A 115343-nucleotide genomic window follows, 5' to 3' on the forward strand; every position below is an offset into this window, starting at 1 on the left:
CCGTCTGTTCCGCTGCCACACGATCATGAACTGCGTCGACGTCTGCCCGAAGGGGCTGAACCCGACCAAGGCGATCGGCAAGATCAAGGAATTGATGGTGCGACGCGCTGTCTAGGATGAATAACCCCAACGCTCACAATCGTTCGCTGCCTCAAGGGGCGGTCGTTACGCTTGGGAGCGGCCCGGTACGTACTGACATGAACGATCCATCGCATCAGTCCGACCCTCTCCGCCGAGCGCGCCTTCGCTGGCGCGCTCGGCGAGGCCTGCTGGAAAACGATCTGATTTTCGAACGTTTTTTCAGCCGATATGAGCATGACCTCAGCGATGCAGATGTGGGCGCACTTACGCGCTTGCTCGAGCTGAGCGATAACGACCTGATGGACTTGCTTCTCGCGCGCAAGGAACCTGAAGGCGAGCTTGCCGACCCGGATGTGATCCGGGTCCTGGAGCTGCTGCGCAACGCTTGAGCGCCGCGAGTGCGTTGTTCCAGGCGTGCAATTATCGAAACCCTGTTTACATACTTCGATTGAGGATGTGCTATGACCCCGTCAGATGTTAAAGCCACGCTATCGTTCAGCGATAACTCGCCGAGCGTTGAAATGCCGATTTACAAGGGCACTCTCGGCCCGGACGTGATCGACATCCGCAAGCTGTACGGCCAGACTGGCAAGTTCACGTACGACCCTGGCTTCATGTCGACGGCGGCGTGCAATTCGGCGATCACCTACATCGACGGCGATAAAGGCGAACTGCTGTACCGCGGCTACCCGATCGACAATCTCGCGGAAAACGCCGACTTTCTGGAAACGTGCTACCTGCTGTTGAAGGGCGAATTGCCTAACGTGCAGCAGAAAGACGAGTTCGTGAAGACCGTCACGAACCACACGATGGTGCATGAGCAAATGCACTTCTTCTTCCGCGGTTTCCGTCGCGACGCGCACCCGATGGCAATTCTGGTCGCCGCAGTCGGCGCGCTGTCCGCGTTCTATCACGACTCGCTGGACATCAACAATCCGCGTCACCGTGAAGTTTCGGCAATCCGCATGATCGCGAAGCTGCCGACGTTGGTGGCCATGGCGTACAAGTACAGCATCGGCCAGCCGTTTGCGTACCCGCGCAACAACCTGTCGTACAGCGCGAACTTCATGCACATGATGTTCTCGAACCCGTGCGAGGACTACAAGGTCAACGACGTGCTGGTCCGCGCTCTTGACCGTATCCTGATCCTGCACGCGGATCACGAACAGAATGCATCGACCTCGACCGTGCGTCTCGCCGGTTCGTCGGGCGCGAATCCGTTCGCGTGTATCGCAGCCGGTATCGCCTGTCTGTGGGGCCCGGCGCACGGCGGCGCGAACGAAGCCGCGTTGAACATGCTGGAAGAAATCGGCTCGGTCGACAACATTCCTGAGTTCATCAAGCAGGTGAAGGACAAGAACTCGGGCGTGAAGCTGATGGGCTTCGGCCACCGCGTGTACAAGAACTACGATCCGCGCGCGAAACTGATGCGCGAAACGTGCCACGAAGTGCTGAACGAGCTGGGCCTGCACGACGACCCGCTGTTCAAGCTGGCCATGGCACTCGAAAAGATCGCGCTGGAAGACGAATACTTCGTGTCGCGCAAGCTGTACCCGAACGTCGACTTCTACTCGGGCATCGTGCAGCGCGCGCTGGGCATCCCGACCTCGATGTTCACGTGTATCTTCGCGATGGCTCGTACGGTCGGCTGGATTGCGCAGTGGAACGAAATGATCGCCGATCCTGAACAGAAGATTGGCCGTCCGCGTCAGCTGTTTATCGGCGACACGCAACGTGTAGCGAAGCCGATTGCGCAACGTTGATCGGGTTTGAATTCGCCTGCCCGTAGGGAGGTTTGCTACGGGCAAAGGCGGATGCTGAGGCTTTAAGAGAAAAACGCCCCAACGGGTAACACCGTTGGGGCGTTTTTATTTCGGGGCGCAGGTGTGCCGCGAGCCGTTCGTCGCGCGGGCGGTTCAAGCCGATGGCGCACTTCGTTGCCGTCGTCCCGATCTTTCGAGCGACGGCGGACGCGCTTGCAGATTGTGCGGCGCCGTCGCAGCATCTTTCGGTGGGTGGCCGTGGGTTTCGAAGAAGCGTCGATATGCGCTCGGCGTCATGCCGCGCGCGGACAGAAACTGTCGATTGAAATTGGCCAGGTTTGGAAAGCCGGCTTTCGTGGCAATCAGCGCGATGGGCCACGTGGTGTCCGTCAGTTGCCGCGTTGCGTAGCCGATCCGCAACCGGCTCAGATAGCGTCCCACGCTTTCGCCGAGATGCCGCACGAAGTAGCGGTGCAAGGAGCGCTCCGACAGGTTGGCCACCTCGCACAGTTCCGCGATGCGCAGTGGCTCGTGAAAACGCCTGTCGAGCAGATCGAGCACGCGGTTCAGACGCTCTGCCTCTGATGCGCTGCCGCCCGGCGTCGCGGGCGCCGTGCGCGCGAGTGGGCGCTTTCCGGCTTCGGCCGAATTGGCCGAGTTGGTGGATCGGTCCGGTCCGCCGGACCGCAAAGCATTATCGCCCTGTACGCCGTGTCCTCTCGTTCCATCTCTATGTGCAGCCGGCGACGCCAACGGCTCCGATTCTGCCTCCGCGAGTTGCGCCAGCGCATCCAGCACGGCGCCAAGCCGCACGCGCGGCGACTGATCGAGCAACGCTTCCATTCGCTCGCGCATCAGCGTCGCGGCCTCGCTCGAGAACCGCAGCCCCGGCGCAGCGCGCCGCAGCAGCGTGCGCAGCGACGCGAACTCAGGGCAGCAGTCCGCCATACGGCGCGCCCAGTCGCCGCTGAACCACACGACGATCGCCACTTGAGGCGCGTCGGCATCGATCGGCTCAGTCGACGCCCACGTATGCGGCATGTCCGGCGGCACGAGCACGAGATCGTCGCCGCTGTAATCGGCGATGTGATCGCCAATGAAGCGGCGGCCGCGGCTGTTCATCGTCAGCGTGAGTTCGTACTCGGGATGGTGATGCCACTCGAACGGTATCTGCGCGAGCTGCCGGTGGTAGACGCGGACCGAGCAGCCGTCGGGAATGGTGACGCGTTCGTATTGAGGTTTCACGGTGGGCTACCTGGCCGCACGGCGGGGAGTCGCGGCGAATGTCTGAATTGTATCGGTATCTGGCCGCTGAGTATGTTCCGCGACGGCCGAACGTCCTTACTCTTCAAATGAGACAGCACCACACACACCGCTTCAAGGAGACAAACCATGCCACTCATCATCGACAATCTTCCCGAGGCGGTTCGCGCCACCAAGCGCGCGCTGCGAGCCGCGCTGCCGAACTACAAGCAGGTTTTCGACGAAGTGGAAGGCGCGATCCGTCAGCAGGTCGACGCGATTCAGCGCGACCGCGCGCAGGGACGCGATGCGATTCCCGTGTTCGACTATTCGTCAGTCGTTTCTGGCGACGTGGATCAAACCACAATCCTCGGCATCAAAGCTCGCGGCGCATGCGTCGTGCGCGGCGTTTTCGACCGGCAGCAAGCGAGCGACTGGAACGACGACATCACCGAATACGTTGAGCGCAACGACCTCGACGCCAAGCTCGCGCATCGCGCGGAAGACCGGTATTTCGGCAACCTGTCGTCGAGCAAGCCGCAGATTTACGGCATTTACTGGTCGAAGCCGCAAACGGCCGCTCGTCAGTCGGAACAGCTGACGAACACGCGAGTGTTCCTGAATCGCCTGTGGACGTCGGAAAGCGAAGGCAGGCGGCACTTCGATCCCGAGCGCGTGCCTGTGTACGCGGATCGCATTCGTCGTCGGCCGCCCGGTTCCGAGTCGCTGGGGCTGTCGCCGCACGTGGATGGCGGCTCGGTCGAGCGTTGGCTCGATCCGAATTTTCAGAAGGTGTATCGGCATGTGCTGGTGGGCAACTGGCGCGCATACGATCCGTTCGACGCGGCGTACCGGCCGGATGTTCAGGAAATTCCATCGCCGGCCGTGTGCTCGATGTTTCGCACTTTCCAGGGCTGGACCGCGCTGACGCCGCAAGGCCCCGGCGACGGCACGCTGCAATTGATTCCGATCGCCAACGTCATGGCCTACGTGATTCTGCGCGCACTGCAGGACGACGTTCCCGACGACGAACTGTGCGGCGCTCAACCCGCTCGCGCGCTGTCGATCAAGCCGGAGTGGCACGGTTTGCTGCTCGAAGCGGTGACGCCGATCCCCCACATGCAGCCGGGCGACGCCGTGTTCTGGCACAGCGACGTCGTCCATTCGGTTGAAGACACGCACCGCGGCAGCGGCTACAGCAACGTGATGTACATCGCCTCCGCGCCGTGGTGCGCGAAAAACGAGGCCTATCTGAAGCGTCAGTTGCCTAGCTTCTTGCGCGGCGAAAGCCCCCCCGATTTTCCGGCCGACCACTTCGAGACGGACTTCATCGGAAGGGCGCAGGAAAGCGATTTGACGCCGCTTGGTCGCGCGCAACTCGGTTTCGATCTATCGCGCTGAGCCGTCAAATGCGAGGCGGTAAGCGAACCGCCTCGCTAGATCCAATCTCGCTCGCCAGTTGAACCGACTAATCTGCCCGGCCCGCTCACACCCCGAGCGGGCCCTTTGCGGTTCGCCAACGTAGGCGCGTCATGCGCGAGAGATCAGGTCCGCCGGCGCACCATGCCATAAATGACCAGCAGAATGATCGCGCCAATCACCGACGCAATCCAGCCCGCCGGCTGGCCCGGTTGATACCAGCCGAGCGCACGCCCGATATAGCCGGCAATCAGCGAGCCGGCAATACCGAGAATGATGGTCATGATGAGCCCCATCCTGTCGTCTCCGGGTTTCACCGCCCGTGCAATCAATCCGACGACGAGCCCTACGATCACCGTACCGATGAAGGAAAGCATGCTGACCTCCCAAGAGTGTGAGTACTACCGTTTTGATTAACTACGGGCTACTTCGCTACCGCGATGCATTTTGGAGCATACCCGCGAGCCGGTCGGTTCGGGTGCGCCGGTTCGCGCGTCGCATGCTTCAGCAACAACCGCGCCTTGATTCTTTGCAAACGAATTCTGTGCTGGCAAGACGACGTAACTCCTTGATGTCATGGACATATCGGTAGCTACGTCGAGATCGCCGGGCAAAGAAAACCGGACCCCCGCGATGACAGGTCGTGCCAGCGGTTTGCAAACAGAATCGGTCCAGGCCTCAAGCGCGCAGTTCGGTCATAACCGGGTAATTAAGGTAGTGAGCACGATCTTGTCATGTATGTCGGTCTCGCTCGCCGGGGAGGGATTGCTTTCACTGCTGCCTTCAGCCAGCCAACTGCATCGCGAGCTCGTCGTCCTTGATACTGGCAATGGGTTGCAGGATCGAACTATCGAACTCGCGAGGTTCGCGCCCTTTCGCAAGAATCATCGGCAGATCGGGATTGGCGAGCGCGCCGCGGCCCACCGTCACGATGTCTGCGCCGGCCTCAAGGGCCTGGGAGATACGCTGCGCCGTGTGCAAACCGCCGTTCGCGATGATCGTCACGTTCGGCGCGAAACGGCGCGCTAACGCTACGAGGCTGTCTCCCGTGCCTTCGAACGCGGGCTGCCACGCTTCGCGCTCGGTCACGTGGATAAAGTCCACGCCTGCGTCGGCGAGCGTCCCGAAGATCAATTCGGCGTCCGCCTCGCCGCCCGGCCACTTGGAGGCGAAGTCATTGACCTTGCCCTGCGAGATGCGGATGCCAACCGGCGCCGCGTTGCCGATGCCGAGCCGGACCGAATTCACAACATCGACGAGTAATTGCACTCGCGCCTTGGTACTTCCACCCCAACGGTCGGTTCTGAGATTGGTGTGAGCACCTAGGAACTGGTCGAGCAGATAGCCATTCGCGCCGTGGATCTCCACGCCGCTAAAGCCTGCGACGTGCACCGCGCGATGCGCTGCCTGCCCAAAACCGCGGATCGCCTCGTCGATTTCGGCATCTGTCATCTGCTTCGGCTCAGGGTACGGTCCATTGCCGTGATAGAACGCCATTTGTTCGCCTTTAGGCCGAACGGCAGACGGCGCCACGGTGTGCGTGCGATAGATATTGCCCTGGCTCAGCGCGCCTGCATGCATCAGCTGCGCGAACACCCTCGCTCCATTCGCCTGCATGTCGCGATTGAATGCCGTCCAGGCTAGCGCCTGTCCGTCATCGGCCAAGCCAGGTTGGAAACGATATCCTTGCGAGAACGCCTGGTCGGTGTAAATCCCTTCCGTCAGCACCAAGCCGAAACCACCCTTCGCGAAACGCGTGTAGTAGTCGAACATTGTCTGTGTCGGGAAGCCGTCTTCGGTGGCGGTGATGCGCGTCATGGGGGCAACTGCGAGACGGTTGCGCAACTCGATACGGTGGAGGTCGTACGGGGAAAGGATCTGCTGGGTGGAATGGGTCATCTCGCGGCTCGTCAAGTAAGGAGAGTGACTCCATCGTAGGCGGCGCAAGGGCGGAGAAACAGAGGTCGCAAAGTGAAGCCGCCATAACGCTATCGGATATAAATCATGTTTCTTCCAGACGTTCGTACCTTCCTCGCCATTGCGTCGGCCGGCAGTCTTTCCGCCGCGGCACGCCAGCTCGACGTTGTTCCGATGCAGGTCTCGAGGCGCATCGCCGCGCTGGAAGAGGATCTTGGCGTGCGGCTTTTTCATCGGACGACCCGATCGCTCACGCTGACCGCGGAGGGCGAAGCTTTTGTTCCATTTGCGACCGCAATGGCGGATGCCGAGTCCGGCGCACGGGCCGAGTTCAGCCCGTTGTCAGGAAGGGCTGCAGGGGTGCTTCGTCTGACAGCGCCGAGCGGATTCGGACAGTCTGTCGTGTTGCCAATGCTCGTGCGTCTGCTTGCAACCAACCCAGATCTTCGCATCGACCTGGATCTTTCCGATCGTCAGGTCGATATCGTTGGCCAAGGTCTCGATCTGGCGCTGAGGATTGCTCCATTGGAGGACTCAGAACTGGTCGCGAAAAAGATCGCTTCGAATCCTCGTCTCGTTTGCGCTGCGCCAGCTTATCTGGAGAAGCACGGACACCCTTCGACGGTTGCCGATCTGGACAATCACGCGTGCGTCCGACTGAGTGCGGTAGGGCAATGGCCGCTCATAGTCGACGGAAGGTTGATCCGCAAACGCGTAGACGCCTACGTCACCACGTCCAGTGTGGAAGCGGCGCGGACAGCTGCCGTGCAAGGTCTCGGACTCGTACAGTTGACCTATTGGGACGTTTTCCGGCAGTTGGCCGATAACTCGCTGGTGCAGGTTCATTTGCAGGATGCGACGATGGAGGATTTGTCGGTTTGGGCCGTGATGCCGAGCAGGCGCTATGTCCCCAACAGGGTGACTTTATTTCTCGGCGCGCTTCAAACGGAGATCGCCGAACTGAGCAGGGTGCATCGCACCTGATCGCATGGATCGGTCGAGCAGTGGTACCAGATTCGCGGAAGACCAGCGTTTCCCGAATAGCCGCGCATTCCGTTTGGCAACAGGCCGCTACGACTTGCTCATTTAGCCCGTTTCGCTTTCGCGGGCACGCAGCGCATATGTCCGGTCTCTCAATGATCTTCTTGGTTGGCGCTCGCGTCCTGAAACCGGGAGATCGTTGCTCTAAAAAAATTCTCTGAGTTCGGCCCCTGCCGATGGCCTCTCTTACGGCTGAACTGACAGCAACCTAGGGTAATCCCTGTGTTGCTGTTTTTTTTTGACCTCGTCACCGTAAACGTATGTTGTCAACGAAGTACAATTTAAGCGAGAACTGATTTGAATGTCCCATCTTTGGCTCGGCGCGACGGCGCCGTCGGCCTTGCTTGTGCCTATTGCGAGGGCTCGATCCACGTCGAAGGCGTCGTGAGTGAGGCGATTGCCCAAGCGCACGCTTGCGACGCTGCCTTCATTGACGTCACTGAGACTCGCGCGCTTGAGGAGTCACGCGCTGCCGCCGCCCGTTGGCGCGAAAAGCGCCCGGCCAGCGCGCTCGACGGCGTGCCGATTGCCTGGAAAGATTTATTCGACGTCGCGGGCAGCGTCACCACGGCGGGCTCGGCACTGTTCCGCGCCCGGCCGGCGGCCACCGCGGATGCGCCGTTGGTCGCCGCAGGCGCGCGCGCAGGTTTCGTGTGCATCGGCAAGACGAACCTCAGCGAATTCGCGTATTCCGGGCTCGGGCTTAATCCGCACTTCGGTACGCCGTTCAATTCCGCTCTCGATGCGACGGTCGAAGGCGGCGGCCATCGCGTTCCAGGCGGCTCGTCGTCGGGTGCGGCGATTGCCGTCGCGGCGGGTGTCGTGCCGATCGCCGTCGGCACGGATACGGCCGGCTCCATACGCATACCCGCCGCGCTAAACGGCGTGGTCGGATACCGCGCAAGCAGGGCGCGCTATCCGCAGCAAGGCATCATTGGACTCTCGAAATCGGCCGATACCTGTGGACCGCTCGCACGCAGCGTCGCCGATTGCGCGGCGTTCGACGCCGTGGTGCGCGGGCGCGACCTGCCCCGCGCGCTCGCCGATTTGCGCGGGCAACGCTTCGTCGTGCCGCTGGGCTGGGAATCGCGCTTCGCGGTGACGAACGACGTCGGCGACAACTTCATGCGCTTCGTGGCGCGTCTGTCGAAGACCGGCGCGCGTATCCAGCAAGTGCGGCTGCCTGCTTTCGATGCGGCATGCGAACTCATCGCGACGCGGGGCTGGTTCGGCTCTCTTGAAGCGTTCGAGACCTATCGCGGCGTGCTCGACTCCGGCGATGCGGCGCGCATTGACCAGCGCGTGCGTACGCGGCTCGAGACAAGCCGCGGCGTGCCAGCGTCCCGCCTTGCCGAGCTGCTCGCGGAGCGCGGCCGCCTGCTCGGACAGTTCGGCGCCGAAATCGGCGACGCCACACTGCTCTTGCCGACCGTGCCCCATGTCGCACCGGAATGCGCGCCGCTCGAAGCGGATCCGCAGCGCTTTGCACAAGTTAATGCCGCGACGCTGTCCATGACCATGCCCGGCAGTTTTCTCGACACGCCCGCCTTCGCGATGCCAACTGGCGCTGACCCGGCGGGACTGCCTACCAGCGTGCAACTGATGCGCGCCCAGAACGACGACGATGCGCTCATCGCGCTCGCGCTGGCCGTCGAACAGACGGTCGCCCTGGATTGATTTGCTCAAAGGAGAACTGAAGATGGCTAAGGAAATTCTGATCGCATTCGGCATCGACGTGGATGCGGTTGCGGGCTGGCTCGGCTCATACGGTGGCGAAGATTCACCCGACGACATCTCGCGCGGCCTGTTCGCGGGTGAAGTCGGTTCGATGCGCCTGCTCAAGCTATTCGAGCGCGAGAAGATCAAGACGACCTGGTTCATTCCCGGGCATTCGATTGAAACCTTCCCCGAGCAGATGAAGGCGGTGGCCGATGCCGGACACGAGATCGGCATTCACGGCTACAGCCACGAAAACCCAATCGCGATGACGCCCGAGCAGGAAGAAGCGGTGCTCGATCGCAGCATCGATCTGGTGACGAAACTAAGCGGCAAGCGGCCGACCGGCTATGTCGCGCCGTGGTGGGAATTCAGCAACGTGACCAACGAGCTGCTCGTGAAGAAGGGCATCAAGTACGACCACAGTCTGATGCACAACGACTACCACCCGTATTACGTGCGCGTGGGCGACTCGTGGACGAAGATCGACTACAGCAAGCATCCCGATACATGGATGAAGCCGCTACAGCGCGGGCACGAAACCGATCTCGTCGAAGTCCCGGCGAACTGGTACCTCGACGACCTGCCGCCAATGATGTTCATCAAGAAGGCGCCGAACAGCCACGGCTTCGTCAATCCGCGCGACATCGAAGAGATGTGGCGCGACCAGTTCGACTGGGTGTATCGCGAACATGACTACGCCGTGTTTCCCATCACGATTCACCCGGACGTCTCCGGCCGCGCGCAAGTGCTGCTCATGCTGGAACGCCTGATTTCCCATTTCCGCAAGCACGAGGGCGTGCGCTTTTGCACCTGTGACGAAATTGCCGACGATTTCCTGCGGCGTCAGCCTCGTCAGTCCTGATTACAACCGCAAGTCCGACCAAGGCGAGTCCCGACCATGTCCACTCCCGAGCTCCAAAGGAGCGCCACGATGAAAGAAAATCCTTTGTATGCTTCCGGTTTCAAGCTGGAGCAGATCCTGCCGTCCGACGTGAAGCGGGCGACCGTCGTCGCGTTCTTCGCGTGGGTGTTTGCCGTTTATGACTTCATTCTGTTCGGCACGCTGCTGCCGGAGATCGGCAAGCACTACGGCTGGGACGCCGCGGCGCAGGCGGAGATCGCCACGCTGGTCGCCATCGGCACGGCGGTGATCGCGTTCGCGATCGGGCCGTTACTCGACAGGCTCGGCCGTAAAGCCGGCCTGCTGTGGACGGTTGCGGGCGCAGCGCTGTGCTCGGGGCTCACGGTGGTCGGCGGGGCGATGGGACAAGTACCGCTCGTGTTGATCCGCTCACTGTCGGGCCTCGGTTACGCCGAAGAGACGGTCAACGCCACGTATCTCAACGAGCTCTACGCGGCCGCCAACGACCCGAAACTCAACCGCAACAAGGGCTTCATCTACAGCCTCGTGCAAGGCGGTTGGCCGATCGGTGCGCTAATCGCGTCCGGGCTCACCGCGCTTCTGTTGCCGCGCATCGGCTGGCAGGGTTGCTTCGTGTTCGCGACGTTTCCCGCCATCGTCATCTTTTTCATGACGCGGCGCCTCAAAGAAAGTCCGCAGTTTCTGCTGCATAAGCGCATCAAACAGCTGCGCGAAACAGGACAGGACGGCGAAGCTCGCACGCTCGCGAGCGCGCATTCGGTCGATTACGAAGAGCATAGCCGCGCCGGTCTCGCCGAAGCGTTTCGTGGCAATGCGCTGCGCGCGACGCTCGTTCTCGGCGGCGGCATCCTGCTCAACTGGTCGGCTATTCAGGTGTTCAGCGTGCTCGGCACGACGGTGCTGACGCGTGTGCATAACGTTTCGTTCGAGAACTCGCTGTTGATTCTCGTGTTGTCGAATGTCATTGGCTATTGCGGTTATCTGAGCCACGGTTTCATCGGCGACAAGATCGGCCGGCGCAATACGCTCGCGATCGGCTGGATGCTTGGCGGTCTTTCTTTTGCCGGCATGTTGTTCGGTCCGAGCAGCGCCGGCGTCGTGGTGGCGCTCTATAGCCTCGGCCTGTTCTTCCTGATCGGACCGTACTCGGCAGCGTTGTTCTTTATCGGCGAAAGCTATCCCACGTCCATCCGCGGCACAGGTAGCTCGATCGTTCACGCGATGGGTCCGATCGGCGCCATTCTCGCCGGCGTGGGCGTCACCTGGATGCTCAATCACGGCGGCGACTGGCTGCACGCGGCGCTGTGGTTCGGCGCGGTGCCGTGCTTCCTGTCCGGCGTCCTCATTCTTTTCGCGCGGCACGTCAACCCCGCCGAAACCAGGTAATCCGACCGGAGAAGCTCTGTGAAAGTAGCGTTGATAACGGGCGCGGCGAGCGGCATCGGGCAGGCGCTCGCGGTAGCGTATGCCCAAGCCGGAGTCGCCGTCGTGGGCGGGTATTTCCCTGGCGATCCACACGACCCGCAGCCGACCGTCCGGGCCGTCGAGCAAGCGGGCGGCCAATGTCTGATGCAGGCAGTCGATGTCACCTCGGCGGACCAGGTCGAGGCCTTCGTGTCCGCGGCAGTGGAACGCTTTGGCCGTATCGATCACGCGGTAGCCAACGCGGGCCTGCTGCGCGCATCGCCGCTGACGGAAATGAGCGACGAGCAGTGGCATCAAATGCTCGATGTCGATCTGTCCGGCGTCATGCGCACGTTTCGCGCGGCGGCGCGCCACATGCAGGACGGTGGCGCAATGGTCGCGGTGTCGTCGATTGCCGGCGGAGTGTATGGATGGGAGAACCATACGCATTACTCGGCGGCCAAAGCGGGCGTGCCCGGATTGTGCCGCGCCGTCGCAATGGAACTCGCGCCGCGCAACATCCGCTGCAACGCCGTAATCCCCGGTCTCATCGAAACGCCGCAATCGCTCGACGCGGTCAATTCACTCGGACCGGACGGCCTGCGCGAGGCGGCCAAAGGTATCCCGCTTGGACGTGTCGGCAGACCGCAAGAGATTGCTTCACTGATCCGCTATCTGACAAGCGACGACGCCTCGTACATTACCGGGCAGTCAATCATCGCGGACGGCGGTCTCACCGTGCGGTGGCCCGGCTGAGCCTTCGTTCAGGACATACACAGGACGCTCATCAACATGGCATCAATGTTCTCACTCGACGGCCGCCGCGCGGTCGTGACGGGTGCGGCGAGCGGCATCGGCGCCGCCATCGCGCTCGCTTACGCACAGGCCGGCGCGCGCCTCGTGCTCGCGGACCTCAACGAGGCGCGGCTCGCCGCTCATGCCGATACCTGCCGCGCGAGCGGCGTGGAGGTTCAAACCGTCGTCGCCGATGTGGGCGACGAGACGGGCGCGCACGGCATCGTCGATCGCTGCATCGCGGCTTACGGCAGTATCGATATTCTCGTCAACAACGCGGGCATGCTGACGCAGGCGCGCTGTACCGACCTCACCACCCAGATGTGGGACGACATGCTGCGCGTCGATCTGCGAAGCGTCTTCCTTTGCTCGCGGCGCGCGCTGCCGTCAATGATCGCGCAACGCTGGGGCCGCATCATCAACGTGGCGTCGCAACTCGGCATCAAGGGCGGAGCCGAACTCACGCACTATGCCGCGGCGAAAGCCGGCGTGATCGGCTTCACCAAGTCCCTCGCGCTCGAAGCCGCTCCCGACAACGTGCTCGTGAACGCCATCGCGCCGGGTCCAATCGAGACGCCCCTCGTGGATGGAATCAGCGCATCATGGAAGGAAACGAAGTCGAAGGAATTGCCGTTGCGGCGCTTCGGCCGAGCAGAAGAGGTCGCACCGACGGCCGTGCTGCTCGCCTCCGACCCGGGCGGCAACCTGTTCGTCGGACAGACGCTCGGCCCGAATTCCGGCGACGTCATGCCTTAACGGGCGAGGAGTGTGTAATGTGCGGCATGTGCGGATTGCTCGGCGGCGGGCGTCACTGGTCCAACACCGTGGCAGCGGGCGAGAGCGCGAGCGCGCGGCGGCAGCGGTATGTGCAGGTGGCGCATGCGAACCGTGTGCTCGAGAGCTTTCGGCTTAAGCTCGCGGATTTTCACGGGCAGTCCTTCGTGCTGTCTTCGCCGACGGGCGCGCAGATCATCGTCGACGATTTCATGCAGATATGGAAAGCCGCCGAGACCATGCTCGGCCGTCCGCTTGACCCGCTCACGATGTTCGCCGAAGACGAGGCGCAGCCATGAGCCTCGCCTATGACGTGATTCCGGTGACTATCGTCACGGGCTTTCTCGGCAGCGGCAAGTCCACCTTGCTCGCCGACGTCCTCAAGGGCGAAGCCGCGCGCGATACGGCCGTGCTCGTCAACGAGTTCGGCGAGGTCGGGCTCGACCACCTGCTGATTGGCGAGGTAGATGCGCAGACCGTGCTGCTCGAGAACGGTTGTGTCTGTTGCGCGATACGCGGCGAACTGAAGGAAGCACTCGCCACGCTGTTCTCGCGGCGCGCTCGCGGCGAGGTGCCGCCGTTCTCGCGCGTCGTGCTGGAGACAACCGGTCTTGCGACGCCCGCGCCGATCGTTGCAACGCTGCTCGGCGATCGCGTGGTATCGAGCCATTATTCGATCGGTGCGATCGTTACGGTCGTCGATGCCGTCAACGCAGATCAGCAACGCGCGCGGCATCCGGAATGGCTCGCGCAGGTGACGGCTGCAGATCGTATCGTCGTCAGCAAGGCGGACCTTGCCGGCGATGCCGCGCTCGATGTGCTCGAACCAACGCTCGCACAACTGAACCCGGCCGCGAGCATCACACGCCGCACATGCGCGGACGATGCGTCGGTCATACTGGACCCGGCGGGGACCGCGCACGACTTCGCGGATTTTGTCCGGCGCACGGGCATGACCGCACAGGAGCCCCGCCAGGGAGGCAGTCCCCTTTCGCGTCTCAACGCGACCCCCGCGCACCGTCAAGGACTTGCGTCGCTGGAAGCGTTTTGCATCGAGTTCGACGAGCCTTTAGACTGGCCCGTCTTCACGCTGTGGCTGACGCTGCTGCTTAACCGCCACGGTGATAACATTTTGCGGGTTAAAGGCATTCTCGCGCTTGCCGGCGCGACCCAACCGGTGGTGGTGCATGCAGTGCATCATCTCGTGCATCCTGTTTTGCATCTCGATGCGTGGCCAGGTGCCGGCAAGCATGAAGCGCCTCGTTCGCGCCTTGTCATCATTGCGCAAGGACTCACGCGAGACGCGATTGCCGCATCCTACCGGCGCCTGTGCCGGCATCTTCAAACAGCCGAAGCCCTAATAGATTGAACTCCGCCCGTTCGAGCTTGCCCGCACCTGCCGTGCACCCATCCAGGGTCGAGCTGCGCGTGCTCGGCACGACCGTTACGCTTCAGGAGCACATCCGCAAACGAGCCGAGCAGGATCTGGGCATCCGGCTGCGCTTCATCGTTCAGGATGGGGGCGCCGTGCAGCGCGACGGCGCGATGCACCCAGACCGCTACGAGCTCTATGACCAGTGGTTCCACAGTCTCGATTGCCTGTGGCCGACTCATGCGCTGCAACCCATAGAACTCGCGCGCATTCGCCGCTGGGACGAAGTCAACGTGTTGCCGCGCACGGGACGCATCGGCCGCGCACCCGCGAGCCACGCGACGGGCAAGCTCAGTGGGGCGGGCTGCACGCCTGCCGACCGGCTCTACGTTCAGCCGGACGGCTCCCTCGCCCGCAAGCCGAGCGAGCGCATCAGCATGCTGCCGCTCACGCACAACGCGGACAGCTTCGTCTATCTGGAAGATGCCATGCCTGCTTCGCTCACCGGAGGCGAAGAGAGTTGGGCCTGGCTGCTCGCGCCCGAACTCGCGGGCCGCGTCGCGTTGCAGGCGGATGCAGCCATCGGCGCCATCGATGCGGCGCTCGCCGTCGAAGCCAGCGGGCTCATGCACTTTGCCGACATCGGCAATCTGAGCATCGAGGAAATCGACGGGCTGATCGCGATTCTGATCGACTTCAAGCGGCGCGGGCATTTCGCAGGATTCTGGTCGAGCTTCGCCGAAGCCGCGCAACTGATGATCGCGAACAAGGTGGCGATTCAGAGCATCTGGTCGCCCGCGACTGTCGAACTGGAGCGCGCGGGCCTCAAGTTCAGGCTGGCGCGCCCACGTGAGGGGTATCGGGCGTGGTTCGGGGGCATCGGCATATCGCGTCTCGCGCATGGCCGCGTGCTGGACGCCGCATACGAGTATCTGAACTGGTGGCAAGAGGGCTGGGCCGGCGCGACGGTCGCTCGGCAAGGCTTCTACATTTCGAATCCGGAGCGATCGCGAGCACACATGGAAGCCAACGAATGGGCATACTGGTACGATGGTGCGCGCGCGTCGGCCGATCTACCCGGTCCCATAAGCAAACATCTCGTGCCCGCGGGTCAGATGCGGGACGGGGGCAGCTACGTCGCGCGTATGAGCCGGGTCGCCGTATGGGATTCGGTGATGGATGAGCACAATTACCTGGTGCGCCGCTGGACCGAGTTCATGCGGTCCTGACGGCGAAGTTCGTTTGACGATGACAAGACGCGCAGGCGCTTCCCGATCTTCTCGCTCAGATACAGCCACGCATCGGCCGGCGGCGCCGCTGACCGTGGAGCCGGTCCGTTCGACCGATTCCGTGGAGGTATCGCCCGAACCCGACAACCGGTTGCGTTACCGCGTGATTCACGATCGGCTAAAGTCAGCTATTGCGCTCGGCAATATCGCGCCGGGACTCGTGCTGCTGGAAGGACCGGTCGCGCGAATCTTTGGCACGAGCCGCGTGCCGGTAAGAAAGGCGTTCGAGATGCTGCACGCCGGCGGCCTGCTGCTCACGTTCGAAGGACGGGGCTATCTCGTGGCCAATGCGGATGGCAGCGCGCCCGAGCCGCTGCGCGCGCCGATCTCCGAAGACACGCTGGGCTTCGACCGTCCTCCCGAACCGCTCGATATTCCTTCGAATAGCGAGCGCATTTACGACTCGCTAGAGGCCGCCATCTCGCTTGGCATCGTGTTCGGGCATTTTCGTATCGACGAAAGCAATGCGGCCGAAGTCTTCGGCGTGAGTCGCGGAACGGTGCGTGAAGCGCTCAACCGGCTCCGTGACCGTGGGCTGGTCGAGAAGTCCGCGTACTCGCATTGGCTGTGCGGACCGCTCACCGCTCGCGCCGTGCGGCAGGATTACGAGTTGCGCACATTGCTCGAGCCGGCGGCGTTGCTGGCGAGCGCGCCGTCGCTGTCGCGCGGCCAGCTCGAAGCTGCATTGCGGGACGTGGAACGTGCGATAGAACACCCCGATTCCGTCGATGCAACCGCGCTGTACCACCTGGAAGTCACGCTTCACGATACGTTCTTGAGCGGTGCGCCGAACCGCAAGCTGCTCGCGACCATCAGCCACGCGCATATGCCGCTGATCGTGAATCACGCTTTCTACGATGCGTTCCGGCTGCATCCTGAAATGAGCACGCTGACGGAGCATCGGACCGTCATCGAACTGCTGTTGCGCGGGGAGTTCGCCGCGGCATCAACGGCGCTTGCTGTGCACCTTCGACATGGCGAAACGCGTACACGTCAGCGATTGAAGGTGCTCGCCGTGCTGCCCGATCCGGATCTGCCTAGTTATATGCAGCGGATCGCCTAAGGGCTGAATGCGCGCGATTTCTGCCGCTCGCCTATGGCTGGGTCCGGCCACTTAAACTATTTGGGCCACGCCGAAATCCGCTGATTATTGCCGGCATTTTTACTTCATAACGACGCGTCCACGCCGTATGCTTCCGCGACCTTGCGCTGATATCCGCCTGTCGCGAGCAACAGGCTGCGCGAGTACTCGCTCTCTACCTTTTGCGCTCGAATCCTTTCTATAGGGAGCTCTTCAACGATCTCTCCGTTGCGCATGATCGCCACGCGCGAGCACAGAAAACCGACCACGGCGAGATTGTGACTGACGAGGATCATCGTCAGATTCCGCTCGCGATGCAGGCGCTTCAAGAGGTTAAGAATTTCGGCTTGCACTGAGACGTCGAGCGCGGACGTCGGTTCATCCAGCAGCAAGATGCGCGGCTCGACGATCAACGCTCGCGCTATCGCCACCCGCTGTCGTTGCCCGCCCGACAGTTGATGCGGGTAGCGGAAGCGAAATGACGGATTCAAACCCACTTCACGCAGCGCATTGACGATCCGCGCTTCATGGTCGCCAATGCCGTTGATGCGCAGCGGCTCGCGCAGCGTCTCGTCGACGGTGAAGCGGGGATGCAGAGAGCCATATGGGTCCTGAAACACCATCTGCACATCGCGCCTGCGCATGTCGCGGTCCGAACCGGCGATATGCAAGGACCCCTCTGCAACAGGTGCGAGTCCGCTCAGCGCACGAAGAATGGTCGACTTGCCGGAGCCCGATTCGCCTACCAGACCGAATACCTCGCCTGCCGCGACATGAAAGCTTGCGCCGCGAACCGCATCGACGAGTCCCGCGGCCGTCCTGAAGCGCACGGTCAGTGCATCGACGCGAATCATAACGGCGCTCCTTGCTGTTCGCCTGAGTCGTTGAGCCACGCGGAGTCGCGCGAGAGCACGGGCAATTCGACGGGCGGATCCACAAGCGGCGGATTCGCGGCAAGCAGCCCGCGCGTGTAGGGATGTTGGGCGTTGACCAGATCGCGCGCCGCGCAGGTTTCGATCACGCGACCGGCGTACATCACCACAACGCGGTCGCAGAACGACATGACGAGCGGCAAGTCGTGACTGATGAAAATGAGGCCTGTCTGATGCTTTTCGATCAGTTCATCGAGCACGGCCAGTACCTGCATGGAGACCAGCACGTCCAGCGCGCTCGTCGGTTCATCCGCGATCAGGAGGCGGGGGCCTGTCGAGACCATCATCGCGATCATCACACGTTGTCCCATGCCGCCCGACAACTCATGCGGATACGAGCGGGCAACGCGTTCAGGGTTGCGAATATGCACGGACTCGAGTGCCGCAACGACCTTTTCCCGCATTGCACGACGGCCAAGCTTTGGCTCATGCAGCGCGAATGCTTCGCGCATCTGCTGCTCGACGGTCATGACCGGGTTGAGCGAATACTTCGGGTCTTGCAGGATCATCCCCATTTGCGAGCCGCAAAAGCGACGGCGTCTATGGGCCGGCATCGCCAGCATGTCCTGGCCGTCGAAGCGTAGCCCTTTGGCCGTGCAATGCGCGGCGGGCGGCAACAAGCCGAGCAGGGCGCGGCCCGTGAGCGATTTGCCCGAGCCCGATTCGCCGACGATGCCGAGCCGCTCGCCCTTTTTCAACGTGAGCGACAGACCGCGTACCGCCTCATTCAGCGTGCCGTCATGCGCGCGAAACGCGATGCGCAGGTCGTCGATTTCACACAGCGGATGGGCCGCTTCGCTCGTGTGCATGTCAGTCTCCATGACGCGGATCGAACACGTCGCGCAATCCGTCACCGAGCAGGTTGAACGCGAGGCTCACGAGCAGAATCGCGAAGCCCGGCAACGTGGCGACCCACCATGAATCGAGCAGCACGTTGCGCCCCGAAGCGACCATGAAGCCCCATTCGGGACTCGGCGGTTGCGCACCAAGCCCAAGAAAGCCCAGACCCGCGACGGTCAGAATGATGCCCGCCATGTCGAGCGTCGCTCGCACGATCACGGACGACATGCATAGCGGCATCACATAGCGCAGCAGGATGCGCAGATTCGACGCGCCTTGCAGACGCGCAACCTGGATGAAATCGGCCTGCACGAGCCTCAAGGTTTCGGCGCGAGCGAGACGTGCATATGCGGGCCATGCCGTGATGGAGATTGCGATCACGGCATTGATCACACCGGGTCCCAGCGCTGCGGCGAAGGCGAGCGCGAGCACGATTTTCGGAAACGCCAGCGCGATGTCCGTGACGCGCATCAGCACGTTATCGACCCAACCGCCGAAGAAGCCCGCTGTCGTGCCTATCATGAGGCCGATTGGCACCACCACGACGACCACGAGTATGGCGATCGACAAAGTGAGGCGCGAGCCGTAGATGATGCGCGAGAGAATATCGCGCCCAAGCTGGTCGGTGCCGAGCCAATGCGATGCCGAGCCCGGCGGCAGCAGCCGGTCCGACAGCACCTGGCGCAAAGGATCATGCGGCGCGATCCACGGTCCGATTACCGCGACGATGACGAGCACCATCAGGATCGCAAAGCCGAATACCGATAGCGGATTGCCCGCGAAACGCCGCCAGCGTCGATAGGCGAGGCCCAACGCTGCCTGTTTGCGCGACGCGGGCGTATCGGTGAGCAGCCATTGCTTCCAGGTAGGACGCGCGGCATTCATCGGCCAGTCCTGCGTCGAATGTTCAAGAGGATGACGCACGTCGATAGTCTCCGTTGCATCAGCGGGCGCGTGGATCGAACACGCGATAGAGCGCGTCGGTGAGCAGATTCAACGCGATGAAAGTGGCGCCTATCACGAGCGTGCTGCCAAGCACGGCGTTCATGTCGGCATTGAGCAACGCACCCGTCAGATACGAGCCGATGCCCGGCCATGCGAATACGATCTCGGTCAACACCGAGCCCTCCAGCAGGAAGCTATACGAAAGCGCGATCACCGTGAGCAGCGGCACTGCGATGTTGCCGAAGGCGTGCACCCACACGACGCGCCGCTCGGGCACTCCCTTCGCGCGCGCCGTCGTGATGTACTCCTGGTTCAATTGATCGAGCATGAACGAGCGCGTCATTCGGCTCAGATACGCGACGGAGTAATAGCCCAGTATCGCCGCAGGCAACGCGACGTGCGAGAGCGCATTGAAGAACACGTCCCATTCGCCGGCCATCAGCGAATCGACGAGCAGGCTGCCTGTGCGCGGTTCCACCATGCCGTCGAACACCGGGTCCAATCTCCCAGGGCCCGACACCCAATGCAGCTTCGCATAGAACAGCAGCAGCCCCATCAGCCCGAGCCAGAACACAGGCACGGAACTGCCGATGAGGCCCACGAAGCGCGCAACGTGATCGATCCAGCGGTTATGGCGCGTCGCCGCCACCACCCCGAGCGGCACGCCGACCAGCACGCCGGCGATGGTCGCGAGGGTGGCCAGTTCGAGCGTGGCGGGAAACACGCGCCGGATGTCGTCGAGTACCGGACTGGCTGTCAGCAACGACATGCCCAGGTTGCCGTGCAATACCGCATTCACGTAGATCAGAAATTGCTCGACGAGAGGCTTGTCCAGACCCAGCTGGATGCGCGCTGCCGCATAGGCGGCGGCCGACGCACGATCGCCGAGTATCGCGAGCACCGGGTCGATGGGCACCTTGCGGCCAATCACGAACGTTACGGCAAGCAGGCCCGTGAAGGTTATGGCGAGCGTCAGCGCCCAGCGCAGCAGCCGCAGCGCCCAGCGCACGCTCGCGCGGTGCGCGGCCGCGGCACGAATGCGGTCGATAGGAGTCAACGTTGTCGACATGGTTCAGACGCCGCCGGGCGATTATTGCTTCTTCACATGCAGGTACGAAACCAGGTCGTTGATCGGCCCGACTTCAAGTCCCGACACGCCTGGCCGCATCGCTACCTGCGATACCTGCTGGAACATAATGACGAACGGCGAGCGCGCGAGCATGTCCTTTTGCATCGCCTGATAAAGCTGTGCGCGTTTTGCAGTGGACGATTCGGCAAGCGCAGCGTTCGTCTCTTTAGTCAGATCGGGAATGTCCCACGAATTCCGCCATGCGAGCATCTTGTACGAGGACTTGTCGGAGTTGTCCGGGTTCCACGCGAAGCCCTGCGCATTGCTGTGCGGATCGATGTAGTCGGCAGACCATTCGCCGATGTAAATGTCGTGCTGGCGCGCGCGATACTTGGCGAGCGTCTGCTTGTTATCGCCCGGGATAATGTCGACCTTGATTCCGGCTTGAGCCAGATTGGCTTGCACCGCCTGCGCGATCTCGTTGTACGGATAGGCGCTACGCACGTCCATCGTCACGTTGAAGCCGTTCGGCAAGCCCGCTTTGGCGAGCAGCGCCTTTGCTTTTGCGACGTCCTGGTGATAGGGGTTGCTGTTGAGCGCGCCGAGAAAGCCTTCTGGCAGAAACGTTTGATGAACCTTATAGGTCGTCTTCACCACGTTCGTCTGAATGCCGTTGTAATCGATCAGCCACTTCATTGCTTCCTGCACTTCGGGCTTCGCGAGATTCGGGTTCTTCACGTTCAAGCCGAGATACAGCAATGTGGCTTGCGGCACGGCCGTCACGTGAGCTTTGTTCGACTTCGTCAATGCAGCGAGGTCGTCGGGGCTCAGATTGCGCGCCACGTCCGCATCGCCGTTTTCGAGTAGCAGGCGCTGGCTCGATGCTTCGGGAACGTGGCGGAGCACGATGCGCTTCATGGCAAGCGGCACGCGGTAATCGTCGTATTTCTGCAGAATGATGCTGTCGTTGGCGGTCCATTTCACCAGCTTGTAGGCGCCCGACCCCGCCTCGCTCGTGCGCAGCCATTCGTTGCCGAAGTCATTGCCTTTCTGATGAGAGATCAGCAGTTTTTTATCCAGCACGGAAGCGGGCCACGCGCCCAGAACATTCAGTACGAAGGTCGGCGCGTATTTCTGATCGGTTGTGATGCTGACCGTTGAATCGTCGATCTTTTTGACTTTGTCGAGCGCGTTCTGCTTGGTGAGCCCGATTCCTTGCAGCACGGCCGCAGCCCCCTTGTCGAGAAGCACGCAGCGCTGAATCGACCATGCGACGTCATCGGCTGTCAGAGGGTTGCCGGAGTGGAACTTGAGACCGGGGCGGATCTTGAAGGTGAATGTGAGACCGTCGGGGCTCACGGTCCAGGATTGCGCGGCGTCCCCGTTGAATTTCGACGGGTCTTTCAGGTCGACGCGTACGAGGCGGTCGTAGGTGTTCGCGACATATTCTTCCGGCACCAGTTCGTAGACTTCGCCGGGATCGAGCGTCGAGAATTCGTCGAGCGTCGTGGCGATGACAAGCATGTCTTTCGGCGTCGCCGCGAGCGCGCTGCCTGTCATCGAAATGGAAAATGTCAGCGCGGATGCCACCGCGACTGCTGCCAGCGCATTGCGCAAAACCAGATTCATACTTGCTCCGCATGTAAAGGAAGAGAACCTGCAAACGGACAGCCTGAAACCTATCAAGTCACATCAACTTCAACGGGCCGCTTTCGCTGTTGTCTATCACGGGCAGCGCGCGCGACCCAGGCAATTCGTAATGCCACCATTCGCTTGCGATATGCGCAAAGCCGGCCGCGTGCATGATGCCGAGCAGCAGCAGGCGATTACGCTGCACGGATTGCGGCAGGCCCTGGTGGAAATGCTCGGAAGCCTTCACCATCTCGTCGAAACCGGTGCCCATGTCTAGTGGTTGACCGTCGCCGTCTATCAGCGTGAGGTCGACGGCCGTGCCCCGGCTATGGTTCGAGCCGCGGCCCAGTTCGGCTATGTAGGTCGGATCGGGCAGAAAGTCCCACAGCACCTGTTGCGCTTGCGGCGGCCGGTAGGCGTCGAAGATACGCAGCGTCATACCTGCGCTGTCGGCTAGCTCGACGGCTTTGCGCAACGCAGCTTCGGCGGGTTCGAGCAGCAGGCAATGCGCTTCGCGGTAGATCGGCTTGCCCGTGAAGTTGCGGGGCGTCGCATAGACGAGGTCGATATCGACGCGATGCGTGTCGTGGGTGATATGTATCAGGCGAGGCATGTCTGTCATGGCGGTCAGAATTCGAACTGATCGAGTTCGCGCTGCAGTTCGCGGTTGCGCGCAACGCGCTCGTCGATGGCCGGGCCGAGGCATTCGACGATCGAACTGAGCAGGAGATTGAAGAGACACGTGAGCGGTGCAAGCGAGTCCCAGAACTGGCCGACGTCCGTCTTTACTTGCAACAAATCGCAATTGAAGTCGCGCGCCCAGGGGCAATAGAGATCGGTGACGAGCGCGAAGGCGATGGCGCGCTGCGTTGCGGCTTCGCAATAACGGCGTGCAATTCGTGAATAGGCGCGCGTGTCCGTCACGATCAGGTAGGGCGAAGCAAACTCGGAGTTCAGTGAATCCACATACGAGCCCGACATACCGTCGGAATAGAACACACGTGGCCGCAGATATTCGAGGTAGCTGAAGAACGCATTCGATATGCCGCGGGTCGATTGAATGCCGACGATATAAACGGCGTCCGCAGTGGCAATACGCTCTGCGACCCGCCCAAACGCTTCGCTCCGTGCAAGCTGATAGACATAGCGTACGGCGTCGACTTCCAGCTCCATCGACCCGGCGAGTGCGTCGCCTTGCGGACTCATGCCGTGCGTGTCTTCTCGATGGCGCTCGCTGCGATATGCATCCAGGCGGTCAGTAATGAACCAGGGACGTGTTTGCGCACCGCGCAACTCGCGCTTCAGATCATCAAGATTGCGATAGCCGACGCTGCGCAGAAAGCGTCCAACGGAAATGCCGCTCGTTCCTGTTTGCTGTGCGATCTGATCGGCCGTTTCGAGACCGAGCCGGTCGAGATTCGCCAGCATATAGCTGGCAATGCGCTTGGCCGTCGGCGTGAGCGTCGTAAAGCTCTCTTTGACGGTATGGGCGAACGCAGTGGGCATCGGATCTTGTTCGTTAGTGTGCGTTACTTATCTGTCAGGGCGGCGTGCGCTGGTAGCTATCTGACAAGAACAATAAAGCAGGCGCTAACTTAATTTTTCAATCGAAGGCTTCTGGTCAATAGTTGGCTTGATGCGGGAGGGAGTGCGGTCTCAAACTGTTGATGCGTGGTTTGAGATCGCGTCTTGCGTATTTCTTCGCGGAGAGAACTCATCCGGAACCGACAGGAAAGCACTACAACGGGCCGGGCAAACCCCCGGGCCCGGTTTATAGGCGTGGCGTCAACCGTAAAGGTCAAAACCTGTGTCGAAGAACAGTCCTTCGAAGCGCGACAGCGTCCGCAGCCTGAACCGTCTAGAACCTTCGTGCGTCGAGACCCGGCAACGGCTGCGTGCCCTCCAACACCACTGCGTTGAGCAGCTTCGGATCGAGCCCGAGCACACGCAGTATCGTTGGCGCGACCTGCGTTGTCTGCACGCGCTCACCGACCTCCCGACCTGCACCTGAAGCACCGGGCACATAGACGACAAGGCCCAGGTGGCTGTCATCCGGCGCGTTGCCTCCGTGCTCCTCGTCCTTCTTGGTGCTAGTCGTGTAAATGACGCCGGGGTTCGGCTGAACGATGATGTCCGGTGTTCGGCCCCGCGCCGGATCGCCAAAGCGCGCGGCCAGCGGACGGCCGTACAGAATGTAAGCCTGCGGGCCGTCCGCGCAGATCCCAGGCGCGTTGCAACTCAGGTTGTCCTTGAGCGTCTTGACGGCGGCGGAGAGCTGACTCTGATCGCGCAGCCACACGAGCCCGACGTCGTCGGTCTGTATGAAGCCGGTACCTGTGAGTCCTGTCCCGTCATTGAGGCTGCCGCTTTTTGTATTCGCTTGTCCAATGTTGCCGCCTGGATCGAAATAGTTGCTTGATTCAAGCAGCTTGGACAGCGTGTCGCCGTTTTTCACCAGCTTCGAGTTGTCCGTGGGCGACTGGCCGTGCTTTGATGTGACGATGATCGCGGTGGACTGATAGAGGCCGCGCTGCTTCAATTCAGCCACCATTCGTCCAAGGGATGCGTCGATGTACGCGATGGCCGCTGCGACTTGCGGGCCGGGCGTGAAGCTCGCGTCCAGATAGCCACCGCCCTTGGCCACTGGCGCCTTCTGTGCGACGCTTAGCGTTTGGAAGTTGGTGCCGAGCACGGTCGGCATACCGGCCGCTGCATCGCCCTTCGATGTCTTGCCGTCGATCTGATTGATGATTGCCGCGACGTGGAAGTCATCGAACTTTTGAGTATGGTTGTAGACGTCTGTGTAGTCGGTGCCGGTCGCGGGGTCGATCGAGTTGATCTCGGTTCGCATGAGATCGTCGACGCCGCGTCCAGATGGGCCGTTCAGCCAGTCATAGCCCCACGCGTGCTTGTCCGCCCAGGCCGTGCGCGCGCCTGGTAGGTTTTGCTTGACGACTTCGAAGAGCGTGTTGGTCTTTACATAGTTATGCGGATAAACGGGCTTGCAAACCCCACCGATTTTTGCGTGAGGGATAGCCTGCGGATTGAATCCGCCACCGCCATCAAGATGCGTCAGTGCGCCGCCATTCTCGGCGTCGATGCCGGTGGTTTCGTCAAATACGACGTTCCAGCCTTGAGGACCGCTGCATGTCGAGTCCGAAGGCGCGTATAGCGTTCTGTCGTATGACACGTCGTAGAAAAGCCCTGCGCTCTTAGGTGACCCACCGGTAACGAGTGCGGCGAGGCCGGGGAAAGAGTCCGACAAACCCGGCGTATGAGCATCCGTGTAAGTGATGCCGGCCTTTGCAAGAAGCGCGATGTTGGGACATGAATTAGAAGCGATACATCGAGCTACGTCTTGTTCGTGCAAACCGTCGAAGCTGACGAGAAGCACATGCGCGACCTCAGTGTGCCTGCCGTCGCGATCGCCGTCCCGCCCGCGATGATGGTCCTCACCGGGAGATGCATTCGCTGCGCAAGATACCGCCAGCGTCAGGGCTACAGTGGAGAAGACGTCTTGCAAGGGCCATTGCGGTCTTCTTCGGTTCATGTCTCGTCCTTATTGATGGATAACAGAACAACCTGTGGGACCATCAATTTGCAACGAGTTTGCGTCGCGTCCGTGAACGTTGACTTTCGATTAGCTGTATTTCGCCGGGTTTGCGTAAGAATTTGTATGCGTGAAAGCGTTAGGCTTGCTTAAGGTTTCCTTAAGGATGTTTGTGATCGGCCGTTCGGCAGTAGCAAAAGCCGCTTTCACCGCCCGCGCGGGGCGAGGCGCGCAGCAAGGCGCTCAGCCAGCGCGCGGTCAATGACTTCGAATGAGCGGCTTGCCGGCTCATAGGCATACATGTCGCCGGTTGCGATGTCGAACCACCAACCGCTCAACACCAGCGTGCCGGCCGTCACCTGTTGGCGGACCATCGGGTAGGTCATCAGATGCTCGAGTTGCACAAGGACGTTGAGTTGCGAGAGTTGGTCGTGCGGCTTCAGTCGGTCGTCGAGCGGCCCTTCGTGTTCGAGACGGTACGTCGCGTCGTTGGCGTGGCAAAGCCATTTATCGAGGTTCGGCGCTTTCATCTTCGGATTGCGTGCATATACGGCTTTCATCGCACCGCATTCGGAATGCCCACACACGACAATGTTTGCGACTTCCAGCACCAGTACTGCGTACTCGATCGCACTTGCCTCGGACAGGTCGCCGGTCGAATCCCCTTCTGCAGTTGCCGGCGGTATCAGATTTCCGACATTGCGCATCGTAAAGAGATCGCCCGGATGAGTAGACACGAGCAGATCCGGCACAACCCGGCTGTCCGAGCACGTAATGAAGAGTGCATCGGCGGTTTGAGCAAGCGCGAGCTTACTGAACTGCTCCGCATATTGCGGTAGCATTTTTTCGCGGAATTCGACAATACCCATTATGAGTTTGCGCATCGCGTGTCTCCGAAACTAACATCCTGCACACCCTGCAGTCGGACAGTTCTTTCCCGGTTTATCTCGTTGCTAAACGATTCACACGAAGGAGCGCTGAGTCCCCCGGTATGCAGCGATCGTCACCTCAATAGCCGCGCGATAACGAGTACATACAAAGCCGACGCCGCAAGCTGCACCACTGTGATCGGCAGTCCGTATCGAAGGAACGTGCCAAAGGAGATGGGTTTTCCCTGGCGCGCGCAGATGCCTGCCGCAACAATGTTTGCGGCCGCGCCCACGAGCGTCGCGTTACCACCGAGGGTCGCGCCAAACATCATTCCGACGAATACAGGAATCGAATTAACAGGCCACTCGTGGAATCCGGCCGAAAGCGCCGTTTCCGGTACCACCTCGGCCATCACGAGATAACCCTTGACCATGACAATCGACGCTGCTGCGACCGGAACATTGGCAAGCAGGCTGGACAGCAACGCGATGCCGACAAGCAGCGTGAGCGCGACGTGGGTCAACTCCCCACCGAATAGTTGATATAGCTTTAATGCCAGTATCTGAAGCAACCCTGTCTTGGCCATGGCCTGCACGAGACAGAAGATGCTTGCAAGGAAAACAAGGGTTTTCCAATCGACGTCGCGCAGCACGTTCTCGGTCGGTTCGACTCGGGCGGCGAATCCCACTAACAGGGCCAACGCACTTGCGATTATTGCGACAGCGGGAGGCACGATGCGCGACGGCAAATCCTCGCCCACCACGAACAGGGCCACCATCATTAGAAGCACAGCTGCCACGAGCGCGGCGTAGACCGGCCGTTCGAGCCGTGTTGCCGCGGCGCGTTGCGGCAACGTGCGCCTCAGATTCCACAGATCTCGCATGAGCCACGGCAACAGCGGCACGATCATGAGGACCGCAATCACTCCGCCGAGCGACACGCGCCGCAGGTACTCGCCGAACGTCATCCCGATGGCGCTTCCGACGAGAAACGTCGCTGGGTCGCCGACCAACGTCAGCAAGCCGGCCGAGTTGCTGATGATTGCGGTAAGCAGCATCGGGCCGACGAAGTCAGTCTCCAGTGCGATGCATACCTTGATAATGATGGGCGCAAGAATAATTACTGTAGTCGCGTTCGGCAAGACCGCGCAAATCGGTGCGACCAACGCGATCAACAGGAGCAGAAACCGCTTACCGCTTCCATCTGTTGCGCGCAGATACACATTCCCGATGATATCGAAAAGGCCCGTAGTCGCGAGGATGCGCGCTACGATCATTCCGCCAAACAGCAAACCCAGCGGTCCGGCGCCCGTGCGGATCGCGCCCAGCAGATCCTGCTCATCCAGGATGCCCAGCGCGATCAGCAGGCAGGTACCTACCAATGCCGCGACAGCCATGTCGATCACGTCGAACGCGATCAGGAGAATGACCGCTGCGAACACCGATACGGTGATTATGGTTTGCAGTTGGCTCACGATTCCGCCCTGTTCTTCTAACGCAGAGGCGGCGCGTACATCAGGCCACCCTGGGTCGACAGCCGGTTCAAGCCCCGCTCGAGTTTCAGCGGAGTCCGAGGTCCAAGGTTCCGGTCGAACATTTCCCCGTAGTTGCCGACGCTTTGCACTGCGCGCGCCATCCAGCCTCGCTCAACGCCCAAACCGCGGTTGATCGCGTCGTCATCGCCAAGCGCCCGCTTCACGGCAGGATCGCCCAGTCGGTCATGCAGGTTCTCATGGGTTACGCCTAGTTCCTCCGCCGCCACAAGCGTGAAAAGGACCCAGCGCACGAGCGTCAGCCAGCTCAGATCGCTGCCACGCACGACCGGGCTGAGCGGCTCCTTGGCAATTCGCTCCGGCAAGATATCGGCAGCTTGCTGGCCGCCCGGCCCTTGGAGGCGTACGGCGACGAGATGTGAGAAATCCGCAGCGTAGGCGCTGCAACGCCCGGCGTAGAAAGCGCGGCTCGCTTCGATCGCAGAGTCGATCACCAGCGGCTTGATGTCTAACTGATTGTCGGCTGAATACTCACGCAGATGCACCTCAGTGGATGTACCTTTTTCCACGCACACCGTTGCGCTTTTGAGTCCCGCGGCGGTCTGCGCGCCACCAGATCTTCTGACGAGAAACGCCTGGCTGTCGTAGTAGAGAACGCCGGCAAACTGCACCTTCAGCGCGCTTTCCCGAAGCAGCGTCCATGTGGTGTTCCGCGCGAGGAGATCGATGATGCCTTCAGCCAGAGAAGGAAAGCGCGCCGATGCCTTAAGCGGTACGAAGGCCACTTTGGCAGGATCGCCAAGAGCCGCCGCAGCCACCGCGCGGCAAAAGTCTGCATCTATCCCGGACCAGTGCCCGGCACTGTCCTTGATGGAGAACCCTTCGATACCTTCGCTGACCCCGCACCGCACCACGCCTCGTGCACGTATTTGGGCTAACGTGTCGCCGTCCGCTGCGCAAGCGTTGTTGATCAGGCCGCCGAAATGAGCAAAGCAGACTACAAGCACGGCTGCGCCGCACTGTACGATGCGTGCCATGGTCAACTCCCGGACCGGCGTTAGCGATAGAAGTGGCTGCTATGGCAGCGCTCCTCCGTCGACAGGCCTCGTTTCGAAGGGCGGACCGTTTGACGCTGGTACGCAACAAGTACTCTAGCAGTCGGGATTGGTCACTGCCGCAAAAATGTGACCTTGCACGATCCTCTCGGTGCCGTCGCAACTGGAAAGGGCCTTGATCGGCGTCCGGCCTCCCAAGGCAGCCAAGATCACGTTGATGGCCTCGATGTCCAGAGGCATCGCGAGCACGGGCGGCCTTCGAATTGCGAGAACTCGGGCAAGCGACCCTATCGTCAGGCAGACGGTGCGGGAATTAAAGGACCACGAACTTTCGGCCAAGGTCGGGCTCAGCGCCGCTCATGTCAAGCGCCTCAGCAAGCGTGAGCCCATCTCGAACCCGGTTAGCGGAAGCCGTAGACAACGATCTTCTTCCCCTCGAAATTTTCTTGCACAGCTTGCTCGCAATATTGCGGGCACGTTACCGAGCCGTCTCCGCTCATGCCAGAGACAGTGACCGCCCTGTAAACAACGGATTCGACGAGCGTCCCATCCGCAGCGATGACCATGTTCAGGTCGGTTTCGACACCCGCCGGCACAGCTCCCCCGGCGGTATAAGTGATTTTCATGGTGCCGGTGCAATCGGAGTTCACTGAGTATGTTCCGATCTGGTTCGGATTGAAGGTCGTCAGGCCTCCTTTCGGCAGCCCGCCGATCATGCCGAAGTCGGTGCGCGTGAAGCTGCCCATGCCATCGAACGTCACGAGGGCGACGTCATCGAGAATCGACGTGGAGGCATAGGGAGCAACTTTATTGTTCGGTCCTATCAATCCGATGATTTCTCCGTGACCGGTGAATGCGTACGGTCCTCTGAGCGTTGCGTTCGAACAAAGGCCGCGTGAGCCGCCGTGTCCGTCATGTCCGTCGTGTCCGTCGTGATCACCGGGACCGCCGGCCTGCGCGGCGCCGCTGAGTAAGAGAAGCGCCACGGCGGTTGCCGACAGAATGCTCAATTGTTTGATCTTCACGATAATCTCCTTGTCACTCAGTCAGGCGCGAAACATCACGGCGCAGGGGCCCATTGCCTGGCGGGATGAGGCGCCCAATTCAAACGAAATGGAATTAGAGAATCGATGCAGTGATAGAGCTGCCGCTGTTTGCGGAAACGAGCGAGGAAAGAAAGAGGGCCGTCGGTGTTATTGGCTTTGGCGAACAGGATGCGAGAAAGCCTCGTCGTTGGCCAAGTAGTTAACTGGCGAAACGCTTCACCAAGCCGTAGTTTTGCTCGGTGTCGGCAGGCACGTGCAGAAGGGGTGCACGAAAGTCCGCGAAATTGTGACTTCGTGGGTCAGCCACGCTTTAATGTCGCATAGCAAGGAGGAGCGTAATCCACAATCTTTGCAGATGCCAAACGAATATCGGACAAAAGGCAGGCGCATTCAGAATCGCGTTGAGCGAATGATGGACTGTATCGAGTGATTTCCGACGACTTCGAAGGGGCCCCGTTGACGCGTGCTGGACCAAGGGCGACGTTCGGTTGAGCGTCCTCCAGACCATGTAAGTGACCCGTGGGGCCTGGTCGGCCACAAACGGGTCGTACACGGCCGCATGACGAAGATCTATCGACGAGCGGCGACGCGCCCTGTGGCGATTTCTAGAAAGAGCAGACGTGTGACATCGATGTCGCCCGCGCACCTGCACCTGGTCAAAAAAAACCCGTCCATATGGACGGGCTCAAATACTACGCGGAGAAACTCGCTAACCCCTTTGCGTCAGGCTTGCTCAGAAGCGCGTCAATATACCGACCGAACCCATGACCTGATTGCCCGTCGATGAAGCGCCGCCTGCGTTGTACATGACTGCGACGTTCTTGTTGCCCGTTGCATGCTGGTACATGGCCTCGGCATATAGCTCCGTACGCTTGGTCAGCGAGTAGCGCGCAATCGCGTTGACCTGATTCCACTTCGGATCGGCGCCGAACGACGTTGCACCACTCAGATGCGCATCCGTGTACGCGTAAGAAACGCCGAGCATGAGCGCTGGCGTAAGTGCGTACTTGCCATTGAGTTCGTAGTTGTCGAAGTGAGCGCCTCCATTGTTCAGCCCGAACGCGTTCGTATTCTGATATTGGCTGTGCGTGTAGACAAAGCCGACCGTCGCAGGGCCGAAGCCGTAGCTCACGCCCGCGCCGGCGGTACGCTGCACATCCGACGTCAGGCCACCTTTGAACTCGGTTGGATCAGCGGCACCCGTGGTATTCGGATTCGAAGCGCCCGAACCATTGACCTGCAAGTAGGCGGCAGCCACGTTCAAGCCGCCGAACTTGTAGCTGGCGCCCGCGCTGTACGCACGATTGACAGCAAAGCCGGTCTGGCTGTTGCTGAACGCATACATGCCACCGGCCTTGAAGCCGGCATAGTCGAGGCTGGTGAACTTGACCGAGTTATTGAAGCGAACGCTGTGTTGCAGGTTGTCGTTGTCATACGGATGCGCAAAACCCGAGTCACCGAACGGGCCTGCCGTGGCAGACAGCGGCGCGACGAAATCGACCATGGAGTCATACTGGCGGCCCAACGTGACCGTACCAAAAGTGCTGCTGCTCAGACCGACATACGCCTGACGACCAAACATCCGGCCACCCTGGCCGAGCGTGCCGTTATTGACGTTGAAGCCATTTTCGAGCACGAAGACGGCCTTGAGACCACCACCGAGATCTTCCGTGCCACGCAGGCCGAAGCGGCTACCGCTGATGTTGCCGCTCGCCAGCGCGACCCGGCTGCTTCCGCCGACGTTATTCGTGTATGTGATGCCGGCGTCGATGAGGCCGTACAGCGTAACCGAGGTCTGTGCATGGGCGGCCGATGCAGCAAGCGCAACGGCGACAGCGAGGGCGATGCGAATCTTTTTCATGAATTAACTCTAGCGTGTTGGAACTGCGTCAGAAAACAGCGTGGCGAGTATAGAACCGCCCGCGCAGCACGCCTCACTTCCGGTCTGGATTGGACCTTTGCGTTTTTCTGAAGTAATCCGCCACAAAACCGCCACAATTCTCGTGATATCCCAGCCGGCACGGCGCAGCGATTCTGTGCTTTATCCCACCGCTCGAGTCGCTGTTGTATCGAAGCGACGGTATTCGGGTTAGCCGACTTGCGCACATTTTGATCGCCGCGCTTTTGTCAGTCATATCGAGTCACATTCGCATACGGGTGATGGGATCTCCATGTCGTGAGCGATTGCCGCCAGAGACAGCTGCCCATCGGTGAGGCGCCAGATGCCGCGCGGATTGTCATGCTGCAACGCTTCCGGCAGCAGTTCATCCGGGAAGCCTTGGTAGCACACAGGTCGCAGGAAGCGCTCGATCGAACTCATGCCAACGGAAGTGAAGCGGCTATCCGACGTCGCGGGAAATGGTCCGCCATGAATCGATGCGTACGACACTTCTTGCGGATGCGCGAACGCATTAATGACGATGCGTCCCGTGCGGCGCTCAAGAACAGGCAACAGGTTGGCGGCGAGCGGATGATCGACCCGATCGAGCTGTATGGTTGCAGAGAGCTGCCCGCGAAACTGCCTGGCGATCGCGATCAGTTGCTCGACGTCCTTCACACGTACCAGTAGTGCTGCAGGGCCGAACACTTCTTCCGACAGGGACGGATCGTCGAGCATGCGTGCTCCGTCGACTTCGAAGAGCACCGCTTGACCGTCCCATGCACCTTGCGGCTCACCGCCCGCGGCAATCCGTTCGGCGCCCGCATTGCGCTGCCGCTCAACATTCTTGCGATACGCGGCGCAGATGCCCGGCGTCAGCATCGTGCGCGCCTGCATCGCTTCGACAGGAGCGGTCATCGCTCGCCTCAGGTCGATGTAGCCAGGACCGTCGATGGCGAGCAGGATTGCGGGCTTGAGGCAGGCCTGTCCGACGGTAACGAGCATACGCTCGATAAAGCCATGGCCGATCTCGGCGCCACGCGCAGCAAGCGCACCCGGGAGCACGAAAGTCGGATTGACGCTGGTCATTTCGGTGAAAACCGGGATCGGATCCGGACGTTGCTGTGCGCGCCGGAATAGCGCCATTCCGCCGCCTTCCGAGCCTGTGAACGTTACACCCTTGATGAGCGGGTGATCGACCAGTGCCTCGCCAATTTCATTACCGCCGCCGCGAACCAGAGAAAACACTCCCTCGTGAAGGCCCGAATCTCTGACGGCTTGCTGAATCACGCGGCCCATCAGTTCTGACGCGCCGGGATGCGCGTTGTGCGCTTTCACAATGACGGGACAGCCGGCGGCCAGCGCCGACGCGGTGTCGCCGCCAGCGACCGAATACGAGATGGGGAAATTGCTTGCGCCAAAGATCGCGACGGGACCCACTGCGATCTTCTGCGAGCGATGATCCATCCGGGGGCGCGGTTGACGCTCCGGCTGGGCCGGATCGATCGTTGCCTGGCGAAAGCGTCCCTGACGGACGACAGTCGCGAACTGGCGAAACTGAGTCGCGGACTTCGCGGCTTCCGCTTCGAGCTGAGCGACGGGCAAGGCGGTTTCGAGCGACGCGCGTTGTGCGAGTTCCGGCGTGATCGCGTCGAGTCCGTCGGCAATGCGCTCGAGGAACGCGGCGCGGTCCGCCAGGCTCGTGTTGTTATAGCTGTCGAATGCGTCGTCGGCCAGTCGTGCCGCGCGATCGACTTCCGCGCTGCCGCCAAATGCAAAGGACGGTTCGATCTCGACGTTCGTCGCAGGATTAAGCGACTTCATGCTACCGGCGGTTGCGCCCACTTCTTGCGCGCCGATAAGCAGATTGCCATTGAGTTTCACGATTCGTCTCCTTGCGATTCAGGAAGTGCGGCAATCAACTCGGCCGTCGTCAGGATTTCATGGGCGAAGGTTGGGCCGTTCAGTTCGTGCGCGGCATGCATCATCTCCGGCTTGAAGGCGGCGGTCGCATCGCGCACGAGCGTGACGTGGTAGCCGAGTTCCGTCGCGTAGCGGGCGGTCGCTTCGATGCAGGTATTCGCCAGCAGGCCGACCACGATCACATGCGTGATGCCCTTCTGCCTGAGCTGGTAATCGAGGTCGGTATTGGCGAACCCGCTCGAGCCCCAGTGCTCCTTGGCGATGATGTCGCCACTCCTGGGCGCGAAGTCGGGATGCCATTCGCCGCCCCATTCGCCGCGCGCGAAGTGATGGCCGTGCATGACCTTGACCTGGTTCGGATTGGGATGGTCCCAGCTTTCGTAGTCGCCCGGCTCCCAACGGCGGTGCGGTACGATGACCACGGGAATGTTGCGGGCGCGGACGGCGCGGTCCAGCGCGCGCAAATTGTCGAGCAGGCCGACCTTCTGGGCAATCGGTTCGACAAAGGGATAGACCTTTCCGCCTTCCGACAGAAAGTCGTTGTAGGGATCCACCAGCAGGTAAGCGGTGCGATCAATGGGGTATTTCACTTCGGTCATGGAATTTCTCCGACGATTGTTAGGTAAGTGTTTCGGTTTCCTGAGTAAGCGCGGAAGAGATGGCGCCGGAACGACGCCGTCCGTTTCCAGCGATTTCTAACGCAGCGGCCTGAAGGCCGCCCTAAGTTCCTGGGCGAAGATCATCGGCTGCTCCCACGCGGCGAAGTGGCCGCCTTTTTCTGCCCGGTGGTAATAGACGAGATTTGGGTAGGCTTTCTCTGTCCAGCTCCGTGGCGCCTGATATTGCTCGCCGGGGAACACGCTCACGGCCACTGGAATCTTGACGCCTTTGGCGTTGAAAAAGCCGCCCTTATATTCCCAGTAGAGACGGGACGCGGACACCCCGGTATTCGTCAGCCAGTACAGCGTGATGTTGTCGAGGATCTCGTCACGCGTCAGTTCGCCTGTGGCGCTCGTGGTCCGGTTCAGAGCCGAGACGACAGCCGCGGCCGGCTGGCCATCGGCATCGTTGTGATCGAGCAGCCATGCGGCGAGGCCGACGGGTGAATCGGCAATGCCGTAGAGCGTCTGCGGGCGCGATCCCATCAAGCGGGCGTAGTCAACTTCCTTGAAGGTCAGGGCGAGCTGCTCGTAGGCGCGTTTCTCCTCCGCTGACAAACCGGCTGGCGCCGGCGCGCCGATCTGAAGCGCCTTGTCGACCTCGGCTGGAACCGTCGCGGGCATGTTGGTGTGGATGCCGAGCAGTCCCTGAGGCGCCTGCAAACCCATTTGATCGACGACAAACGCACCCCAGTCGCCGCCTTGAGCGACGTAGTGCGTATATCGGAGACGGCGCATCAGTTCCGCCCAGGCGCGGGCCATGTGCTCGGGCCCCCAGCCGGTGGCCGTCGGCTTACCGGAGAAACCGTAGCCCGGCATCGAGGGGATGACGACATCGAACGAGTCTTCGGCCTTCCCGCCATGCGCTACGGGGTCGGTTAACAACCCGATGAGCTTGGTCTGCTCGAGCACGGAGCCGGGCCAGCCGTGGTTGATGATCAATGGAAGCGCATTGGGGTTCTTCGAACGAACATGGATGAAGTGAATGTCCACCCCGTCGATGGTCGTCACGAACTGCGGAAGGGCATTCAGCTTCGCTTCAGCCTTGCGCCAGTCGTAGTCCGTCGCCCAATAGCGCGCGAGTTCCTGCATGGTCGCGAGCGGCACGCCCTGCGAAGAATCTGTGACGGTCTCCTTTTCGGGCCATTGCGTGGCGGCGATCCGGCGGCGAAGCTCGTCAATGGCTTCCTGCGGCACATGGATCTTGGGAAACGGACGGATCGAGTCGTCTTCAGCCGTTGCACGCAGTGTCGCGGAAGGTTGCTCCGCGACCGGAGCGGCATGGGCGTAACTCAAGGCAGCGGTCAGGACAATGCCGAGGGCAGCCGCCGTCGACGCAAGAAAGCTGCGCCGGGTTGGCGCTGGGGATACTATAAACATGATCATTTTCCGAAGAAGCGCACGCGAGTCTGCGGCGCGCGCAGGGTTATGTGCTGCGTCAGCGTTATCGAAGGCAGATGTTCACTGCGCGGCGGTGTAGGGCGGCGCGGGGACCTTGCGCTTGCGTCATGATTTCACTCCTGGTTCGTGCGGTTGCCGGATGGCGTGAGTGAATTCTGGCTCGTATTGCCCGTGACGCAAATGACGCATAGGGTCGTTTTTCAGGACATACCTTCGACGGAGGGCGGACATGCACCGCGTCGGTTATCTGCTGAGTGACGGTTTTCAGATGATGGCGCTCGCGACCCAGACAGTCTTCGAGTACGCCAACATCGCGGCCGGCGATGCCTTCTATCAAGTGGAGAATTTCGCGGTGGCGGGCGGGGACGTGCGTTCGTCGCTGGGGATGACCGTCAGCGCGCGCTCATTGACTACGCATAGCGAGATCGACACATGGATCCTCGTGGGCGTCAACGATCCGCTCACGTCGCATCCATCCCCCGCTGTGGTCGCCTTCTTGCACAAGGCCAGCAGACGGGCACGGCGTATCGGGGCGATCTGCACCGGCGGGTTCGTAGCAGCGGAGGCGGGTTTGCTCTCGGAGCGGCGCGCCACGACGCACTGGGCGTACGCACGGGAGATGCAAAAGCGTTTTCCGGACATTCGTGTGGAGGACGACCGCATCTACATCGTCGATGGCCCGATGTGGACGTCTGCCGGAATGACGGCCGGACTTGATCTCGCGCTGGCGATGGTTGAGAAGGATCTGGGAGCGGACGTGGCGCGCTCGGTCGCGCACAAGCTGGTGATGCACCAACACCGTTCGGGAGGACAGTCGCAGCATTCCGAAATACTCGACCTCGCGCCGAAGTCTGACCGCATCCAGAACGCGTTGAACTACGCGCGCAAGAACTTGAGCCGGGCGCTGACCGTCGAGGAACTGGCTGAAAAGGTCAACCTGAGCCCGCGCCAGTTCAGCCGCGTATTCACGCTGGAGACGGGGCAATCACCCGCTAGAGCCATCGAAGGACTGCGCCTGGAGGCTGCGCGGCTGATGATCGAGAAAAGCCGGCATCCGCTGGATGTGATCGCGAGGGAGACGGGCTTTCGCGATCGACGTCATATGCGCGAAGCCTTTATGCGTGGGTTTGGCCTGCCCCCGCAGGCGGTACGGCGCGAAGCGCGCAGCCCGGCATGAAGCGATGTCGTTCATGCTGCTTGGGCGTTCGCACGCGCCATCATCTTTTTGCCGCGCTCATAGAGGAAGGGCAAACGACTGTGGCGGCCAGCGAAATTGTGCACTGGCGCTGGGTCAAGGTGCCGGACATAGCGACCTGCGACACAAGCACCTTGCACTGGGGGAGCCTGGGCGGGCGATGCCCTGCGATGAGTGCAGCGAGCTTAAGCCGCAGGTTGCGACATAGTCACTCAGGATTTCGTGGGGCGCCCCGTCTTCACCTGCTCTACTGCCGAGACTGCGGCGAGCAAGCGCTTCTGTGCTGCCGATTCGAGCATCAGCAGCCCCGCGCGCAGGAGTTCGCTCTTCTTGACAGAGACGCCCGCCGCCAGGCACTTCTGTTTGAGTGCTGCGATCTTCTCGTAGTCGGACTTCGGCATGGTGAAGCTGTCGCGTACGACCTTGTCCTTTTTCGCGCGCTTCGCTTTCGTGCCGCCCGCTGCTTTCACCGGGCTTGCCTCGACCTTGGCCGGCGCCGCCTCGACTTCGACGGCCACCTTGGGCGCCTTGTTAGTGGATGCTTTCTTTCTGGTCACGACCGCGTTCGGAGCTACGGGCTGCGCTTCGCCGTTTTCCGTCTGTGCGTCATCGGCTGTCTTGGGGAAATGGAATGCTTTTTTAGTTGCTTTTTTGGTGGTCGCCTGCGTCATCATGGGCCTCATTGCCAATATCGGTATAAACAGTATATACCGTTTATATGCGAGAGCCGGACGGCGGCGGACGCTTCCCCTAGAGGCGGGAGCGGCATCGCCTTTCTTCAGCTTGAGGTTATCTCCGGTTCCCACGCGGCAGGCAGTCAGAAAGCGTTGCCAGGAGCGTCGTACGAGATGGCATAGCCGTTGCTGGAAATAAAGAGTGCAACTGGGCTCTCGCTATGTCTGTCATCCTGATCGTCGACGACGATTCCGATTCGTTATGGCTTCTTCAAGTTGTTCTGGAGGGACGAGGCCATCACGTTGTACTCGCTGACGATGGACAGCGGGCGCTGGAAATCGCAGGTCGTTGTCTTCCTGATGTAATCGTTACCGACTGGAACATGCCGCACATGGATGGGAACGTCTTGTGTGAGCGCCTTCGGTGCTATCCGGCGCTGGCCCTGATTCCGGTCATCATGATGTCGGCGCGATCGCCGCCGCAGGATACAGCTAGACTATGGAATGTTTTCCTTCGCAAGCCATTCGATATCGAAGCGCTCGCAGCGGCCGTCGACTCATTCGCGACCAGGCGCTTGGAAAATAATTCAAATCGGGCGCATTGTGGCGCCGCGCCGTTATCCAGGTGGTCTGGGACAGCGATGAAGTACTGGGCCTAGCAGCGTGGCACTTGGGGCGGCGCATAGTCGCTTCCAAAACAGGTTTCGTGCGGTTTCCAGTGACGCTCTGACGCCGCTTACATGGTCGGAGCTGCCATTGAACACGCTTAGCCCGAAGGTGCGTTCAGGTCGGATACGGTGTTGGTTCCCGGGTTCTGGTGTCTCCTTTCCTCGATAACCGCAGTCCAAAAGAGAGGGCTAGCGAGCGGCCTATAATTTCCCGTCCGCACACGCACATCCTCTGATTCTATGTGGAGCGGTCCATACCGGACGTTATGCCGTAGGCGTTCGCGACAACCTTGCTGCAGAGAAACCAATGAAGAAAGGAAAGACAAAACTTACCCGCCATGATGCTGAGCGCCTTTTCGAGGGACTGCCTGCCGGAAAGGTAAGCGCATCGAGCCGGCCCGAGAACCCGTTCGAAGCAGGGGTGTTCGACGTGGTCAAGCGCGTCGACGACGAGACCAAACTCTGGAAAGACAACCTCATTTCTCTTCCGATGGCGATCGAGCTGCCTGCTGGCTACGAGTCGGTATCCCGCATGCGGGAGTCGATGGCGAAGGCATGGCGCGTGAAGTGGGTGAGGGAAGGTAAGAGCGAAGTTGTCACTGAGTTTCCTGAAGGCTGGACCGCCGTTCGCCCGGGAAATGGACCCATCGAGCTGCGAGATCCCTCCGGCGTGGTCCGCGCCTTTTACGGGTGGGCCGAAGATGCTGAGCTCAAGATTTTGCCGCGGTATCTGGTTGAGTCACAGGCGAACAGTTCAAGCGGACTAGGCAGCCTGGTTGTTCGTGATCGCGCGAAGGGTCAAATTCTTCAGAGGTCGTCGAACTGGTCCGCCCGAACTGGTACCAACCATCCAGATTGGAGCATGCTGACCGCGTGGCTCGATTTGCACTATCCACAACATCGCGATCCGTTTCGGTACTGGGAGGATTGCGAGCAAAACATCCACGAGTGAGCCACTTTTTGCAGGCTCTGTAAAACGGCGACGAAGCGGGCGTGCTGCGGCTGCGCACTGTACCGGCGCAATCGCAGTCATTGCGCATGCCGCGCTGCATGAGGCTCAGGCGCACTTCCAGCTCACCGGGACCGTTTTTGACGGTTATGCGCGGAAAAGCTGTGCACCCTGCCAACTGCTCGCGATAATCACCGCGCTTGTCCGGTAACTGCATGTCGGGGCAGGCACACTGTGAAGACAGTCTCGCGTTCGTCCGACCGCACGTCAATCGTGCCGCCGTGCGCTATGGCAATCTCACGGGAGATGTACAGTCCGAGACCGAGACTGCCGCCCTGCGCGGCTCCGGCATCCGGGCCACGCTGGAGCGGGTCGAACATCCGTTGGAGCAGCGACGGTTCGATGGCGGCACCTGCATTCTTCACCTCGAATCGGATTTCCGTCTCGTCGCCTGTCATCACCACCCGCACCGGTGTGTCATGCGAGCCATATCTGAGGGCATTCACGACCAGGTTACCCAGCACCTGCTGCAGACGCCGACCGTCGCACACTCCCCGCAGGCTGGCGGGTACCTCCAGCACGATGAGGCGGTCGGGATGAGCCGCACGCAACTGGTCCGTCTCGTCGGCAAGAACGGTCACAAGGTCGACGTCGGTCGGCGCGATCCTGATTCCCAAACCCAGCTCGGTCCGGTTGAAATCACTCAGATCGTCGAGCAGCGCCTGCATCCGGGCACCGGTACGGATCAAACGGTTTGCGGCGGCCGATACACCTTCGCCGGCATTCATTCTTGCAAGCAGTGAAGCCGTCGCCTGGATAGTCTGTAGCGGGCTGCGCATGTCGTGGCCGAGCATCCCGAGGAACAGGTTGCGCTCCCGCTCCACTTCTGCGCTGAAAGAACGGACCGATTCGGCAACCGCCTGGTCCAGCGCCTCATTGAAACGGATGATGTCGTCCAGATGGGGCACTTCAGGCAGGCAATCATCCATCCACAACTGAAGCACGCTCGCGCGAAGCGCACGGTATTCGGCGGCCAACTGGTTGATGTTAAAACCGCTTCGCGCGCGCAGAATGGCGTGCGTTTGTGCCGCGGTGTGCGGCGCACCCTCGACCTGCGGGGCACGCCCCCATGCCTTCTGCGCCTGCGCTTGCCTGGTCTGCGAGGTCGACAGGTCGGCCACCACCGCCTCAAGCAGCGGCCGGGCATGATCACGTAAAGCCAGGGAATCCATGCTCGCCGCCGCTGGCAGCAAAGTCAGGGCGAACGCTTCCCATTGCACCAGGATACGCTCGATATCGCGCACGATAAAATCCGCCAGTCGCATGTCCTTCCTTGAAGACGCAGAATAGCGTTTGGACTTCCCGGTTGCGGCTGGTCCTCCCTTTATGAGAACCGGGTCCGCGGGGTGTAACCACCTGCTGGAACAGCTGCCGCAGACTCATCCGCCCGACGACGGTGATTGTAGCAATGGAAGCCCCGTTCATCGGATGCCTAGCCAACGCATCGAAATCCGGAGCAGCATATCGGATTGGCGATATGGTTTCCTCCCTATCATCGCGACACGCAAGGCGACCGTCAACAGAACTGGCAGGGCCGACGAACCCACAATGCAACTCGCGGCTACGTCGCCATACCCAGCGTACGGACGAGATCAGCCAGCCGGTACGGTTTATGGATAAATGCAAAGTCGTCCAGATGGCCGTGCTGTGACCTGAGGGCGGGAAGAGGGTACCCCGAGGCGAGCGCGATCCTGACCTCCGGCCGAAGGTCGCGCGTCGAACGCGCGAGCTGGATGCCATCGAATCCCTTGGGCATCACGACATCGGTGAACAGGACGTGGATATCGTCGCGACAACTCAGCGCATGCGTATCCAGTGCCGGGCCGGTCAACGTGTCTGCGTCGCCGGATGTGTCACGGCAAGGCGTCGTCAGGAGTCCGAGTGTCCGTTCGCCGCTGGCGGTCATTCACTCTTCAGTTGATCGGCAGCGCGGGCTAACTGTCAGCCTGCGCCACTGGATAGCCGCACTTCTAACGCTGTAAGCCGATCTTTGGGTGAACCCTCCCGTGGACACTGGTCGCGCTGCAACCCGGCGAGCGGAAAACCGGATGCGTGCTCGCGTTCGCCCGCTTGACGATGGCTGATATTGTCGGAAGCAAGCGGGGAAAGCGCCCTGGTAGAGAGGCATATATCTCGTGACCAGGGCCCTTTAATAGATGACGCATTTAATGCGGCCTACGACCGCGCAGCGCGCCGTCAATGTTTTTGCAGGTGCGCTTGAATTTCCCGCGCATCAAGGGCCGAGAGATCTTCGTTGATCTCTTCGAAAATCATCTGACGCGTTTCCTCGCTCAGACGCGCGCGCAGCATCCCGAGAAACTTCGGCTCCACGGCGAATCGCAATCGCTGGTACCGGTGATGAAGCCGTCCCTGTTCGACGTAGTCGGCGACAGTTTTCGCAAATTTTTCGCGATCCTTCTCGGTCAGCGCCGGTCCACTTGGGACGACATTGACAAGGTCTTCGATTTCCCGCAAGTCCAGTTTAAGTCCCGGTGTCTCGAAGATTCGTGCACGGCTGCCGTCGGCAACGACAACCCAAGTAGTGACAACCATGGTGCGCCTCTCAGCATGATCGGTCGCCGACTCCGCGGCCATCGCAAATCGTCGCGTGAGGCCGGCGAACTCGCCGGTCAACGACAGTCTATCTCCAGCGCCCGTCGATGACGGACCGTGGGGCCTCCCCGCGCTCCTGCGCGAGCGACGGATAGTCGGTATACCCGCGCTCGCCGCCTCCGTAGAACGTGGACGGATCCGGCGAATTGAGCGGAGCGTGCGAGCGGAGGCGTTCCGGCAGGTCGGGATTGGCGATGAACGGGCGTCCGAACGCGATCAGGTCCGCTTTGCCATCCTCGAGCCATCTCTCCGCAGTGTTGGCGTCGAACCCGCCCGCGACCATTAGCACACCGCGATAGGTGCGACGTATCATCTCGCTCATGCGTTTCGCACGCTCCGTGAAAGCGACATCCTCACCGGTCGCCGCCAGCGCGGGATTGACCATGTGCAAATAAGCGAGCCCGTATCGATTGAGCTTCTCGATAACATAAGAGAAGGTTGCCTCGGGATCGTCGTCATGCATGTCGTTGAAGGTCGCGAGAGGAGAGAGCCGTACGCCGACCTTTTCCGGCCCCCACACTTCGCAAACCGTCTCGATCACCTCGAACAGCAGTTTGGCCCGGCGCTCGCTCGACCCGCCGTATTCGTCCGTGCGGCGGTTCGTGCCGGACAACAGGAACTGGTCGAGCAGATACCCGTTCGCTGCGTGCACTTCGACGCCGTCCATACCAGCAGCCTTTGCGTTGCGCGCACCCCTGAAATACTGGCGCACGAGATACGGCATCTCTTCGATCTGCAGCGCGCGAGGCGTGACGCAAGGCGCGACGACACCTTCGCCGCGCTCGTTCTCGATGAACGCCTCCGCTTTCGGCTGGAGCGCAGACGGCGCAACCGGCAGCATTTCATCGGGTTGCAACGAGGGGTGCGATATGCGTCCGACGTGCCAGAGCTGCATGAACATCAACCCGCCCGCCTCGTGCACGGCGTTCACCACGAGCCGCCAGCCTTCGACCTGCTCGCGACTATGAATCCCAGGTGTCCATGCATAGCCCTGCCCTTGCATCGACACCTGCGTCGCCTCGCTGATGATGAGCGCGGCCGATGCACGCTGCGCGTAATAACAGGCGTTGAGCTGAGTCGGTATGTTGCCTGGCCGGCTCGCGCGCGAACGCGTCAGCGGCGCCATCACGCCACGATGACGCAAGTTGTACGGTCCCACCTTGATGGGTTCGAAGAGCTTGCGCAGCGGGATTTGCTCCTCGTGCTGCCCAGCTTCGGCGGGTAGGGTTTCCGTATCCGACATAAATTCGCTCCTTGCGTTTTTGACTCGGCCCGAAAAGTACTGCCATAGACGCTCCGAGGCGTCGGCGTCAGATCACATCGACATGATTCCGCTCTCAGCCACTCTAGCCGTGGTCCGCGCGCGCTTCTTTCCGGTTTCTGCCCAGATGTTTCGCGATCCTGCCGCCATGCGGTCTATCACCGTTACAAGGCCGTGCATTGATCGCCGGTGTTTGAACTTCGGGTAAGCGTCCCGGCGCAGCGGCTTGCGCATGCATGGGGAGCAGTGTCGGCTTCATGCAGTCCGGGTCACTCTCTGAACTCATCGCCCAACCATACAAGCCGTTGTGTGCCCGACCTCGTTCAACCGAACCGGTTACGCGATGCTGCGGCGTCGCGGCATAGCGGCGTCAATCCGGCAGAACGAACTCGGTGCGCATGTCTTCGATGATGCGCCGGACCTCGTGGGCAAAGTCGGTGCCTTGCTCGTTGAGCGGCACCATATTCCAGTTCCTGCCGGTGGCATCGGGCGGGTGCCGTTCGGGCAGCGGTATGCGCACGCGCAGTTCTTCCGGCATGTCCGCGCTTATTTTTGCTACGCGACTTTGCGTTTCATCACGAATCTGCTCGGCGGAGAAAACGGTCTTCGGCATGGGAGTTCTCCATCGCGGCGGGCCGCATGGCTGTGTTCTCGAGCGCGGACGGCCGACCCTTCAAGTCTGGCTCGTATTGGCGGAACGATCTGGATGAGAGGCGCGCGACAGCTCTGCATTGACGAGAACCTCTCCGGTGCGGCGCACAACGTCAACGGAGCGCGGCCAACGCGTCGCTGATCGGTTTGCCGCCGCCGGCAAATCCGACGATCTTGTTGACAAGGCCGACCTTCAGCGCTTCGAGCACGACATCGGCAACATCTTCGCGCGCAACGGGGGCACGAGCGGACTGCGCGTCGGTCACGATCTCAATCGTCCCGGTACCCGGCTCCATGGTCAGTGTGCCGGGACGCAGCACAAGATAGTCGAGTCCACTGCCGATCAGGTAATCGTCCGATGCGCGCTTCATCTGGGCGTAATGCCGAAGCGCATCTGGGGCGCGTTCAGGGTCGTATGCCAGCAACGCGCTGACGACGATGAAGCGGTTCGCGCCATATTGCTTCGCACAATCCACCGCCTTGATGATCGCGTCCCGGTCGATCTGACGCTCCTGCTCGGCGCCCTCGCTTTCAGCGGATCCAGCGGCAAAGATAACCGTATGAACCCCCTCGAGCGCCGCGCAGAAATCTTGCGTCAAGTCGACCATCACGGGGCTCGCACCGAGGCCTTCGAAGTGGGCCCTCTGCGCTTCGTTACGCAGCAATGCACGAAACGGAATGCCCGCACGATGCAATTTGTCTGCGACTAACCGGCCGGTGCGGCCGGTGGCGCCAATTAACGCAATGCTCATCGTGTCTCTCCAAGAAGAAGTGGCCGCGGGATGCTCATGCTGTCGTGCCACTGCTGTTCAGACTCTCCAGCGCCTTTTTCAGGCGTTCCTCCTGCTCGTTGGTGAGAGATGTCTTTAATACTTTTCCGCCGAAAGGCTTCAGCTCAGGCAGGACCTTGTCGAAATTCACGCGACGCACGAGGATGAAGAGTGCCGACGAACCCGGCTCGATGTTCTGGCCCGTCGAACGCATGAAATCGTCATCGATTCCATAGTCCGAGAGCGCGCCCGACAGCGCGCCCGTACTAGCTCCGATGGCCATGCCTGTTGCCAGTCCGACGAGCGGATTGAGCAACATGACCCCAACCAGCGCACCAAACAGACCACCCCAAGCCGCGCCACTGAGCGCACCGATCTTGACGAGATCGACGGCTTGCTTGAGGTGTACCTTGCCGTCCGCGCTGCGGACCAGGATACAGGCATCCTCAAGGTCGATCAGGTGCTCCTTTTGCATCTGCTGAAGTTTGGTCAACACCTGGTCGGCTGTCTCTTCGCCTTTAAAGCTTACAACGACTAGATCGCTCATCGATTTGCTCCTCTTCTATGGAATTAAGCCCAGACGTTCCGTGGCAAGACGGTTGAATTCATGCTCAGCGCCGCGCGCAAGCCGTCGACCCGCGCCTCGAAACAGCGGCGGTGCCACCCAACCTTGCATGTCCCGCCCGGCGCGCACCCTGGAATGTTGACGAGGTCATTGACGCGGTGACGATGACTTCAAGACTAGGTTCTTGACGGTTGCAGTTCTTCCTCATTCCTGCGAAGACGTGTCGGATCTCTGCGCTCTGCTGCGCGGCTTTCAGATGTGAACCTACGGTGGCATTCCGCAAAACTGCGCAGGCGTACGGAAGAAAATCGGCCCGGCGCGTCGTACCGTTGCCCTATCGTGGACCGATGCGTGTGGCCCTGGGCGTGGCCCGCGTGCGCGGGTTAGTCCATCAATAAACCGACGAGGAGCGCGATGAGAACCGACGAAGACCTCAAACAAGACGTGGAGTACGAACTGAAGTGGGATCCGGACATCGATCCATCGGATATCGGGGTTGCGGTCAAGGACGGTGCGGTAACATTGTCCGGTTTCGCGCGTAGCTTTCGGCAAAGGCGCAAGGCCGAAGAGGACGCGACGCGTGTGCGCGGCGTGCGGGGGGTCGCAAACGATGTGGAGGTGCGGTTGCCTCTGATCAACAAGCCGCCCGATCCGGAGATCGTGCGCGAGATCATTGCCCTACTGAAGGCGGAATTGCCTGATGCGGCGGACACCATCAAGGCGGTTGTCAGGCACGGACATGTGACGCTGAAAGGCGAAGTCGAATGGGACTACCAGCGCCGCCGCGCGGCCGACACGGCGCTGCGGGCGAGCGGCGTAACCGGCCTGACGAACGAGATCGAGATCAAGCCGAAGGTCGAGCCCGAAGACCTCAAGCGCAAGATCGAGGACGCGTTCAAGCGCAACGCGGAAGTCGACGCACAGCACATCACGGTGGAGGCCGAAGGCAATAAGGTCGTCCTGCGCGGCACGGTCCGCTCGTGGGCCGAGCGTGAGGAAGCCGAGCGGGTCGCATGGCTTGCCCCCGGTGTGATGCGGGTCGACAACTGGATCACCATCGATTCCTGACAGGAAGACTCGTGTCGCTCTGTTCAATCGCGAGCGCGGAAGTGCCGCGGTTTTTGCTTGCTCGCAACTTCGCTAAATGAATCAGTTGCCGCCGTTCCGGTGGGAAAGCCGGAATGCGCGCGGCGTCACGCCGGTATATCTATGAAACACGTCGGTGAAATGCTGCTGGGTCTGAAACCCCGCGCGCGCGCCAACGTCAACCAGCGGAATGGTCTCCTCGCACAACATCGTCCTGGCAAATTTCACTCGTTCGAGTGTCACGTACAGATGAGGCGGGTTACCTGTCGCCGTTTTGAAAACGCGCGCAAACTTTGAAGCACTCATGTGCACCAGAACTGCGAGTTGCTCGACCAGAATGGTTTCGGCGATGTTGTCATGAACGAAGGCTTGAATGCGAGCCAGCATTTGACGCGTAATAGGCATGCCCGGCTCAACCGCGCCAGCACAGTGCCCGTAGCGCAGAGCGATGTGCACCGAAATGACATCGGCAAAAGCGTCGGCGCAGGCAGCGTCGATAAGATCCGCATGATCCAAAGCACCCAATGTATCCGCGGCCTCGCGCAGGAACGGATCCCAAGACCTGGACCATTTCGGCACGGCGCCAAACGCCTCTCGCGAGACTTGCCCAAGTACGCTCGGTTTGAGTGCAATAACCCATCCCTCGGGATCGTTGTCAGCGCTCGTGGCCAACTGCGCCGCCCCAGGAATAACTGCGACGAACGGCGCACTTATCAGGACGGAGTGACTCGTTCCGAGGTCGTCACAGCCCGCAGCCTGCACAACAGTACTACCCGTCGGTATAACGAGCCGACATCCCTGCACCCAATTCAGCCCGCCATTGGTGAAAATGACGCTCATTGGTTGGCAGCGTAATTCGTGATCCGGGGTCGATCTTATTGCTTGCGTCATGATAAGCAAAAGTCTCCTTGCCTCGTCGCATATCTAAGCTTACGCCGAATTCGAGGCTTCTTAAGGCGGATTCGTAATATGGGCAGAGGCAACCGGACCTCGTTGATGGAGTTGCTGCCTTATTGCTGGGCAACCCGGATGACGCTTGACACGCGATACCCCGGATGCAAGCAATTCATCGTCCTGAAGGCATTCTGCAAGCTGACGCTTACGCCGGGTATTGCGCAGCGTTCGAAGGCGGTCCGGCTCGCGAAGCGGTATGTCTTGCTCACTGCATCCCCGTCCGCGATCTGGAAACATCAATTTGACCTGGATGAGTACGGCGACCGCGCTCGAATGGAGCCTATCGATCATTGCGATCCCGACTACATATAGAGGCTCAGAGCGACATCGCTCTATGGACTGACCGATGACGGTCTGAAAGGTAGGGCACGCGGCTTGCACAACGAGTAGTCAGCCCGCAGCGCATTCATCGACGTACTGCCGACGCAACGGATGTGCCGCGCGCCAATGTACCGATGCCGGACGATGCAAGACATAGGTCAGTGATGCTCGCTATAGTCGGACCTTGCCTTAGGTGTCGCGCGTACCTTTGCGTATTGAAACTCGGGCAGCGCCTTGATCGCACTTTTCGTCGCACCGGCAAGCACCAGTTTGCCATTGTTGAAATCAAGCTGCTCGATCGGAATGGCCACGTCGTGATGCGACACCCCCAAAAACTGGTTTGCGGCGACGATTGCAAACGATACCGACCGGTCCGGTGCCACGATAATGTCATGAATGACGCCGACGCGCTCACCCTTCTCGTTGAAGACCGGCTTGTCCATGATCGACTTTCTCACGCTCCAGCCTGCCACGATCGCAGTCGACTCTTCCACGCTGATACCAAGCGGCTGGGCGCCGGCCACCTGCGCGTGCGCGCTTAGAGGGAGTCCGAGCGACGACGCGACCAGCCATACAAGCAGATTCGTTTTCATGACGTTCCTTAGTTTTCGTGTTGACGGTGCGACGCCGGGCCGGCAATGAAGACGCCAATGGCCAGACCGTGCGCTGCATCAGTTCATGTTAGAACTCCTCACGGCGAGCCGCTACAAAAATACTGTGATGGATCGGGTCATCCTGGTGCATCCGGGCTGCCAGTATGGATACCGTTCAGCACGCGTCCTGAATGAACGCAGAATTGCGAAACGCCTCGCAGAATCGCGAAAGAATCGCGGATGCATGGAGCCTAGACTTAAGTTCATTACCTGACGGTACAGCTTGGAGTTCCTCATGGATGAACTACTTGGGCGCGCTTGGTGGATGCTCATTCTGCGTGGCACGGTAGCGCTGCTGTTCGGCATTCTGGCGCTGTTCTGGCCAGGTCTCACTCTGCTATTGCTTGTCACCCTCTTTAGCGCCTACGCAATCGCCGGCGGCATTGTCGCGATTGTTGCGGCCATCCGCTACCGCACGACGCACGCCAGCTGGTGGGTGCCCTTGTTGCTGGGCATCTGCAGCATCGGCGCTGGGGTGATTGCCGCGTTAGTGCCGGGAATTACCACACTCGTGCTGATCGCCGTCATCGGCGCAAACGCGATTATCACCGGCGTATTCGATCTGATCGCGGCAACGCGGCTGCACAAGCGTCTGCGCAATGCGTGGATGCTGGTGCTAACCGGAGTGCTCTCCGTGCTGTTTGGCATCCTCGTGCTGCTCTTCCCGGGCGCCGGCGCACTAGCGCTTGTCTGGCTGATCGGCGTGTATGCGTTGTTCACGGGCGCGCTGCTGTTCGTACTCGGCATCACTGCGCGTGCCTGGCACCATGACGGCCTGACCCGCGAGCCACACGCGCCATTGCATCCGTAAGCGCGCCGCTCACGGAAATCGTGGTTCACAAGGTCAAGCCCGCGGCCAACCTTGCATCCGGAGGTCGAATGGACCGCCCGTCTTCGCCAGTGGTCCAGCCTCAGGTCTGGCACTGGCGTACCTCACGTAGGGAGAATCACATGCATCTCGATCTCGACAAATGGAACCCGTTCCGGTTTCTACGCTCGCACCCTGCGCAACAAAGCGCCTCGGGCAGCGCCGGTGCGCCGCACACCAGTGAGCAAAGCGCGCGGCCAAATGCGCAACAGACTGGCGGCACGCAAACGGGTAACGGGGCACCGGCGGCAGCCGCTGCTGCGCAGGTAGCGCTTGCGCCTGCCAGCTGGCCGCTGCCCGATCCGATTCATCTTTTGGCCGAATTGATACGCGATCCGTTCGGCGGCCGTGGGCCGCTCGGAAGCTGGTTCGGCGACTTCAGCGCCAGCGAGTTTCAACCGCGGATCGACGTCACCGACGAAGGCGACGCACTGCGTGTTGTCGCCGAATTGCCCGGCATGACCCGCGACGACGTCGAACTCGAAGTGGTTGAAGACATGCTGATCATCAGCGGCGAAAAGCGCTTGGAATCGACGAGCGAAGAACAGGGATGTTATCGGGTCGAACGGTCGTTCGGACACTTTCAGCGCGCGGTCCCGCTGCCCGCGGGCGTCGATCTCGATCGGGCAGAGGCCAGATTTGAAAACGGCGTGCTGACGCTGCGCGTCCCCAAAGCGGCCGGAGAACCGGAAGCGAAGCGGCGCATTGAGATCAAATGAAATTCCGCGCGGCGCCATGGCGCTAGTTCGGACCCCGTAACAAATGGATGAGGCGAACAGCAGATTTTCGAATTCTGGCAACCGGACGGAACGCTCGAGATCGAAGCCGTGCTGCCCGACCGCGACGAGGAACGTGAAGAGGCAGCGACCGAGCATGAAGTGCAGTTACTCCTGGGCAAGCGGCTGAGCCGGTTGCCCCAACGCGCGGCGGCACGCGGTGCTAGCGCAAATGGACTAAGTGCCGCAGCGAAAAGTCGCGGTACGCGTCGCCACGGAGCGGAACAGATATTTCCCACCCACCCCTTACCCGCCCAAGAAGCGATGCGCTCACGGACGAACAGGAGATCATCATGGCCGAGTGCAGTGTTTGCGGAAAGCCCGCGACCTCGCAGATCACGATCACCGAAAACGGTCAACGCCGTCAGCTGATGCTGTGCGATGAGCACTACATGGAGTTTATGGCGCGCAATCAGCGCCGCCTGTCGCCGCTCGAGTCCCTCTTTCACGGCGGACTTTTCGACAGTCTGTTTGACGACATGTGGCCACAGATGGAAGACGGCCGCGGTAGCCGGTCACGCGTCAGACGCGCGCCGGGACAATCCGGCGGCGCGGATCAGGACACAGGTACCGGCAGCAGCGGGCAAACCGGCGATTCAACGGGCGCACAGCCAGGCGGCCGCACGCGCCGGCATCGCCGGGCGCGTGAAGCGGTCGACTTGCAGACGTACCTGAGCGAGGGCGGTCTGGACCGCCTGCAAGCCGCGGCGCAAGCAGCCGCCGAATACGGCAAGAACGAAGTCGATACGGAACATCTGTTGCTGGCGCTCGCCGATAACAATGTCGTGCAGGAAATCCTGCGCGAATTCAAGCTCGATCCCGAAGAGATCAAGAAGACCATCGACCAGACCGCGCCTCGCGGCACCCGCAAGGAGCCGAGCGACAACGAGCAGTTCGGTGTGTCGCCACGTGCCAAAAGTGCGCTGGAAAATGCGTTGAAGGCGTCGCTGGAACTGGGTCACAGCTACGTCGGACCGGAACACATTCTGATTGGGCTCGTCGAGGAAGAAGACGGCTTTGCAGGTGAATTGCTGCGCAAGCTCGGGCTGTCGTCGCCATCGCTGCGGCAAAAAGCAGTCAAGGTGGTCGGCAAGGGTGCCGAAGACGGCAAGATGGAAGGCCGCTCCACCACGCCCACGCTCGACAAGTACGCGCGCGATCTCAGCGCGCTTGCGCGTCAAGGCAAGCTGGATCCGGTGATCGGCCGTGACAAGGAAATCGAAACCACCATTGAAGTGCTCGCGCGGCGGCGCAAGAACAATCCGGTGCTGATCGGCGAACCGGGTGTGGGCAAGACCGCCATCGTCGAAGGACTCGCACAACGCATTGCTCAAGATCAGGTACCGGAAGTGCTGCGCGGCAAGCGCGTGGTCGAACTGAATATCAATAGCGTCGTGGCAGGCGCGAAGTATCGTGGCGAGTTCGAGGAACGCGTGAAGCAGGTGCTGGACGAGATCATCGAGAACCAGGACCGTCTGGTTGTGTTTATCGACGAACTGCATACCATTGTCGGCGCCGGCCAGGGCGGCGGCGAAGGCGGTCTGGATATCGGCAATGTCTTCAAGCCCGCGCTCGCTCGCGGTGAACTGCACCTCGTGGGCGCGACCACGTTGAACGAATACCAGAAGTACATCGAGAAGGACTCGGCATTGGAGCGGCGCTTTCAGCCAGTCATGGTGCCTGAGCCGAGCGTCGAGGAAACGATCGAGATTCTGCGTGGCCTGCGCGACCGGCTCGAAGCGCATCACAAGGTGAAAATCACCGAAGAGGCGGTCGTTGCCGCGGCAAAGCTCTCGGACCGCTATATCGCCGCACGCTTTTTGCCGGACAAGGCAATCGATTTGCTGGATCAGGCCGCTGCACGCGTGCGCATTTCGTCGAATTCGCGTCCGCAGCCATTGCACGATGTCGAGGCGAGCATCCGCCGCATCAAACAGGAACAGGACGCGGCTAGCGCTGCGAAGAAATTCGATAAAGCCAAGGAACTGGAAGAACAGCTCGTCGCCGAACAGAAGCGCCTGCATGAAGCCACAGAAACGTGGAAGAAGGAGCGCGGCACCAGTTCTCAGGAAGTGACGGCGGAGGACATTGCGCAGATCGTTTCGTCGCTCACGGGCGTACCGGTATCTGAACTCACGGCTGAGGACCGTCAAAAGTTGTTGCGACTGGAAGACCGCCTGAAGGAGCGCGTGGTCGGCCAGGATGAAGCCGTCTCCGCGGTCGCCAAAGCCGTGCGGCTTTCGCGCGCCGGTTTGACGGAAGCCGGCAAGCCGACTGCGAGCTTCCTCTTTCTTGGGCCTACAGGTGTGGGCAAGACCGAACTCGCGAAGGCGCTTGCCGCTTCGGTGTTCGGCGACGAGAACGCTCTGGTGCGCATCGACATGAGCGAGTATTCCGAGCGTCACACGGTGGCACGGCTGGTCGGCGCGCCGCCCGGATACGTCGGCTACGAGGAAGGCGGGCAACTCACCGAGCGCGTGCGGCGCAGGCCATATTGCGTGGTGCTGCTTGACGAGATCGAAAAGGCGAACTCGGAGGTGCACAACCTCCTGCTTCAACTGTTCGACGAAGGGCGGCTTACCGACGGCAAGGGACGTCTGGTCGATTTCACCAACACGATCATCATCGCGACCAGCAACGTCGGCTCACAACTGATCCAGGACAACATGAAGGCCGACTCGAAGCAGCTCGACTATCCTGAACTGCGCGACAGGTTGATGGAGATCCTGCGGCATCATTTCAAGCCGGAGTTTCTCAATCGCGTTGATGAGGTGGTTGTGTTTCATGCGCTCGGCAAGGAGCAGATTCGCAGCATCGTCGATCTGCAACTTGCGCGTGTACGGCGTACGGCGCTGGCCCAGGGCATCGATCTGTCGTTCGACGATGCGTTGCGCGATTACCTTGCGAAGATCGGCTATGACCCCGAGTTTGGCGCCCGGATGCTCAAACGCAAGATCCGGCTTGAAGTGGAATCGCAACTCGCCGATGCGATGCTGCGGGGCGACGTGCGCGACGGCGACAAGGTCACCATGACCTACGACTCGGGTACGCGTTCGGTGCGTGTGCAGAAAGGAGCAGCGCCTACGGAAGTGCCCAGCGAGGCGCCGAAGCAAGCACCGGCGCATGCGTGACACCGGCATGCTGAAGAACGCAACACCGGCCGCACGTGCGGCCCGGTGTTGCCGTCACGATTCAAGTTCACCTACGACGATCTCGTCGCGATAACACCAGATCCACGTTTCGCCGGGTTCGATTGAACGTACCAGCGGGTGGCCGGTCGCGTGAAAATGTTTGCTTGCATGCCGGTTGGGCGACGAATCGCAACAGCCGACGTGTCCGCATGAAAGACAAAGCCTCAAATGTACCCACGGCTGGCCGAGCTGCACGCAGTCCTCGCAATAGTCGATGGACGTGTGGAAAATGCGGGCCGCGCCTTGGTGCGTGCAACCAGGGGTCATGATCGTCCTCCTCGGACAAGTACGCGAGACGCGCGCGGATCAAGGCCGCGCGTCCGCTCAGGCGCTATTGAGATAGCGATTCACCAGCGCGACAGCCATTGCCCCCTCGCCGACAGCCGACGCCACGCGCTTGATCGACGCGTGACGTACGTCGCCTGCTGCGAATACGCCGGGCACACATGTTTCCAGGTGCAGCGGCGCGCGTTCCAGCGGCCAGTTCAAATTCGCCCGATATTCCTGCAGGTCGGGACCGGTCACGAGATAGCCGCCTTCATCGCGGACAATGCCGACCTCCTGCGCCCATTCGGTCTGCGGCACCCCGCCAATGCAGACGAATAGCCAATTCGTCCTTACCGTGCTTTGCCGGCCGGTGCGGACATCGGTCAACGTGATCTCCTCCAGCACGTTATTGCCTGCGAGCGCGGTAACTTCGGTGCACGTGCGCACTTCGATGTTCGGCGCCGACGTGATGCGATCCACCAGGTACTGGGACAACGTGTTCTTAAGCGATGTGGCCCGCACGAGCATATAGACGCGGTTGGCGGATTGCGAAAAATGCATGGCGGCCTGTCCCGCCGAATTGCCGCCGCCCACCACATATACGTCTTCGCCATGGATCAGCTCGGCCTCACTCGCACCGGCGCCGTAATAGAGACCCGCGCCGAGAAAGCGCTCTTCACCCGCCAGAGCCAGCGTGCGATATGCGACGCCGGTCGCGCAGATAGACGTGCGCGCCGTGATACGTGTGCCGTCTTCCAGATACACGATGCCACGTCCCGGCGGAAACTCCGCGTGCACGCCGGCGCGCGCCAGCAGGATTTCGGCGCCGAATTTGATGGCCTGAACGCGCGCCCGCTCGGCGAGCTCCGCGCCGCTTAGGCCCTGTGGAAAGCCCAGGTAGTTCTCGATTTTCGAGCTGCTGCCTGCCTGACCGCCCAGTGCCCAACGCTCCACCAGTACGGTATGCAATCCCTCCGATGCGCCGTACACCGCCGCGCTCAATCCCGCTGGGCCCGCGCCGTAAATCGCGAGATCGTAGGCCTCGCGGGATGGACTTGCAAACCAGCCGAGCTTCTCGGTGATTTGCCGGATGGTGGGACATTCGAGCCGCGTGCCGTCGTGGAAGACGCAAACCGGCAAGCGCGAATCGGAAAGATGCTGAACGTGTGCCAGTTCCTCCGCTTCTTTATCGCTGCGCAGTTCGATCCATTCGAACGGAATGTCGCTCCGATGCAGGAAGTCGCGTATCGCGTAGCCATTTGCGCTGCGCATGGGTCCGTAGATTCTGACCATGGACATGCTATCCGCCTTTGAGGACGTTCATGAGCTTCTTTCGTTTCACCCGGCTCACCAGCAGGCGGCCGCGTTGGGATGAATGCGGTTCGCCATATTCGGCCATCGTAAGCACATGGTGTGTGGGCGTCTTTCGCGATACTCCCGGGTTTTGTCCGCTTTCCGCCAATCGTTCCATTACATCGGGTCCTCAGCTTCGCCCTGCCATGCGGTTCTGCAGCTCGTCGCGAATCTGCCTGGCGGTTCGGACGGTCTTCGGTATCGGTGTGCCATCCCTCGGTCGCACGTCCGGAGCGTGACTGAATGGCGCATACGTTTTTCTTGCGTGCGCATGCGCCGACTATGCTTCAAGCCTAGTCGTTAATGCGGGTATGCTTGGACAGTCCGCGCAGTTCAGCGGACAGATCACGCGAGGGCGAGACGCAAGGCTGCCCATCGGAAAAATGCGCAGAAAGCCGAAAGACACCGGTGTGCAAAGGGCCGACCCTTTTCAAGTCAACCGGCACCCGATCTCAGACGGTTGTCCGGAGCCTGCGGTGCGTTCGCGGTCCAACGACGGCCGCTCCGGAGCCAGGATCATGGAAAGAAAGAAAAGCAGGCTGCGTAAGGATCTCGATGCGCTGCGCGTAGAGTGGGATCTGCTCACGTTTTATGAACGGTTCGAGCAGCTTGTCGCGCATGTTCTGAGCGTGGTGATTTCTATCATCATCCTCGTGTCGCTCTGGCAGTTGATTCGCGCGGTGATTTCCTTGCTGGTTTCGAACGCGCTGAACCCGCTGGATCACGCGGTGTATCAGACCGTTTTCGGCATGGTCATGACGCTGTTGATCGCTATGGAGTTCAAACATTCGATTACGCGCGTGATGGCAAGGCGCGATCACATCGTGCAGGTCAAAACGGTGCTTCTGGTTGCGCTGCTGGCTATCGCGCGCAAGTTCATCATTCTCGATCCCGCCGGTGCGCCCGCCCAGATCGCGGCGCTTGCGTTTGCGCTGGTCGCGCTGGGGAGCGTCTACTGGCTGATGCGGCAGCGTGATGATCCGGTCGACGCAACGGCCGCCGCGCAAGCGGAGCGCGATCGTGTAGCGCACGCGCAGCGACGGCAAGGGGTACGGTCCGCCGAAGGCGAGCAGGGCGACAATTGACCCCCGCTAATCAGGCAAGATCGAGAATGCCTCCAATCTTGTCCTCATGCTTCCGGACCGTTACTGATGTCAGGGCGAGCGCAAAGATCCAGCGATTCATCGGCAGCGATTCTTCCAATTGTCCGCACGCGCGTGATTGGCGCACATCGAAAGCGGATCGGCCAGGGCGAGCACAAGAATCGGCAGGTTGCACGATTGGCGTTGCATCAACCATGGCGTCGCCGATAACGTGAACCCATCAGTCTTCTTTCGCACGGTCCGGTGCAGACTCTGATTCCAGCGCCGTTACCATTTCGCGTGCCGCAGTTTGAAGTTCTGGTACGTAGCGCCGTTTCGCCTCCGCGAGCGTGACCGCCCGTGAAAGGAACACGACATTAAGGCTCGCTAGTACACGTTCCCGCGATACGATTGCAACGGCAACCGCACCGATCTTGCTTTGCGCAGTCCAGTCGCCATGATTGGAACCGAAGCCGTCCGCGCGCACGCGTTTGATCAGGCTTTTGATCAGCGTGTCATTGGAGGCGAGCGCTTTCTGTTCCTCACCGCCCACGCCCGAGCGCAGCAATTCGAGTATGTCCTCGCGCTCGCCGTCAGGACATGTCGCGAAGTACGCGCGGCCTGCAGCGGTAAGCAGAATCGGTAGGCGGCGGCCGACCATGGAACGGTGAAACGACAGCGGACTGAAACGATGCGTCGTCTCACGGATGATCATCGCATCGCCGTCCGGCGTGGTCAGATCCGAAGGCCACGCAACGCGCTGCAACAACTGTCCCATGATGGGCGGCGCGATCATTGCAATCCGTTCGTTATCCGTAAAGCCTTCGCTCAACGAACGAACCTGCAACGTCAGTCTAAAACTGTCGTCCGACGCGCTGCGCCGCACGAAGCCCTCGTCCATCAACGTTTCCAGCAACCGGCGCACGGTGGTGCGATGCAGGCCCGTCAAGTCGCTGATCTGCTGACTGGTAGCGCGGCCGCTCTCCATCGCATTGAGCGCCCGCAGCACTTGCAGGCCGCGGGCGAGGCCACGCACGCTCGTGTATTTGGTCACCGAAAAATCTCGTTAAATCAACAATGTGCATTCTATGCACATTTTCCACAAATTGTTGAGGCCGTACTCCACGAGCCATAGACTGCAAGCAAATCAACACAATTCAAGGAGACGCGAGATGCGGCATTGCCTGCGCGAATTATTCGCCATGGCGGTCCGCAATCGTCACACCACGCTCTCCCTGGATACCTCGAACAAGTCCGCTATCTGACGCGACGGCAACCTGTGCCGCTCGCAAGAAAGGAGACAGTATGCTCCCACCCAACAATCCCGCGACCGCGTGCGGCCGCAGCGAAACCGTGTCCACCGATGTGGCGATTATCGGTGCCGGCCCCGTCGGCCTGATGATCGCCAATTACCTCGGCTTACAGGGTGTGCGCGTGGTACTGCTCGAAAAACTCGAGCAGATCATCGACTACCCGCGCGCCATCGGCCTCGACGACGAAGCGTTGCGCGTGTTCCAGTCCGTCGGTCTGGCGGACGCCCTGTTGCCGCACACCACGCCAGAGCACTGGATGCGTTTCGTGACGCACACCGGCCACTGCTTTGCATCGATCGAACCGCGCACCGACGAGTTTGGCTGGTCGCGCCGCAATGCATTCATTCAGCCGCTCGCGGATCGCGTGTTGTACGAAGGGCTGCGCCGTTTCCCGCATGTCGACGTGCTGTTCGGAGCCAGTGTGAGCGGCTTCACCCAGGACGGGAGCGGCGTGACGATCGAAGCGGAAGACCAGCACGGCCGCCGCCGCACGGTGCGCGCGTCATACATGGTCGGCGCGGACGGCGGCAACAGCTTCGTGCGCCGCGTGCTCGACGTGCCGTTCGAGGGACGGACGAAACCGAATCAATGGATCGTGGTGGATGTGCGCAACGACCCAATCGGCTCTCCGCACGTCTACATGCATTGCGATCCGCAACGGCCATACGTGTCTGCGGCGTTGCCCCACGGCATTCGCCGCTTCGAATTCATGGTGATGCCAGGCGAAACCGAAGAGGAATTGTCGAAGCCGGAGAACATGGCCGCGCTGATCCGCAAGGTGGTGGCCGATCCGCAGAAAGTGGATTACATCCGCAAGCGCGTCTATACGCACAATGCGCGGCTCGCGAGCCGCTTCCGCGTGGAACGCGTGCTGCTCGCCGGCGACGCCGCGCACATCATGCCCGTCTGGCAAGGGCAGGGTTACAACAGCGGGATTCGCGACGCGAGCAATCTCGGCTGGAAGCTGGCAATGGTGGTCAAGCAACTCGCCAGCGACGTGTTGCTCGACACCTACACGGCGGAGCGCCGCGCGCACGCCCGGTCGATGATTCATCTGTCGGAAGTGGCCGGCGACATCTTCGCGCCGACGAGCCGCTTCGGGATCAAATTCCGCGACGCCTTCGTGCGGACCTTCAACGTGATCCCTGCCATGAAGCGCTACTTCGTGGAGATGCGTTTCAAGCCAATGCCGCGCTATGAAACGGGTGTCGTCCTGCTGGCGGAGCGCAAACGCAAGCATGGTGTGCTGGCTCGCGTGCTGGAGCGCTCCGGTCATTCCGCACCCGGCCGGCTGCTCGGCCTGATGAGCGAAAAGCGCGAATCTCTGCTCGGCCGTCTCGTGTATGGCCGTGACCCGCAGTGTCATTCGCCGGTTGGCCGCATGTTCATTCAGCCTCGCGTGCGGACCGTGGAGGGCAGCGTCGTACGTCTCGACGACGCGATCGGCAATCGTTTCGCGATCATCGGGTGGGGTTCGGATCCCACGTTCGGGTTGTCCTCTGTCGCGCGGGAAACGTGGCAGCGCCTCGGCGGTTGCTTCGTCATTGCAAAGCCCGACACGCAGCTCGCTTTTCACGACGACGTGCCCGAAGGCGTGATTGCTCTCGGCGACGTGCAAGGGCGACTGAAGGAATGGTTCGCGCGCGTGCCGGAGTCCGTCGTGTTGCTGCGGCCGGATCGTTTCGTTGCGGGCATGTGTACGCCGCAGCAGGTGTCGGCATCGATTGAGGAACTCGCGGTCAAGCTGAGCTTCAAGGGGGCAGGACAACCTGCCGCGGCGGTTGCGGCAAGTGAGCGGGTTGCCGTGTCCGACAGCGTTGCCGTCATCGCTGACATCGCCGCCGTCGCGGCTGGAGCCTGACATGCCGATCCTGCTCGAATGTCTGTCCCACACGCCGCTCAGCGGGTACTACGACCCGGCGCCGGAAGTTGTCGCTGAAGTCGAGCGGACTCATGCAGCGGCGCGTGCACGCATTGCCGCTTTCGATCCGCAACTGATCGTCGTGTTTGCACCGGACCATTACAACGGTTTCTTCTATGACGTGATGCCGCCGTTCTGCATCGGTGCGTCGGCGAGTGCGATCGGTGACTTCGGGAGTCTGGCCGGTCAGCTTGCGGTGCCCGCCGACACCGCGCTCGATCTCGCGCAAGCGGCGCTCGCCGCCGATGTCGACGTCGCCGTGTCGTACCGCATGCAGGTCGACCACGGTTGTGCGCAAGCGTTGGAGATTCTCACGGGCGCGCTGGACCGCTATCCGGTCGTGCCGGTGTTCATCAATTCAGTCGCAGCGCCGATGGCGTCGTGCCGCCGCGCGCGTTTGCTGGGCGACGCGCTGGGGCGGCTTCTCGCGCGCGCCGACCAGCGCGTGCTGGTGATCGGCTCCGGTGGCATCTCGCACGAACCACCTGTGCCCGAACTGGCGGGCGCGACGGACGAAGTCGCCGAGCGGCTGATCGCCGGCCGCAATCCGTCGGCGGAATCTCGTGCGGCGCGCGAGGCGCGCACCGTCGCGGCTGCGCGAGCATTCGTCACGGGCGACAGCCGCCTGCATCCGCTCAATCCCGAATGGGACCGCGCATTCCTGAAGCTGCTGCAAGAGGGCGAGCTGTCCGCGCTGGACGGCTTCACCGACGCCGCCATCACACGCGACGCCGGTAAGTCCGCGCACGAAGTGCGTACCTGGATCGCCGCATTCGGCGCGCTGCAGGCGTACGGGCCGTATCGCGCGACGCTTGATTATTACCGGCCGATCCCCGAGTGGATCGCGGGCTTTGGCGCGATGCACGCGCGGCCCATCGCCGAAACCGTTTGACGAATCCCGGAACCCGCCATGAACTCACGAAGCAATGCTGAAGCGCTGGCCCTGCGGCTGCGCGAATCCGAACGCACGCGCCAGACCATCGCGCCGTTGCGCGACGACGAGCGCTTCACCCATCTGAACGCGGCCGATGCCGCCCAGTTTGCGTACGCCGTGCAACAGATCAACGTCGAGGCACGCGTGGCGGCCGGCGAGCGCGTAGTCGGCCGCAAGATCGGCTTGACCTCGCCCGCGGTGCAACGCCAGCTCGGCGTCGCGCAACCGGACTTCGGCGCACTGTTCGCGTCGATGGCGTATGGCGATAGTCAGCCCATTCCGCTAGGCGAGCTGATCCAGCCGAAGGTCGAAGCGGAAATCGCACTCGTGCTCGAACACGACCTCACGCACGAAAAGCACACCTACGCCGATCTGATTCGCGCGACGGCGTACGCGCTCGCCGCGATCGAAGTCGTGGACAGCCGCATCGAAGGCTGGAATATCCGCTTCGTCGATACCGTCGCGGACAACGCTTCGAGCGCGCGCTTCGTGCTCGGGAGCCGGCCGGTGCTGCTGCGCGACGTCGATCTGGCGGCCTGCGCGATGACCCTCTCGAACGATGCCGAAGCGCTCTCGCGCGGCAATGGCGCGGCGTGTCTGGGCAATCCGCTGAACGCCGCCGTGTGGCTCGCGGACCGGATGCAGCAGCTCGGCACGCCGCTGCGAGCCGGCGACGTGCTCATGACCGGCGCGCTCGGCCCGATGGTCGCTGTGACGCAGCCTGGCACCTTCAGCGCGCAGATCGACGGCCTCGGCAGCGTTCGCGCGATTTTCTCCGCATAAGCATTCACCCGATTGAGGACTGACATGGCAAGCGAAAAACTCAAGGCCGCGATTATCGGCTCCGGCAACATCGGCACCGATCTGATGATCAAGATCATGCGCCATAGCGAGCATCTGGAGATGGCGGCGATGGTCGGCATCGACGCGGCATCCGACGGCCTCGCGCGCGCCGCGCGGCTCGGCGTGGCGACCACGCACGAAGGCGTGGAAGGACTGACGCGTCTGCCGGTATTCAACGACATCGACTTCGTGTTCGACGCCACCTCGGCGGGCGCGCACGTGAAGAACGACGCGTTCCTGCGCGCGCTCAAGCCCGGCATCCGCCTGATCGACCTGACGCCCGCGGCGATCGGTCCGTACTGCGTGCCGGTGGTGAACCTCGACGATCATCTCGACGCCCGCAACGTCAACATGGTGACGTGCGGCGGCCAGGCGACGATTCCGATGGTCGCCGCTGTCTCGCGCGTGGCGAAGGTGCACTACGCGGAAATCGTCGCGTCTATCAGCAGCAAGTCGGCGGGGCCGGGCACACGCGCGAATATCGACGAGTTCACCGAAACCACCTCGAAGGCGATCGAAGTGGTGGGCGGCGCGGCCAGAGGCAAGGCGATCATCGTGCTCAATCCGGCCGAGCCGCCGGTGATGATGCGCGACACCGTCTACGTGCTGTCCGAACTCGCCGATCAGGCGCGTGTTGAAGCATCCATCGAAGCGATGGCCGCCGCCGTGCACGCGTACGTGCCGGGCTACCGCCTGAAGCAGAAGGTGCAGTTCGACGTCATACCCGCCGACACGCCGCTGAACATTGCGGGCCTTGGCCGCTTCAGCGGCCTGAAAACCTCGGTGTTCGTCGAGGTGGAAGGCGCCGCGCATTACCTGCCGGCGTACGCGGGCAATCTCGACATCATGACCTCGGCCGCGCTCGCCACCGCGGAGCGCATGGCGCAATCCCTCGTGCAGGCTTAAGGAGACTCTTCACATGGACAAGAAACTGTATATCTCCGACGTGACGCTGCGCGACGGCAGCCACGCGATCCGTCATCAATATTCGATCGATAACGTGCAGCAGATCGCGCGCGCACTCGACAAGGCGAAGGTGGACAGCATTGAAGTCGCGCATGGCGACGGCCTGCAAGGATCGAGTTTCAACTACGGCTTCGGCGCGCACAGCGACATCGAATGGATCGAAGCGGTCGCGGACGTGGTCGAGCATGCGCGAATCGCGACGTTGCTGTTGCCCGGTATCGGCACGATTCACGATCTGAAGGCCGCGTACCAGGCCGGCGCCCGTATCGTGCGCGTGGCGACGCACTGCACCGAGGCGGACATCTCGAAGCAGCACATCGAATACGCACGCGAACTCGGCATGGACACGGTCGGCTTTCTGATGATGAGCCACATGACCACGCCCGAAAACCTCGCCGTCGAAGCGAAAAAAATGGAGAGCTACGGCGCCAGCTGCATCTACGTGGTCGACTCCGGCGGCGCGATGAACATGAACGACGTGCGCGCGCGCTTTCGCGCATTGAAGGCAGTACTCAAGCCGGAAACGAAGACCGGCATGCACGCGCACCACAACCTGAGCCTCGGCGTGGCGAATTCGCTCGTAGCGGTGGAAGAAGGCTGCGACCGCATCGATGCGAGCCTCGCGGGAATGGGCGCGGGTGCGGGCAATGCGCCGCTGGAAGTGTTCATTGCCGCGGCCGAACGCGCCGGCTGGCAGCACGGCACCGATCTCTACACGCTGATGGACGCCGCCGACGACATCGTGCGGCCGTTGCAGGACCGTCCGGTGCGCGTGGACCGCGAGACGCTGGCGCTCGGTTATGCCGGCGTGTACTCAAGTTTCCTGCGGCATTCCGAAGTGGCCGCGAAGAAGTATGGCCTGAAGGCCGTCGACATTCTGGTCGAGCTGGGCAAGCGGCGCATGGTCGGCGGCCAGGAAGACATGATCGTCGACGTGGCGCTGGACCTGAAGCGCGCGGCCAACGTCTAGCGATTTTTAGAAACCCGCCTGCGGCTCATGCAGCCGTCGACACCACGCAGCGTTATCGCCACCAAGAGCGATGCTGACAACACATTGGAGACTTGTTATGCAGCGATCAACCAACACCCGCGCTAACGGCGCCGTTACGATCGGCTTATGCCTGATCGTCGCATTGCTCGAAGGGCTCGATCTGCAATCCACCGGCATCGCCGCGCCGCGCATGGCGCGCGAATTTCATCTCGCCGTCGCGCAGATGGGCTGGGCCTTCAGCATCGGAGCGCTCGGCCTGTTGCCGGGTGCGGCGATTGGCGGAAGGCTCGCCGACACGCTCGGCCGCAAGCGCGTGCTGATGCTGTCGGTGGCGCTGTTCGGTGTCTTCTCGATCGCCACCACGCAGGTATGGGACCTGAACAGTCTGCTGGCCGCGCGCTTTCTCACGGGGCTCGGCTTGGGCGCCGCAATGCCGAACCTGATCGCGCTGTGCTCGGAAGCCGCATCGCCGGATCAACGCAACACGGCTGTGGGCGCGATGTATTGCGGCATGCCGTTCGGTGCGGCGCTGGCGGCGGTGATCGGCATCGTCAGTCCGGGCGATGAAGGCTGGCGACATATCTTTTATGTCGGCGGTGTTGGACCGCTGCTGGTGCTGCCGCTGCTGGCGATCTTCATGCAAGAGTCGGCGCATTTCATTGCCGCGCGCTCGGCAGTGAGCGGCTCGCGTGCTTCGGGCGAAGCGCGCTCCAGCATTGCGCAGGCATTGTGGAAGGAAGGGCGTGCGGGCACGACCGTCGCGTTGTGGATCAGCTATCTGGGCACGCTGATCGTGCTGTACTTCCTGATCAACTGGCTGCCGTCGCTGGTGCTTAGCCGCGGACTCACCCGCGTGCAATCCGGCATCGTGCAGATGATGTTCAACATCGGCGGCGGCATCGGCGCAATCGTGATTGCGAGCCTGATGGACCGGATCGGCCGGCGGCGTACCGTGGCCGGCATGTATCTTGGCATCGCCGTGGCATTGGCGGCGCTCGTCGCGGCGAACGGCGGCGCGTCGATGGCGTGCGGTGGCTTGCTCGCGGGGCTTTTCCTGGTTGGCGGCCAGTCGGTGTTGTATGCGCTAGCGAGCAGCATCTATCCGACTCATGTGCGTGGCACGGGTGTGGGTGCCGCGGTGGCGGTGGGGCGCATGGGCTCGATCCTCGGACCGTTGATCGCCGGACAGTTGCTGGCAATTGGGCAGAGCGCGTCCGTTCTGCTGAGCGCGAGTATTCCGTTGATCGCTGTGGCGGCGATTGCGGCGTGGCTCGTCGTCGGCAAGCCGGCGCCCGCTTATGCGCCAGCCCCCGCGCAATAGACGCGGAATGATTTCCGCGCGCGGCCGGGCGGCGTGCGCGGTCAACCCACTCTTTTCAAGTACAGGAAGCAACATGACCTCGAATGTATCGGCCATCACCGAAGCATCCACCAGCAAATTCGTGCGTATCAAGGAAGGCGATCGCGACGTGCAATTGCACTACAACGACGCCGGACAGGGCAGTGAGACCGTGGTGATGCTGCACGGTTCGGGCCCCGGCGCGAGCGGCTGGGCGAACTTCAACCGCAATGTCGAGCCGCTCGTTGCCGCGGGCTATCGGGTCATCCTGATGGACTGTCTGGGCTGGAGCAAAAGCGATCCGATCGTGTGCGACGGCTCGCGCTCCGAACTCAACGCGCGTTCATTGAAAAGTCTGCTCGACGCGCTGGATATCGAACGCACGCACATCATCGGCAATTCGATGGGCGGTCATAGCGCCGTGGCGTTCGCGCTTGCCAATCCGCAGCGTGTCGGCAAGCTGGTCCTGATGGGCGGCGGCACAGGCGGCCCCAGCCAGTTCGTGCCGATGCCGACAGAAGGCATCAAGCTGCTGCAAGGCCTGTACCGCGAACCGACGATTGAAAACCTGAAGCGGATGATGAACGTCTTCGTGTTCGACACGAGTGCATTGACCGACGATCTGATGCAGGCGCGGCTCGACAATATGCTGGCGCGACGTGATCACCTGAACAATTTCGTGAAGAGCCTCGCGGCCAATCCGAAGCAGTTCAACGACTACGGCCCGCGGCTTGGCGAGATCGCCGCGCCGACGCTGGTGATCTGGGGACGCGACGATCGCTTCGTGCCGATGGATGTCGGCTTGCGTCTGGTTGCCGGCATGCAGAACGCCGAGATGCATATCTTCGGCCGCTGCGGACACTGGGCGCAGTGGGAGCATGCGGACCGCTTCAACCGGATGGTGATCGAGTTTCTTGGTTGAGGTGATCCCTGTGAGATGGGGTATGCGTTGGATACGATCAATCGGGCTCGATGACGCAGCTGAGCAAACCGAAGTGTGACCTGTCGTGATTGGACGGCGCGGGTCACGTTCACGGCGCTAGTTGCCAGCGCAGCACAGGGTGCGCACAAGCGGGCAGCGCTCGAGGTCCGACGACCGCGCAGATGAGTATGCCGCGACGAACAGGTCGCGCCTGCGGTCGCGCGCCCCAGTTGCTATGCTAGTCACCATCGACCAGCACTGGAGCGAGCATGGCCGGCCCGCGAGTTCTTCGTGACGACCCACACCCCGCGCACGTCATCGCTGCGCAAGCGAGCCCGTGCGACGAGCTCATCGTCCGCGCGCAGCCCACCGCGCTCGACAGTCCGTGCCGGCGCAAGCGTCTTGCGCTCGCCGCGACGATCCTCGGCTCGAGCATGGCGTTTATCGACGGCTCCGTCGTCAACGTCGCGTTGCCCGCCATTCAGAGCGAGCTCCACGCGAGCGTCGCGGCGATGCAGTGGATCGTCAATGCCTACCTTCTCTTTCTCGGGTCGCTCGTGCTGGTGGGCGGATCGATGGGCGACAAACTCGGCCGCCGTACAGTGTTCATTGCGGGCATCGCGGTCTTCACGCTGGCGTCGGCCGCTTGCGGGCTTGCGCCGAACGCGGGCTCACTGATCGCCGGGCGTGCGGTGCAGGGCATTGGCGCTGCGCTCTTCGTGCCCAGCAGTCTCGCGATCATCGGCGCCGTATTCGACGGCGAAGAGCGCGGACGGGCAATCGGCACCTGGGCGGGTGTCGGCGCGATTACATCGGCGCTGGGGCCAGTGGCCGGCGGCTTGCTCGTCGACGCGCTGTCGTGGCGCGCGATCTTCTTTCTCAACGTCCCGCTCGCAGCGGCGACGATTGCGCTCGCGATTTCGTCGGTGCCGAACAGCCACAAGCCAGATGCGCCCCAACAGTTGGACTGGCCTGGCGCGCTGAGTGCGGCAGCGGGGCTCGCCGCACTCACCTATGGCCTGACCGAGGCGTCGGCGCATGGCTTCGCGCATCCGCTCGTACTGTGCGCGATCGGCGTTGGCGTGCTCGTGCTGGCCGCATTCGTGATGATCGAAGCGAAGAGCCGTGACCCGATGATGCCGCTCGAGGTGTTCCGCTCGCGCGATTTTACCGGCGCCAACCTCGTCACACTGCTGCTTTACTTCGGTCTGGGCGGCGCGTTTTTCTTCCTGCCATTTACGTTGATCCGCGCGCATGGCTACACCGCCACCGAAGCGGGCGCGGCGCTGCTGCCGGTGCCGGTCATCATCGGCGTGTTGTCGCGCTTGACCGGCGGTCTGACGACCCGCTTCGGTTCGCGAGCCCTATTGAGCGCTGGCCCGGGCATCGCCGGAATCGGGTTTGCGATGCTCGCGCTGCCGTTCGTGCGCGGCAGCTATTGGACCGGATTTCTTCCGGCGCTCGCCGTGCTCGGGCTCGGCATGACCATCACGGTCGCACCACTTACGACGACCGTGATGGCCTCAGTGCCGGGCCACCGCGCAGGCGTCGCCTCCGGCATCAACAACGCAGTCGCGCGCGTGGCGAGCCTGCTGGCGGTTGCGGTACTCGGCATTGTGTTTGTGTGGTCGCACGACGCGGCGCTGTCGGCGCGGCTAGACGAACTGCACGTTCCTCACGATGCACGCCAGACCGCGTTACTGCGGTTGGACGCCCAAGCGGGCGCCGCAGCCACCGATGCCCCTACGCCGCAGCAGACACTCGCGGCGCAGGCGGAAGCCGACGCCATCGTCGACGCGCTGCGCGCCGTCGCGCTGGTGTCCGCCGCATGCGCGTTCGCGGGAGCGGGGCTCGCCCTGGCAATCATCCAGCCGCGCAAGTGATGTGCTTCGCCCCACCGGACGCGTTTGGTTGCGGCATCCCTACTTCGATCTTCGCTGGGACGGGGTGCCTTTGGAGCCGAGCCGCGCGCGCTTTCTGAACTTCACGATAAATCGATCGGTTCAGTAACGAATCCCGCGTGCAAAGATGCTGGATGTACGCGAATCGTTGCGATTGTGCTGAACCTCTTGCTCGCCCGTGTATTCGAACCAGGCGGCCTCATGATCATGCGTTCAGTGAATCAAACCGCAGCTACGCAGTCGATCTCGATGTCGAAACGTCCCGGCCACGCTGGCACGTTAATGAATATTCGTGCCGGCGGCTGCGGGCCGAAGAAACGCCCATAAATCTCGTTGACGACCGGGAACATCTCGACCGATGTGCAGTAGACATTGCACTTGAGCACCTGATCGAGCGACGATCCTCCTGTCTCAACGCAAAGCTTCAGTTGCTCCAGCACACGTTGAGTTTGCTGTTCGATAGGGGCATAGAGCACCTCGCCGGTCTGCGGATCGAACGGCGGCAAGCCGGACACATAAAGTGTGTCGCCATGACGCGTTGCGACGGAGGTCGGCGCCTTCCAGCGCTCGAGCCAGGTGGACAACGGTTCGACACGGATGATTTCGCGAGGCATTTGCTACTCCTTGAGTGCAAGACAATCAAAGCGAACGGCGCGTATCAGGCGTCGGGATTCGACCGGGGCGTCCAGTGACAGCCTACGACGTGGTCTATAAGAAGAGCCGTGAATGCCCGGATTCCGCCAGAGAACTGCCGCGACGAGATCGAGAAGGCGCATAGGGATGTGAACAACGCGCTGCTGCAAGTACTCGGCGACGGCAGGCTCACCGATGGCAAGGGCTGCGTAGTCGACTTTAGCAACGCGGTCGTCATTTCGACCTGCAATCTCGATGCGTCGATCATCATGGAGAACCTGGAGAAAAGCGACAAGAATCGCTTCGGGGAAGGAGATCCGCGAGAAAGTAATGGACACGTTAAAGGCGCACTTCGGTCCCGAATTCCTGAACCGGATAGACGAGATCATTGTTTTCACGGGCCTTCGCGCGAGAACATCCGGGCGATTGTGCCAATCCAGATAGATCACGTAATGCGGACCGCAGCGGCGCAGGGCGGAGGCGCCTTCCACAAAAGCGCAGACAAGGTGACGTTGACGACAGTCGAAGCTGAACCAAAGCCCACGGAAACAAAAGGGTAAGTCGGCGAGCAAGAAGGGCGCGTCGAAGTCCGCCCAGGACAGGAAAAATCCTCGACGACCGATTCCTGATTGCATTGGACGCACGTCCTGCCCTTGACATCCCGCGAAGTTCTCGATATTGTCTGACAACCTGATCAATGAGGCAATGTTGATGCTTGAACTGGAACGTCCGGATTCGCTCGTGCAACGTGTGGTAAGTGCGCTCCGCGCGGAGATCGACGCAGGTCATTTCCCCGCCGAATCGCGTCTGCCGACCGAGCAGCAACTCTCGGAGCGGCTCAACGTGAGTCGCTCGGTGGTGCGCGAAGCAATCGCCCAGTTGAAGTCCGACGGCGTGCTGGTGGCCCGGCGGGGAGCAGGATCGTTTATATCGCAGACACCGTCCGGCACGGTTTTCCGGCTGCCGGGCGGCGGCAGCCAGAAACTGAACCTTGCACAGCTGTTTGAAATGCGTTTGTGGATCGAAACGCAGGCGGCAATGACCGCAGCGCGCCGGCGCACGCCGGAAGATCTGAAGCGAATGAGCGACGCGATTCGCGAGATGGAAACCAGGCGCAACGATTTCGACGCTGCTTCCGCGGCCGATGTGGCGTTTCACAGGGCCGTAGCCGCAGCTACCAAGAACGAGTATTTCGTTGCGTTCCACGATTTCCTGCGCGGCCAACTGGTCGCGGTGCGTCGCGCGCAGTGGGCCAACACTGCGAGTCAGGCGGGGGACTACGCGCGCCAGGAGCACGGTGAACTCTACGACGCGATCGAGCGTCGAGACCATCTTGCGGCCGCCGAGTTTGCCGAGCGGCATCTGCGTGCTGCAGCGAAGCGTCAGAAAATCGAGTTACCTTCCGGCGATTGAACCTAGCGGCTCCTTCGTGTGGGTGCTTCGGGCCCATGTCGAGAGACGTCCCTTTTTGTCTTTACTTAGTCTGACAACCTGATAAGCGGACGAAAGAGCAGTCGCACGCTTCGTTCGCAAAAAAGCAATATGACCTACGACTTTTGCATCATCGGTGGCGGCATCGTCGGACTTGCGACGGCCATGGAATTGTTGCGGCGGGAACCCTCGGCTTCACTCCTGTTGCTGGAGAAGGAGACGTCGCTCGCGAAACATCAGACCGGGCACAACAGCGGCGTGATTCACGCGGGCATCTACTATCAGCCGGGCAGCCTGAAGGCCGAGTTGTGCAAGCGCGGCGCCGAGGCGACCAAGACGTTCTGCACCGAGCACGGAATCCCTTTCGAGGTGTGCGGCAAGTTGCTGGTCGCGTCCAATCCGCTCGAACTGTCGCGTATGACGGCGCTCTACACACGTTCGCAGCAGAATGGTTTGCACGTCGAGCGGCTGGATGCCGCGGAACTGCAGCGGCGCGAGCCGAACATCGTTGGTATGGGCGGGCTCTTTGTCCACACGACCGGGATTGTCGATTATCGTCAGGTATGCGAAGCGATGGCGCGAGTCATCAGAAAGTCAGGCGGCGAAATCCGACTCGGCACGCGCGTTACTTCGATAGCAGAAAGTGGCGATTGCGTAACCGTCGGCGCGGACGATGCTCACTGGCAGGCAAAAAAACTGGTGGTTTGCGGAGGGCTGCAATCAGACAGGCTGGCGCGGCTTGCGGGCGTGAAGATCGATCATCAGATCGTGCCGTTTCGTGGCGAGTATTACCGCTTGCCGGCCTCCAAAAACGATGTGGTGCGGCATCTGATCTATCCGATTCCCGATCCGGATCTGCCGTTTCTCGGCGTGCATCTCACGCGGATGATCGACGGGAGCGTTACGGTCGGACCGAACGCCGTACTCGGTTTCGGCCGCGAAAACTATCCGAAGTTCTCCGTCAATCTGCGTGACGTTGCGCAATACGCAACCTTCCCGGGCTTCTGGAAAACGATTGGGCGCAATTTCACGTCGGGCATGGGCGAGATGAAGAACTCGCTGTTCAAGCGGGGCTATCTCGAACAGTGCCGCAAATACTGCCCCTCGCTGACCGTCGACGATCTGCTGCCCTACGAAGCCGGCATTCGTGCGCAAGCCGTGATGCGCGACGGCACGCTGGTACATGATTTCCTGTTCGCCGACACGCCTCGCATGGTGCACGTATGCAACGCGCCTTCGCCGGCGGCGACGTCCGCGATACCGATTGGCGCCATGATCGCCGACCGCATTCTGAAGCCCGCGTGACAAGAAGGATAACTGAATAAAAATTTACTTTCGCCGATGATGCGGGTCATCGCCTCATCGGATCCTCTGTTGCGTGCGCCGGGCATCGGCAAAGCGCAAACCTTCCCTCGTTGGAACCACAAAAGTAACTGGAGACCTGGCAGTGCATAAGCCTTTCGCAACGACATCATCATCGAAGCCATTTTCCGCGCGTGCGGCCCTTGCATTCGCGGCGCTTGCCGCAGCGGCATCGGCGCCGGTTCACGCGCAAAGCAGCGTGACGCTGTACGGCATCATCGATGAGGGCATTAACTATACGAGCAATGTACAAACAAGTCCGGGTCACGGCCACAATCTGTACAGCCTGTCGAGCGGTATTCTGAGCGGTAGCCGCTGGGGTCTGCGAGGCGTCGAAGATCTGGGCGGGGGCCTGAAGGCGCTGTTCGTGCTCGAGAGCGGTTTCGACGTGAACAACGGCAAAATGGGACAGGGCTCGCTGCTGTTCGGTCGGCAGGCTTACGTGGGACTGTCGGGCCGGTTCGGCACGGTGACGCTCGGCCGCCAGTACGACCCTGTGGTCGACTACATCCATCCGCTCATGCCGAGCGCGATGTTCTCGGGCAGCATCGGCGCGCATCCGGGCGACCTCGACAATCTCAACAATACCAATCGCGTGAACAACGCGGTCAAGTACCGCACGCCCAGCTACGCAGGTTTCACGGCCGAAGGCATGTATAGCTTCGGCGGCGTGCCGGGCAGCATGGCGGGCAACCAGATTTACTCGATCGGCGCCGGCTATGCGCGCGGCCCGCTCAATGTCGGTGTCGGCTATCTGAGCGCGCGCAATCCGAACGCATCGTTCTTCGGCACCGCAGTCGGCGCTACGGCGGCCACAAACAACTTCGGCAGCTCCCCGGTCATCAACGGGTATGCGTCGGCACAAAGCGAAGAGATCATCAGCGCGGGCGCCACGTACGCCATTGGCGCGGCGACGGTCGGTGCGATCTACTCCAACACGAAGTACAAGCATTTGAGCGGCGCGGCATCGGTGCTCAATCCGGCCGGGATGGGCGGCACCGCGACATTCAATAGCGCAGAACTCAGCTTCCAGTATCAGTTGACGACGGCACTGTCGGTCGGCGCAGCCTACAACTATACCGACGGCGGCGCAGCGAACGATGCGAAGTATCACCAGGGTGCATTGAGCGCCGATTACGTTGTCTCGAAGCGCACCGACTTCTACCTGATCGGCGTCCTCCAGCATGCGTCCGGCACCGATTCGACGGGCCATGCGGCGCGCGCGTCGCTTAATGGCCTGACCCCTTCGTCGGGTAATCAGCAGGCGACGGTGCGTTTCGCGGTTCGCCACAAGTTCTAAAGCCCGCCACGCCACCACTTACCGAAACCAGGAGCAAATCTGTGACCTCTGAGACTTTCGCGAGCCCGCTGTCCGACGAGAACCGCGCCCGCCTGCGCAATGTCAGCACGGCAACCTTGACCACTGCGCTCTTCAAGCGTGGCTTGCACAACGTCTGCGTGCAAGGCGTGCTGCCGGTCAACCCGGCGGCAGCGCGCATGGTGGGAGAAGCGTACACACTGCGGTACATTCCGGCCCGCGAGGATCTCGATCACATTGGCGTGTTCTCGGATCGCGGCCATCCGCAACGGCGTGGCGTGGAGGAAATTCCGCCTGGTCACGTGATGGTGGTCGATTCGCGCAAGGACGCGCGCGCGGCGTCCGCGGGCGGCATTCTGATCACGCGAATGATGATGCGCGGTGTCGCGGGCGTCGTCACCGACGGCGGCTTTCGCGATACCCCGGATCTGCGGAACCTCGACTTTCCGTGCTACGCGGCGCGGCCGTCGGCACCGACTAACCTGATTCATCACCATGCTGTTGATCTGAACGTGCCAATCGCGTGCGGCGACGTTGCGGTGTATCCGGGCGACATCATCGTCGGCGACGCGGAAGGAGTGGTGGTGATTCCGGCGCATCTGGCCAACGAGATCGCCGAAGAAGCGGCTGCCATGACTGTGTTCGAAGACTGGGTCGACGCCCAGGTGCGCGCCGGCCGCCCGACCTTCGGGTTGTACCCGCCGGACGACGCGACGCGCGTCGAATTCGAGGCGTGGAAGGATAGCCTGGCCGGCAACGGCTCGGGTCTATGAGAAAGGAAAACGGCACCTGAGCCGCGAAGATGCCCGATGCCGCGCAACGGTGTCCGCTCAGAACAGTGAGGTCCGTGCGGCTTGCCGCGCGAGACCGCACACCCTATTCGTATTGACGATGGGCCGCGCAACAGCGGCCCGCCATGGAGGCGACAGTGACTGACCGAAGCAGTGAAGAACAACTTTTTACCCGCATAGCGTGGCGGCTCGTGCCACTGCTCATTGCAATATTTCTGATCGCGTATATCGACCGCGCCAACATTGGCTTTGCGAAATTGCAGATGCTGGGCAGCTTGAAGATGAGCGAGGCGTCGTACGGCTTTGCGTCGTCGCTGTTCTTCATCGGCTACCTGGTGTTCGAGGTGCCGAGCAATCTGATGATGCATCGCTTCGGGGCGCGTCGCTGGATCTCGAGGATCATGTTCACATGGGGCGTCGCCACGTTGCTGCTCGCCTGGACGCCGTCGGTTCTCGCGTTCCAGATTTTGCGTTTTCTTCTCGGCGCAGCGGAAGCAGGACTTTATCCCGGGATCATCCTCTATCTGGGCATGTGGTTTCCGGAACGGCAGCGCACTGGCATAGTCGGCCTGCTCACACTCGGCAGCAGCATGGGCAATATGCTCGGCTCGCTGATCGGCGGCTTCTCACTTGAATTGCACGGCGTGGCGGGGCTCGCTGGCTGGCAGTGGGTCTTCCTGACCACGGGTGCGCCGGCGGTGCTGCTGACCTTCGTCACACTGTACTGCCTGCCGGATGGTCCGAAGGCTGCAGCGTTTCTCACCACCTCCCAGAAGGAGATCGTCGAAGCCCGACTGCGCGCCGACCCGCCCGCGGCCCGACTTGCAGGCGGCACTGGCTGGTCGTGGGCCGCGCTCTTCACCGTTGCGCTGTTCAGCATCGGTTACGGGACGATCTCCATCGCGATCTACGGCATCGCCTATTGGTTGCCCACACTCGTCAAAGGCTTCGGCGTGACGAGCGGCGTCAACGGCCTGCTGAACATGATTCCGTGGTTCATCACTTCGCTGATGCTGCTCTGGCTGCCGCGCCGGCTCAAAACGCCGCGCCGTGTGCTGATCGCGGCCTTCTGCGCGGCCTTGCTCGGCATTCTGTTGTTTGTCGCGAGCGTGGGGCCGTTCAGCAATGTGCTCCGTTTTGCGGCGCTGTCGCTCGGCGCACCGTGTCTGTATCTGATGATTCCTTGTTTCTGGGCGCTGCCGCCGCGGCTGCTGCCATCGTCGTTCATGAAGGGCGCGGGCGGCGCGGCGGCGCTCGCGGTGATTGCCGCGGGTTCCAGCGTCGGCGGCTTTCTCGCGCAAAACATCATGCCATGGGTCGGCAAGGTGACGGGCAGCACATCCGCACCGATGCTGGTACCGGCCTTCAGTCTGCTATTGCTCGGCACTGGCGCGCTGGTGGTCTGGGTGCGGCTTGGGCTTGCCGGACGCAACGGACCTGCGGCGGCGTCCGTCACCCAATAGCGTTGAAGCGACACACCGGCTGGCTGCGCGGCACGCCGGCCGAATTTTCCGATTCAATTCTTTCGTTTAGCAGGTCAGTCATGGCAGACACTATGCCCCGCGTCGGGGCCGCAATCGCACAGCAGCAAATCGAGGTCATCCTGGAGGCTTGGGGCATGTCGCCCGAACAGGTCGCGGCGTCGGCCGACATCCTGATCGACTCTGATCTGAAGGGCATCGACTCGCACGGCATTTCGATGCTGATGTTCTACGATCAGTTGTATCGCGCGGGCCAGATCGACATGAAGGCGAGCCCACGGATCGTGCGCGAGACGGCAACCACCGCCTTGATCGACGGCAACGCCGCAATGGGGCATCCCACCTCGCGCATGGCAATGGAACTGGCAATCGAAAAAGCGCTGGCGTGCGATATGGGCGCGGTCTCCGTGTTCAATTCGCAGCATTTCGGCGCGGCCGGTTACTACGCCGAGATGGCGGCAAACCGTGGTCTGATCGCAATGGTGTCGTGCTCGACACGCCTTGCGACGGTGGTGCCGACTTTCGGTGCCGAGCCGATGCTCGGCACCAATCCGTTTGCCTTCGCGACGCCTGCGGGGCAGCATCCGCCCGTGATCCTCGACATGTCGACCAGCGTGGTCGCCTCGAACAAGGTCAAGGTCTATGCGTTGCAGGGCAAGCCATTGCCGCCAGGCTGGGCGCTCGACGCGAACGGAAACACGCTGACCGATTCCGCCGAAGCCTACCGGCTGCTATTCGAACGCCTGGGCGGAGGGCTCGCGCCGCTCGGCGGCGAGGGCCGCACGCTTGGCGGCCACAAGGGCTACGGCTTGGGTCTGTTTGCGCAGATTCTCGGCAGCACACTGGGTGGCGGTTCCTTCTCCCCGATTCGCAACCGCACGCAAAAGAGCGACGAGCCCGACAACATCGGACATTTTTTTCTGGCGATGAATCCTGCGGCATTCCGTCCAATCGAGGAATACCACGCCGACCTCGACGCTGTGATCGACGCGTTGCGCGGCAGCCAGCCAGCCGACCCTTCTCAGCCAGTGTTGATCCCAGGGGATCCTGAACGTCTTACGCGTGTGGAGCGCAGTGAGCAGGGCATACCGATGCCCGATTCGTTGCGCGAGAAGATCCGCGAGGTCGCGCAGGCGGCGGGCGCGCCGTTCTTGCTGACGGCCTGACGCCACAGCTTATTCAGCGGCCCTCACTTTCATCCTCTTCTGGCGTCGCGCGGCCATGTCACGGCCGGCGCGGGCCGGTCTCTGCTATTTCCCAGGGAAAAAGCCAATGACAGCAACCGTTCTCGGCCACAACTACATCGGCGGCCAGCGCAGTGCGCGTGGCGACGTCGCATTGCACAGCCTCTCAGCCTCGACTGGCGAGACCTATCCTGTAGCCTTCGCGCAAGCGACCGCTGAAGAAATTGACGCCGCGGTTGAAGCCGCGGCAGCAGCATTTCCGCGCTATCGCGCGATACCTGCCAGCGCCCGCGCCGACTTCCTGGACGCGATTGCAGAACAGATCGATGCGCTCGGCGACGATTTCATCGCCGAGGTGACGCGCGAAACGGCACTGCCCAACGGCCGGATTGTCGGCGAACGCGCACGCACCAGTAATCAGATGCGGCTGTTCGCCACGGTCCTGCGCCGCGGCGACTTTTACGGCGCGCGCATCGACCGGGCCTTGCCTGAGCGGCAGCCGATTCCGCGTCCCGATCTGCGCCAGTACCGGATCGGTCTCGGCCCGGTCGCGGTGTTCGGTGCGAGCAATTTTCCGTTGGCGTTTTCGGTTGCGGGCGGCGATACCGCGTCCGCGCTGGCGGCCGGTTGCCCCGTGGTGGTCAAGGCCCACTCCGGCCATCTCGTCACAGCCGAATACATGGCGGACGCGATCGAACGGGCGGTGCAACGCACCGGCATGCCGGCGGGAACCTTCAACATGATCTACGGCGAACGCGTTGGCGCGCGCCTCGTGCAAGCGCCCGGCATTCAGGCGGTAGGCTTCACCGGTTCCCTGCGTGGCGGGCGGGCGCTTTGCGATCTCGCGGCGGCTCGCGACCAGCCGATTCCGGTGTTCGCGGAGATGTCGAGCGTAAATCCGGTGTTCGTGCTGAATGGCGCACTGGAGGAGCGGGGCGTGGCGATCGCCAACGAACTGGCGGCCTCGGTGGCGACCGGTTGCGGGCAGCTTTGCACGAGCCCTGGGCTTGTTCTAGGCGTGCGTTCAGCGCACTTCAGCGCGTTTGTAGGCCATCTGAGCCGCGCGATCCAGCGGCAGACGCCGCAGACCATGCTGAACCCAGGCATCTTCGCGAACTTCAACGCGGCGGTCGAGCGCGCCTCTGGCCTTGCCGGCATCCGGGTGCACGCATCCGCGCAAGGCGACGCCCGGCAAGCGGCTCCGCAACTCCTCATTGCCGACGCGAGTCTGCTGTTCGATCCCGGCAGACCCCTCGAAGAAGAAATTTTCGGGCCGGCGACGGTCGTCGTCGAAGTGGATGACGCCGACCAGCTATTGCGCTTTGCATCGGCAATGCGCGGTCAACTGACGGCCACGCTGATTGCCTCGCCCGACGATCTCCGGGCGCATCGCACGCTGATCGAGCGGCTCGAGGAAAAGGCTGGTCGTCTGCTTGTGAACGGCTATCCGACCGGCGTCGAAGTGTCGGACGCAATTGTCCATGGTGGACCGTGGCCCGCCACATCCGACGCGCGCGGCACCTCGGTCGGCACGCTCGCTATCGACCGCTTCCTGCGGCCTGTGTGCTACCAGAATTACCCGGACGAACTGCTGCCGCAGGCGCTGCAGAACGGCAATCCGCTCGGGCTGATGCGGCTCGTAGATGGAGAAAAGACGCAGTACCCGCTCGACGGTTCGAGCGTCCCACGAGGGTAAACAAGATGCCAAAACTGTCCATACGCACGCGACTTGGCGTCGCGATACTTTCGCTGTCGGTGCTGCTGTGCGTCATCGGCGCGCTTGGCGTGACCGGTATGGCGCGCAGCAACGACGCCAACCGCGAGACCTACGAAAACCGGCTCGTCAGCACACGGCTCATCGGCGATGCGGAACTGTCGATCAGTCGCGAGCGGACGACCGTCGACCGGATCGCTTTCGATCCGACAGCACCGACCGTCGACAAAGACGTGGCTACTTATCGCATGCTCAAAGGGCAAGGCATGGAGGCCTGGCAGCAATACCTGTCTTTGCCCGCTACGTCAACTGAAAGCAGTCTCGCTGCTGTGGTCAACGCAAAGCGCAGCCAGGTGCAGAATGACCTGGATGCTTTCGCGGATTCGGTCAAGGGCATGGACAGCGCTGCCGTCAAACTTGCGTTGAAGAAAATCGCTTTGGCCAATACCGACTATGTCACGGCAAGTGCGAATCTCAAGCAGCTGCAACGCGACGAGGCAAAGGCACGATACGCTGGCGCAGAAGCTGGCTTCCGGCAATTTCGCGCAATAACGATTGGTACTGCGGTGCTCGGCTTGCTCGCCGGCGCGTTGACCTTCGTGTCGCTGCGCCGCGCGATCAGCGGTCCGCTCGACGAGGCCTTGAAACACTTTGACCGGATCGCGGCGGGTGATCTGTCGCAACGAATAGAAGTTCGTTATCCAGATGAAATGGGCGCGCTACTACTCGGTCTTTCGCAAATGCGCGACGGTCTCGCGAACACGGTGTACGCTGTGCGCCGCGCGAGCGACACCATCGCAACGGCCGCACGACAGATCGCCTCTGGCAACCTCGATTTGTCTTCGCGCACGGAACAGCAGGCGGCGTCACTGCAGGAAACGGCGGCAAGTATGGAAGAGCTGACCGGTACCGTTAGGCAGAATGCCGAGAACGCGTCGCAGGCGCTGACGCTCGCGACCACCGCTACGGAAACGGCCCACCATGGCAGCAGCGCGGTGGAGGGGGTGGTGACGACTATGGCTGAGATCGATCAGAGTTCTGCGCGCATCGGCGACATTATCGCGATCATCGAAGGAATCGCGTTTCAGACCAATATCCTTGCGCTCAATGCGGCTGTCGAAGCCGCGCGTGCGGGTGAGCAGGGACGGGGATTCGCAGTGGTGGCCTCCGAAGTGCGTACGCTTGCGCAGCGCTCGTCGGCGGCGGCAAAGGAGATCAAGGAACTGATCGAGACGTCGAGCGCAAAGGTGCAGGCGGGAGGCGCGCTGGTCAACCAGGCAGGCGGCCGCATGCAGGCCATCCTTACCAGTGTGAAGCGCGTGGCCGATATTATGGGCGAGATATCGGCTGCCTCGTCCGAGCAAAGCTCGGGTATCGAACAGGTCGCTCACGCGGTAGCGCAGATGGATACAGCGACTCAACAGAATGCAACGCTGGTCGAGCAGGCAGCGGCAGCGGCGCAGTTGCTCGAGCAACAGGCGCGGCAGTTGAACGAAACGGTCGCGGTGTTTCGCCTGTAGACCGCCAACGACACCACACCACGGCAGGCGAGCCGCATTATCAGCGTCACGCAGTTGCAAGCTCAGGTCCCGCTCGACTTTGTCAATCTGCTGAGCCGGATACTGGAAGTGAACATGAAGGCGGCCGCCAGCAGTTTCTGCGCTTCCGTTCGCGGCCCTGCGAAGCGCAGGGCGCCGACAGCGCGCGAACATCACTTCCATTTAGCGCTATGACAAGCGCAGCATGAATTCCGCCAAGGCCTCCGAGTCAAGCGGGCGGCTGACTAGATAACCTTGAATGGCATCGCACCCGGCGTCCTCCAACTCTGCGACCTGGCGTTGGCACTCGACGCCTTCCGCGATAGTTTTCATGCCCAGCGAACGTGCGAGACCGACAATGCCTCGGATGACCGCCGACGCCTTCTTCGACTCGGCCAGTGCTCGAACAAACGACTTGTCGATCTTCAGCGTGTCGATAGGCAGTCGGACCAGATAGCCGAGACTGGAGTACCCAGAGCCAAAGTCGTCCAGCGACGTGGATATGCCCGCTTGCTTCAGCGCAGATAGAACGGACGTTGCCTTTTCGATATCGCTTACCAGGGAATCTTCCGTGACCTCAATGTCGAGCATTGCGGGGGAAACGTCGTGTTCCCTCGCGATATGGAGAATCCTATCTGTAAGTCCCACGCTCAGAAGTTGCCGAGCCGACAGATTGAGGCTGACCCGCGGTACGGATATGCCCTGCCGTCGCCATGCAGCAATATGCTGGCAAACAGCATTGAGCAGCCATTCGACGAGCGCTCCTTCATACGGGGACTCAAGTAACACCTCCAGGAATGCGTGCGGAGTCAGCAAGCCTCGTTCAGGATGACGCCAGCGAAGAAGCGCTTCGGCACCGATTGCGGAGCCGTTCGTGAGTGCTATCTGAGGTTGGAAATGAAGCTCGAACTGGTTCGCCTCAAACGCTTCACGAAGTTCCATGCGCAAAGCGAGGCGCTCACGCATGCCCCGGTCGAGCGCTCTATCGTACGAGCGCACCTGAAAACGGCCAGATGACTTCGCTGCGTACATGGCCGCGTCGGCATGATTCAGCAACGTCTCGGCTGAACCTGGCGCTTCTCTCAACAGCGCTATACCGATGCTAGCCGACAGTGAGACGGATCTCCCGGATACTTCGAATGGCGCTGCAAGTTCGCCAAGCACCGCATGCGCGAACGCTTCTGCCGCGCTTTCAGTAGTGTTGCGTAACAACAGAACAAACTCGTCGCCCCCTACGCGCGCGGCGAAAAAAGCAGGGTCGGGAATTGCCGTCAGCCTTTTCGCAAAGCCGCGCAGCAGTTCATCGCCGACAGCATGACCGAATGCGTCGTTGACTTCCTTGAAATGGTCCAGGTCGATAAACAGCACTGCTTCCGAAGCATCGTTCCTGGAGCCCGATGAAGCAGCCTCAGCGACCGCGCGTGATAGGACTTCCATGCATTTGCGCCGGTTGGCCAAACCGGTCAGATAGTCGTGACTGGCTTCGAACTCCAGTTGCGCCGCGTGCTCGCGTTCGCGGGTGACGTCGCGGAAGAGCACTGTAATGCCATCGTCGTGGGCAAATGAGCGAACCTCGAACCACGTGCCGAGCGGTGCGTAATAGTCAGTGTGCCGGCCGGGGAGACCCGTTGCCGCCGTCTCCTGATAGACGCGATAGTAGCCGGAGCCTACCAGGTCCGGGTAACACTGCCATACGTCGCGTCCGAGCAGGTTTTGCCGGTCCCGCTGCAAAAATCGTTCAGCTGTATGGTTGAGATAGGTGAAGCGCCACGACCTGTCGATCGACATGAGTCCGTCGCTCAAGCTATCAAGCATTTCAGCGAGGTGAGCCGGTGCAGGCTGTCGGGGGCCGGCATCTGTCGGGCGGGCCGGACGAGAGTCGGACTGTCGTTCCATTTTTTTTGTCCTTCTATGCGCGTCGGATCAAAAGGCGTCGCTCGTGCGAAAACCGTGGGTTCATCGCATTCTAATCGCACTGCACCGCTTCGAACATTGGAACTGTCGCGCCCCGATGGCCTCCCCTGCGAGCTGTATGCTTGACGTGCAATCCCACGATTTCGGTGTAGGCTGACGGTCAGGTACGCCAACGGGAGGCGGTATGGAACGGGAACTGAAGCTGCGAATGCCCGCCAACGATCTCGAGAAGCTGCGTCATGCGCCTTTGCTCGCGCAACCGAATGGCGCAGTTGACGCTACCAAACTGCTAACCAGCACCTATTTTGATACGCCGGAGCTTGCCTTCCACTGGTGCAAGGCTTCGCTGCGCGTGCGTGCCGTCGGCAACGAGCGACTCCAGACGTTGAAACTGGAAGGATCGGTGCAGGCGGGCCTGTTCGACCGGGAGGAGTTCGAGATGCCCGTCGATAGCGACACGCCCGATCTGAAACTGCTGCAGGACCATATACCGGCTGATACCGACTGCGGCAGGTTGATCCGTGACGAAGCCACTGCTGCGCGGTTGAAGCCAGTGTTTGTCACGCGGATCAATCGGTCCTCCATTCCCCTGCGCTTGCCGTCTGGAGATGAACTCGAAGTTGCGCTCGACGAGGGGACGGTTGACGCGGACTCCGGTTCAACGCCGATTGCGGCTGTGGAGCTGGAACTGAAAGACGGCCAGCCAGAGAGCCTGTACGGCACCGCGCTCGAGTTGCTGGAAATCGTGCCGCTGCGCATCGACCATCTCAGCAAGGCCGATCTCGGCTACGAATTGCTGGTAGCGGAGCAAAGCGACGCGGTCAAGGCCGAACCGGTGCATCTGAACAAGCGCGATTCAGTCGAGGACGCATTCTGCAATATCGCGCGCAACTGTCTGGCTCAGGTCCACGCGAACGAACGTGGCGTTGTGTCCGGCCACGATCCGTCGAGCGTCCATCAAATGCGCGTGGGACTTCGTCGCCTGCGTTCGGCTCTCGACCTGTTTGCAAAGGTGATTCCGGCTTATCCCGGTCTCGACGAAGAACTGCGGTGGATCGCATCGGAACTCGGCGCGGCGCGTGATTGGGAAGTGCTCGCGGGATCGACGCTTGAACATGCGGGGGCAAGTGGGAATGCGGACGAAATCCGGCCTGTCCAGCGGGCGTGCGAGCGTATCGCCGTCAACAACCGGCAGCGGGCGGCAGCCGCAGTCGAGTCGGTTCGCTATAACCGGCTGGTTCTCCAACTCTCGCTCTGGTTAAACCGAAAGGGCTGGCAAGACGGGATGTCCGACGAGCAGCGCGAGGCGATTGGCAGGCGCGTCGGGCAGTTCGCCGCGCAAGTCGTGCGTCGCCGTCATACGAAACTGATCGAACGGGGCAAGCGGCTCGCCGATCTCGACGATCACCGTCGCCACCGCGCCCGCATTGCCGCCAAGAAAGTGCGATACGCGACCGAATTTTTTGCGTCGCTTTGGGGCAGGCGCGTCGTTCGGCATTATGTCGACGCGTTGACCGAACTCCAGGATGATCTGGGCTGGCGCAACGATGCCGTCGTCGCCGACCAGCTTCTCAGGCAGCTACCACGAGCATCGGCCGAGGCGGCCTCGGGCGCCGCGTTTGCGCGAGGCTATCTCGCATCACGCGTCGCTGCCGATCATCAGACATTGGAGAAGCGGTGGAAACGTTTCAGGCGCCTTTCGCCACCGCACTGAGCACGCCTGTCACTTCAATGGAAAAGTCCGCTGGCTAGCTTGTAGACGTTGGACGCTTTCGAAAGGCAGAGACTCGCTCGACCGTCCGTTGATCGTTGCTGTGGCTTCTTGCTACGAGTCGAGTTGTCCGTATCGCGCAGCGCCGCGTTTGCCCTGACCAACAATGCCGCATCAGGATCACGCAGCACTGCGTCGAAGGCCTTCTTTAGCTCTTTCCCAAGGCTTCCTTGATCTGTGTTGTCAACGTCACCAACGCCTGTTCAGTGGTTTCATTCAAATCGCTGGCATCGTCAGAACGATTTCTTGCCCATCAAAATTCTCCAAAGAATATCAATTCCGGGCGAAGCTATGTCCATATCGAGGAGATATGAAGGAGACACTTACTGATATCCGAACGCTGAATGCTGAATTCAAGCCGCGGCACAAAGCAGCGGACTTCCTTGTATGACTCATGCCGCGCTTCGACAGTGACCGGGCAGACAAACATCGTGTGCGGTATACACCCCGAATCGGAGCGTCCATGGCGGTCCGTAACGTGGAAAGTTGGGGCAGAATGCGTTGATGAAGCCGTAAAGCGTGACATCGATTCCAACGACACTGACGACTTGGAGCAACCTATGCCACTTGTCGGAGGCGAATGTCCGAAGTGCACGACGGGCATTACCGCGATCACGGCTGTTTTCATATCGGGTTGCTCCGGTTCGCCATCTTTTAGCCTGCTCGGCGCGTACTTCCCTGACTGGCTGTTCTGTATCGTCGCGGGCGTTGTACTCAGTGTCATCATCTATCTGCTTCTCAGGCGCTTGCAGGCAGATCATCTGATGACGCCATCAGCCGTGGCGTATCCCGCGCTCGTCGCTTTCCTGTCACTCGCTGTCTGGTTGATGCTGTTCCAACGTTGAATCTCCTTCAGGTGATGCAATGGCGACAACTGTCAGCAGCACAAAGAAGAGAGCATGGCCGGCCATCGTCCTCGTCGTATTGACGCTGTTGCTGGCGTTAGTCGTGATCCGGGAACTGGACCGCGCACCTCGCACCGACGACGCCTACGTCTACGCGGATACGATCGACATCGTGCCCGAGGTCAACGGGCGCATCGTCGAACTGGCTGTGCGAGACAACCAGGCGGTGAAACAGGGCGATCTGCTGTTCCGCATCGATCCGCGTCCGTATCAGGATGCGTTCACACGAGGCAAGGCATCCCTCGTCGCGCTCGACCGCCAGATCGAGCTGACCCAGCGCACGGTCAATGCGCAGCAGTACAACGCGCAGTCGGTGCGCGCGGCCGTCGAGCGCGCGCGAGCGGCAGCCGGACAGGCGTCCGATACGCTGCACCGCATGGAGCCGCTGTTGTCCCATGGTTATGTGTCGGCGGAAGACGTCGACCGTGCGCGCACCGCGCAACGCGCGACGCAAGCCGAACTCAGCGCCGCGCAACTGCAGGCCCAGCAGGCGGCAGCGGCGGTGAGCGGCGTCGACGCGCTGGTCGCGCAACGTGCCGTCGTGACGGCGGAGATCGCGATCGCCGAATTGAACCTCGAATATGCGACGGTGCGGGCGCCCTTCGACGGACGCATTGTGGCGTTGAAGACATCGACGGGACAGTTCGCGTCGGCGCTTAAACCCGTTTTCACCTTGATCGACACGCGCCGCTGGTACGTGGTCGCGAACTTTCGCGAGACGGAACTCAAGGGCATCAGGAGCGGGACGCCCGCCACCGTCTATCTGATGAGCGATACGGGTCAGCGCTTTAAGGGCAGCGTCGATTCGATCAGCTATGGCGTCGCGCCCGATGAAGGCGGCCTGGCACTACCCGGTGGATTACCGCGCATTCAACGCACGCTTAACTGGGTTCACGTGTCGCAGCGCTTTCCGGTCAAGATCCGGGTCGACAATCCGAACCCCGAACTGTTTCGCGTCGGTACGTCGGCGGTGGCCGTGCTGGAACGCGGACGCGGCAACGACGACTCAGGCCATTGAGAAGCCCATGGCCGCCACCCACTATCTGCCGCCTATGCCTGCCACGCTGGGCGTCGCGGGCGATTTCCTGAAGCGCGAGCTTGCGCCTTTTCAAGGGCGGCTCAACGTGATGTTGCGCTGCATGTTGACGAGCGCCATCGTGATCGTCGGGTCGATGACGCTCGAGGTGCCGGAGCTCGCGCTATCGCTGCTGGTGGTGTTCTACGTCACGCAATCGAACGTGGTGTTGACGCGGCTGGTCGGCCTGATGTTCATGGTCGGATCGACGCTCGGCATCGGACTGTCGATCCTGCTGCTGAAGTTCACGTTCGATTACTCGTTGCTGCGCATCGTGATCGCGAGTCTATTGTTTTTCGGCAGCGTGTATCTCCTTCGTGTGCTCAAGATTGGCGTGGTGTTCTTCATCGTCGCCATCATCGTCATCTATGTGCAGAGCTTCGTCGACCGGATCGACCAGGCCGACCTTCTGATCCGGGCGGTGCTGTGGGTCTGGGTCGCTGTGAACTATCCGATCGCGCTGGCGCTCGTTGTCAATACGCTGCTATTGCCCGCCGAACCGCAGTTGCAGCTCAAGGCGGAAATCCATCGGCAACTCGCGGCGCTGCAAACGCGTCTGACGCAACTGATCGACGGCACCGCCAACGCCGCGCCGATCACGCTGGCCAGCGTCCAGCAAGGGGCGCTCACGCTGCAGAAGCTGCTGCGGTTTGCGACGATGCGCGATCCGCACTATCGCGAGCATCAGGCGTTGCAGCTGGCATGCGTCGCGACCGTGTCCCGTCTCTATCGCGTCGCGAGCGAATTGCCGGATACGTTGGCCGGGGCATCGGCAGCGCGACTCGCGATATTGCGCGAGCTGCACACGAACGTTACGGCGCTCGACGAAGCGGTGACGTCGGGCAAGTCTTATCGCTACGTCGGCGCCGCTGCACCGGAAGAACGCAGTGCAGCGGACCTGGTGCCCGCGCTAGCCGAGTTGCAGCGGGCGCTGCATGCCTACGCAGATCTCGTCGCGAGCGGCGCGGAACCGGGCAAGCCGTCCGCGCGCGAGCCGATGCTCGCGCCCGACGCATGGACCAATCCCGCGTACATGCGCTTTTCGCTCAAGACGCTGCTCGCCGTTCTGGTCTGCTATGTGTTCTACAACGCCGTCGACTGGCAGGGCATTCATACGATCATGCTGACCTGCGTGATCGTCGCGCTGCCGAGCCTCGGCGCATCGACGCAGCGCGCGTTGCTGCGGCTGGCGGGGGCTGTCGTCGGCAGTGCGCTCGCGTTGTTCATGGTCGTGTTCGTCGTTCCGCATCTGGACGACATCGTTGGCCTGTTGCTGATGACGTTGCCGGTCGTCGCGTTCGCGGCATGGATCTCGGCTGGGTCGGAGCGGATAGGCTACGCAGGCATCCAGCTGATGTTCACCTTCTCGCTCGCGTTGCTCGAACGGTTCGGCCCAACCACGAATCTGACTGAAATCCGCGACCGGATGGTGGGCATTCTGCTGGGCGTCGGCGTGGCGACCTTCGTGCAGATGTCGTTCTGGCGCGAGGGCGAAGGTGACGTGCTGCGGCAGAAGCTGGCCACCATGTTGCGAGCGATTGCCGCACATCTGAGCGCATCGCGTGCAGACGCCGACAGGCGCGCTGAATTTCCCTACGCCCAGCGCCAGTTGCAGGCGTGGGCTGTGCTGGCGGATTGCGAGGCGACGCTCTCGCGCGTCGCCCTCGAGCCGGGCTGGCAGGAGACGGAACAGACCCAACTGACGCTGCGCGCACAAACGGTTCTCGCGCAGGGGCGCGAGATCATGCTGGCGGGCGATGCGTTGCGCAATACGCTGGTGGCGCAAGCGGGATCGTGGAGCCCACCAACGATCGACGCCGTGCGCTCGACCTGGGAACAGGCGTTAGTCGAACTGAACCGGTACGCGGATGAACTCGCGGCCAGCCCGCCCGACGCCCGCGCGCCGCGCCGCGTGGAGTTCGCCGCGCGAGCCGCCGAACCGGCCCAACTGGCCGATATGCCACTCATCGCTGCAGCGGAACATCTGGCTCGGCAGGTCGCCGGGTTGCCGGACTGGAGCGTTGCGGCATCCGTTAAGACGCCTGCTTCACAGGCCGTAGGATCATGAAAGCGCAATCAGTCTCTCGCGTGTCGTCCTGGCATGGCGCCGCCTTCTGCGTCGCAGGATGGCTGTGCAGCAGCCTGGTGGGGTGTGCGCTGATCCATCACAACGGCACGCCGTATCCCGCGATTTCGCCGGAGCAGATCAACCTCGCCGACGACATCCATCTAGCGCGAGATGGTTGGCCCGCGGCGCGCTGGTGGACGCGTTATCACGACGAACAGCTCGGCGCGCTGATCGACCAGGCGCTCAGCGATGCGCCGACGATGTTGATCGCGCGCACGCGCGTCGCGCAAGCGAGGTCGGATGTCGAGCTCGTCAGGACAGGGTCGAACCTTCAGGTAGTCGCACTCGCCTTGCTGGATCGCGAGCATGTTTCCGCGAACGGCTTCATCGGCCCGTTCGCGATGAACGAGCCGGCGTTGGGGCTGACGGGCCCGTGGTACACCGAGGGCGTCGTCGGACTTGGCGCGAGTCTCAGCGTCGACATCTGGGGCAAGCAACGCGCGCAAGTCGCGGCGTCGCTAGGCGTGAGCAATGCCCGGCTCGCCGAGACGTCCGCCGTCGAACTCGAAATCTCGACGGATGTCGCGCAGCTTTACTATGGCATTCAGACGACTTACCAGCTTCTCGATCTGCTGGACGAATCGCATGAAGTGGCGCAGTTTTCGGTGGAGGCGCACGAAGCTCGTGCGGCGCGGGGCCTCGAATCCCGCACGCTACTGGAAGAAGCAAGAGCTCAGCAACTGGCCATTGAACGGCAGACTGTGGCGGCGCAAGGACAGATCAGGCAGTTTCGCGAATCGATGCGAGCGCTGGCCGGTGCGGGACCCAACGGCTTGCCGGCGATCGAGCCTGTTGCGCTGCCGCGCTCGAAGCCGGCTTTACCGACGACGCTTTCATACGAACTCCTTGCGCGGCGGCCCGATCTGCAGGCAATGCGTTGGTATGTCGAAGCATCGTTCGACCGGATCGACGCCGCGAAAGCGGCGTTCTATCCGAGCTTCGACATCAAGGCGTTCTTCGGCTATAACGCCTTGCATCTGGCGGACCTCTTCACGCATGCAAGCCAGCAGATCAACCTGATCCCGGGCCTGTATCTGCCGATCTTCGACGGCGGCCGGCTCAACGCCAACCTGAGCGGCGCGCGCGAGGGCAGCAACCTGCTGATCGAGCAGTACAACCAGGCTGTTCTCAACGCGGTACGCGATGTCGCGCAGACAGGCAGCCGACTGCAGGCGCTCGATGCGGAGACCGAATTGCAGAAGCAGCGGATCGAATCGGTTGCATTCGCAAGGGACAGCGTCGAAGCCCATTATCAACGAGGTTTGACGAGCCGGCTCGCGGCGCTCGAAGCGCGCCAGCCGGTGATCGCCGAGCAGGTTGCACTGCTCACGCTCAAAGGGCAGATGCTCAGTCAGGAAATTGCGTTGACGAAGTCGCTTGGCGGCGGCTATCGCGCCGAAGCGCCCGTCGAACTCATGCCGCGCTGAACGGTGCAAGCGGGCGTCATTCCAGTTGCGCGCGAAGCGTTGCAAACTCCGCGCGGCATGCGTCGCTAAAGTTGTTGAGGATATCGACCGAGCCGTCCGCGAGCATCTCGTGGATTTCGAGGAAGGACTTGTCTGGCGCGAGGTAGGTGTCGACGATCTTGCGTCCGATCACGTCGGCTTCGTCTGCGACTTCGCGTGACGACTGGATCCGCATCCGGCCGATTTTGGCGTAGAGGCTGCCAACCGCGTTCAGATCCGGCTCGTTGTGTTGCAGCGCGTCAACGTAGCACCGGGTCGCCTCCTCGATGAACTCCTTGTAGAGTTCCTGACGCCGGACGCGGTCATGCGCCCGCCACTCCGCGCGAACCTGAGTACGTTGAGTCAGCCATGAAGCCAGAACCGAAGTGAGGCCGCCGATTGCAGCGCCAACGAGTGCAGCCAGTGCGGAGATGATCGATGCATTCATGGAGCAGCCTCTCATTGCTGTTCGCCACTCATCCATGTTAGCGCCCAGACGAGCATTTCTCGACGCGATCAAACGCCTTCAAACAACCGCCAAGATCTCCTCGCTCATCAGGGTAACGTCGATACAGGTATCGACACTACCACCCAACTCTCTGTTTTCTATCGCTTTTTTCCATTGCTGGACGGCCCAGGGCGAGAGTTTGCGTGGCATAATCGACCGACACAGTCAGCCCGCAGTCATTACTACCCCGCATACCATGGCACAGACTCTCTACGACAAATTGTGGAACACACACGTGATCCACACGGAAGAAGACGGCACGACGATTCTCTATATCGACCGTCACCTGCTGCACGAAGTGACCAGCCCCCAGGCGTTTGAAGGTCTGAAGTTGGCTCAGCGTCCGGTGTGGCGCATCAGCGCGAATCTGGCCGTTTCGGACCATAACGTGCCCACCACGGACCGCAGCCACGGCATCGCCGATCCGGTTTCGAAGCTGCAGGTCGATACGCTCGATTCGAACTGCGACGCCTACGGCATCACGCAGTTCAAGATGAACGACCTGCGTCAGGGCATCGTGCACATCATCGGGCCGGAACAGGGCGCCACGCTGCCGGGCATGACGATCGTCTGCGGCGACTCCCATACGTCCACGCACGGCGCGTTCGGCGCGCTTGCGCATGGTATCGGCACGTCGGAAGTTGAGCACGTGCTCGCCACGCAAACGCTCTTGCAGAAGAAAAGCAAGAACATGCTGGTGAAGGTCGAGGGCCCGCTGCCGCGCGGCTGCACGGCCAAAGACATCGTGCTCGCGATCATCGGCAAGATCGGCACGGCGGGCGGCACGGGCTACGCAATCGAATTCGGCGGCTCGACGATTCGCTCGCTGTCCATGGAAGGCCGCATGACGGTCTGCAACATGGCGATCGAAGCGGGCGCGCGCGCCGGCATGGTCGCGGTCGACGACACTACCATCGAATATCTGAAAGGCCGCCCGTTCTCGCCGCAAGGCGCCGAGTGGGATCACGCGGTCGAGTACTGGAAACAGTTCAAGTCGGACGAAGGCGCGCAGTTCGACCGCGTTGTCGAACTCAACGCGGCTGACATCGTGCCGCAAGTCACGTGGGGCACGTCGCCGGAAATGGTCACCGCGGTAGACGGCCGCGTGCCGGATCCCGAGCGCGAGAAAGACCCGGGCAAGCGCGATGCAATGGAACGCGCGCTCAAATACATGGCGCTCGAACCGAATGCACCGATCGAGTCGATCAAGCCGGATAAAATCTTCATTGGGTCGTGTACCAACGCGCGCATTGAAGACATTCGCGCCGCGGCTTACGTCGTGAAGAAGCTGGGTCGCCGCGTCGCGCCGAACATCCGTCTCGCCATGGTCGTGCCGGGTTCGGGTCTGGTGAAGGCGCAGGCGGAACGCGAAGGCCTCGACAAGGTCTTCACAGACGCCGGTTTCGAATGGCGTGAGCCAGGCTGCTCGATGTGTCTCGCGATGAACGCCGACCGGCTGGATCCGGGCGAGCGTTGCGCGTCCACGTCGAATCGTAATTTTGAAGGTCGTCAGGGCGCCGGTGGCCGTACCCATCTCGTGAGCCCCGCCATGGCCGCAGCCGCGGCCATCGAAGGGCATTTCGTCGATATTCGCAAGCTGGGATAGATCGCATGATGAAGAACATGAATCGCACCGCTCTACTGCGCCGCTTCGCGCTCGGTACTCTGGCTGGGCTACTGCTCGGTCTGACCGGCTGCAACACGGTGCACGGATTTGGGCAGGACATGTCGCACCTCGGCAATTCGATCAGCAATCACGCTGAAAAATAACCGGTTTTTGATTTTTGCCGGCGATGCGGCGAGCGGCTTTCGTGCCGCCACGCGCATCGCCCGGTCCTGAAACAGGCGCAAGCGTCATGGATAAATTCACCGTACACACCGGCGTCGTGGCGCCGCTCGATCGCGAGAACGTCGACACGGACGCGATTATTCCGAAGCAATTCCTGAAGTCGATCAAGCGCACGGGTTTCGGTCCGAATGCGTTCGACGAATGGCGTTATCTCGACCACGGCGAGCCGGGTCAGGACAATTCGAAGCGTCCGCTGAATCCGGATTTCGTGCTGAACCAGCCGCGTTATCAGGGCGCTTCGGTGCTGCTCACGCGCAAGAATTTCGGCTGCGGCAGCTCGCGTGAGCACGCGCCTTGGGCGCTTCAGCAATACGGCTTTCGCGCGATCATTGCGCCGAGTTTCGCCGACATCTTCTATAACAACTGCTTCAAGAACGGCTTGCTGCCGATCGTGCTGAGCGAACAGCAGGTCGATCACCTGTTCAACGAAACGTATGCGTTCAACGGTTTCCAGTTGACCATCGACCTCGAAGCGCAAGTCGTGCGCACCTCGGACGGCGGCACCGAGTATCCGTTCGAAGTCGCGGCGTTCCGCAAGTACTGCCTGCTGAACGGTTTCGACGACATTGGCCTTACGCTGCGTCACGCGGACAAGATTCGCCAGTACGAAGCCGAGCGTATTGCGAAGCAGCCGTGGCTCGCTCATCGCATCGTCGGTTAAGGCTTGCGCGCTTGAATGCGCCTGAATGCGCTTGAATGCGCTTGAATGCGCTTGAATGCTTGAGGCGCGTCTGTTAGCTCAGGCTCGAAGCCTGGAAGAAAATCATTAAGGAATTCGCATGAAGATCGCAGTGCTGCCGGGCGACGGTATCGGTCCCGAAATCGTCAAAGAGGCCGTGAAGGTTCTGAACGTGCTTGGCGAAAAGTTTGAACTGGAAGAAGCGCCGGTTGGCGGCGCGGGTTACGAAGCGAAGGGTCATCCGCTACCCGATTCCACGCTCGCGCTCGCCAAGGAAGCCGACGCAATTCTGTTCGGCGCCGTCGGCGACTGGAAGTACGACAAGCTCGAGCGCGCGTTGCGTCCCGAGCAGGCGATTCTCGGTCTGCGCAAGCATCTGCAATTGTTCGCGAACTTCCGGCCGGCAATCTGCTATCCGCAATTGACCGGTGCTTCGTCGCTGAAGGAAGAGATCGTTTCGGGTCTGGACATCCTGATCGTGCGCGAGCTCAACGGCGACATCTACTTCGGTGCGCCGCGCGGCGTGCGGGAAGCGCCGGACGGCCTCTTTGCCGGCTCGAAGGAAGGCTTCGACACGATGCGCTATTCGGAGCCCGAAGTGCGCCGCATCGCCCACGTCGCGTTTCAGGCGGCGCAAAAGCGTGGCAAGAAGCTCACATCGGTGGATAAAGCCAACGTACTCGAGACGTCGCAATTCTGGAAAGACGTCATGATCGACGTGTCGAAGGAATACGCGGACGTCGAGTTGTCGCACATGTACGTGGACAACGCCGCGATGCAGCTCGTCAAGGCGCCGAAATCGTTCGACGTGATCGTGACCGGCAACATGTTCGGCGACATTCTCTCCGATGAAGCGGCAATGCTCACGGGCTCGATCGGTATGCTGCCGTCGGCCTCGCTCGACAAGAACAACAAGGGCTTGTACGAGCCGTCGCACGGTTCCGCGCCGGACATCGCGGGCAAGGGCGTCGCGAATCCGCTGGCAACCATTTTGTCGGCTGCCATGATGCTGCGTTATTCGCTGAACAAGGCCGAGCAGGCGGATCGCATCGAAAATGCGGTGAAGAAGGTGCTTGAACAAGGTTACCGGACCGGCGACATTCTGACGCCCGGTTGCAAGCAGGTCGGCACTGTCGCCATGGGCGACGCCGTTGTCGCGGCGCTGTAACTACCGCTCACGCCCGGACCAGCTTCCGGGTGCGCGCGTGGCTTGACGAAACACCAGTCAGGTCATTAACCAGCCTCAAAAACGCGAATCGGCCTTCAAAAAGGCCGATTCGCGCGTTATACGGACGGCAGCGACGGACATTGACGTCGCCGGATTCCGGTTTTCGTGTATATTGTAGCGATGGCACAAATGGCTCAAATCTCCTCGATTTCGAAACTGCACGGCAAAACGGCCCGTGTGGTTGAGCTCGCCATTACCACCGCAACATCCATTAAAACGATTACCCCGAAAACGATCACGAAGCGCTGATCGTCCGTCGTGCCCGCTCATCTTCCCCGCGCGGTCACTGCGGGCAAAGATGCGGGGAAGTTTCCACTCGAAGGGTATGAAGTCATGAACGTAGGTCTCGTAGGTTGGCGCGGCATGGTCGGCAGCGTCCTGATGCAACGCATGCAACAGGAAGGCGATTTCGACTTGATCGAACCGGTGTTTTTCAGCACCAGCAACGCGGGCGGCAACGCGCCGTCGTTCGCCAAAAACGAGACCAAGCTCAAAGATGCAACAAGCATCGAAGACCTGAAGAAGTGCGAAGCAATCATCTCCTGCCAGGGCGGCGACTACACGAACGAAGTGTTCCCGAAGCTGCGCGCGGCCGGCTGGAACGGCTACTGGATCGACGCGGCTTCGTCGCTGCGCATGAAGGACGACGCGGTCATCATTCTCGATCCGGTCAACCTCGACGTGATCAAGAACGCGCTGGTCAAGGGGCAAAAGAATTTCATCGGCGGCAATTGCACGGTCAGCCTGATGCTGATGGCGCTCGGCGGCCTGTTCCGCGAAAACCTCGTCGACTGGATGACGGCCATGACGTATCAGGCCGCGTCGGGCGCGGGCGCGCAGAACATGCGCGAACTGCTGCAGCAAATGGGCACGCTATACGGCGCAGCCAAGGAAGATCTGGCTGATCCGTCGTCGGCGATTCTCGATATCGACCGCCGCGTGTTGTCCGCCATGAATAGCGACCGCATGCCGACCGACAACTTCGGCGTGCCGCTCGCCGGCTCACTGATTCCGTGGATCGACAAGGATCTCGGCAACGGCATGTCGAAGGAAGAATGGAAGGGCGGCGCCGAGACCAACAAGATTCTCGGCAAGCCGGCCATGGGTACGCCGGGTTCGATTCCAGTAGACGGCCTGTGCGTGCGGATCGGCGCAATGCGCTGCCACTCGCAGGCGTTGACCATCAAGCTGAACAAGGACGTGCCGCTCGACGAAGTGAACAGCATCCTCGCTTCGGGCAATGACTGGGTCAAGGTTGTCCCGAACGAGCGCGAAGCGTCCATGCGCGACCTCTCGCCGGCAGTGGTGACGGGAACGCTTACGGTGCCGGTCGGCCGTGTGCGCAAGCTGGCCATGGGCGGCGAATATCTGTCGGCATTCACGGTTGGCGACCAGCTGCTGTGGGGCGCGGCCGAGCCGCTGCGCCGCATGCTTCGCATTGTGCTCGACAAGTAAAGTAAACTACGCGGTCACGACGCGTAGAAAACTCAAGAAGCGTCGCGCTTGCGCGGCGCTTTTTTCATTTGTGTGCTCCGAATATCTTGTCTTTTTATAACCGCAAAAAAGGGCCGCGCGCTGACGCGCCAGGAGTCCCGATGAATCTTCGACTCTCTTCCCTTCGGGCCATGTTTGCGCGCCCAGATACCGGCCGCCTTGCGGTCGCAGCCGCTTTGGCGTTGATGCTGACGGGCGCGGCTTCGAGCAGCGCCATAGCCGCGCCCGGCGACGCCGCGAGTGCGCCGGGCGGCGCTTCGGTATCCGCTTCCGGGTCCGCGTCTGTCTCCTCTGCGACTGGCGGCCAATATACGGTGCAGCCCGGTCAGTCGCTCAACGACGTGGCGATTGCCGTCACCCAGTCACACGACCGCGCCACGCTCGCCCGCGCGGGCCGCGCGCTCTTCGACGCGAATCCGAATGCCTTCATGGGCCACGATCCGAATCGTATGCGATTGGGCGCCGTGCTGAGCGTGCCGGCGCTGGACGCGTCGGGCGCGGTTGCCGCGTCTGCAGCGGGCCCGGCATCGGCGTCGGCGGCTGACAGTGGCTCGTCGTCGAATGCAGCAGTCGGAGCTGTCGCAAGTGGCGCTGCGCCGGGCAATGCAACAACGGCGAGTGCGGCGGGCGCGCAAAGCCCCGCTACGCAAGCGGCGACGCCGGCCGCGCCTGCGGTTCAAGGCTCGGCGAGCGACGCAAGCTCCGTTGCGTCGAGCGACGCGGTATCGTCGGCGCCTGCTGCCGGATCGCAAGCTGCATCGGCTGCAAGCGGCACGCATGTGTGGGCCGGCTCGGTCCAGCCCTCGGCAAGCGAGGCAACCGCAGCCACTGGCGCCTCGCAGCCGCGCGCGCAAGTGTCGAGCTTGCAGCAGTTGCTGGCGCTCAAGAATCGCGTGCTGATGGAGTTGCAGAAGCACGGCATCGGCAAGTCCCCAGCAGCACCGGTCGCGCCGCCTGCAAGCGGCGCACAACCGGCGGCGGGCGCGTCGTCTGCGGCGGTCGTGCCTAGTCCTCCGGGCACGGCAATGACCCCGTCGAATGACACTGGCATTTCGCAGACGAACCTTGCTGTCGGCGCGGCGGTCGGCGCCGCGCTGGTCGTGCTGCTGACTGCCTTGCGTCTTGGCCGGCGCAAGCGTGAACGGCTGGCAGAGGCGGAACGCGATGCGTCAGTGGACGGCATGGCGGCGTCTGGTGCGGCTGAGCCGCCAAATTGGGTTGCGCCTGCAGACGACGTGGTCGAGCCCAATCTATCCGACGCGGATGCCGCCGCCGCGCAGCGTGCGGCCGCGATGGCTGCCGCCGAGCGGGAAGCTGCCGAGGGCGAAGCCGCCGCTCGTGAAATGTCAGAGCGCGTCGCCGCAGAGCGTGAGGCGGAAATTCGCGCGGCGGCTTCGCGTGAGGCTGAAGCGCGCCAAGCGACGGAGCAAGGAGCAGCGGAGCCGGATACCGCGCAACGCGCAGCTGAAGAAGTCACGGTCGCACGCGAGACGGCGCAACCAGCCGCGGAGCACGAGCCATCGGCGGACTTGTCAGCGCCGAACGCCGAGCTGAACGCCGACCACGCCGCGCCGGGGGAAGCAGCTGCGCTGGAACAATCCGAACTGGCACCGGCCCAGCACCACCAGGAACTGGACGACGCGACGACGATCGCCAGCCTCGACGCCGCCGCCGAGCTAGGCGCCGACGCGCTGCCACGTGCGCCGCTCGAACCGGTCAACGACGCGTGGGAGCCGGAACCGCTTTCGCATCGTCTGGAATGGGACGACGAGCCGTTGCCGCAAGAGCCGATGGAGCCGTTGACGCCTCAGACTCCGTCGACGACCGCGCAAGTCCACGACGACCACATCGACATACCCGCGCAGCCGGCAGCGGCCGACCAGCCGCGTGTCCAGGCGCCGGCAGACTTCCCGCGCGACGCCCTCGATGCATTCGGTAGTCTCGACATGCCCTTGCCGCCGCGCGTGGAGTCGGCCGCAGAAACCATTCATGCGCCGGAGTCGCTGAGCACACAGCCCGTCGCGTCTCAGGAAGCGACGGCGCGCCAAGCCGTTTTGCCGCCGGACGCCGAGCAAGCCCCGCATGCCGCCGACGAAATCGCAGCCGGGACCGCCGGCCGCGCTGCCGTGGCAGGTCTCGGTGCCGGCAGCCTGGGCACAGCGGGCTTCGGCGCGCTGAAGCTCGACTTCGACCTGGAGTTGCCGCCAAGCCCGGCCCAGCCGCTGCCGGCGTTCACGCCCGCCGACCTTGCCCGCATCGCTCGCAACAAGCTGGACCTGGCGGCCGAGTACATTGAACTGGGCGATCTTGCCGGCGCACGCACGCTGATTAACGAAGTGATCGAGGCAAACGATCCGGCCACGCGCAACGATGCCCGCGCGTTGCTCTCGACGCTCGCTCCGTTGTCGTGAAGCGGATTGCTTTAGGCGTTCAGTACGACGGTTCGGCGTTCTGCGGATGGCAGTCGCAGCCGCATGGCAACACGGTTCAGGACGAGCTCGAAAAGGCGCTGCGCGGATTCGCGCAGACGCCGGTGCATACCGTCGTTGCCGGCCGCACGGACACGGGCGTGCATGGGCTCGGCCAGGTCGTGCATTTCGATACAGAGCTCGATCGAGCGGACATTTCGTGGATCCGCGGCACGAATTCGTTTTTGCCGAAGACGATCTCCGTGCAGTGGGCGAAGCCGATGCCCGAAGCGTTTCACGCGCGGTTTTCGGCATTCGAGCGTACTTATTACTATCTGTTGTACGTGCATCCGGTGCGCTCGCCGATGCTGGCAGCGCGCGCCGGTTGGGTGCACACGCCGCTAGACATAAACGCGATGAGGGCCGCGGCGGCTCATTTGATTGGTGAACACGATTTTTCGGCGTTCCGCTCGTCGCAATGTCAGGCCAAGACGCCGGTCAAGCATCTGTACCAGATCGATATTCAGCAACAGGGCGACTTCATCCATTTCCGCTTCCGGGCGAATGCGTTTCTGCATCACATGGTGCGCAATCTGATGGGGTGCCTCGTCTATGTCGGCAAGGGGCGACGGCCAGTCGAGTGGATGCCCGAAGTGCTCGCGAGCCGCGACCGCGAATGCGCCGCGCCGACCTTCATGCCGGACGGGTTGTATCTTGCGCAAGTGGGCTATCCTGAGCACTTCGCGGTGCCCGCGCCGCAGACCGGCAGCGTGCCGTGGAGTACCGTATGGAACGAGCAGGCACAATCATGAACTCTGAAAATCACGGGACCGACAGCCTCGCGAATGAAGCCGCCGCTAGCGCGCCTGAGCAAGCCATTCCGCGGCGCACGCGCATCAAGCTGTGCGGGCTGTCGACACCCGCCGACATTAGCCACGCGATAGATCTAGGCGCCGACGCCATCGGCCTCGTGTTCTATCCGCCGAGCCCGCGTTCAGTGAGCGTCGCGCAGGCCGTCGAGCTCGTGCATCAAGTGCCGCCGTTTGTCTCGGTGGTCGGCCTGTTCGTGAACCCCACGCCCGACTGGATGCGCGAGGTGGTCAGCAACGTCGGGCTCTCGCTGTTGCAGTTCCACGGCGACGAGACGGCGGATCAATGCGAATCGCTCGCCAGCGTTGCGGGTTTGCCTTGGTTGCGCGCGCTTCGAGTTGCGGCGGATACTCAACCCGCCGATTTGGTAAAATCGGCTCTCAACTATTCAGCCGCCAACGGCTTTCTGTTCGACACCCATGTCGAAGGCTATGGCGGCGGCGGGAAGGTTTTCGATTGGTCACTTATTCCAGCAGAGCTCGCGCGTCGGGCCGTTTTGAGTGGTGGGTTGAACGCGCAAAACGTCAGTGACGCGATCCATCGCGTGCGCCCGTACGCGGTCGATGTCTCGAGCGGCATCGAAGTACCGGGCGCCAGGGGCGTGAAAGATCACGCCCGGATGGCGGCATTCGTGCGCGCAGTGCGCGCGGCGGATGCCGGATGATTTCGCGGCGCGGCACCTCAGCAGGATGCCGCGCGCCAGATATGAGTGATCACATGTACAACTTGCCTGACGAAAGAGGCCACTTCGGCCAGTTTGGCGGCGTATTCGTCGCTGAAACGCTGGTCCACGCGCTCGACGAGCTGCGTGCTGCCTACGAGAAATTCCAGAAAGACCCGGAGTTCGTCGCCGAATACGAGCGCGAACTGAAGTACTTCGTTGGCCGGCCGTCGCCGATTTACCACGCGCAGCGTTGGAGTGAACTGCTGGGCGGCGCGCAGATTTTCCTCAAGCGCGAAGACCTTAATCACACCGGCGCGCACAAAATCAACAACGTGATCGGCCAGGCATTGCTCGCCAAGCGCATGGGCAAACCGCGCGTGATCGCCGAAACCGGCGCCGGCCAGCACGGCGTCGCCACGGCGACCATCGCCGCGCGTTTCGGCATGGAATGCGTGGTCTACATGGGCGCCGAAGACGTGCGCCGCCAGGCCGCGAACGTCTACCGGATGAAGCTGCTCGGCGCCACGGTAGTGCCGGTGGAATCGGGTTCGCGCACGCTGAAGGACGCGCTGAACGAAGCCATGCGCGACTGGGTGACGAACGTCGAAAACACGTTCTATATCATCGGCACGGTGGCGGGGCCGCATCCTTATCCGATGATGGTGCGGGACTTCCAGCGCGTGATCGGCGACGAGTGCAAGGTGCAGATGCCCGAACTCATCGGGCGTCAGCCGGACGCGGTGATCGCGTGCGTTGGCGGCGGTTCGAACGCAATGGGCATTTTTTACCCGTACATCGACGACACGGCGGTCCAGCTTATCGGCGTGGAAGCAGCGGGCGACGGCATCGAGTCGGGCCGTCACGCGGCCTCGCTGATCGGCGGCAGTCCCGGGATTCTGCACGGCAACCGTACCTATCTGCTTCAAGACGAGAACGGCCAGATCATCGAGACACATTCGATATCGGCGGGCCTCGACTACCCGGGCGTCGGGCCAGAGCATGCGTGGCTAAAAGAGATCAACCGCGCGCAATACGTGGGTATCACCGACGAAGAAGCGCTCAAGGCGTTCCACGACTGCTGCCGCATCGAGGGCATCATTCCGGCGCTGGAGTCCAGCCACGCGCTGGCTTACGCCACGAAGCTCGCACCGACGCTGCCCAAAGACAAGCACCTTCTGGTGAACCTGTCGGGCCGTGGCGACAAGGACATGCACACGGTCGCCGAGCGATCGGGCATTCAGTTCTGAGCGCCGCAACGATGCGTGACGAGTTCGACGAGCCGCAACCGGCAACCGCTGAAATGACGCCGGCCGGCGAACTTCTGACGCCCGGGGCGCCTGCTTTGCTTTTGCCGCAGGTGCCTGCGGGCATCCAGTTGTTGAACCGCGATTTTCTGACCGATGTAGCGAACATTCCCGACGGGTCGATCGACCTGATCCTATGCGATCCGCCATATGGACTCGGCAAGGACTACGGCAACGATTCCGACATGCGAACCGGCGACGACTTTCTCGCCTGGACGCGCGGCTGGCTGGAGCTGGCAATTCCGAAGCTCAAGCCGTCGGGTTCGCTCTATATCTTTTGCACGTGGCAGTACGCGCCGGAAATCTTCAGCTTCCTGAAGACAAAGCTCACGATGATCAACGAAATCATCTGGGACCGGCGCGTGCCGAGCATGGGCGGAACGGTGCGCCGATTTACTTCGGTGCATGACAACATCGGTTTTTTCGCGGTGTCGAAGGATTATTATTTCGACCTCGATCCCGTCCGCATCCCGTACGATGCAGTCACGAAGAAGGCGCGTTCGCGTAAGTTGTTCGAGGGCAGTAAGTGGCTGGAGCTTGGCTATAATCCGAAGGACGTCTGGTCTGTATCGAGGCTGCACCGGCAACACGCCGAGCGCGTCGATCATCCCACGCAAAAGCCTTTGGAGATTGTCGAGCGAATGGTGCTGGCAAGTTGTCCGAAGGGCGGCCGCGTGCTCGACCCTTTCATGGGCAGCGGCACCACCGCAGTCGCTTGCGCCCGCCAGCAGCGCGAATTCGTCGGCTATGAGATCAACGAAAGCTACTGCGCGATAGCGCGCGAACGCGTGAGCGCGGCTGCTGCCGCGCCCGCAACGCGTCGGCCGGCCAAAGCCAAGGCTCAGCGGCAAACCGAAGTCCAATGACGCAACGCGCCGAGCGCCAGCGCAGTAGCTCAATCGAGAATAACTCCATGTCCCGTATCAAGAACACGTTCGCCGCGCTGTCCGCGCAAGGCAAAAAAGGCCTGATTCCTTTCATGACGGCCGGCGATCCCGATCCGGCCCGCACGGTCGAATTCATGCACGCGCTTGCCGCAGGCGGCGCCGATGTGATCGAGCTCGGCGTGCCGTTTTCCGACCCCATGGCGGACGGTCCGGTCATCCAGCAATCGTCCGAGCGGGCACTCGCACACGGCGTGTCGCTGCGCCGCGTGATCGCCGACGTCAAGCGCTTTCGCGAGACCAACGACACCACGCCGGTCGTGCTGATGGGCTACGCCAATCCCATCGAACGCATGGGCGCGGAAGCCTTTGCGAAGGCAGCGAACGAAGCGGGCGTCGACGGTGTGCTGGTGGTCGACTATCCGCCGGAAGAATGCGCTAACTTCGCCGAAAAAATGCGCTCCGCGGGCATCGACCCGATCTTTTTGCTGGCGCCCACTTCGACCGACGAACGTATCGCGGAGGTCGGCAAAATAGCCAGCGGCTACGTCTATTACGTCTCTTTGAAAGGCGTGACCGGAGCGGCAAATCTGGACGTTTCCAGCATCGCGAGTAAAATCCCGGCGATCAAGTCGCGCGTGCCCCTGCCGGTGGGCGTCGGTTTTGGCATCCGTGACGCCGAAACGGCGCGTCTCGTGGCCGAAGTATCCGACGCCGTTGTGATCGGCAGCCGTATCGTGCAATTGCTCGAGCAGACGGCTCCCGAAGCCGCCGCCGGGACGCTCACGCGCTTCGTCGCCGAAGTGCGCGAGGCGCTCGATAGCGTCGCGACCGCCCGATAACAGTAATTTTGTCGTCTGTAGTGCGAGCGGCGGGTTTGTCCCGCCGTTTGCTCGACCGTTGACCCCAGAAGGATTGAATATGAGCTGGCTCGATAAGCTGCTGCCGCCGAAAATCAAACAAACCGACCCGAAGAACCGCAAGGGGATTCCGGAAGGCCTGTGGATCAAGTGCCCGTCGTGCGAAGCCGTGCTGTACCGCAACGACGTCGAGGCCAATCTGCACGTTTGCCCGAAGTGCGATCACCACATGCGTATCGGCGCGCGCGAGCGGCTGGACGGCCTGCTCGATCCGGAAGGCCGCTATGAAATCGGTCAGGAAATCGTTCCGGTCGACGCCCTCAAGTTCAAGGACAGCCGCAAGTACCCCGACCGCCTGAAAGAGGCGATGGACGACACCGACGAAACCGACGCAATGGTCGTCATGGGCGGCGCGATCCACACGCTGCCGGTCGTCGTGGCCTGCTTCGAATTCTCGTTCATGGGCGGTTCGATGGGCTCGGTGGTCGGCGAGCGCTTTGCGCGCGGCGCCCAGAACGCGCTCGAGCAAAAAGTGCCGTTCATCTGCTTCACCGCTTCGGGCGGCGCGCGCATGCAGGAAAGCCTGCTCTCGCTGATGCAAATGGCGAAAACCACGGCGATGCTGACCAAGCTTGCCGAAGCCAAGCTGCCGTTTATCTCGGTGCTGACAGACCCGACCATGGGCGGCGTTTCGGCGAGTTTCGCGTTCCTCGGCGACGTCGTGATCGCGGAACCGAAGGCGCTGATCGGCTTCGCCGGCCCGCGTGTGATCGAACAAACCGTGCGTGAAAAGCTGCCGGAAGGCTTCCAGCGCGCCGAGTTCCTGCTGACGAAGGGTGCCATCGACATGATCGTTGACCGTCGCAAGCTGCGCGAAGAACTCGCGCAATTGATGGCGCTGTTGAGCCATCAGCCGGCGGACGCCGTCGCGTAAGCGGGGACCGCGCGTTACATTGGTGGCGCGGCGCTTGACCGGCGCAGCCGGTCGGACGCCGTCCTCGTGGAAAACAGTAAAAACAGCGCGCCGCGTGAGCAATCAAGCGGCGCGCTGTCATTTCCGGGATAATCACGGTCTCACCTGCAGCGCCATGCGCCGCCCCCGCGCATGTTCGTCACACCGCTCAATGATTTTCTCGCGATTCACCCGATGACCACATTCCCCACCCTCGACGCGTGGCTCACGCACCTTGAATCCGCGCATCCGGTCGGCATCGACATGGGTCTCGCGCGCATCAGTCAGGTCCGTGACGCGATGCAGCTGTCGTTCGCGTGCCCGGTGATCACGGTTGGCGGAACGAACGGTAAAGGCTCGACATGCGCGATTCTCGAATCGATCCTGCTGCGCGCCGGTTTTACCGTAGGTTGTCATACTTCGCCGCATTTGCTGTCGTTTAACGAGCGCGCGCGGATAAACGGCCAGATGGCGAGCGACGCCGATCTGCTGTCGCACTTCGAGAAGGTCGAAACCGCACGAGCGAGCCTTCCCGAGCCCGTCTCGCTCACTTACTTCGAGTTCACGACGCTGGCGATCATGAGCCTCTTTGCGTCGCGCGGACTGGACGCGGTGATTTTCGAAGTCGGCCTGGGTGGTCGCCTCGACGCGGTCAATATTCTGGATACGGATTGCGCGATCATCACGAGCATCGACATCGACCACACCGAATATCTCGGCGACACCCGAGAAAAAATCGCGCTCGAGAAGGCTGGCATTTTCCGCGCCGGCAAGCCGGCGATCTGCGCGGACCCGGTGCCGCCGCAAACGCTCATCGACTATGCCCAGCAGATTGGCGCCGAATTGTGGCTATTTGGCCGCGATTTTCGCTACGAAGGGCAGGCGGGCAGCGAGCGCCAGCAATGGAGCTACGTCGGCCCGACGCTGCGCCGGTCCGCGCTCGCCTATCCGGCGTTGCGGGGCGCGAATCAGCTGATCAATACCTCTGCGGCGCTGGCCGGTTTAGAGGCGCTGCGCGATCGCCTGCCGGTCTCGGCCCAGGACATCCGGCTCGGCCTCGCGAACGTCGAATTGCCCGGACGTTTCCAGGTTCTGCCGGGCAAGCCGGCAGTCGTGCTGGACGTCGGCCACAATCCGCATGCGGCCGCCGTGCTGAGCCAGAACCTTGGCAATATGGGCTTTTTTCCGTACACCTACGGTGTGTTCGGCATGATGGGCGATAAGGATATTGCCGGCGTGCTCGCGCATCTGAAGGGCGAGATCGATCACTGGTGTGTGACCGATCTGCCGACGCCGCGAGCGGCATCGGCGGAAGAACTGGAAGCCGCCTTGCGCGGGCAAGGCGTGGGCGACAGCGCCGACAGCACGGTGACGCGCTACGCCACGCCCGCCGAGGCGTACCAAGATGCGCTAAAGCGGGCGTCAGAGAATGATAGAATTGTGGTTTTCGGCAGCTTCTATACGGTAGCGGGCGTCATGTCCTACCGTAAATCGCAGCAACACTGAACGGGCGCCACGCTCGAACCAAGCGATTCATGGGAATTTTCTCGTTCGGCAAGAAAGACGACGCGCCCAGCAGGCGCGACGCAAACACCAGTTCCACCCGGGCTGCCCGTAGCGAGCGCGTGGAGCGGCGGACCCGCCGCACGGACCGCACCGTCGAAGCCGATGCGATGCTGCTCGACCCCACGTTGCCCGAAAAGCAGCGCGCGCGGCGTCGGCTGGTTGGTGCAATCGCAATGGTCGTGGCGGCGGTGGTCGTGCTGCCCATGGTGCTCGACTCGCACCCGAAGCCTGTTACCGACGACATCTCCATCGACATTCCGAGTCGCCCGGCGCCCAAGCTCGCGCGGCGCGAGGAAGACACTCAGGCTGGCGTAGCGCCGGACAATCCGACGCCCGACGCAGCGCTCGCGGCTTCGGGCCTTGCTCCCGCCACCACCGCCGCGCAAACGCAGTCAGGCGGCACAAAAAAGAACGCAACCCAGGAAGCAAAGCAGGACGCCAAGCCGGCGGAAGCGAACGCGAATCCGGCGCCTACCGCCAGACCGGCTGCGATGCCGCAGGCGCCCGCCGTTGCCGCCAACTCCGCACCCGCACCCGCGCCAGCCACCGCAGCGCCAGCAGTTGCGGCGAAGCCAGCCGCCAAGCCGGCACCGCACAGCAATGCAACGGCCGCGGCGCCATCGGCGGAGGAATCCAACTCCGTCGCCAATACGGATGCGAATTCGGGCACGCCGGCCTCGCCGGCTGGCAGCCGTTTTGCCGTCCAGCTCGGCGCTTTTGCAAACGAAGCGAATGCGCGCAGTTGGGCGACCAAGTTGAAAGCGGCCGGAGTGCCCGCATATACCGAACATCGGAAGCAGGCTGACGGCACGTCGCTCACACTTTTGCGTGCCGGGCCTTTCGCGGACCGGGCAGCGGCAAGTGCCGCAATTGCAAAGGTTCGCGAGGCCGGCCTGGCGTCGGGCGTGAACAACGGCGCGGCACAGTAAGCGAGCGATGTTCACTGCCTTCGACTACGCTGTAATGGCGGTGATCGGTTTGTCGGCCTTGCGCGGCACATGGCGCGGTTTTCTGTCCGAGGTGTTCGGGCTCATCGGCTGGATCGCGGCGTTTTTCATTGCTTGCCGCTTCGTCGGTTATGTCGTGCCGTATATTCCGTCCACGTGGCCGGGCGGCGCGTTGACGCAGTGGCTGCTGGCCTTCGCGTTGGTGGCTATCGGTGCGGTGCTGGTGGCGAGCGTGCTGAACGCGCTGCTTAGCCGCATCGTGCAGGCTACCGGCCTGAGCGGCGTGGACCGCTCGCTCGGTTTGATGTTCGGCCTCGTCCGCGGGGTCGTTCTGGTGCTTATTCTGGTCGCCCTTGCAGGCTTGACCGAATTGCCCCAACAGGAATTCTGGCGCAACGCCTTGCTGCGGCCATATGCGGTAGAGGGCGTGCACGTAATGAAACCGCTGCTTCCAGAGACGCTCGCTGCCTACGTCCGCGTGTGACGAGGAGATGATCGTCTAAGGAACGCCGCAGGAATCCGGCTCAAACCGGCTGCCTCTACATCATGTCGCGAACCCGTCGCGTCATATCGTGCGCTAGCGAGGCACCGGCCGCTCTGACGAATTTCGTACCTTTGAAGGACATGCCATGTGCGGCATCGTAGGCGTAGTTTCCCATTCTCCGGTCAACCAGCTGATCTATGACAGCCTGCTGCTCCTGCAGCACCGCGGTCAGGACGCCGCCGGCATCGCCACGGCGAACGGCAGCAATTTCCACATGCACAAGGCCAACGGCATGGTGCGCGACGTGTTCCGCACGCGCAACATGCGCAGCCTGCCGGGCAACACCGGCATTGGCCAGGTGCGCTACCCGACCGCCGGCTCGGCTTCGAGCGAAGAAGAAGCCCAGCCGTTCTACGTGAACGCGCCGTTCGGCATCATCCTCGCGCACAACGGCAATCTGACCAACTGGCAGCAACTGAAAGATGAGATGTTCCGCATCGATCGCCGCCACATCAACACGAATTCCGACACGGAGGTCATGCTCAACGTGCTCGCGCACGAATTGCAACTTTCGAGCTCGGGCCTGCAACTGGATCCGGCTGCCCTCTTCAAGGCCGTGTCGGGTGTGCATCGCCGGGTGCGGGGTTCGTATGCGATCGTTTCGCTGATCGCCGGCTACGGCCTGCTGGGCTTCCGCGACCCGTTCGGCATTCGCCCGCTTTGCCTCGGCAAACAGGAAACGGCGGAAGGCGTCGAGTGGATTCTCGCGTCGGAGTCGGTGGCGATCGAAGGTATCGGTTTTGAGTTCGTGCGCGATATCGCGCCGGGCGAAGCGATTTTCATCGACATCGAAGGCAATCTGCATTCGCAGCAGTGCGCGACGAACCCCAGCTTGAACCCGTGCATTTTCGAGCTCGTGTATCTGGCGCGTCCGGATTCGGTGCTCGACGGCGTGCCGGTCTACAACGTGCGTCTGCGCATGGGCGACTATCTCGCCGAAAAGATCAGGCGCGAACTGCCTGACGTCGCAATCGACGTCGTGATGCCGATTCCCGATTCGTCCCGTCCGGCCGCAATGCAGGTGGCGAAGAAGCTGGGCGTCGAGTATCGCGAAGGCTTCTTCAAGAACCGTTATGTCGGCCGCACGTTCATCATGCCTGGCCAGGCGGTGCGCAAGAAGTCGGTGCGCCAGAAGCTGAATGCCATGGGCATCGAGTTCAAGGGCAAGAACGTGCTGATCGTCGACGACTCGATCGTGCGCGGCACCACTTCGCATGAAATCGTGCAGATGGCGCGCGACGCCGGCGCGAACAAGGTGATTTTCGCTTCGGCGGCGCCGCCGGTGAAATTCCCGAACGTCTACGGTATCGACATGCCGACGCGTGGCGAACTCGTCGCTCATGGCCGCACGGACGAAGAAGTGGCACGCATGATCGGCGCGGACCATCTCGTCTATCAGGACGTCGACGCGCTCAAGCAGGCCGTGCGCGACATCAACCCGGCGCTGAAGGAGTTCGAAGCGTCGTGTTTCGACGGCAACTACGTGACCGGTGACGTGACCACGGAGTATCTCGACCGCATCGAAACCGCGCGTCTCGCACCGTCGTCGCAGTCTGATCGCGACGCCGCGAGCGAAGCGATCGACGGCGGCGGCCCAGCGCGCTCGCAGCTGCATCTGCAATTGTCGGTGGGCTGACTTTAGACCCGGCGTTCGCGGCATGGCGCGCCTCGCTGCACGCCGCGCCGCGAGCGTGTTAGCATGACAGCTTGCGTCGATTTGATCTCAGCTTGCGGACGCGGGGCAACCCAAAACAGCTAAAGCGAATGGTGGACGAGCCGCAACCATCCGCCTCCGCTCCAGCTTTTCCCCGCACATGAAGCCCGCTTGTACCGACGCAAAAGCGCCGGCACAGAAGCGGGCTTTTTTGTTGCTGCCGTTCGGCCGCGGTTTCGCTGCATATCAATCGCATACAAACCGCGCACCGAACGCAGTCATGGAACATTGGAAACCACAACGAACATGGACGACTCCCTGAACTTCGACACGCTGGCAGTCCGCTCGGGCACGGTGCGCAGCGACTTCAACGAGCATTCGGAAGCGATTTTCCTGACGTCGAGCTTCGTCTTCGCGAGTGCCGCGGACGCAGCCGAGCGCTTCAAGAATTCCGAGGACTATTACACCTATTCGCGCTTCACCAACCCGACCGTCTCGATGTTTCAGGACCGTCTTGCCGCGCTCGAAGGCGGCGAAGCGTGCATGGCGACTGCTTCGGGAATGGCCGCGATCATGTCCGTGGTGATGTCCACGCTGCAAGCGGGCGACCACCTGGTCAGTTCGCAGGCGTTGTTCGGTTCGACGCTCGGCATGTTCTCGCAGATTTTCAGCAAGTTCGGCATCACGACCACGTTTGTCGATCCGACGAATCTGGACGCGTGGAAAAACGCCGTGCGTCCGGAGACGAAGATGTTCTTCCTCGAAACGCCGTCGAATCCGCTGACCGAGATCGCCGACATTGAAGCAATCAGCAAGATCGCCAAAGCCGCAAATGCGTTGTTCGTGGTCGACAACTGTTTCTGCAGCCCGGCCTTGCAACAGCCGCTGAAGCTTGGAGCCGACGTTGTCATGCATTCGGCCACCAAGTTCCTCGACGGCCAGGGGCGCGTGCTGGGCGGCGCGCTGGTCGGCTCGAAGAAGTTCATCATGGAAAAGGTGTTTCCGTTCGTGCGGAGCGCCGGGCCGACGCTGTCCGCCTTCAACGCATGGGTGTTGCTCAAGGGCATGGAAACGCTGTCGCTGCGCGTCGAAAAGCAGTCGGCGAATGCGCTTGAAATCGCACGCTGGCTCGATAACCATCCCGCTGTGAATCGCGTGTTTTATCCTGGCCTCGAGTCGCATCCCCAACACGCGCTGGCCATGCGTCAGCAGAAGGCCGGCGGCGCGATCGTGTCGTTCGAGTTGAAGGGCGACACGCCGGAACAGATGCGAGCGAACGCCTGGCGCGTAATCGACAGCACGAAAATCTGCTCGATCACCGGCAATCTCGGCGACACGCGTACTACCATTACCCATCCGGCGACGACGACACACGGCCGCGTGACGCCCGAAGCGCGCGCTGCCGCAGGCATCACCGAAGGCTTGATTCGTCTCGCCGTGGGGCTGGAGAACGCAGCGGATATCCGCGCCGATCTGGAGCGCGGTCTAGCAGGCTGAGGCAGTCTGCGTTATCGAAAGAGTGGGTACATGGCGCGCTGAGCTTGTCGGTCAGCGCGCCTTTTTCATGCCTCAATGCCCGGCGGTTCACCGCGTCATCGGGGCAGCGCTCAGCGGCGCGACGCTCAATGCCGCAACGCGCGCCACTGACCGGGCGCGAGACCAAACCGTCGCGTGAACGCGTGCGTGTAAGCGCTTTGATCGCTGAAGCCGATGTCCAACGCGATGTCAGTCAGCGAGAGCCGTGGATCGGCGAGCAGCGCGAGCGACGTATCGAGCCGAAGCCGCTGCAAGTAGCGATGCGGCGTTTCGCCGAACGCTTCGATAAAAAGTTGGTGAAAGCGCCGCATGCCGAAGCCGCAATGCGCGGCGAGATCGGCGATACGCAGCGGCTCTGATAAATGCGCGCGCAGCCAGCGGTCGATTCTCGCGAAGTCGAGTCCGGCGGCCGGGGCTTCAGTGCCTTTGATCGCCGCGCCCGCCACCAGGGCTGCGCCCAGGCGTGCGGCAGCGTCCCAATGGAAACGACGGGCGTCGAGATCGTCCGCCGGCACACCGTTCGCGGCGCGCGACGCAATGCGCTGAATGAGTTCAGTAAGCGGCGCGTCGACGGTGACGGCCCGCGCGCGGTCGAACAGACGCTCGGGCACGGCGAGCGTCGTAGCCGGAATATCCAGCACCAACTGCCGGTTCTCGCCGAGCCCTGCGTAATCGTGCCGCGCGCCCGCGGGAATGAGCCAGGCGCAGTGTGCGTCGAGTTGTTGCGCGACACCGTCCACCGACATCACCATCGCGCCGTGGAGGCCGAGCACGACCTGGTGAAAGTCGTGCACGTCCGACGCTTGCGCCGCTTCGAAGCGGCGCAGCGAAACACTGGGTGCGGTAACGGCGGCGTGCGTCATCGGAAATGCGCAATGGCAGACAGCAAACGACGATTCAGACGTCGAGCAATTCGACTTCGAACACGAGCGTTGCGTTGGGCGGAATCACGCCGCCCGCGCCCCGCACGCCGTAGCCGAGTTGCGGCGGAATGGTCAGCTTGCGCGTGCCGCCGACCTTCATGCCTTGCACGCCTTCGTCCCAGCCCTTGATGACCATGCCGCCGCCGAGCACGAACGCGAACGGGTCGTTGCGGTCCTTGCTCGAGTCGAACTTCTGACCGTCGGTCAGCCAGCCGGTGTAGTGCACGCTGACGGTCTTGCCAGCAACCGCTTCCGCGCCCGTTCCTTCAACGATGTCTTCATACTTCAAGCCGGATTCGGTAGTCACAGTCGACATGTGTCGCTCCTCAGTTCAAAAACGTAAAACCAACATTGTAGGCGCGTTGGCGCAGTGCGGTCGAACAATGCCGCGTGGCACGACGATTGCGTTCCAGCCGTCCATCCGGCCAGGGTGGTGGCACCCGGCGGCATGCCTATAATGGGGCTTTCCCAATCATCATGCATTGCCAGAGAGGTCGATCGTGACAACGTCTTCAACCGGGTCCCCTGGCGCACATCCGGTGACTTCCGGCTTCGCCGTATCCGAACGCACCGCGCATTTGCGCGCTGAATCCGCGCTGTTCATGCGCGACCACGTGCTCTCGCTGGTATCGCACGATCTGCGTGGTCCGTTGAACGCTATTCATAGCTGGGCTTATGTGCTCGAGCGTAAGCTCGACGCCAACGATCCCAATTCGCAGCGCGCGGTCACCGGTATTCGCAACGGCGTCGACCAGCAGGTCAAGCTCCTTGAGACGATCGTCGACGCCACGCGCGCCGAAACCAAATCGCTCGCGCTCGTTTATGAGCCGTTCCCGCTTCATCCGCTACTCCATGAAACCGTCGAAGAGGTGCGCTCAGGACTCGCGCGTTCGCGACGCGTGGAGATCGCGATCAACTCGCAGCTCGCCACCGAGCAACTGAATGGCGATCGGGAGCGGCTCGCCGCCGCGCTGTGGCTGATGCTCACATTTGCCGTCGAATCCAGCGCAGAAGGTGCGACTGTCACGCTTGAATCGCGCGCGGATGCAACCAGCTGGCATGCGGCTGTCACGTTCGTGACGAGCGCCGCACTGGACGATCCGTCGCTGCCTCATGTGCTCGAAGCGTTCGCGCGCAAGCAGGCTCGCGAAACGCGGGAAGCGAATCGCATCGCGTGGGTACTTGCGCTCAGCAAGCGTGTCGCGCAAGCGCATGGCGGCAGCTTCGACCAGCATGACGCCACTGAAGCCGCTCCGGCCACACTCGCATTGCGCATTCCGTTGAGCGCGTCGTCGGCCCGATGAACGGCCACGCCCCGCGCGTGTTGTTCGCGATTAACATTTCGGCGAGCTTTCAACCTCTATACTGACAACTTTTGTCGCCGGAGCCGTCCGCTTTGATCCAGGTTGTCGCCCTTATCGGTGCATTGTTTCTCGTCGCCCTGAACGGTTTCTTCGTTGCCGCCGAATTCGGTCTGGTCAAATTGCGGCAGACGCGCGTGCAGAGCCTCGCCGAAAGGCATGGCATGCGCGGCCGTCTGCTCGCCAAGGTACATGGCCGCCTCGACGCCTATCTGTCGGCCTGTCAGCTGGGCATTACGCTCGCGTCGCTCGGCCTGGGCTGGATCGGCGAGCCTGCGTTTGCCGAACTGCTCACGCCGCTCTTTAGCCTCGCCGGCGTGGAATCCGAGAAGCTGATCCACGGCATTTCGCTTTTCTTCGCGTTCTCCTGCATTTCGTTTCTGCATATCGTGGTGGGAGAACTCGCGCCGAAGTCGCTCGCAATTCGCGAAGCGGAGAAGGTTTCGCTGTGGGCCGCCACGCCGTTGTACGGCTTTTATTGGGCGATGTATCCGGCCATCTGGGTGCTCAATACGAGTGCCAATGCGGTGCTGAGGCTCGCCGGCCTGAACGCCGACCATGCACACGACTCGCACTACTCCACCGACGAACTGAAGCTGATCCTGCGCAGCCGCCGCACGAACGTTGCGTCGGAACGCGGCGCGCCGGAAGACGCGTATAGCCAGGACGAGTGGAACACCATCGCGCATTCGCTGGATTTTTCGCGCATGACGGTGTCCGACCTGATGCGCCCATCGCATGAAATGATCGGCTTGCGGCTCGACTTGCCGCTGCGGGAGAACATGCAGGTTGTGGCGCGGCATCGCTTTAGCCGCTATCCGTTGTTCGAGGACGCCTCCGGTGAGCGCGTGGCCGGCATGATCCATTTGAAGGATCTGCTGCTGGCGCGCCATGCCGGCAGTACGCTCGACGATCTCACGCAGTACGCGCGCCCCGTTCAATACGTCAAGCCGGAAATGCCGGCGCTCGAACTGTTTCGCCGCTTCCGCAAGGGCGCGCCGCACTTTGCGCTGGTCGGTCATAAGAACTCGAAGCCTATCGGGTTCCTCACGCTCGACAACCTGCTCGGCGCACTGGTCGGCCAGATTCACGACGAATTCCGTCAGGGCGACGCCGACTGGACCCGCATGGACGACGGCACGTTGATGGGCAAGGGCAGCTTGCCGGTGGTCTCGCTGGAGCGCGCGTTGGGTATCGACATTGACGAAGGCAAGGCCGAATCGGTTGGCGGCCTCGTCATTCAGGCCCTCAACGATCTGCCCACTGAAGGGCAGCGCGTCGAGTTTGATCGCTTCGACGTAGTCGTGAAAAAGATGAAGGGTCCGCGCATTGTGCTGGTACGCGTGTACCCAAAGGTGTTCGACGACGAAGGCGGTTAAAGTCTCACGACTCCAACGCCTTCGTTCTGATCCGACAAACCGACAGTCAGATCGCCCTCAACTGCGCGGCACGCCGTCTTCGACGAGCACCGCAATTGGCATTGCCGCAAGCGCGTCGCGCAAGTACAGCAAGCCGCTGTCATCAACCTTTGGCGCGGCCGGACTCAGCCAGTCGAACAAGGCTCGCGCGGACAGATCGGCCGGCATCTCGACCGCCGTGTCTTGCCATTTATCCGGATCGACCATCGGCAGATCGCTTTCTTCGCCGAGCAAGCCGGCCGCGAGCCGGCTCGCTATGACGACAGCCCACGCATTGCCATGCCGCCGCGCGAACGCAATCACATTCGACGCATGCGCGCCCCGCACGGTCAGCGGCAGGTACGTGCCCTGACTCAGCAACTCCGGCAGATGCGCACGCAGTGCGAGCACTCGCTGTACGACGGCGAGCTTCACACGTCCATTGCGCCACGTCGACAGAAACTCCGAAGGCGGCGCTTGCGTAAGCCAGGTTGCCCGCTGCTCGAAGTCGACGGGCCGGCGATTGTCGGGATCGACGAGACTGAAGTCCCACAATTCGGTGCCTTGATAAAGATCCGGAATCCCAGGCGATGCGAGCCGCAAGACAGTTTGCTGCAAACTGTTGAGCGCGCCGGCGCGTGAAATCCGTGCGACGAACGCGGATAACTCCTTGAGGAAACCGTCGCGCCGCTGCGGCGCCAGAATGTCGAACAGGAAGTCGCGGCAACCGGCTTCATACGCTTCGTCGGGCGCGAACCAGTTGGTCTGCAGCTTGGCTTCGCGCAGTGCCTTCAGTTGCCATTGCGCGACGCGCTCGGCCAATGCCTTGACGCCCGCGTCGTCGTCGGGCTTGAGATCGGGTGGCCAGCAACCGACGAGCGTCTGATACAGCATCGCTTCAGCGGCGGGGCCGGGCGCCCAGTCGTAGCTAGTGTCCTGGCCAACGCTGCTGATCGGCTTGCCTTCGAGCGAACGCCGGTGCGGCGCGTTCAACGTCGACCATGCGCGCGAGGTCGCGCTCCACTCGTGCGCGATTTCGCTGAGTACCGCGAGCCGTGCGCGCACGTCTTCGCCGCGCTTGTGATCGTGCGTAGCTGTTGCGAGCATTGCGTGAGGAAAGCGCTGCGAGCGTTCGACATTGCCCGCATGAAACTGCTCGACCGACAACGCGAATTCGCCCGGATCGGCCCCCACCTCGTTACGCGACAACAGCCGACCGTAGCGATAGCACGCGGTATCTTCGACGGCCTTCGCGGCAACCGGCGCGGTCAATTGCGAGAACAGCGTCTGCGCGGTGCGCCGCGCCGAACCCGCATGGTTCGGCGGTGCGCCGTTTTGCCCTTGCTGCGCCTGGGCATGACGCCCTGCGGGCGCTTCGTCCACACTGCCGCCAAGCCATGCATTGACTCGCTCGAGCACGCCATGATCGGCGCGCGAAAGCGCCGCACGTGCGCCGGCCAGCGCCTGCTCGAAGAACACATTATCGGCGGCACTTCGCAGACCGTTTTGCGGATAGATGCGGTACACCGGAAAATGCACGACCAGTTCGGTCAGCACCCGGCGTAATGTCGTGAAGGTGTAATCGCGCGTGGCGAGCGAGTCGCGCGCGATGCGATGCAGCGCTCGCGCCGCGCGGTCGAGTTCCGCCGAGAGATTCTCCGCAAGAACCTTGCGCCGTGCGACAAGTGCCTCGTCCGCGAAACTCGCGCTGCGGCCCGTGAGTTCGGTCCATGCCTGCGCAAGCGGCTCTGCGCCCGCCGGGTCGTGCAACAGCGCGCCCACGTCGTTCATGAAATCGTAGCCTGTCGTGCCGTCCACCGGCCAGTCGTCGCGCAGCGGTTCGCCGCGTGCCAGAATCTTTTCGACGACCACATACGGCGTGGTGTCGCGCAACTCTGTTAGACGTTGCCGCAGCCTCTGACAGTATTCGCGCGGCTCTGCGAGCCCGTCCACGTGATCGATCCGCAGACCGTCGATTGTGCCTTCCTGATACAGGCGAAAGACGAGCGCATGCGTGGCCTCGAACACTTCCGGCCGCTCGGCGCGCACAGCGGCGAGCGTCGAAATATCGAAGAAGCGCCGCCAGTTGACTTCGTCGGCGGCGGTGCGCCACCACGCGAGACGGAAGTGCTGACGTTCGAGCAGCCGGTGCAGGCGGTCGCGCGTGAGCGGATCTTCGGGGGAATACGTCTGGATCACGGCATCGATTGCCGACTTGCCGTTTTGCGCGACGAACTCACGCAGGATGTCGCGCCCTTCAGCGGCGCGCGGCTGGTCGGCGGGCTGCGTCGTCAGTCCATGAAAGCGCTCGGCAAGTGCGCTGAGATCGGCGCGGTCGGCGCTCTGCAGAATCGACGCGTAATCGGTCGGGCATACCGGAAACACGTGTGGTCCGTAGCCGACATAAAAGCGTCCGCTATCTGCCGCGAAGTGCAACGCGATGCGGCCCGACGCGAGTTCGTCGCCATAGGGTCCGCCGAGTGTCGGCAGCAACACCTTGCCGCGCAAAGCCGGATCCGGCGAATGCCAGTCGACATCGAAGTGACGGGCATAGGCGCTATGGCGCCCCCATTCAAGGATATCGAGCCACCACGCGTTGCTCGACCCGCCGACGCCCATATGGTTCGGCACCATGTCGACGATCAGCCCCATGCCATGCGCGTGCAGTTTGTCGACGAGGCGCTTCAAGCCTGCCTCGCCTCCGCATTCGGCGCTGACCTGGGTGTAATCGACGGTGTCATAGCCGTGCATCGAGCCGGGCTCGGCCGTGGTGATGGGCGACGCGTACACGTGGCTGATGCCGAGCGCCGCGAAATAGTCGACGTGCTTCGCGGCGTCGTCGAACGTAAAGCCCCGATGAAACTGGAGGCGAAGAGTGGAGCGCGGGACGGTCATGGCGTGTCAGGCCCCGAAGAAGTGTTGGCTGATGGAGTGGAAACGGTCGCGGTGCTGCGAGCCCGGTCGACGGCGAGAAGCCGGTCGCAGAAATTGTCGTCTGCAAACATCTCGTCTACGGACAGGTTTCCGCGACGGCGCCAGTTCGGATGCTCGTCGATCGAGCCCGGCAGGTTCGGCTGGTCGGACTGACCGAGCAGGTCTTCAAGCGGGAATGTGACGAGCGGACCTGGCGTCGCCGCGACGAATGCGAGGGCTTCATCGACGGGCGGGCTCTCGGGCGGCGGCGCTTTAACATCAGGCGCGGCGACGCCGGCTTGCTGGAACGCGCGCCACAGTTCGGCGCGGTCGCTCGCGCGCTCTTCCTGCGCGGCTTCTTCCGGATCGCGGCCATCGGCGCGCGCCGTCGTCTGCCCAATCTTGTTGCGCCATGTGATGTCGCTGCCGAGCCACCAACCGGCGACGGTCGGCAGATCGTGTGTGGTGGTCGTGCCGACCGCGTTGCGGTCCCAGGACTGCGGCGGCTTGAAGCCGGTGCCGTCCTCGCTACGCTCGAACCACAGCACGCGGATGCCGGCGAGGCCATGGTCGTCGAGCCGCTCGCGGAAGCCGGGCGGCACGGTCCCGAGATCTTCGCCGATCACGATTGCGCGATGCCGCCACGATTCGAGCGCGATCAGACGCAACAGGTCTTCGAGCGGATAGCGCAGATAAGCGCCGTCGCGCGCGCTTTCGCCTTCGGGCACGAGCCACAGACGCCGCAAGCCGAGAATGTGATCGATGCGAATGCCGCCGGCATGCGCGAAGGCGGCGCGCAGCATGTCGATGAAAGCCGAGAAGCCTTGCGTGCGCATCGCCCGCGGCGAGAAGGTGGTGAGGCCCCAGCTCTGACCGGCCTGATTGAACAGGTCGGGCGGCGCGCCGACGGACACGCCTTGCAGCATGTCGTCGCGATACGACCATGCATGGC

Annotated in this window: 104 protein-coding genes and 1 pseudogene (1 of these 105 running past the window's edge); 64 read left to right on the plus strand and 41 right to left on the minus strand. The window is 62.0% G+C overall.

All coding sequences use genetic code 11. From position 1 onward, the window contains the following. The 3 genes and pseudogenes from sdhB to gltA form a co-directional block, all read left to right on the plus strand. Positions 1-115 (plus strand): annotated as a pseudogene (gene sdhB / locus JMY24_RS28420) (succinate dehydrogenase iron-sulfur subunit); the annotation flags it as partial. 82 nt (positions 116-197) lie between these two features. Continuing rightward, positions 198-470 (plus strand): FAD assembly factor SdhE, encoded by a 273-nt coding sequence (locus JMY24_RS28425; protein ID WP_128584448.1) that lies wholly within the window; start codon positions 198-200, stop codon positions 468-470. 72 nt (positions 471-542) lie between these two features. Further along, positions 543-1844 carry a citrate synthase gene (gene gltA, locus JMY24_RS28430; protein WP_128584447.1) on the plus strand — a complete coding sequence of 434 codons (1302 nt, stop codon included), beginning with the start codon at positions 543-545 and terminating at the stop codon, positions 1842-1844. 153 nt (positions 1845-1997) lie between these two features. On the opposite strand, the gene JMY24_RS28435 is transcribed toward gltA, so the two are convergent. Then, a complete protein-coding gene (locus JMY24_RS28435) occupies positions 1998-3089 on the minus strand; it encodes a helix-turn-helix domain-containing protein (protein WP_201703336.1) in 1092 nt (363 codons plus the stop codon). Between the two features lie 147 nt (positions 3090-3236). On the opposite strand from JMY24_RS28435, the gene JMY24_RS28440 reads away from it, so the two are divergent. Next, a complete protein-coding gene (locus JMY24_RS28440) occupies positions 3237-4487 on the plus strand; it encodes a DUF1479 domain-containing protein (protein WP_201703338.1) in 1251 nt (416 codons plus the stop codon). Between the two features lie 143 nt (positions 4488-4630). On the opposite strand, the gene JMY24_RS28445 is transcribed toward JMY24_RS28440, so the two are convergent. Both JMY24_RS28445 and JMY24_RS28450 read right to left on the minus strand, forming a co-directional pair. Then, positions 4631-4882 (minus strand): GlsB/YeaQ/YmgE family stress response membrane protein, encoded by a 252-nt coding sequence (locus JMY24_RS28445; protein ID WP_128584444.1) that lies wholly within the window; start codon positions 4880-4882, stop codon positions 4631-4633. A gap of 406 nt (positions 4883-5288) precedes the next feature. Next, positions 5289-6404: an NADH:flavin oxidoreductase gene (locus tag JMY24_RS28450; RefSeq protein WP_128594375.1), complete on the minus strand. Its 1116-nt coding sequence runs from the start codon at positions 6402-6404 to the stop codon at positions 5289-5291. Positions 6405-6509: 105 nt separating this feature from the next. Between JMY24_RS28450 and JMY24_RS28455 the strand changes: the two genes are divergently transcribed. From JMY24_RS28455 to JMY24_RS28500, 10 genes are all read left to right on the plus strand, one after another. Further along, positions 6510-7406: a LysR family transcriptional regulator gene (locus JMY24_RS28455; RefSeq protein ID WP_128594374.1), complete on the plus strand. Its 897-nt coding sequence runs from the start codon at positions 6510-6512 to the stop codon at positions 7404-7406. A gap of 354 nt (positions 7407-7760) precedes the next feature. Further along, positions 7761-9140, plus strand: coding sequence for an amidase family protein (locus tag JMY24_RS28460; protein WP_201703340.1), 1380 nt, complete (start codon positions 7761-7763; stop codon positions 9138-9140). A gap of 22 nt (positions 9141-9162) precedes the next feature. Beyond that, on the plus strand, positions 9163-10044 hold the full coding sequence (locus tag JMY24_RS28465) for a polysaccharide deacetylase family protein (protein WP_128598692.1): 882 nt from the start codon (positions 9163-9165) through the stop codon (positions 10042-10044). Between the two features lie 69 nt (positions 10045-10113). Beyond that, on the plus strand, positions 10114-11451 hold the full coding sequence (locus JMY24_RS28470; protein ID WP_128598691.1) for an MFS transporter: 1338 nt from the start codon (positions 10114-10116) through the stop codon (positions 11449-11451). A gap of 18 nt (positions 11452-11469) precedes the next feature. Continuing rightward, complete coding sequence (locus tag JMY24_RS28475; protein ID WP_128598690.1) at positions 11470-12225, plus strand: SDR family NAD(P)-dependent oxidoreductase; 756 nt, start codon at positions 11470-11472, stop codon at positions 12223-12225. Between the two features lie 36 nt (positions 12226-12261). Beyond that, entirely contained in the window at positions 12262-13020 is a 759-nt protein-coding gene (locus tag JMY24_RS28480) for an SDR family NAD(P)-dependent oxidoreductase (RefSeq protein ID WP_201703342.1), read from the plus strand. Between the two features lie 17 nt (positions 13021-13037). Further along, the gene (locus tag JMY24_RS28485; protein ID WP_128584436.1) at positions 13038-13337 is read left to right on the plus strand and encodes a hypothetical protein; all 300 of its coding nucleotides are present in this window, start codon (positions 13038-13040) and stop codon (positions 13335-13337) included. Then, a complete protein-coding gene (locus tag JMY24_RS28490) occupies positions 13334-14407 on the plus strand; it encodes a CobW family GTP-binding protein (protein ID WP_128584435.1) in 1074 nt (357 codons plus the stop codon). The genes JMY24_RS28485 and JMY24_RS28490 overlap by 4 nt, the downstream gene beginning before the upstream one ends. A gap of 32 nt (positions 14408-14439) precedes the next feature. Continuing rightward, positions 14440-15639: an ABC transporter substrate-binding protein gene (locus JMY24_RS28495; protein ID WP_236597556.1), complete on the plus strand. Its 1200-nt coding sequence runs from the start codon at positions 14440-14442 to the stop codon at positions 15637-15639. Between the two features lie 121 nt (positions 15640-15760). Beyond that, on the plus strand, positions 15761-16762 hold the full coding sequence (locus JMY24_RS28500) for a GntR family transcriptional regulator (RefSeq protein WP_236597557.1): 1002 nt from the start codon (positions 15761-15763) through the stop codon (positions 16760-16762). Positions 16763-16866: 104 nt separating this feature from the next. On the opposite strand, the gene JMY24_RS28505 is transcribed toward JMY24_RS28500, so the two are convergent. From JMY24_RS28505 to JMY24_RS28585, 17 genes are all read right to left on the minus strand, one after another. After that, positions 16867-17634 (minus strand): ABC transporter ATP-binding protein, encoded by a 768-nt coding sequence (locus JMY24_RS28505; protein WP_128596991.1) that lies wholly within the window; start codon positions 17632-17634, stop codon positions 16867-16869. Beyond that, the gene (locus tag JMY24_RS28510; RefSeq protein ID WP_128596992.1) at positions 17631-18521 is read right to left on the minus strand and encodes an ABC transporter ATP-binding protein; all 891 of its coding nucleotides are present in this window, start codon (positions 18519-18521) and stop codon (positions 17631-17633) included. Before JMY24_RS28510 ends, JMY24_RS28505 begins: the two co-directional genes overlap by 4 nt. Position 18522: 1 nt before the next feature. Continuing rightward, complete coding sequence (gene nikC, locus JMY24_RS28515) at positions 18523-19437, minus strand: nickel transporter permease (RefSeq protein WP_128597010.1); 915 nt, start codon at positions 19435-19437, stop codon at positions 18523-18525. 58 nt (positions 19438-19495) lie between these two features. After that, entirely contained in the window at positions 19496-20566 is a 1071-nt protein-coding gene (locus JMY24_RS28520; RefSeq protein ID WP_128596993.1) for an ABC transporter permease, read from the minus strand. A 21-nt stretch (positions 20567-20587) separates the two neighbouring features. Continuing rightward, positions 20588-22195, minus strand: a complete 1608-nt coding sequence (locus JMY24_RS28525) for an ABC transporter substrate-binding protein (protein WP_128596994.1) — start codon at positions 22193-22195, stop codon at positions 20588-20590. Between the two features lie 58 nt (positions 22196-22253). Further along, the gene (ddpX, locus tag JMY24_RS28530; protein ID WP_128596995.1) at positions 22254-22820 is read right to left on the minus strand and encodes a D-alanyl-D-alanine dipeptidase; all 567 of its coding nucleotides are present in this window, start codon (positions 22818-22820) and stop codon (positions 22254-22256) included. A gap of 5 nt (positions 22821-22825) precedes the next feature. Continuing rightward, positions 22826-23704, minus strand: a complete 879-nt coding sequence (gene sapR / locus JMY24_RS28535) for a sap1 transcriptional regulator SapR (protein WP_128596996.1) — start codon at positions 23702-23704, stop codon at positions 22826-22828. 352 nt (positions 23705-24056) lie between these two features. Further along, complete coding sequence (locus JMY24_RS28540) at positions 24057-25748, minus strand: alkaline phosphatase family protein (protein ID WP_128596997.1); 1692 nt, start codon at positions 25746-25748, stop codon at positions 24057-24059. 206 nt (positions 25749-25954) lie between these two features. Then, complete coding sequence (locus JMY24_RS28545; protein WP_128596998.1) at positions 25955-26632, minus strand: carbonic anhydrase; 678 nt, start codon at positions 26630-26632, stop codon at positions 25955-25957. A gap of 119 nt (positions 26633-26751) precedes the next feature. Continuing rightward, positions 26752-28092: an ArsB/NhaD family transporter gene (locus tag JMY24_RS28550; protein WP_128596999.1), complete on the minus strand. Its 1341-nt coding sequence runs from the start codon at positions 28090-28092 to the stop codon at positions 26752-26754. A 17-nt stretch (positions 28093-28109) separates the two neighbouring features. Next, positions 28110-29147, minus strand: coding sequence for an amino acid ABC transporter substrate-binding protein (locus JMY24_RS28555; protein ID WP_201703385.1), 1038 nt, complete (start codon positions 29145-29147; stop codon positions 28110-28112). Positions 29148-29261: 114 nt separating this feature from the next. Continuing rightward, positions 29262-29405, minus strand: coding sequence for a hypothetical protein (locus tag JMY24_RS28560; RefSeq protein ID WP_201703344.1), 144 nt, complete (start codon positions 29403-29405; stop codon positions 29262-29264). Positions 29406-29566: 161 nt separating this feature from the next. Further along, positions 29567-30190, minus strand: coding sequence for a hypothetical protein (locus JMY24_RS28565; RefSeq protein ID WP_128597000.1), 624 nt, complete (start codon positions 30188-30190; stop codon positions 29567-29569). Between the two features lie 754 nt (positions 30191-30944). After that, positions 30945-32072: a porin gene (locus JMY24_RS28570; RefSeq protein ID WP_128597001.1), complete on the minus strand. Its 1128-nt coding sequence runs from the start codon at positions 32070-32072 to the stop codon at positions 30945-30947. A 270-nt stretch (positions 32073-32342) separates the two neighbouring features. Then, complete coding sequence (locus tag JMY24_RS28575) at positions 32343-33974, minus strand: aldehyde dehydrogenase (NADP(+)) (protein WP_128597002.1); 1632 nt, start codon at positions 33972-33974, stop codon at positions 32343-32345. Continuing rightward, positions 33971-34612 carry a cysteine hydrolase family protein gene (locus JMY24_RS28580; RefSeq protein ID WP_128597003.1) on the minus strand — a complete coding sequence of 214 codons (642 nt, stop codon included), beginning with the start codon at positions 34610-34612 and terminating at the stop codon, positions 33971-33973. Before JMY24_RS28580 ends, JMY24_RS28575 begins: the two co-directional genes overlap by 4 nt. Positions 34613-34708: 96 nt before the next feature. Next, positions 34709-36052, minus strand: a complete 1344-nt coding sequence (locus JMY24_RS28585) for an epoxide hydrolase family protein (RefSeq protein ID WP_128597004.1) — start codon at positions 36050-36052, stop codon at positions 34709-34711. A gap of 250 nt (positions 36053-36302) precedes the next feature. Here JMY24_RS28585 and JMY24_RS28590 point away from each other — a divergent pair, with 250 nt between their 5' ends. Then, entirely contained in the window at positions 36303-37250 is a 948-nt protein-coding gene (locus JMY24_RS28590) for a GlxA family transcriptional regulator (RefSeq protein ID WP_128597005.1), read from the plus strand. A gap of 230 nt (positions 37251-37480) precedes the next feature. Here the strand turns inward: JMY24_RS28590 and JMY24_RS28595 are convergent, their stop codons facing one another. Next, on the minus strand, positions 37481-37939 hold the full coding sequence (locus JMY24_RS28595; protein ID WP_201703387.1) for a hypothetical protein: 459 nt from the start codon (positions 37937-37939) through the stop codon (positions 37481-37483). A gap of 224 nt (positions 37940-38163) precedes the next feature. Here JMY24_RS28595 and JMY24_RS28600 point away from each other — a divergent pair, with 224 nt between their 5' ends. Then, entirely contained in the window at positions 38164-38601 is a 438-nt protein-coding gene (locus tag JMY24_RS28600; protein ID WP_128584418.1) for a response regulator, read from the plus strand. Positions 38602-38917: 316 nt separating this feature from the next. After that, entirely contained in the window at positions 38918-39562 is a 645-nt protein-coding gene (locus tag JMY24_RS28605; RefSeq protein ID WP_128597006.1) for a hypothetical protein, read from the plus strand. A gap of 188 nt (positions 39563-39750) precedes the next feature. Here JMY24_RS28605 and JMY24_RS28610 read toward each other — a convergent pair whose 3' ends face one another. The 7 genes from JMY24_RS28610 to JMY24_RS28640 all read right to left on the minus strand — a co-directional run bounded on the left by JMY24_RS28610 (position 39751) and on the right by JMY24_RS28640 (position 45461). Continuing rightward, positions 39751-40884 carry a sensor histidine kinase gene (locus JMY24_RS28610; RefSeq protein ID WP_128597007.1) on the minus strand — a complete coding sequence of 378 codons (1134 nt, stop codon included), beginning with the start codon at positions 40882-40884 and terminating at the stop codon, positions 39751-39753. A gap of 296 nt (positions 40885-41180) precedes the next feature. Beyond that, positions 41181-41525 (minus strand): hypothetical protein, encoded by a 345-nt coding sequence (locus tag JMY24_RS28615; RefSeq protein WP_236597558.1) that lies wholly within the window; start codon positions 41523-41525, stop codon positions 41181-41183. Between the two features lie 290 nt (positions 41526-41815). Then, positions 41816-42172: a host attachment protein gene (locus JMY24_RS28620; RefSeq protein ID WP_128597011.1), complete on the minus strand. Its 357-nt coding sequence runs from the start codon at positions 42170-42172 to the stop codon at positions 41816-41818. A gap of 88 nt (positions 42173-42260) precedes the next feature. After that, entirely contained in the window at positions 42261-43475 is a 1215-nt protein-coding gene (locus JMY24_RS28625; RefSeq protein ID WP_128597008.1) for an alkene reductase, read from the minus strand. Positions 43476-43863: 388 nt separating this feature from the next. Further along, positions 43864-44106 carry a hypothetical protein gene (locus JMY24_RS28630; RefSeq protein ID WP_128597009.1) on the minus strand — a complete coding sequence of 81 codons (243 nt, stop codon included), beginning with the start codon at positions 44104-44106 and terminating at the stop codon, positions 43864-43866. Positions 44107-44257: 151 nt separating this feature from the next. Continuing rightward, complete coding sequence (locus JMY24_RS28635; RefSeq protein ID WP_201703346.1) at positions 44258-44896, minus strand: SDR family oxidoreductase; 639 nt, start codon at positions 44894-44896, stop codon at positions 44258-44260. 34 nt (positions 44897-44930) lie between these two features. Then, complete coding sequence (locus tag JMY24_RS28640; protein ID WP_128591706.1) at positions 44931-45461, minus strand: DUF1269 domain-containing protein; 531 nt, start codon at positions 45459-45461, stop codon at positions 44931-44933. A gap of 432 nt (positions 45462-45893) precedes the next feature. On the opposite strand from JMY24_RS28640, the gene JMY24_RS28645 reads away from it, so the two are divergent. Further along, positions 45894-46547 carry a BON domain-containing protein gene (locus tag JMY24_RS28645; RefSeq protein ID WP_201703348.1) on the plus strand — a complete coding sequence of 218 codons (654 nt, stop codon included), beginning with the start codon at positions 45894-45896 and terminating at the stop codon, positions 46545-46547. An 81-nt stretch (positions 46548-46628) separates the two neighbouring features. On the opposite strand, the gene JMY24_RS28650 is transcribed toward JMY24_RS28645, so the two are convergent. Then, entirely contained in the window at positions 46629-47405 is a 777-nt protein-coding gene (locus JMY24_RS28650) for an AraC family transcriptional regulator (RefSeq protein WP_236597559.1), read from the minus strand. A 215-nt stretch (positions 47406-47620) separates the two neighbouring features. Between JMY24_RS28650 and JMY24_RS39665 the strand changes: the two genes are divergently transcribed. After that, positions 47621-47764, plus strand: coding sequence for an IS66 family transposase (locus JMY24_RS39665; RefSeq protein ID WP_128597013.1), 144 nt, complete (start codon positions 47621-47623; stop codon positions 47762-47764). A 234-nt stretch (positions 47765-47998) separates the two neighbouring features. On the opposite strand, the gene JMY24_RS28655 is transcribed toward JMY24_RS39665, so the two are convergent. Continuing rightward, positions 47999-48433 carry a PRC-barrel domain-containing protein gene (locus tag JMY24_RS28655; protein WP_128597014.1) on the minus strand — a complete coding sequence of 145 codons (435 nt, stop codon included), beginning with the start codon at positions 48431-48433 and terminating at the stop codon, positions 47999-48001. A 295-nt stretch (positions 48434-48728) separates the two neighbouring features. Here JMY24_RS28655 and JMY24_RS28660 point away from each other — a divergent pair, with 295 nt between their 5' ends. The 3 genes from JMY24_RS28660 to JMY24_RS28670 all read left to right on the plus strand — a co-directional run bounded on the left by JMY24_RS28660 (position 48729) and on the right by JMY24_RS28670 (position 53268). Further along, on the plus strand, positions 48729-49304 hold the full coding sequence (locus JMY24_RS28660) for an HdeD family acid-resistance protein (protein WP_128587825.1): 576 nt from the start codon (positions 48729-48731) through the stop codon (positions 49302-49304). 140 nt (positions 49305-49444) lie between these two features. Beyond that, positions 49445-50080: an Hsp20/alpha crystallin family protein gene (locus JMY24_RS28665; RefSeq protein ID WP_128597017.1), complete on the plus strand. Its 636-nt coding sequence runs from the start codon at positions 49445-49447 to the stop codon at positions 50078-50080. A gap of 350 nt (positions 50081-50430) precedes the next feature. Further along, positions 50431-53268, plus strand: coding sequence for an ATP-dependent Clp protease ATP-binding subunit (locus tag JMY24_RS28670; RefSeq protein WP_201703350.1), 2838 nt, complete (start codon positions 50431-50433; stop codon positions 53266-53268). A 54-nt stretch (positions 53269-53322) separates the two neighbouring features. Here the strand turns inward: JMY24_RS28670 and JMY24_RS28675 are convergent, their stop codons facing one another. Beyond that, the gene (locus JMY24_RS28675) at positions 53323-53595 is read right to left on the minus strand and encodes a UBP-type zinc finger domain-containing protein (RefSeq protein ID WP_128587830.1); all 273 of its coding nucleotides are present in this window, start codon (positions 53593-53595) and stop codon (positions 53323-53325) included. Between the two features lie 57 nt (positions 53596-53652). Beyond that, positions 53653-54894 (minus strand): NAD(P)/FAD-dependent oxidoreductase, encoded by a 1242-nt coding sequence (locus JMY24_RS28680; protein ID WP_201703352.1) that lies wholly within the window; start codon positions 54892-54894, stop codon positions 53653-53655. A gap of 572 nt (positions 54895-55466) precedes the next feature. Between JMY24_RS28680 and JMY24_RS28685 the strand changes: the two genes are divergently transcribed. Next, a complete protein-coding gene (locus tag JMY24_RS28685) occupies positions 55467-56033 on the plus strand; it encodes a phosphate-starvation-inducible PsiE family protein (protein ID WP_128597020.1) in 567 nt (188 codons plus the stop codon). Between the two features lie 10 nt (positions 56034-56043). Here JMY24_RS28685 and JMY24_RS28690 read toward each other — a convergent pair whose 3' ends face one another. Further along, positions 56044-56247 (minus strand): hypothetical protein, encoded by a 204-nt coding sequence (locus JMY24_RS28690; protein ID WP_128597021.1) that lies wholly within the window; start codon positions 56245-56247, stop codon positions 56044-56046. Between the two features lie 24 nt (positions 56248-56271). Continuing rightward, positions 56272-57084, minus strand: a complete 813-nt coding sequence (locus tag JMY24_RS28695) for a DNA-binding transcriptional regulator (RefSeq protein WP_128597022.1) — start codon at positions 57082-57084, stop codon at positions 56272-56274. Positions 57085-57335: 251 nt separating this feature from the next. Between JMY24_RS28695 and JMY24_RS28700 the strand changes: the two genes are divergently transcribed. The 8 genes from JMY24_RS28700 (at position 57336) to JMY24_RS28735 (ending at position 67142) form a co-directional block, all read left to right on the plus strand. Next, the gene (locus JMY24_RS28700; protein WP_128597023.1) at positions 57336-59204 is read left to right on the plus strand and encodes a bifunctional 3-(3-hydroxy-phenyl)propionate/3-hydroxycinnamic acid hydroxylase; all 1869 of its coding nucleotides are present in this window, start codon (positions 57336-57338) and stop codon (positions 59202-59204) included. A gap of 1 nt (position 59205) precedes the next feature. Further along, positions 59206-60156 (plus strand): 3-carboxyethylcatechol 2,3-dioxygenase, encoded by a 951-nt coding sequence (locus JMY24_RS28705; protein WP_201703353.1) that lies wholly within the window; start codon positions 59206-59208, stop codon positions 60154-60156. Between the two features lie 18 nt (positions 60157-60174). Further along, positions 60175-60981, plus strand: a complete 807-nt coding sequence (locus tag JMY24_RS28710) for a fumarylacetoacetate hydrolase family protein (RefSeq protein WP_201703357.1) — start codon at positions 60175-60177, stop codon at positions 60979-60981. A 24-nt stretch (positions 60982-61005) separates the two neighbouring features. After that, positions 61006-61947 (plus strand): acetaldehyde dehydrogenase (acetylating), encoded by a 942-nt coding sequence (locus JMY24_RS28715; RefSeq protein WP_128597273.1) that lies wholly within the window; start codon positions 61006-61008, stop codon positions 61945-61947. Between the two features lie 13 nt (positions 61948-61960). Then, on the plus strand, positions 61961-62977 hold the full coding sequence (gene dmpG / locus JMY24_RS28720) for a 4-hydroxy-2-oxovalerate aldolase (RefSeq protein WP_201703358.1): 1017 nt from the start codon (positions 61961-61963) through the stop codon (positions 62975-62977). Between the two features lie 97 nt (positions 62978-63074). Next, positions 63075-64319, plus strand: a complete 1245-nt coding sequence (gene mhpT / locus JMY24_RS28725; RefSeq protein WP_128597272.1) for a 3-(3-hydroxy-phenyl)propionate transporter MhpT — start codon at positions 63075-63077, stop codon at positions 64317-64319. A 73-nt stretch (positions 64320-64392) separates the two neighbouring features. After that, on the plus strand, positions 64393-65259 hold the full coding sequence (locus JMY24_RS28730; protein WP_128597271.1) for an alpha/beta fold hydrolase: 867 nt from the start codon (positions 64393-64395) through the stop codon (positions 65257-65259). 269 nt (positions 65260-65528) lie between these two features. Further along, on the plus strand, positions 65529-67142 hold the full coding sequence (locus JMY24_RS28735) for an MFS transporter (protein ID WP_201703359.1): 1614 nt from the start codon (positions 65529-65531) through the stop codon (positions 67140-67142). A 239-nt stretch (positions 67143-67381) separates the two neighbouring features. Here JMY24_RS28735 and JMY24_RS28740 read toward each other — a convergent pair whose 3' ends face one another. Then, complete coding sequence (locus tag JMY24_RS28740; protein WP_128597270.1) at positions 67382-67774, minus strand: RidA family protein; 393 nt, start codon at positions 67772-67774, stop codon at positions 67382-67384. A 108-nt stretch (positions 67775-67882) separates the two neighbouring features. Between JMY24_RS28740 and JMY24_RS38550 the strand changes: the two genes are divergently transcribed. The 9 genes from JMY24_RS38550 to JMY24_RS39410 all read left to right on the plus strand — a co-directional run bounded on the left by JMY24_RS38550 (position 67883) and on the right by JMY24_RS39410 (position 78594). Next, positions 67883-68353, plus strand: coding sequence for an AAA family ATPase (locus JMY24_RS38550; protein WP_328809276.1), 471 nt, complete (start codon positions 67883-67885; stop codon positions 68351-68353). Positions 68354-68504: 151 nt separating this feature from the next. Further along, complete coding sequence (locus JMY24_RS28750) at positions 68505-69206, plus strand: FadR/GntR family transcriptional regulator (RefSeq protein ID WP_128597269.1); 702 nt, start codon at positions 68505-68507, stop codon at positions 69204-69206. 129 nt (positions 69207-69335) lie between these two features. Further along, entirely contained in the window at positions 69336-70529 is a 1194-nt protein-coding gene (gene lhgO, locus JMY24_RS28755; protein WP_128587285.1) for an L-2-hydroxyglutarate oxidase, read from the plus strand. 142 nt (positions 70530-70671) lie between these two features. Continuing rightward, entirely contained in the window at positions 70672-71886 is a 1215-nt protein-coding gene (locus JMY24_RS28760) for a porin (protein ID WP_128597268.1), read from the plus strand. A 68-nt stretch (positions 71887-71954) separates the two neighbouring features. Then, a complete protein-coding gene (locus JMY24_RS28765) occupies positions 71955-72677 on the plus strand; it encodes a ribonuclease activity regulator RraA (RefSeq protein WP_164853754.1) in 723 nt (240 codons plus the stop codon). Positions 72678-72820: 143 nt separating this feature from the next. Next, positions 72821-74158, plus strand: coding sequence for an MFS transporter (locus JMY24_RS28770; RefSeq protein WP_128597267.1), 1338 nt, complete (start codon positions 72821-72823; stop codon positions 74156-74158). Positions 74159-74238: 80 nt separating this feature from the next. Continuing rightward, positions 74239-75342: an Ldh family oxidoreductase gene (locus JMY24_RS28775; RefSeq protein WP_128597266.1), complete on the plus strand. Its 1104-nt coding sequence runs from the start codon at positions 74239-74241 to the stop codon at positions 75340-75342. 106 nt (positions 75343-75448) lie between these two features. Continuing rightward, entirely contained in the window at positions 75449-77056 is a 1608-nt protein-coding gene (locus JMY24_RS28780; RefSeq protein ID WP_128597265.1) for an aldehyde dehydrogenase (NADP(+)), read from the plus strand. 5 nt (positions 77057-77061) lie between these two features. Then, entirely contained in the window at positions 77062-78594 is a 1533-nt protein-coding gene (locus JMY24_RS39410; RefSeq protein ID WP_128597264.1) for a methyl-accepting chemotaxis protein, read from the plus strand. 207 nt (positions 78595-78801) lie between these two features. On the opposite strand, the gene JMY24_RS28790 is transcribed toward JMY24_RS39410, so the two are convergent. Beyond that, positions 78802-80508 (minus strand): putative bifunctional diguanylate cyclase/phosphodiesterase, encoded by a 1707-nt coding sequence (locus JMY24_RS28790; protein WP_413231277.1) that lies wholly within the window; start codon positions 80506-80508, stop codon positions 78802-78804. 202 nt (positions 80509-80710) lie between these two features. Between JMY24_RS28790 and JMY24_RS28795 the strand changes: the two genes are divergently transcribed. From JMY24_RS28795 to JMY24_RS28815, 5 genes are all read left to right on the plus strand, one after another. After that, positions 80711-82240, plus strand: a complete 1530-nt coding sequence (locus tag JMY24_RS28795; protein ID WP_201703360.1) for a CYTH and CHAD domain-containing protein — start codon at positions 80711-80713, stop codon at positions 82238-82240. Positions 82241-82857: 617 nt separating this feature from the next. After that, positions 82858-83142 carry a YtcA family lipoprotein gene (locus JMY24_RS28800; protein WP_128592605.1) on the plus strand — a complete coding sequence of 95 codons (285 nt, stop codon included), beginning with the start codon at positions 82858-82860 and terminating at the stop codon, positions 83140-83142. Positions 83143-83161: 19 nt separating this feature from the next. Further along, positions 83162-84220, plus strand: coding sequence for a multidrug transporter subunit MdtN (gene mdtN / locus JMY24_RS28805; RefSeq protein ID WP_201703361.1), 1059 nt, complete (start codon positions 83162-83164; stop codon positions 84218-84220). A gap of 7 nt (positions 84221-84227) precedes the next feature. Then, a complete protein-coding gene (locus tag JMY24_RS28810; RefSeq protein ID WP_201703362.1) occupies positions 84228-86345 on the plus strand; it encodes an FUSC family protein in 2118 nt (705 codons plus the stop codon). After that, the gene (locus JMY24_RS28815; RefSeq protein ID WP_201703363.1) at positions 86342-87832 is read left to right on the plus strand and encodes an MdtP family multidrug efflux transporter outer membrane subunit; all 1491 of its coding nucleotides are present in this window, start codon (positions 86342-86344) and stop codon (positions 87830-87832) included. Before JMY24_RS28810 ends, JMY24_RS28815 begins: the two co-directional genes overlap by 4 nt. A 16-nt stretch (positions 87833-87848) precedes the next feature. Here JMY24_RS28815 and JMY24_RS28820 read toward each other — a convergent pair whose 3' ends face one another. After that, positions 87849-88298, minus strand: coding sequence for a hypothetical protein (locus JMY24_RS28820; RefSeq protein ID WP_236597562.1), 450 nt, complete (start codon positions 88296-88298; stop codon positions 87849-87851). Between the two features lie 256 nt (positions 88299-88554). On the opposite strand from JMY24_RS28820, the gene leuC reads away from it, so the two are divergent. From leuC to JMY24_RS28905, 17 genes are all read left to right on the plus strand, one after another. After that, on the plus strand, positions 88555-89964 hold the full coding sequence (gene leuC / locus JMY24_RS28825; RefSeq protein ID WP_128597985.1) for a 3-isopropylmalate dehydratase large subunit: 1410 nt from the start codon (positions 88555-88557) through the stop codon (positions 89962-89964). Positions 89965-89969: 5 nt separating this feature from the next. Further along, a complete protein-coding gene (locus JMY24_RS28830; protein WP_020071059.1) occupies positions 89970-90128 on the plus strand; it encodes an entericidin A/B family lipoprotein in 159 nt (52 codons plus the stop codon). A gap of 86 nt (positions 90129-90214) precedes the next feature. Next, positions 90215-90868, plus strand: a complete 654-nt coding sequence (gene leuD, locus JMY24_RS28835; RefSeq protein WP_128597984.1) for a 3-isopropylmalate dehydratase small subunit — start codon at positions 90215-90217, stop codon at positions 90866-90868. 118 nt (positions 90869-90986) lie between these two features. Further along, a complete protein-coding gene (leuB, locus tag JMY24_RS28840; RefSeq protein WP_025601983.1) occupies positions 90987-92054 on the plus strand; it encodes a 3-isopropylmalate dehydrogenase in 1068 nt (355 codons plus the stop codon). Between the two features lie 393 nt (positions 92055-92447). Beyond that, complete coding sequence (gene asd, locus JMY24_RS28845) at positions 92448-93569, plus strand: aspartate-semialdehyde dehydrogenase (RefSeq protein WP_027805102.1); 1122 nt, start codon at positions 92448-92450, stop codon at positions 93567-93569. 140 nt (positions 93570-93709) lie between these two features. Next, positions 93710-96019 (plus strand): FimV/HubP family polar landmark protein, encoded by a 2310-nt coding sequence (locus JMY24_RS28850; protein WP_201703365.1) that lies wholly within the window; start codon positions 93710-93712, stop codon positions 96017-96019. Then, positions 96016-96828: a tRNA pseudouridine(38-40) synthase TruA gene (gene truA, locus JMY24_RS28855; protein ID WP_128597983.1), complete on the plus strand. Its 813-nt coding sequence runs from the start codon at positions 96016-96018 to the stop codon at positions 96826-96828. Before JMY24_RS28850 ends, truA begins: the two co-directional genes overlap by 4 nt. Beyond that, positions 96804-97550, plus strand: a complete 747-nt coding sequence (locus tag JMY24_RS28860) for a phosphoribosylanthranilate isomerase (protein WP_128597982.1) — start codon at positions 96804-96806, stop codon at positions 97548-97550. The genes truA and JMY24_RS28860 overlap by 25 nt, the downstream gene beginning before the upstream one ends. 53 nt (positions 97551-97603) lie before the next feature. Then, entirely contained in the window at positions 97604-98797 is a 1194-nt protein-coding gene (trpB, locus tag JMY24_RS28865) for a tryptophan synthase subunit beta (protein WP_128590104.1), read from the plus strand. Between the two features lie 11 nt (positions 98798-98808). Continuing rightward, positions 98809-99720 (plus strand): DNA-methyltransferase, encoded by a 912-nt coding sequence (locus JMY24_RS28870; protein ID WP_128597981.1) that lies wholly within the window; start codon positions 98809-98811, stop codon positions 99718-99720. 47 nt (positions 99721-99767) lie between these two features. Then, positions 99768-100580: a tryptophan synthase subunit alpha gene (gene trpA / locus JMY24_RS28875; RefSeq protein ID WP_201703367.1), complete on the plus strand. Its 813-nt coding sequence runs from the start codon at positions 99768-99770 to the stop codon at positions 100578-100580. Positions 100581-100659: 79 nt separating this feature from the next. Further along, positions 100660-101532, plus strand: coding sequence for an acetyl-CoA carboxylase, carboxyltransferase subunit beta (accD, locus tag JMY24_RS28880; protein WP_012428630.1), 873 nt, complete (start codon positions 100660-100662; stop codon positions 101530-101532). A 213-nt stretch (positions 101533-101745) separates the two neighbouring features. Further along, positions 101746-103056, plus strand: a complete 1311-nt coding sequence (gene folC / locus JMY24_RS28885) for a bifunctional tetrahydrofolate synthase/dihydrofolate synthase (RefSeq protein ID WP_201703369.1) — start codon at positions 101746-101748, stop codon at positions 103054-103056. Between the two features lie 29 nt (positions 103057-103085). Then, entirely contained in the window at positions 103086-104045 is a 960-nt protein-coding gene (locus JMY24_RS28890) for an SPOR domain-containing protein (RefSeq protein WP_201703371.1), read from the plus strand. Positions 104046-104052: 7 nt separating this feature from the next. Beyond that, positions 104053-104547, plus strand: a complete 495-nt coding sequence (locus JMY24_RS28895) for a CvpA family protein (RefSeq protein WP_128592395.1) — start codon at positions 104053-104055, stop codon at positions 104545-104547. Between the two features lie 145 nt (positions 104548-104692). Next, positions 104693-106243: an amidophosphoribosyltransferase gene (purF, locus tag JMY24_RS28900; protein WP_128592394.1), complete on the plus strand. Its 1551-nt coding sequence runs from the start codon at positions 104693-104695 to the stop codon at positions 106241-106243. 324 nt (positions 106244-106567) lie between these two features. Then, positions 106568-107758, plus strand: coding sequence for an O-succinylhomoserine sulfhydrylase (locus JMY24_RS28905; RefSeq protein ID WP_128590632.1), 1191 nt, complete (start codon positions 106568-106570; stop codon positions 107756-107758). 125 nt (positions 107759-107883) lie between these two features. On the opposite strand, the gene JMY24_RS28910 is transcribed toward JMY24_RS28905, so the two are convergent. Both JMY24_RS28910 and JMY24_RS28915 read right to left on the minus strand, forming a co-directional pair. Beyond that, a complete protein-coding gene (locus JMY24_RS28910) occupies positions 107884-108660 on the minus strand; it encodes an AraC family transcriptional regulator (protein WP_128597979.1) in 777 nt (258 codons plus the stop codon). Positions 108661-108694: 34 nt separating this feature from the next. Next, a complete protein-coding gene (locus JMY24_RS28915) occupies positions 108695-109036 on the minus strand; it encodes an FKBP-type peptidyl-prolyl cis-trans isomerase (RefSeq protein ID WP_006047612.1) in 342 nt (113 codons plus the stop codon). Between the two features lie 184 nt (positions 109037-109220). On the opposite strand from JMY24_RS28915, the gene JMY24_RS28920 reads away from it, so the two are divergent. Further along, on the plus strand, positions 109221-110024 hold the full coding sequence (locus tag JMY24_RS28920) for a sensor histidine kinase (RefSeq protein ID WP_128597978.1): 804 nt from the start codon (positions 109221-109223) through the stop codon (positions 110022-110024). Positions 110025-110116: 92 nt separating this feature from the next. After that, positions 110117-111460, plus strand: a complete 1344-nt coding sequence (locus tag JMY24_RS28925; protein WP_128590628.1) for a hemolysin family protein — start codon at positions 110117-110119, stop codon at positions 111458-111460. A 57-nt stretch (positions 111461-111517) separates the two neighbouring features. On the opposite strand, the gene treY is transcribed toward JMY24_RS28925, so the two are convergent. Further along, positions 111518-114373: a malto-oligosyltrehalose synthase gene (gene treY, locus JMY24_RS28930; RefSeq protein WP_201703373.1), complete on the minus strand. Its 2856-nt coding sequence runs from the start codon at positions 114371-114373 to the stop codon at positions 111518-111520. Further along, positions 114370-115343, minus strand: partial view of a 4-alpha-glucanotransferase gene (gene malQ, locus JMY24_RS28935; RefSeq protein ID WP_128597977.1) — the end only. The gene runs 1246 nt beyond the window's last position; the window shows 974 of its 2220 coding nt (coding positions 1247-2220); its start codon lies beyond the right edge, outside the window; its stop codon occupies positions 114370-114372. The genes treY and malQ overlap by 4 nt, the downstream gene beginning before the upstream one ends.

The organism is Paraburkholderia kirstenboschensis (genome assembly GCF_904848585.1).
Classification (GTDB): domain Bacteria; phylum Pseudomonadota; class Gammaproteobacteria; order Burkholderiales; family Burkholderiaceae; genus Paraburkholderia; species Paraburkholderia kirstenboschensis.

What these genes read in the sequence shown, in the direction of transcription:
- JMY24_RS28425 (WP_128584448.1), top strand. Translation starts at nt 198, where the DNA reads ATGAACGATCCATCGCATCAGTCCGACCCTCTCCGCCGAGCGCGCCTT.
- gltA (WP_128584447.1), top strand. Translation starts at nt 543, where the DNA reads ATGACCCCGTCAGATGTTAAAGCCACGCTATCGTTCAGCGATAACTCG.
- JMY24_RS28440 (WP_201703338.1), top strand. Translation starts at nt 3,237, where the DNA reads ATGCCACTCATCATCGACAATCTTCCCGAGGCGGTTCGCGCCACCAAG.
- JMY24_RS28445 (WP_128584444.1), bottom strand. Translation starts at nt 4,882, where the DNA reads ATGCTTTCCTTCATCGGTACGGTGATCGTAGGGCTCGTCGTCGGATTG.
- JMY24_RS28450 (WP_128594375.1), bottom strand. Translation starts at nt 6,404, where the DNA reads ATGACCCATTCCACCCAGCAGATCCTTTCCCCGTACGACCTCCACCGT.
- JMY24_RS28455 (WP_128594374.1), top strand. Translation starts at nt 6,510, where the DNA reads ATGTTTCTTCCAGACGTTCGTACCTTCCTCGCCATTGCGTCGGCCGGC.
- JMY24_RS28465 (WP_128598692.1), top strand. Translation starts at nt 9,163, where the DNA reads ATGGCTAAGGAAATTCTGATCGCATTCGGCATCGACGTGGATGCGGTT.
- JMY24_RS28470 (WP_128598691.1), top strand. Translation starts at nt 10,114, where the DNA reads ATGAAAGAAAATCCTTTGTATGCTTCCGGTTTCAAGCTGGAGCAGATC.
- JMY24_RS28480 (WP_201703342.1), top strand. Translation starts at nt 12,262, where the DNA reads ATGGCATCAATGTTCTCACTCGACGGCCGCCGCGCGGTCGTGACGGGT.
- JMY24_RS28485 (WP_128584436.1), top strand. Translation starts at nt 13,038, where the DNA reads ATGTGCGGCATGTGCGGATTGCTCGGCGGCGGGCGTCACTGGTCCAAC.
- JMY24_RS28490 (WP_128584435.1), top strand. Translation starts at nt 13,334, where the DNA reads ATGAGCCTCGCCTATGACGTGATTCCGGTGACTATCGTCACGGGCTTT.
- JMY24_RS28505 (WP_128596991.1), bottom strand. Translation starts at nt 17,634, where the DNA reads ATGATTCGCGTCGATGCACTGACCGTGCGCTTCAGGACGGCCGCGGGA.
- JMY24_RS28510 (WP_128596992.1), bottom strand. Translation starts at nt 18,521, where the DNA reads ATGCACACGAGCGAAGCGGCCCATCCGCTGTGTGAAATCGACGACCTG.
- nikC (WP_128597010.1), bottom strand. Translation starts at nt 19,437, where the DNA reads ATGAATGCCGCGCGTCCTACCTGGAAGCAATGGCTGCTCACCGATACG.
- JMY24_RS28520 (WP_128596993.1), bottom strand. Translation starts at nt 20,566, where the DNA reads ATGTCGACAACGTTGACTCCTATCGACCGCATTCGTGCCGCGGCCGCG.
- JMY24_RS28525 (WP_128596994.1), bottom strand. Translation starts at nt 22,195, where the DNA reads ATGAATCTGGTTTTGCGCAATGCGCTGGCAGCAGTCGCGGTGGCATCC.
- ddpX (WP_128596995.1), bottom strand. Translation starts at nt 22,820, where the DNA reads ATGACAGACATGCCTCGCCTGATACATATCACCCACGACACGCATCGC.
- sapR (WP_128596996.1), bottom strand. Translation starts at nt 23,704, where the DNA reads ATGCCCACTGCGTTCGCCCATACCGTCAAAGAGAGCTTTACGACGCTC.
- JMY24_RS28540 (WP_128596997.1), bottom strand. Translation starts at nt 25,748, where the DNA reads ATGAACCGAAGAAGACCGCAATGGCCCTTGCAAGACGTCTTCTCCACT.
- JMY24_RS28545 (WP_128596998.1), bottom strand. Translation starts at nt 26,632, where the DNA reads ATGCGCAAACTCATAATGGGTATTGTCGAATTCCGCGAAAAAATGCTA.
- JMY24_RS28555 (WP_201703385.1), bottom strand. Translation starts at nt 29,147, where the DNA reads ATGGCACGCATCGTACAGTGCGGCGCAGCCGTGCTTGTAGTCTGCTTT.
- JMY24_RS28560 (WP_201703344.1), bottom strand. Translation starts at nt 29,405, where the DNA reads ATGCCTCTGGACATCGAGGCCATCAACGTGATCTTGGCTGCCTTGGGA.
- JMY24_RS28570 (WP_128597001.1), bottom strand. Translation starts at nt 32,072, where the DNA reads ATGAAAAAGATTCGCATCGCCCTCGCTGTCGCCGTTGCGCTTGCTGCA.
- JMY24_RS28580 (WP_128597003.1), bottom strand. Translation starts at nt 34,612, where the DNA reads ATGACCGAAGTGAAATACCCCATTGATCGCACCGCTTACCTGCTGGTG.
- JMY24_RS28585 (WP_128597004.1), bottom strand. Translation starts at nt 36,052, where the DNA reads ATGTTTATAGTATCCCCAGCGCCAACCCGGCGCAGCTTTCTTGCGTCG.
- JMY24_RS28590 (WP_128597005.1), top strand. Translation starts at nt 36,303, where the DNA reads ATGCACCGCGTCGGTTATCTGCTGAGTGACGGTTTTCAGATGATGGCG.
- JMY24_RS28595 (WP_201703387.1), bottom strand. Translation starts at nt 37,939, where the DNA reads ATGACGCAGGCGACCACCAAAAAAGCAACTAAAAAAGCATTCCATTTC.
- JMY24_RS28600 (WP_128584418.1), top strand. Translation starts at nt 38,164, where the DNA reads ATGTCTGTCATCCTGATCGTCGACGACGATTCCGATTCGTTATGGCTT.
- JMY24_RS28605 (WP_128597006.1), top strand. Translation starts at nt 38,918, where the DNA reads ATGAAGAAAGGAAAGACAAAACTTACCCGCCATGATGCTGAGCGCCTT.
- JMY24_RS28610 (WP_128597007.1), bottom strand. Translation starts at nt 40,884, where the DNA reads ATGCGACTGGCGGATTTTATCGTGCGCGATATCGAGCGTATCCTGGTG.
- JMY24_RS28615 (WP_236597558.1), bottom strand. Translation starts at nt 41,525, where the DNA reads ATGACCGCCAGCGGCGAACGGACACTCGGACTCCTGACGACGCCTTGC.
- JMY24_RS28620 (WP_128597011.1), bottom strand. Translation starts at nt 42,172, where the DNA reads ATGGTTGTCACTACTTGGGTTGTCGTTGCCGACGGCAGCCGTGCACGA.
- JMY24_RS28625 (WP_128597008.1), bottom strand. Translation starts at nt 43,475, where the DNA reads ATGTCGGATACGGAAACCCTACCCGCCGAAGCTGGGCAGCACGAGGAG.
- JMY24_RS28630 (WP_128597009.1), bottom strand. Translation starts at nt 44,106, where the DNA reads ATGCCGAAGACCGTTTTCTCCGCCGAGCAGATTCGTGATGAAACGCAA.
- JMY24_RS28635 (WP_201703346.1), bottom strand. Translation starts at nt 44,896, where the DNA reads ATGAGCATTGCGTTAATTGGCGCCACCGGCCGCACCGGCCGGTTAGTC.
- JMY24_RS28640 (WP_128591706.1), bottom strand. Translation starts at nt 45,461, where the DNA reads ATGAGCGATCTAGTCGTTGTAAGCTTTAAAGGCGAAGAGACAGCCGAC.
- JMY24_RS28645 (WP_201703348.1), top strand. Translation starts at nt 45,894, where the DNA reads ATGAGAACCGACGAAGACCTCAAACAAGACGTGGAGTACGAACTGAAG.
- JMY24_RS28650 (WP_236597559.1), bottom strand. Translation starts at nt 47,405, where the DNA reads ATGAGCGTCATTTTCACCAATGGCGGGCTGAATTGGGTGCAGGGATGT.
- JMY24_RS39665 (WP_128597013.1), top strand. Translation starts at nt 47,621, where the DNA reads ATGCAAGCAATTCATCGTCCTGAAGGCATTCTGCAAGCTGACGCTTAC.
- JMY24_RS28655 (WP_128597014.1), bottom strand. Translation starts at nt 48,433, where the DNA reads ATGAAAACGAATCTGCTTGTATGGCTGGTCGCGTCGTCGCTCGGACTC.
- JMY24_RS28660 (WP_128587825.1), top strand. Translation starts at nt 48,729, where the DNA reads ATGGATGAACTACTTGGGCGCGCTTGGTGGATGCTCATTCTGCGTGGC.
- JMY24_RS28665 (WP_128597017.1), top strand. Translation starts at nt 49,445, where the DNA reads ATGCATCTCGATCTCGACAAATGGAACCCGTTCCGGTTTCTACGCTCG.
- JMY24_RS28670 (WP_201703350.1), top strand. Translation starts at nt 50,431, where the DNA reads ATGGCCGAGTGCAGTGTTTGCGGAAAGCCCGCGACCTCGCAGATCACG.
- JMY24_RS28675 (WP_128587830.1), bottom strand. Translation starts at nt 53,595, where the DNA reads ATGACCCCTGGTTGCACGCACCAAGGCGCGGCCCGCATTTTCCACACG.
- JMY24_RS28680 (WP_201703352.1), bottom strand. Translation starts at nt 54,894, where the DNA reads ATGTCCATGGTCAGAATCTACGGACCCATGCGCAGCGCAAATGGCTAC.
- JMY24_RS28685 (WP_128597020.1), top strand. Translation starts at nt 55,467, where the DNA reads ATGGAAAGAAAGAAAAGCAGGCTGCGTAAGGATCTCGATGCGCTGCGC.
- JMY24_RS28690 (WP_128597021.1), bottom strand. Translation starts at nt 56,247, where the DNA reads ATGGTTGATGCAACGCCAATCGTGCAACCTGCCGATTCTTGTGCTCGC.
- JMY24_RS28700 (WP_128597023.1), top strand. Translation starts at nt 57,336, where the DNA reads ATGCTCCCACCCAACAATCCCGCGACCGCGTGCGGCCGCAGCGAAACC.
- JMY24_RS28705 (WP_201703353.1), top strand. Translation starts at nt 59,206, where the DNA reads ATGCCGATCCTGCTCGAATGTCTGTCCCACACGCCGCTCAGCGGGTAC.
- JMY24_RS28710 (WP_201703357.1), top strand. Translation starts at nt 60,175, where the DNA reads ATGAACTCACGAAGCAATGCTGAAGCGCTGGCCCTGCGGCTGCGCGAA.
- JMY24_RS28715 (WP_128597273.1), top strand. Translation starts at nt 61,006, where the DNA reads ATGGCAAGCGAAAAACTCAAGGCCGCGATTATCGGCTCCGGCAACATC.
- dmpG (WP_201703358.1), top strand. Translation starts at nt 61,961, where the DNA reads ATGGACAAGAAACTGTATATCTCCGACGTGACGCTGCGCGACGGCAGC.
- mhpT (WP_128597272.1), top strand. Translation starts at nt 63,075, where the DNA reads ATGCAGCGATCAACCAACACCCGCGCTAACGGCGCCGTTACGATCGGC.
- JMY24_RS28730 (WP_128597271.1), top strand. Translation starts at nt 64,393, where the DNA reads ATGACCTCGAATGTATCGGCCATCACCGAAGCATCCACCAGCAAATTC.
- JMY24_RS28735 (WP_201703359.1), top strand. Translation starts at nt 65,529, where the DNA reads ATGGCCGGCCCGCGAGTTCTTCGTGACGACCCACACCCCGCGCACGTC.
- JMY24_RS28740 (WP_128597270.1), bottom strand. Translation starts at nt 67,774, where the DNA reads ATGCCTCGCGAAATCATCCGTGTCGAACCGTTGTCCACCTGGCTCGAG.
- JMY24_RS28750 (WP_128597269.1), top strand. Translation starts at nt 68,505, where the DNA reads ATGCTTGAACTGGAACGTCCGGATTCGCTCGTGCAACGTGTGGTAAGT.
- lhgO (WP_128587285.1), top strand. Translation starts at nt 69,336, where the DNA reads ATGACCTACGACTTTTGCATCATCGGTGGCGGCATCGTCGGACTTGCG.
- JMY24_RS28770 (WP_128597267.1), top strand. Translation starts at nt 72,821, where the DNA reads ATGGAGGCGACAGTGACTGACCGAAGCAGTGAAGAACAACTTTTTACC.
- JMY24_RS28775 (WP_128597266.1), top strand. Translation starts at nt 74,239, where the DNA reads ATGGCAGACACTATGCCCCGCGTCGGGGCCGCAATCGCACAGCAGCAA.
- JMY24_RS28780 (WP_128597265.1), top strand. Translation starts at nt 75,449, where the DNA reads ATGACAGCAACCGTTCTCGGCCACAACTACATCGGCGGCCAGCGCAGT.
- JMY24_RS39410 (WP_128597264.1), top strand. Translation starts at nt 77,062, where the DNA reads ATGCCAAAACTGTCCATACGCACGCGACTTGGCGTCGCGATACTTTCG.
- JMY24_RS28790 (WP_413231277.1), bottom strand. Translation starts at nt 80,508, where the DNA reads ATGGAACGACAGTCCGACTCTCGTCCGGCCCGCCCGACAGATGCCGGC.
- JMY24_RS28795 (WP_201703360.1), top strand. Translation starts at nt 80,711, where the DNA reads ATGGAACGGGAACTGAAGCTGCGAATGCCCGCCAACGATCTCGAGAAG.
- JMY24_RS28800 (WP_128592605.1), top strand. Translation starts at nt 82,858, where the DNA reads ATGCCACTTGTCGGAGGCGAATGTCCGAAGTGCACGACGGGCATTACC.
- mdtN (WP_201703361.1), top strand. Translation starts at nt 83,162, where the DNA reads ATGGCGACAACTGTCAGCAGCACAAAGAAGAGAGCATGGCCGGCCATC.
- JMY24_RS28810 (WP_201703362.1), top strand. Translation starts at nt 84,228, where the DNA reads ATGGCCGCCACCCACTATCTGCCGCCTATGCCTGCCACGCTGGGCGTC.
- JMY24_RS28815 (WP_201703363.1), top strand. Translation starts at nt 86,342, where the DNA reads ATGAAAGCGCAATCAGTCTCTCGCGTGTCGTCCTGGCATGGCGCCGCC.
- JMY24_RS28820 (WP_236597562.1), bottom strand. Translation starts at nt 88,298, where the DNA reads ATGAATGCATCGATCATCTCCGCACTGGCTGCACTCGTTGGCGCTGCA.
- leuC (WP_128597985.1), top strand. Translation starts at nt 88,555, where the DNA reads ATGGCACAGACTCTCTACGACAAATTGTGGAACACACACGTGATCCAC.
- JMY24_RS28830 (WP_020071059.1), top strand. Translation starts at nt 89,970, where the DNA reads ATGATGAAGAACATGAATCGCACCGCTCTACTGCGCCGCTTCGCGCTC.
- leuD (WP_128597984.1), top strand. Translation starts at nt 90,215, where the DNA reads ATGGATAAATTCACCGTACACACCGGCGTCGTGGCGCCGCTCGATCGC.
- leuB (WP_025601983.1), top strand. Translation starts at nt 90,987, where the DNA reads ATGAAGATCGCAGTGCTGCCGGGCGACGGTATCGGTCCCGAAATCGTC.
- asd (WP_027805102.1), top strand. Translation starts at nt 92,448, where the DNA reads ATGAACGTAGGTCTCGTAGGTTGGCGCGGCATGGTCGGCAGCGTCCTG.
- JMY24_RS28850 (WP_201703365.1), top strand. Translation starts at nt 93,710, where the DNA reads ATGAATCTTCGACTCTCTTCCCTTCGGGCCATGTTTGCGCGCCCAGAT.
- JMY24_RS28860 (WP_128597982.1), top strand. Translation starts at nt 96,804, where the DNA reads ATGGAACGAGCAGGCACAATCATGAACTCTGAAAATCACGGGACCGAC.
- trpB (WP_128590104.1), top strand. Translation starts at nt 97,604, where the DNA reads ATGTACAACTTGCCTGACGAAAGAGGCCACTTCGGCCAGTTTGGCGGC.
- JMY24_RS28870 (WP_128597981.1), top strand. Translation starts at nt 98,809, where the DNA reads ATGCGTGACGAGTTCGACGAGCCGCAACCGGCAACCGCTGAAATGACG.
- trpA (WP_201703367.1), top strand. Translation starts at nt 99,768, where the DNA reads ATGTCCCGTATCAAGAACACGTTCGCCGCGCTGTCCGCGCAAGGCAAA.
- accD (WP_012428630.1), top strand. Translation starts at nt 100,660, where the DNA reads ATGAGCTGGCTCGATAAGCTGCTGCCGCCGAAAATCAAACAAACCGAC.
- folC (WP_201703369.1), top strand. Translation starts at nt 101,746, where the DNA reads ATGACCACATTCCCCACCCTCGACGCGTGGCTCACGCACCTTGAATCC.
- JMY24_RS28890 (WP_201703371.1), top strand. Translation starts at nt 103,086, where the DNA reads ATGGGAATTTTCTCGTTCGGCAAGAAAGACGACGCGCCCAGCAGGCGC.
- JMY24_RS28895 (WP_128592395.1), top strand. Translation starts at nt 104,053, where the DNA reads ATGTTCACTGCCTTCGACTACGCTGTAATGGCGGTGATCGGTTTGTCG.
- purF (WP_128592394.1), top strand. Translation starts at nt 104,693, where the DNA reads ATGTGCGGCATCGTAGGCGTAGTTTCCCATTCTCCGGTCAACCAGCTG.
- JMY24_RS28905 (WP_128590632.1), top strand. Translation starts at nt 106,568, where the DNA reads ATGGACGACTCCCTGAACTTCGACACGCTGGCAGTCCGCTCGGGCACG.
- JMY24_RS28910 (WP_128597979.1), bottom strand. Translation starts at nt 108,660, where the DNA reads ATGACGCACGCCGCCGTTACCGCACCCAGTGTTTCGCTGCGCCGCTTC.
- JMY24_RS28915 (WP_006047612.1), bottom strand. Translation starts at nt 109,036, where the DNA reads ATGTCGACTGTGACTACCGAATCCGGCTTGAAGTATGAAGACATCGTT.
- treY (WP_201703373.1), bottom strand. Translation starts at nt 114,373, where the DNA reads ATGACCGTCCCGCGCTCCACTCTTCGCCTCCAGTTTCATCGGGGCTTT.